The 115,343-nt window shown below is 27.6% G+C and carries 107 protein-coding genes and 2 riboswitches (2 of these 109 only partly in view); of the genes, 14 read left to right on the plus strand and 93 right to left on the minus strand.

What is annotated here, in order from left to right:
* The 5 genes from sufB to ABDZ60_RS14780 form a co-directional block, all read right to left on the minus strand.
* A protein-coding gene (gene sufB / locus ABDZ60_RS14760) for a Fe-S cluster assembly protein SufB (protein ID WP_016206165.1) crosses the window boundary here: on the minus strand, positions 1-855 show its 5' portion. It extends 555 nt beyond the left edge of the window; the window shows 855 of its 1,410 coding nt (coding positions 1-855); its start codon is at positions 853-855; its stop codon lies beyond the left edge, outside the window.
* 16 nt (positions 856-871) lie between these two features.
* Positions 872-1,624 (minus strand): Fe-S cluster assembly ATPase SufC, encoded by a 753-nt coding sequence (gene sufC / locus ABDZ60_RS14765; RefSeq protein ID WP_016206166.1) that lies wholly within the window; start codon positions 1,622-1,624, stop codon positions 872-874.
* 247 nt (positions 1,625-1,871) lie between these two features.
* Positions 1,872-2,423 (minus strand): GNAT family N-acetyltransferase, encoded by a 552-nt coding sequence (locus ABDZ60_RS14770; protein WP_343779085.1) that lies wholly within the window; start codon positions 2,421-2,423, stop codon positions 1,872-1,874.
* A gap of 130 nt (positions 2,424-2,553) precedes the next feature.
* Positions 2,554-3,537, minus strand: coding sequence for an alpha/beta fold hydrolase (locus ABDZ60_RS14775; protein WP_343779087.1), 984 nt, complete (start codon positions 3,535-3,537; stop codon positions 2,554-2,556).
* Between the two features lie 218 nt (positions 3,538-3,755).
* Positions 3,756-4,346 carry an NUDIX hydrolase gene (locus ABDZ60_RS14780; protein ID WP_016206169.1) on the minus strand — a complete coding sequence of 197 codons (591 nt, stop codon included), beginning with the start codon at positions 4,344-4,346 and terminating at the stop codon, positions 3,756-3,758.
* Positions 4,347-4,528: 182 nt separating this feature from the next.
* Between ABDZ60_RS14780 and ABDZ60_RS14785 the strand changes: the two genes are divergently transcribed.
* Positions 4,529-5,665, plus strand: coding sequence for an AI-2E family transporter (locus ABDZ60_RS14785; RefSeq protein WP_343779090.1), 1,137 nt, complete (start codon positions 4,529-4,531; stop codon positions 5,663-5,665).
* A 144-nt stretch (positions 5,666-5,809) separates the two neighbouring features.
* Here the strand turns inward: ABDZ60_RS14785 and ABDZ60_RS14790 are convergent, their stop codons facing one another.
* The 25 genes from ABDZ60_RS14790 to ABDZ60_RS14910 form a co-directional block, all read right to left on the minus strand.
* Positions 5,810-6,715 carry a Gfo/Idh/MocA family protein gene (locus tag ABDZ60_RS14790; RefSeq protein WP_343779092.1) on the minus strand — a complete coding sequence of 302 codons (906 nt, stop codon included), beginning with the start codon at positions 6,713-6,715 and terminating at the stop codon, positions 5,810-5,812.
* Between the two features lie 227 nt (positions 6,716-6,942).
* Positions 6,943-8,640, minus strand: a complete 1,698-nt coding sequence (locus ABDZ60_RS14795; RefSeq protein ID WP_343779094.1) for an HD-GYP domain-containing protein — start codon at positions 8,638-8,640, stop codon at positions 6,943-6,945.
* A 55-nt stretch (positions 8,641-8,695) separates the two neighbouring features.
* Positions 8,696-8,830, minus strand: a complete 135-nt coding sequence (locus ABDZ60_RS14800; protein ID WP_047000973.1) for a cyclic lactone autoinducer peptide — start codon at positions 8,828-8,830, stop codon at positions 8,696-8,698.
* Complete coding sequence (locus tag ABDZ60_RS14805; RefSeq protein WP_343779096.1) at positions 8,814-9,488, minus strand: accessory gene regulator ArgB-like protein; 675 nt, start codon at positions 9,486-9,488, stop codon at positions 8,814-8,816. Before ABDZ60_RS14805 ends, ABDZ60_RS14800 begins: the two co-directional genes overlap by 17 nt.
* The gene (locus tag ABDZ60_RS14810; protein WP_047000971.1) at positions 9,485-9,949 is read right to left on the minus strand and encodes a hypothetical protein; all 465 of its coding nucleotides are present in this window, start codon (positions 9,947-9,949) and stop codon (positions 9,485-9,487) included. Before ABDZ60_RS14810 ends, ABDZ60_RS14805 begins: the two co-directional genes overlap by 4 nt.
* A gap of 27 nt (positions 9,950-9,976) precedes the next feature.
* Complete coding sequence (locus ABDZ60_RS14815) at positions 9,977-10,525, minus strand: DUF5317 family protein (protein WP_343779099.1); 549 nt, start codon at positions 10,523-10,525, stop codon at positions 9,977-9,979.
* Between the two features lie 290 nt (positions 10,526-10,815).
* Positions 10,816-12,540: an NADH-dependent [FeFe] hydrogenase, group A6 gene (locus ABDZ60_RS14820; protein WP_343779101.1), complete on the minus strand. Its 1,725-nt coding sequence runs from the start codon at positions 12,538-12,540 to the stop codon at positions 10,816-10,818.
* Between the two features lies 1 nt (position 12,541).
* The gene (locus ABDZ60_RS14825; protein WP_343779103.1) at positions 12,542-14,446 is read right to left on the minus strand and encodes an NADH-ubiquinone oxidoreductase-F iron-sulfur binding region domain-containing protein; all 1,905 of its coding nucleotides are present in this window, start codon (positions 14,444-14,446) and stop codon (positions 12,542-12,544) included.
* Between the two features lies 1 nt (position 14,447).
* A complete protein-coding gene (locus ABDZ60_RS14830) occupies positions 14,448-14,924 on the minus strand; it encodes an NADH-quinone oxidoreductase subunit NuoE family protein (RefSeq protein WP_016206179.1) in 477 nt (158 codons plus the stop codon).
* Between the two features lie 246 nt (positions 14,925-15,170).
* Complete coding sequence (locus tag ABDZ60_RS14835) at positions 15,171-15,629, minus strand: S-ribosylhomocysteine lyase (RefSeq protein WP_047000967.1); 459 nt, start codon at positions 15,627-15,629, stop codon at positions 15,171-15,173.
* A gap of 56 nt (positions 15,630-15,685) precedes the next feature.
* A complete protein-coding gene (gene metF, locus ABDZ60_RS14840; protein WP_016206181.1) occupies positions 15,686-16,579 on the minus strand; it encodes a methylenetetrahydrofolate reductase [NAD(P)H] in 894 nt (297 codons plus the stop codon).
* A gap of 234 nt (positions 16,580-16,813) precedes the next feature.
* Positions 16,814-16,937, minus strand: a riboswitch (SAM riboswitch).
* 79 nt (positions 16,938-17,016) lie between these two features.
* A complete protein-coding gene (locus ABDZ60_RS14845; RefSeq protein WP_343779107.1) occupies positions 17,017-17,544 on the minus strand; it encodes a GNAT family N-acetyltransferase in 528 nt (175 codons plus the stop codon).
* A 201-nt stretch (positions 17,545-17,745) separates the two neighbouring features.
* Positions 17,746-18,699 carry an MraY family glycosyltransferase gene (locus tag ABDZ60_RS14850; protein WP_016206183.1) on the minus strand — a complete coding sequence of 318 codons (954 nt, stop codon included), beginning with the start codon at positions 18,697-18,699 and terminating at the stop codon, positions 17,746-17,748.
* 179 nt (positions 18,700-18,878) lie between these two features.
* Positions 18,879-19,520, minus strand: a complete 642-nt coding sequence (locus ABDZ60_RS14855) for a V-type ATP synthase subunit D (RefSeq protein WP_016206184.1) — start codon at positions 19,518-19,520, stop codon at positions 18,879-18,881.
* A gap of 2 nt (positions 19,521-19,522) precedes the next feature.
* Complete coding sequence (locus ABDZ60_RS14860; RefSeq protein WP_343779110.1) at positions 19,523-20,905, minus strand: V-type ATP synthase subunit B; 1,383 nt, start codon at positions 20,903-20,905, stop codon at positions 19,523-19,525.
* Positions 20,898-22,679 carry a V-type ATP synthase subunit A gene (locus tag ABDZ60_RS14865; RefSeq protein WP_016206186.1) on the minus strand — a complete coding sequence of 594 codons (1,782 nt, stop codon included), beginning with the start codon at positions 22,677-22,679 and terminating at the stop codon, positions 20,898-20,900. The genes ABDZ60_RS14860 and ABDZ60_RS14865 overlap by 8 nt, the downstream gene beginning before the upstream one ends.
* 17 nt (positions 22,680-22,696) lie before the next feature.
* The gene (locus ABDZ60_RS14870) at positions 22,697-23,008 is read right to left on the minus strand and encodes a V-type ATP synthase subunit F (protein WP_172655011.1); all 312 of its coding nucleotides are present in this window, start codon (positions 23,006-23,008) and stop codon (positions 22,697-22,699) included.
* Positions 23,001-24,002 (minus strand): V-type ATP synthase subunit C, encoded by a 1,002-nt coding sequence (locus ABDZ60_RS14875; protein WP_047000965.1) that lies wholly within the window; start codon positions 24,000-24,002, stop codon positions 23,001-23,003. The genes ABDZ60_RS14870 and ABDZ60_RS14875 overlap by 8 nt, the downstream gene beginning before the upstream one ends.
* Before the next feature lie 12 nt (positions 24,003-24,014).
* Positions 24,015-24,605, minus strand: a complete 591-nt coding sequence (locus tag ABDZ60_RS14880; RefSeq protein WP_016206189.1) for a V-type ATP synthase subunit E — start codon at positions 24,603-24,605, stop codon at positions 24,015-24,017.
* An 18-nt stretch (positions 24,606-24,623) separates the two neighbouring features.
* Positions 24,624-25,109, minus strand: coding sequence for a V-type ATP synthase subunit K (locus tag ABDZ60_RS14885; RefSeq protein WP_016206190.1), 486 nt, complete (start codon positions 25,107-25,109; stop codon positions 24,624-24,626).
* A 13-nt stretch (positions 25,110-25,122) separates the two neighbouring features.
* Positions 25,123-27,078 carry a V-type ATP synthase subunit I gene (locus ABDZ60_RS14890; protein ID WP_016206191.1) on the minus strand — a complete coding sequence of 652 codons (1,956 nt, stop codon included), beginning with the start codon at positions 27,076-27,078 and terminating at the stop codon, positions 25,123-25,125.
* Entirely contained in the window at positions 27,065-27,391 is a 327-nt protein-coding gene (locus ABDZ60_RS14895; RefSeq protein WP_016206192.1) for a V-type sodium ATP synthase subunit G, read from the minus strand. The genes ABDZ60_RS14890 and ABDZ60_RS14895 overlap by 14 nt, the downstream gene beginning before the upstream one ends.
* A gap of 166 nt (positions 27,392-27,557) precedes the next feature.
* Positions 27,558-29,228: a B12-binding domain-containing radical SAM protein gene (locus ABDZ60_RS14900; RefSeq protein ID WP_047000987.1), complete on the minus strand. Its 1,671-nt coding sequence runs from the start codon at positions 29,226-29,228 to the stop codon at positions 27,558-27,560.
* Positions 29,229-29,251: 23 nt separating this feature from the next.
* A complete protein-coding gene (locus ABDZ60_RS14905) occupies positions 29,252-29,746 on the minus strand; it encodes a hypothetical protein (protein ID WP_016206194.1) in 495 nt (164 codons plus the stop codon).
* Between the two features lie 221 nt (positions 29,747-29,967).
* On the minus strand, positions 29,968-31,257 hold the full coding sequence (locus ABDZ60_RS14910; protein WP_343779117.1) for a PQQ-dependent sugar dehydrogenase family protein: 1,290 nt from the start codon (positions 31,255-31,257) through the stop codon (positions 29,968-29,970).
* A 232-nt stretch (positions 31,258-31,489) separates the two neighbouring features.
* On the opposite strand from ABDZ60_RS14910, the gene spoVB reads away from it, so the two are divergent.
* The 3 genes from spoVB to ABDZ60_RS14925 all read left to right on the plus strand — a co-directional run bounded on the left by spoVB (position 31,490) and on the right by ABDZ60_RS14925 (position 34,397).
* On the plus strand, positions 31,490-32,989 hold the full coding sequence (spoVB, locus tag ABDZ60_RS14915) for a stage V sporulation protein B (RefSeq protein ID WP_047000963.1): 1,500 nt from the start codon (positions 31,490-31,492) through the stop codon (positions 32,987-32,989).
* A gap of 294 nt (positions 32,990-33,283) precedes the next feature.
* Complete coding sequence (locus ABDZ60_RS14920; protein WP_047000962.1) at positions 33,284-33,547, plus strand: CD3324 family protein; 264 nt, start codon at positions 33,284-33,286, stop codon at positions 33,545-33,547.
* Between the two features lie 115 nt (positions 33,548-33,662).
* Positions 33,663-34,397, plus strand: coding sequence for a class I SAM-dependent methyltransferase (locus ABDZ60_RS14925; RefSeq protein WP_047000961.1), 735 nt, complete (start codon positions 33,663-33,665; stop codon positions 34,395-34,397).
* Positions 34,398-34,467: 70 nt separating this feature from the next.
* On the opposite strand, the gene ABDZ60_RS14930 is transcribed toward ABDZ60_RS14925, so the two are convergent.
* The 7 genes from ABDZ60_RS14930 to ABDZ60_RS14960 form a co-directional block, all read right to left on the minus strand.
* Positions 34,468-35,268, minus strand: coding sequence for a hypothetical protein (locus ABDZ60_RS14930; RefSeq protein ID WP_047000960.1), 801 nt, complete (start codon positions 35,266-35,268; stop codon positions 34,468-34,470).
* Between the two features lie 200 nt (positions 35,269-35,468).
* The gene (locus ABDZ60_RS14935) at positions 35,469-37,088 is read right to left on the minus strand and encodes a putative polysaccharide biosynthesis protein (protein ID WP_047000959.1); all 1,620 of its coding nucleotides are present in this window, start codon (positions 37,086-37,088) and stop codon (positions 35,469-35,471) included.
* A gap of 16 nt (positions 37,089-37,104) precedes the next feature.
* Entirely contained in the window at positions 37,105-38,073 is a 969-nt protein-coding gene (locus ABDZ60_RS14940; protein ID WP_343779121.1) for an RluA family pseudouridine synthase, read from the minus strand.
* 66 nt (positions 38,074-38,139) lie between these two features.
* Complete coding sequence (locus tag ABDZ60_RS14945) at positions 38,140-39,330, minus strand: M20 metallopeptidase family protein (protein WP_343779123.1); 1,191 nt, start codon at positions 39,328-39,330, stop codon at positions 38,140-38,142.
* A 120-nt stretch (positions 39,331-39,450) separates the two neighbouring features.
* Complete coding sequence (locus ABDZ60_RS14950; RefSeq protein ID WP_343779125.1) at positions 39,451-41,460, minus strand: cell division protein FtsA; 2,010 nt, start codon at positions 41,458-41,460, stop codon at positions 39,451-39,453.
* 39 nt (positions 41,461-41,499) lie between these two features.
* Positions 41,500-41,661, minus strand: a complete 162-nt coding sequence (locus ABDZ60_RS14955; protein ID WP_156174305.1) for a DUF6019 family protein — start codon at positions 41,659-41,661, stop codon at positions 41,500-41,502.
* A gap of 63 nt (positions 41,662-41,724) precedes the next feature.
* The gene (locus ABDZ60_RS14960; protein WP_343779129.1) at positions 41,725-43,716 is read right to left on the minus strand and encodes an ATP-dependent helicase; all 1,992 of its coding nucleotides are present in this window, start codon (positions 43,714-43,716) and stop codon (positions 41,725-41,727) included.
* Positions 43,717-43,905: 189 nt separating this feature from the next.
* Between ABDZ60_RS14960 and ABDZ60_RS14965 the strand changes: the two genes are divergently transcribed.
* A complete protein-coding gene (locus ABDZ60_RS14965; protein WP_047000954.1) occupies positions 43,906-45,372 on the plus strand; it encodes a nicotinate phosphoribosyltransferase in 1,467 nt (488 codons plus the stop codon).
* A gap of 30 nt (positions 45,373-45,402) precedes the next feature.
* Here the strand turns inward: ABDZ60_RS14965 and ABDZ60_RS14970 are convergent, their stop codons facing one another.
* The 3 genes from ABDZ60_RS14970 to ABDZ60_RS14980 all read right to left on the minus strand — a co-directional run bounded on the left by ABDZ60_RS14970 (position 45,403) and on the right by ABDZ60_RS14980 (position 47,427).
* Positions 45,403-45,612 carry a hypothetical protein gene (locus ABDZ60_RS14970; protein ID WP_016206207.1) on the minus strand — a complete coding sequence of 70 codons (210 nt, stop codon included), beginning with the start codon at positions 45,610-45,612 and terminating at the stop codon, positions 45,403-45,405.
* Between the two features lie 115 nt (positions 45,613-45,727).
* Positions 45,728-46,930 carry an EAL and HDOD domain-containing protein gene (locus ABDZ60_RS14975; RefSeq protein ID WP_343779132.1) on the minus strand — a complete coding sequence of 401 codons (1,203 nt, stop codon included), beginning with the start codon at positions 46,928-46,930 and terminating at the stop codon, positions 45,728-45,730.
* Positions 46,931-47,094: 164 nt separating this feature from the next.
* Positions 47,095-47,427 carry a hypothetical protein gene (locus ABDZ60_RS14980; RefSeq protein WP_016206209.1) on the minus strand — a complete coding sequence of 111 codons (333 nt, stop codon included), beginning with the start codon at positions 47,425-47,427 and terminating at the stop codon, positions 47,095-47,097.
* A 360-nt stretch (positions 47,428-47,787) separates the two neighbouring features.
* On the opposite strand from ABDZ60_RS14980, the gene perR reads away from it, so the two are divergent.
* Positions 47,788-48,195: a transcriptional regulator PerR gene (gene perR / locus ABDZ60_RS14985; protein ID WP_016206210.1), complete on the plus strand. Its 408-nt coding sequence runs from the start codon at positions 47,788-47,790 to the stop codon at positions 48,193-48,195.
* A gap of 92 nt (positions 48,196-48,287) precedes the next feature.
* Positions 48,288-49,217, plus strand: a complete 930-nt coding sequence (locus ABDZ60_RS14990; protein ID WP_016206211.1) for a hypothetical protein — start codon at positions 48,288-48,290, stop codon at positions 49,215-49,217.
* A gap of 178 nt (positions 49,218-49,395) precedes the next feature.
* Here ABDZ60_RS14990 and ABDZ60_RS14995 read toward each other — a convergent pair whose 3' ends face one another.
* The 14 genes from ABDZ60_RS14995 to ABDZ60_RS15060 form a co-directional block, all read right to left on the minus strand.
* Entirely contained in the window at positions 49,396-49,917 is a 522-nt protein-coding gene (locus ABDZ60_RS14995) for a hypothetical protein (RefSeq protein WP_047000951.1), read from the minus strand.
* Between the two features lie 107 nt (positions 49,918-50,024).
* Positions 50,025-50,270 (minus strand): hypothetical protein, encoded by a 246-nt coding sequence (locus ABDZ60_RS15000; RefSeq protein WP_016206213.1) that lies wholly within the window; start codon positions 50,268-50,270, stop codon positions 50,025-50,027.
* 25 nt (positions 50,271-50,295) lie between these two features.
* On the minus strand, positions 50,296-50,661 hold the full coding sequence (locus tag ABDZ60_RS15005; protein ID WP_016206214.1) for a hypothetical protein: 366 nt from the start codon (positions 50,659-50,661) through the stop codon (positions 50,296-50,298).
* A 152-nt stretch (positions 50,662-50,813) separates the two neighbouring features.
* A complete protein-coding gene (yihA, locus tag ABDZ60_RS15010; RefSeq protein ID WP_040436484.1) occupies positions 50,814-51,416 on the minus strand; it encodes a ribosome biogenesis GTP-binding protein YihA/YsxC in 603 nt (200 codons plus the stop codon).
* Positions 51,412-53,742, minus strand: a complete 2,331-nt coding sequence (gene lon / locus ABDZ60_RS15015) for an endopeptidase La (protein WP_047000950.1) — start codon at positions 53,740-53,742, stop codon at positions 51,412-51,414. Before lon ends, yihA begins: the two co-directional genes overlap by 5 nt.
* A 317-nt stretch (positions 53,743-54,059) precedes the next feature.
* Complete coding sequence (gene lonB / locus ABDZ60_RS15020) at positions 54,060-55,733, minus strand: ATP-dependent protease LonB (RefSeq protein WP_016206217.1); 1,674 nt, start codon at positions 55,731-55,733, stop codon at positions 54,060-54,062.
* 335 nt (positions 55,734-56,068) lie between these two features.
* A complete protein-coding gene (clpX, locus tag ABDZ60_RS15025; RefSeq protein ID WP_343779137.1) occupies positions 56,069-57,364 on the minus strand; it encodes an ATP-dependent Clp protease ATP-binding subunit ClpX in 1,296 nt (431 codons plus the stop codon).
* 29 nt (positions 57,365-57,393) lie between these two features.
* Positions 57,394-57,996, minus strand: coding sequence for an ATP-dependent Clp endopeptidase proteolytic subunit ClpP (gene clpP, locus ABDZ60_RS15030; protein WP_016206219.1), 603 nt, complete (start codon positions 57,994-57,996; stop codon positions 57,394-57,396).
* Positions 57,997-58,257: 261 nt separating this feature from the next.
* A complete protein-coding gene (tig, locus tag ABDZ60_RS15035; RefSeq protein WP_343779139.1) occupies positions 58,258-59,541 on the minus strand; it encodes a trigger factor in 1,284 nt (427 codons plus the stop codon).
* A 165-nt stretch (positions 59,542-59,706) separates the two neighbouring features.
* Positions 59,707-60,507: a hypothetical protein gene (locus ABDZ60_RS15040; RefSeq protein WP_343779141.1), complete on the minus strand. Its 801-nt coding sequence runs from the start codon at positions 60,505-60,507 to the stop codon at positions 59,707-59,709.
* 75 nt (positions 60,508-60,582) lie between these two features.
* Positions 60,583-60,762 carry a hypothetical protein gene (locus ABDZ60_RS15045; RefSeq protein ID WP_016206222.1) on the minus strand — a complete coding sequence of 60 codons (180 nt, stop codon included), beginning with the start codon at positions 60,760-60,762 and terminating at the stop codon, positions 60,583-60,585.
* 692 nt (positions 60,763-61,454) lie between these two features.
* A complete protein-coding gene (locus ABDZ60_RS15050; protein ID WP_343779143.1) occupies positions 61,455-62,768 on the minus strand; it encodes a murein hydrolase activator EnvC family protein in 1,314 nt (437 codons plus the stop codon).
* 17 nt (positions 62,769-62,785) lie between these two features.
* Positions 62,786-64,033 (minus strand): TcaA 3rd/4th domain-containing protein, encoded by a 1,248-nt coding sequence (locus tag ABDZ60_RS15055; RefSeq protein WP_343779145.1) that lies wholly within the window; start codon positions 64,031-64,033, stop codon positions 62,786-62,788.
* 15 nt (positions 64,034-64,048) lie between these two features.
* Positions 64,049-64,390 (minus strand): hypothetical protein, encoded by a 342-nt coding sequence (locus tag ABDZ60_RS15060; protein ID WP_343779147.1) that lies wholly within the window; start codon positions 64,388-64,390, stop codon positions 64,049-64,051.
* 142 nt (positions 64,391-64,532) lie between these two features.
* On the opposite strand from ABDZ60_RS15060, the gene ABDZ60_RS15065 reads away from it, so the two are divergent.
* Positions 64,533-65,300 (plus strand): histidinol phosphate phosphatase, encoded by a 768-nt coding sequence (locus tag ABDZ60_RS15065; protein WP_343779149.1) that lies wholly within the window; start codon positions 64,533-64,535, stop codon positions 65,298-65,300.
* Between the two features lie 102 nt (positions 65,301-65,402).
* On the opposite strand, the gene hisE is transcribed toward ABDZ60_RS15065, so the two are convergent.
* The 18 genes from hisE to ABDZ60_RS15155 all read right to left on the minus strand — a co-directional run bounded on the left by hisE (position 65,403) and on the right by ABDZ60_RS15155 (position 80,077).
* The gene (gene hisE, locus ABDZ60_RS15070) at positions 65,403-65,729 is read right to left on the minus strand and encodes a phosphoribosyl-ATP diphosphatase (protein WP_343779151.1); all 327 of its coding nucleotides are present in this window, start codon (positions 65,727-65,729) and stop codon (positions 65,403-65,405) included.
* Between the two features lie 14 nt (positions 65,730-65,743).
* A complete protein-coding gene (gene hisI, locus ABDZ60_RS15075) occupies positions 65,744-66,076 on the minus strand; it encodes a phosphoribosyl-AMP cyclohydrolase (RefSeq protein ID WP_343779295.1) in 333 nt (110 codons plus the stop codon).
* Complete coding sequence (hisF, locus tag ABDZ60_RS15080) at positions 66,072-66,830, minus strand: imidazole glycerol phosphate synthase subunit HisF (RefSeq protein ID WP_343779152.1); 759 nt, start codon at positions 66,828-66,830, stop codon at positions 66,072-66,074. Before hisF ends, hisI begins: the two co-directional genes overlap by 5 nt.
* A gap of 8 nt (positions 66,831-66,838) precedes the next feature.
* On the minus strand, positions 66,839-67,552 hold the full coding sequence (gene hisA / locus ABDZ60_RS15085; protein ID WP_016206230.1) for a 1-(5-phosphoribosyl)-5-[(5-phosphoribosylamino)methylideneamino]imidazole-4-carboxamide isomerase: 714 nt from the start codon (positions 67,550-67,552) through the stop codon (positions 66,839-66,841).
* Positions 67,549-68,163, minus strand: coding sequence for an imidazole glycerol phosphate synthase subunit HisH (gene hisH / locus ABDZ60_RS15090; protein WP_016206231.1), 615 nt, complete (start codon positions 68,161-68,163; stop codon positions 67,549-67,551). Before hisH ends, hisA begins: the two co-directional genes overlap by 4 nt.
* Before the next feature lie 26 nt (positions 68,164-68,189).
* Positions 68,190-68,777: an imidazoleglycerol-phosphate dehydratase HisB gene (gene hisB / locus ABDZ60_RS15095; RefSeq protein WP_343779156.1), complete on the minus strand. Its 588-nt coding sequence runs from the start codon at positions 68,775-68,777 to the stop codon at positions 68,190-68,192.
* Positions 68,770-69,831: a histidinol-phosphate transaminase gene (gene hisC / locus ABDZ60_RS15100; protein ID WP_052953931.1), complete on the minus strand. Its 1,062-nt coding sequence runs from the start codon at positions 69,829-69,831 to the stop codon at positions 68,770-68,772. Before hisC ends, hisB begins: the two co-directional genes overlap by 8 nt.
* Entirely contained in the window at positions 69,824-71,110 is a 1,287-nt protein-coding gene (gene hisD, locus ABDZ60_RS15105; RefSeq protein ID WP_343779159.1) for a histidinol dehydrogenase, read from the minus strand. Before hisD ends, hisC begins: the two co-directional genes overlap by 8 nt.
* A 14-nt stretch (positions 71,111-71,124) precedes the next feature.
* A complete protein-coding gene (gene hisG, locus ABDZ60_RS15110) occupies positions 71,125-71,757 on the minus strand; it encodes an ATP phosphoribosyltransferase (RefSeq protein WP_343779161.1) in 633 nt (210 codons plus the stop codon).
* The gene (gene hisZ, locus ABDZ60_RS15115; RefSeq protein ID WP_343779163.1) at positions 71,747-72,889 is read right to left on the minus strand and encodes an ATP phosphoribosyltransferase regulatory subunit; all 1,143 of its coding nucleotides are present in this window, start codon (positions 72,887-72,889) and stop codon (positions 71,747-71,749) included. The genes hisG and hisZ overlap by 11 nt, the downstream gene beginning before the upstream one ends.
* A gap of 128 nt (positions 72,890-73,017) precedes the next feature.
* Positions 73,018-73,518, minus strand: coding sequence for a GNAT family N-acetyltransferase (locus ABDZ60_RS15120; RefSeq protein WP_016206237.1), 501 nt, complete (start codon positions 73,516-73,518; stop codon positions 73,018-73,020).
* Between the two features lie 24 nt (positions 73,519-73,542).
* Entirely contained in the window at positions 73,543-74,013 is a 471-nt protein-coding gene (locus ABDZ60_RS15125; RefSeq protein ID WP_047000939.1) for a GNAT family N-acetyltransferase, read from the minus strand.
* Between the two features lie 194 nt (positions 74,014-74,207).
* Entirely contained in the window at positions 74,208-75,008 is an 801-nt protein-coding gene (locus tag ABDZ60_RS15130; RefSeq protein WP_016206239.1) for a YhfC family intramembrane metalloprotease, read from the minus strand.
* Positions 75,009-75,087: 79 nt separating this feature from the next.
* Positions 75,088-76,170, minus strand: coding sequence for a DUF5808 domain-containing protein (locus ABDZ60_RS15135; protein WP_047000938.1), 1,083 nt, complete (start codon positions 76,168-76,170; stop codon positions 75,088-75,090).
* Positions 76,171-76,197: 27 nt separating this feature from the next.
* Positions 76,198-77,334, minus strand: coding sequence for a DUF5808 domain-containing protein (locus tag ABDZ60_RS15140; RefSeq protein WP_016206241.1), 1,137 nt, complete (start codon positions 77,332-77,334; stop codon positions 76,198-76,200).
* Positions 77,335-77,338: 4 nt separating this feature from the next.
* A complete protein-coding gene (locus tag ABDZ60_RS15145; protein WP_016206242.1) occupies positions 77,339-77,722 on the minus strand; it encodes a GntR family transcriptional regulator in 384 nt (127 codons plus the stop codon).
* A 50-nt stretch (positions 77,723-77,772) separates the two neighbouring features.
* The gene (locus ABDZ60_RS15150; RefSeq protein WP_343779169.1) at positions 77,773-79,371 is read right to left on the minus strand and encodes an ABC transporter permease; all 1,599 of its coding nucleotides are present in this window, start codon (positions 79,369-79,371) and stop codon (positions 77,773-77,775) included.
* Entirely contained in the window at positions 79,364-80,077 is a 714-nt protein-coding gene (locus tag ABDZ60_RS15155) for an ABC transporter ATP-binding protein (protein ID WP_047000936.1), read from the minus strand. The genes ABDZ60_RS15150 and ABDZ60_RS15155 overlap by 8 nt, the downstream gene beginning before the upstream one ends.
* A 219-nt stretch (positions 80,078-80,296) precedes the next feature.
* On the opposite strand from ABDZ60_RS15155, the gene ABDZ60_RS15160 reads away from it, so the two are divergent.
* On the plus strand, positions 80,297-80,923 hold the full coding sequence (locus ABDZ60_RS15160; RefSeq protein ID WP_047000935.1) for an ECF transporter S component: 627 nt from the start codon (positions 80,297-80,299) through the stop codon (positions 80,921-80,923).
* Positions 80,924-81,132: 209 nt separating this feature from the next.
* Positions 81,133-81,315 carry an alpha/beta-type small acid-soluble spore protein gene (locus tag ABDZ60_RS15165; RefSeq protein WP_016206246.1) on the plus strand — a complete coding sequence of 61 codons (183 nt, stop codon included), beginning with the start codon at positions 81,133-81,135 and terminating at the stop codon, positions 81,313-81,315.
* A 115-nt stretch (positions 81,316-81,430) separates the two neighbouring features.
* Here ABDZ60_RS15165 and clpB read toward each other — a convergent pair whose 3' ends face one another.
* The gene (gene clpB, locus ABDZ60_RS15170; RefSeq protein WP_343779173.1) at positions 81,431-84,025 is read right to left on the minus strand and encodes an ATP-dependent chaperone ClpB; all 2,595 of its coding nucleotides are present in this window, start codon (positions 84,023-84,025) and stop codon (positions 81,431-81,433) included.
* 300 nt (positions 84,026-84,325) lie between these two features.
* Between clpB and ABDZ60_RS15175 the strand changes: the two genes are divergently transcribed.
* Positions 84,326-86,392 (plus strand): helix-turn-helix domain-containing protein, encoded by a 2,067-nt coding sequence (locus ABDZ60_RS15175; protein ID WP_343779176.1) that lies wholly within the window; start codon positions 84,326-84,328, stop codon positions 86,390-86,392.
* A 302-nt stretch (positions 86,393-86,694) separates the two neighbouring features.
* Here the strand turns inward: ABDZ60_RS15175 and ABDZ60_RS15180 are convergent, their stop codons facing one another.
* The 3 genes from ABDZ60_RS15180 to ABDZ60_RS15190 form a co-directional block, all read right to left on the minus strand.
* Positions 86,695-87,954: a helix-turn-helix domain-containing protein gene (locus ABDZ60_RS15180; RefSeq protein ID WP_047000932.1), complete on the minus strand. Its 1,260-nt coding sequence runs from the start codon at positions 87,952-87,954 to the stop codon at positions 86,695-86,697.
* An 18-nt stretch (positions 87,955-87,972) separates the two neighbouring features.
* Entirely contained in the window at positions 87,973-89,274 is a 1,302-nt protein-coding gene (locus ABDZ60_RS15185; protein ID WP_047000931.1) for a helix-turn-helix domain-containing protein, read from the minus strand.
* A gap of 479 nt (positions 89,275-89,753) precedes the next feature.
* Positions 89,754-89,927: a hypothetical protein gene (locus tag ABDZ60_RS15190; protein WP_016206251.1), complete on the minus strand. Its 174-nt coding sequence runs from the start codon at positions 89,925-89,927 to the stop codon at positions 89,754-89,756.
* Between the two features lie 184 nt (positions 89,928-90,111).
* On the opposite strand from ABDZ60_RS15190, the gene ABDZ60_RS15195 reads away from it, so the two are divergent.
* Together ABDZ60_RS15195 and clpP (ABDZ60_RS15200) are read left to right on the plus strand one after the other, a co-directional pair.
* The gene (locus ABDZ60_RS15195) at positions 90,112-90,495 is read left to right on the plus strand and encodes a helix-turn-helix transcriptional regulator (protein WP_343779180.1); all 384 of its coding nucleotides are present in this window, start codon (positions 90,112-90,114) and stop codon (positions 90,493-90,495) included.
* A 37-nt stretch (positions 90,496-90,532) separates the two neighbouring features.
* Positions 90,533-91,117, plus strand: coding sequence for an ATP-dependent Clp endopeptidase proteolytic subunit ClpP (gene clpP, locus ABDZ60_RS15200; RefSeq protein WP_016206253.1), 585 nt, complete (start codon positions 90,533-90,535; stop codon positions 91,115-91,117).
* Positions 91,118-91,241: 124 nt separating this feature from the next.
* Here the strand turns inward: clpP (ABDZ60_RS15200) and ABDZ60_RS15205 are convergent, their stop codons facing one another.
* Positions 91,242-92,198, minus strand: a complete 957-nt coding sequence (locus ABDZ60_RS15205; RefSeq protein ID WP_343779183.1) for a YkvA family protein — start codon at positions 92,196-92,198, stop codon at positions 91,242-91,244.
* Positions 92,199-92,223: 25 nt separating this feature from the next.
* Entirely contained in the window at positions 92,224-92,667 is a 444-nt protein-coding gene (locus ABDZ60_RS15210) for a hypothetical protein (RefSeq protein WP_047000929.1), read from the minus strand.
* Between the two features lie 222 nt (positions 92,668-92,889).
* Between ABDZ60_RS15210 and ABDZ60_RS15215 the strand changes: the two genes are divergently transcribed.
* A complete protein-coding gene (locus ABDZ60_RS15215) occupies positions 92,890-94,638 on the plus strand; it encodes an ATP-dependent metallopeptidase FtsH/Yme1/Tma family protein (RefSeq protein ID WP_343779186.1) in 1,749 nt (582 codons plus the stop codon).
* 150 nt (positions 94,639-94,788) lie between these two features.
* Here the strand turns inward: ABDZ60_RS15215 and ABDZ60_RS15220 are convergent, their stop codons facing one another.
* From ABDZ60_RS15220 to ABDZ60_RS15290, 15 genes are all read right to left on the minus strand, one after another.
* Entirely contained in the window at positions 94,789-101,553 is a 6,765-nt protein-coding gene (locus ABDZ60_RS15220) for a hypothetical protein (RefSeq protein ID WP_343779188.1), read from the minus strand.
* Between the two features lie 393 nt (positions 101,554-101,946).
* A complete protein-coding gene (locus ABDZ60_RS15225) occupies positions 101,947-102,477 on the minus strand; it encodes a helix-turn-helix domain-containing protein (protein ID WP_016206259.1) in 531 nt (176 codons plus the stop codon).
* 251 nt (positions 102,478-102,728) lie between these two features.
* On the minus strand, positions 102,729-103,433 hold the full coding sequence (locus ABDZ60_RS15230; protein WP_016206260.1) for an N-acetylmuramoyl-L-alanine amidase family protein: 705 nt from the start codon (positions 103,431-103,433) through the stop codon (positions 102,729-102,731).
* A 464-nt stretch (positions 103,434-103,897) separates the two neighbouring features.
* Positions 103,898-104,053 (minus strand): GIY-YIG nuclease family protein, encoded by a 156-nt coding sequence (locus ABDZ60_RS15235; protein ID WP_343779191.1) that lies wholly within the window; start codon positions 104,051-104,053, stop codon positions 103,898-103,900.
* A gap of 421 nt (positions 104,054-104,474) precedes the next feature.
* Positions 104,475-105,671, minus strand: coding sequence for an alanyl-tRNA editing protein (locus ABDZ60_RS15240; RefSeq protein ID WP_343779194.1), 1,197 nt, complete (start codon positions 105,669-105,671; stop codon positions 104,475-104,477).
* A gap of 11 nt (positions 105,672-105,682) precedes the next feature.
* Entirely contained in the window at positions 105,683-106,594 is a 912-nt protein-coding gene (locus tag ABDZ60_RS15245) for a serine hydrolase (protein ID WP_343779197.1), read from the minus strand.
* Positions 106,595-106,768: 174 nt separating this feature from the next.
* A complete protein-coding gene (locus ABDZ60_RS15250; protein WP_047000925.1) occupies positions 106,769-107,608 on the minus strand; it encodes a MetQ/NlpA family ABC transporter substrate-binding protein in 840 nt (279 codons plus the stop codon).
* 215 nt (positions 107,609-107,823) lie between these two features.
* Positions 107,824-108,459 (minus strand): methionine ABC transporter permease, encoded by a 636-nt coding sequence (locus tag ABDZ60_RS15255; RefSeq protein WP_343779200.1) that lies wholly within the window; start codon positions 108,457-108,459, stop codon positions 107,824-107,826.
* A complete protein-coding gene (locus ABDZ60_RS15260; RefSeq protein WP_016206266.1) occupies positions 108,459-109,424 on the minus strand; it encodes a methionine ABC transporter ATP-binding protein in 966 nt (321 codons plus the stop codon). Before ABDZ60_RS15260 ends, ABDZ60_RS15255 begins: the two co-directional genes overlap by 1 nt.
* 115 nt (positions 109,425-109,539) lie before the next feature.
* Positions 109,540-109,682: riboswitch (SAM riboswitch) on the minus strand.
* Positions 109,683-109,774: 92 nt separating this feature from the next.
* Positions 109,775-110,071: a DUF503 domain-containing protein gene (locus ABDZ60_RS15265; protein ID WP_343779203.1), complete on the minus strand. Its 297-nt coding sequence runs from the start codon at positions 110,069-110,071 to the stop codon at positions 109,775-109,777.
* A gap of 157 nt (positions 110,072-110,228) precedes the next feature.
* Entirely contained in the window at positions 110,229-111,704 is a 1,476-nt protein-coding gene (malQ, locus tag ABDZ60_RS15270; RefSeq protein ID WP_047000924.1) for a 4-alpha-glucanotransferase, read from the minus strand.
* A 185-nt stretch (positions 111,705-111,889) separates the two neighbouring features.
* Complete coding sequence (locus ABDZ60_RS15275; protein ID WP_343779298.1) at positions 111,890-112,909, minus strand: LacI family DNA-binding transcriptional regulator; 1,020 nt, start codon at positions 112,907-112,909, stop codon at positions 111,890-111,892.
* A gap of 89 nt (positions 112,910-112,998) precedes the next feature.
* Complete coding sequence (locus ABDZ60_RS15280) at positions 112,999-113,892, minus strand: sugar ABC transporter permease (RefSeq protein ID WP_016206270.1); 894 nt, start codon at positions 113,890-113,892, stop codon at positions 112,999-113,001.
* Position 113,893: 1 nt separating this feature from the next.
* Positions 113,894-114,811 carry a carbohydrate ABC transporter permease gene (locus ABDZ60_RS15285; RefSeq protein ID WP_016206271.1) on the minus strand — a complete coding sequence of 306 codons (918 nt, stop codon included), beginning with the start codon at positions 114,809-114,811 and terminating at the stop codon, positions 113,894-113,896.
* A gap of 64 nt (positions 114,812-114,875) precedes the next feature.
* Positions 114,876-115,343, minus strand: partial view of a sugar ABC transporter substrate-binding protein gene (locus ABDZ60_RS15290; protein WP_343779206.1) — the end only. 741 nt of this gene lie beyond the right edge of the window; the window shows 468 of its 1,209 coding nt (coding positions 742-1,209); its start codon lies off the right edge, out of view; the stop codon is at positions 114,876-114,878.

Here is a 115,343-nt window from a genome sequence, read left to right on the forward strand (position 1 = left end):
ATTTTTTTCAACTATTGCTCTTTTTGTATTTAAGTTAAGCATATTCTTTGACCAGTTTTCTATTGTACTGTATCTAAGTGTTGCTCCCTCTTTTACAAATAATTCAACACAGCCTGCATGTAAATTTGTCATATTGTGCTTAGGGGCTGAACAGCCTTCTATAAAATGAAGCTTAGCTCCCTCTTCAACAATTATTAATGTATGTTCAAATTGTCCTGCACCTGGTGAGTTTAATCTAAAGTAAGATTGTAGTGGAATATCTACATTTACTCCTTTTGGTACATATACAAATGATCCGCCAGACCAAACAGCTCCATGTAATGCTGCAAATTTGTGGTCACTTGGTGTAACACATTTCATAAAGTATTCTCTAACTATATCTTCATGTTCCTTAATTGCTGTCTCCATATCTGTATAAATTACGCCTTGTTTAACAAGATCTTCTCTTATACTATGATAAACAACCTCTGAATCATATTGTGCTCCAACACCCGCTAATGATTTCTTTTCTGCTTCTGGTATTCCTAATAAATCAAAAGTTTTTTTAATATCTTCAGGAACTTCATCCCAACTTTCATGAAGTTTTGATTTTGGCTTAACATAAGTAACTATATTATCCATATCTAGTTCATCTAATGATGGTCCCCATGTTGGAAGTTTAATTTTATTATATACCTCAAGAGATTTTAATCTAAATTCTTTCATCCATTCTGGTTCATTTTTTTCTTTTGAAATGGTTTCTACGATTTCCTTTGTTAAACCCTTATCTGCTTTAAAATCAAATGTATCTTCATTTTTAACATCGTAGATTCCTCTATCCATATCTTCTACGTAGGTCTTATTCTTTATTTCCAAAGTGCTCACCTCCACACTATACTGATGCTTCTATTTTAAAAGCTTCATATCCATCTTTTTCAATTTCTTTAGCTAAAGATGCATCTCCAGTTTTAACTATTTTCCCATTAACTAAAACATGAACATAATCAGCTTCTAAATTTTCAAGTATCTTAGTATTGTGAGTTATTATTAAAACTCCATTATTTTCATTTGCAAACATCTTTATACCTTGAGAAACTACTCTTATTGCATCTACATCTAGTCCTGAGTCAGTTTCATCTAATATTGCAAGCTTAGGGCTTAACATAAGCATTTGTAATATTTCGTTCTTTTTCTTTTCTCCACCAGAAAAACCCACATTTAAATATCTCTTTGAATATTCATTATCAATTTTTAATTCTTTCATATTATTCTTTAAATCTTTATCAAACTTTAAGAACTTAATTAATTGACCATCCTTAGCTATTTTTGCGCTTCTTATAAAATTTTCTACAGTTATACCTGGTACTTCTTCTGGATGTTGGAAGGATAAGAATAAGCCTTTTTTTGCTCTTTCATCAGTTTTTAATTCTGTTATATCTTCACCTTCAAATGTAATCTCACCTTCAACTTGTTTATATTTTGGATGAGCCATTAATGTATTAGCTAATGTTGACTTTCCTGCACCATTTGGTCCCATTATTACGTGAATTTCACCTTTATTTATTTTTAAGTTCAATCCCTTTAAAATTTCTTTGCCTTCTACTGCTGTTTTTAACCCATCTATATTTAATAAAACATCACTCATATTTACATCTCCTTAACGTGTTTTATGTGAATTTAAATCAATTCCTATTATTTCAGTCTGAATTAATTATATCATACTAAATAGCTCTGATTTAATCAAATTATATTTTTTTTAATTTTACCTATATGACATGATTATTTGCCAATAACTTTTATTAGCTTTACATTTCTACTTTTATTTTATTTTTATGCAAAAAAATAAGGCTATTCAAAGGAATAAGCCTTTTTTACATAATTTAACATATATTTTATAATTCTTTTGCTAATACATATCTTCTTAAGCCACCATATTTGATTTTTTCTTTTTCGATTTTATAGCCTAATTTTTCAAAAGTATTAACACTATATTTATTATATGGGGAAGCTGTTGAAGTTAATAGTTTAACTTTTTCATTTTTAGCTATATCCTCTATTTTTTCGCAAAGTAGTCGTTGAAGTCCATTTCCTCTATAATCACTTCTAACTACTGTTGACTCAACTTGACCAACTTTAAGTAAGTTCTCACCTTCTAAATCTAAATCATACCCATAATTACCTTTATCATATCCCTTTTTTATATAAACGGCCATAGCAATTAATTCTTCTTCTTCATTTAAATAACCAATTATTTTTGCACCTTTTTGAAAATATTCTATAAATTCCTCTCTCTCTGTAGGGGCATATAATTGTTTGTCATCTAAATCTTGCATTATAATTTCTTGTAACTCTATTATTTGATCTATATAGCTTAAATCAAGCTCTTTGTATTTAGCATTAACTATATTTCCATTTTTATTTTTTAACCTTAGTATATCTATCATTTTACATCCCTCCTTATGTTTTATATAATATCATATTTCATTTACAATATTATTGTTAATAATAAAAGGATATTAGTTTTATTTTTAACCTATTAATAAATCTATTTTTAATTTTTTAATATTTTTTTAATTAATCACTTAAAAAATTAAATATTTTTTCTAAGTAAGGTATTAATATATCATCATTTTCTAAATAGAGTTCGTGCTTTCCATTTTCAAATCTAACAAGCTCACAACTTTTGCACTTTCTTGAGAATTTATTTTCTCCTCTTGCACCTACTAAAGAATCTTTTCCTGCTTGAAAAATCAAAACTGGTATATCAATTTTTTCTAAATTTTCTCTTTTAAATATATATTTAAAAGATTTTAATGATTCATAAAGCCACCTAAATGAACCTCCACCTCTTTGTATCTTCTCATTGCTTATTATTTCTCTATAATATACGTTATATCTAAATTCATTTGATGTTGAAGCTAAAATAAAATCGTAAGTACTTTCAAATGGCATATTTCCAAATATAAATTCATCACCTTTACCTAATAATATGCTTACTTTAGCTATAATTCTCGCTATAAAATTAGGGATGTTTCCTATTGCTATTTCTAACATCGGACAAGATAAAATAGCTTTTTTGAAGCTTCCTGGATATTTTTCTAAAAACATCACCCCTATTGTACCTCCCATAGAGTGAGAATATAAATATATCTTATCAGTATTTTTAATTACTATCTTATCTATAAATACTTTAAAATCATTTACATAATAATTGAAATCTTCTATGTTTATTTGGCTTTCATGTTTTTTGCCTAATCTACCTGAACGTCCATGACCTCTATGTTCCATTATAAATACTGAATAACCTTCTTTTATAAAATAATATATTATCTCTCTATACTTTTCTATACACTCTGTAAAGCCGTGGGATATAACTATTTTTCCTATTTGATTTTTAGCTTTATACTTTTCATAATATATTTTTATATCATTTTCTCCCATAAAATATCCTGACTCTTTTATATAAGAAAGTCTTTTTTTTACTTCATCTACTATATCTTCATCCATTCCAAAATTATAGAAATATTCTCTATTACTCTTTATACTTTTGTATTTCATATTAAGCACTCCTATACACAGTTAGTCCTTAATATTTTGTCTCTTTTATGAAATTTTATTTAAAAAGTAGAGATATGTATGTTTCCTTATTGAATAAATTCAATTCAGATCAACGTAACTTTACGCATATCAACTATAAATCTTAATAAAGTAATTAGGGAATGCCACAGACATCCCCTTAATTTAGATTATAAAAATTGTACGTCATCATCTATTAGTTAGCTTAATATAAAGCTTTGTATTGCCAGAAGTGCTTTAACATCTATATTTTCATTTGACTTTAAAAGTTCTTTTGCCTCTTCTTTAGAAATCAGTATAGCTTCTATATCCTCATCTGCTTCTAGATTTTCCTTGGAAATAATACCATCGCAAGTACATGAAACAAGTGCTACAGATTCATCCGTCATCCCTACTGAAACATATACTTTTTCTTTTGTTCTATTATAATCTATATTTACTAAATCTAGTCCTGTTTCTTCTTTTAATTCTCTTTTAGTTGCTTCTTCAAATCCCTCATTATTATCAACAAGTCCAGCTGGTAATTCTATTACATAATCATTTATAGGAACTCTAAATTGCCTTATTATTACTAATTTATCTTCTTTAATATGCTTAGCTATTATTACTACTGCATCAATTTTATCTTCTGTACCATGAAAAAACTTATTATTTATAGTATCTAAATCTTTTCTAGATGCTATAGTCCAATTTCTTAAAACTCCGTATTTGTTTGTATACTCTGCATTGTATAATTTTAAATATTTAGTATCTGCTAATAATTTTATATTCTCTAACTTTACTTTGCTCATTTTCTCAACTTCCTTACCTTTATATATATGTTTCAATTAATAATCTGAATTATTACAGTGTTATAATTCATTATATATATTTTTCTTTTATTTTACAAATAATTTAACCTTTATCACTAGTATTCTTATTCTTATTCATTTAAAATTATAATATAACTTTAAACAATGGAGGATTTTAAAATTTGAAAAATATAAGTAACAAGCTTAAACAGAATATTCTACTTGGAACATATTTAATAGCTCTTTATTTCATTCTTTTAAATATTAAATCTGTACTTAGTACTTTTGGGAGCATTATAGGTATACTTAAGCCATTTATTCTTGCCTTTTGTATGGCTTTTATTTTAAACTTACCTATGACTTTCTTTGAAAATAAAGTGTTCAACTTATTAGATAATCAAAAATCAGGTTACGCAAGAAAATTAAAGAGACCATTATCTATTCTAGCAACCTTTATTACTGTTATAGGCCTTGTAATAGCACTAGCTTTATTTGTTATTCCTGAGCTTATATCAAGCATTTCTACACTTTTAAATGCTGTACCTGATTATGTAAGATCTTTTGAGAAACTAATAAATCAATATATATCATCAACAGAAATATTACAAAATGCATACGATACTTTAATGACAACTTGGAAGGAATTATTAACAATAGTTGGTGGTTTATTAACAACTTCTCTAACAAGTATCTTAACTACAACTATCTCTATTACCAGTGGTGTTGTAAATTTTGTTCTTTCAATAGTTTTAACTATTTATATGCTTGCTAGTAAAGAAACCTTATTATATCACTCAAAAAAGATATTATATGCATTTGTATTTAAGCCATTAGCTGATAAGATAATTAGAGTTATTAGACTTTCTAATACTACTTTTTCTAAATTTATAACAGGCCAATGCATTGAAGCTGTTATACTTGGAATTCTATGCTTTATAGGTATGAATATTTTTTCTATGCCTTACTCCTTATTAGTTAGTGTTCTTATTGGAGTTACAGCATTAATTCCTGTTTTTGGTGCATTTATTGGCACAATTCCTTCTGTATTTCTAATTCTTCTAATAAATCCAATGCAAGCATTATGGTTTATCGTGTTCATATTATGTTTGCAACAATTTGAGGGAAATGTTATATATCCTAAAGTTGTGGGAAATTCTGTTGGACTTCCAGCAATTTGGGTTATGTTAGCCATGTTAGTTGGTGGTAGTACCCTTGGCTTAATTGGTATGCTAATTGGAATACCAGTATTTAGTGTGGCTTACCAACTTATAAGAGAGTACACAAATAAACGATTAGATTCAAAACAAATCAATTTATAATAAAAAAAAATTAGACATATATAATGTTTCTTATAACTTACTTTCGATACAAGTAACTTAAACTTATATATGTCCAATTTAAAACTTAAGGAACAATAATAATAACTTATTTTACAAAATATTATATATTGTTCCTTGCCTTTTTTATATATTATCTATTTCATTTAATATTTCATCACATATTTTATGAGTCTTTATAGCATCTTCTATTGTTGGCTTAGGTTGAACTCCTAGTCTTACCCCATTAATAAATTCGTTTATTATACTTTCAAATCCTCTTCTGTATAATATGCTATCCCAATCTTTAAATGTTTTATTTTCTTCTATATTATTTATAAGTATCTTTGAATTCATTAAATTTTTAACTATTATCTTTTTTCCACATGAAGTGTACTCTAATTCTTCTTCATTTGCTCCACCATCTCTATTCATCATTGCTATACATGTAGTGTTTTTATTCGTCATTGTAACAACAAGATTGTAAATTAATTCATTTTTCTTTAATCCATTTACATTTATATTTTCTATATCGTCATCCATTAAAAATCTTAAAGTATCTATAACATGGATAAAATCATCTAAAACAAATACTTCTGAGGATTTTGGACTATTTACTCTATTTTTTTCTAATTTAATAACTGAAGGAGTTCCATAATTTTTAAGATCAGAATACATTGGTGCAAATCTTCTATTAAAACCTACCATTAATATCTTATTAACATCTTTAGCTAATTTACATATCCTTAAACTCTCTTCATAATTATAGCTTATCGGCTTATCAACATAAACATGAATATTATTATTTAATAACTTTTCTATTATCTCTACATGGCTTTCTGTAGCTGTATGAACGAAAGCTGCATCAATGTTCATATTAATTAAATCATCAACTGAAGATACAGATTCATTAATTCTATATTTTTTTGATAAACTATCTAACTTTTCTTTATTACGAGTACAAAATACTAGTTCTACTTCTTCTTTAGCTGTAATGACAGGTAAATATGCTTTTTCGCATATATTGCCTAAACCAATTATTCCTATTTTCATTGCTTTCACCCCTCTATAAAATGCTTTTATTATATATTATGAATTATGAAGCAATTTTTTAGTGAAAAGTTAATAATGAAAGAGTGAAAAGTTAAGAGTGTTTTTCTCCATAAAACTTAAATTCAGCTTGTGCAAAGCACTCTTTATTCGAAAATCCCTTAAGTATTTTTTCCTTAACTTTTTTCACTCTTTCACTCTTTCCTTCTTCACTATTTTGCTTCGCAAAATTAAACAAGGCTATCTAATCTATCTTTATTTTCTTCTATTACTTCTATAAATTTTTCTGCAATAATAGGATCAAATTGAATTCCACTAAAATTTCTTAACTCTATAATAGCTTCTTCATAAGTTTTTCTTTTATTATAGGGTCTATTTGAAGTCATAGCATCAAAACTATCCACTACAGTTAAAACTCTTGCTAAATAAGGTATTTCTTCTCCTTTTAGATTTCCAGGATAACCTGTTCCATTATATTTTTCATGATGATGTAATATTATTGGAATCATATTTTGCAATGATTTTACAGGCTTTATTATTTCTACACCATTTTCCGGATGTTGTTTTAGCATATTCCATTCCTCAGGCAATAGTGGCATTTTTTTCATTAATACATCTTGAGCTATATTAATTTTACCAATATCATGCATATAAGCTCCATATATTAATGTATCTTCTTCTTCTTTGCTTAAATTTAACTTTTGAGCTAATAATCTACTATACAATACTACTCTTTCTGAATGTCCATATGTATATCTATCTTTAGCATTAATTACACTTATAAGTGTTTTGATTGATGTAACTAATTCCACATCTCTTTCATCAATATCATTTTTTAAATCATCTAATATAGATGTATATGTTTCAACTCGATTTTTATTAAAGAATTTTGCTCTATATAATGCATCATCTGCACTTTTTATAAGTTCTATATCACTTTTAGCTTTAACTGGAAAAACTGAAACCCCCATAGATGCTGTCAAAACTCCACTTGGCTGATTTTCCTCACCATAAAACTTAGTTTTCTCTATTACAGATCTTATTCTATCAGCTATTAATAATGCTTGCTCTTCTGTAGTATTTGGTAATATTAAAGCAAATTCCTCCCCACCATATCTGGCTGCGATATCTGTACTTCTTATATTTTTCTTTAATATATTTCCTATAGTTCTTAATACTTCATCTCCTCTTTGGTGTCCATATAGGTCATTGTAGTGCTTGAAATAATCTATATCAACAAATATCATAGAAATTGGCTCACCATTTTTCTCTGATAATATTATTTTCTCTTTTAATGAATCATGAAAATATCTATGATTAAATACACCTGTTAATCCATCCTTATTAACTAAATCTTCTAATCTACTTATATGCTCTCCCTCAATTTTTACATAAAACCCTAAAGGCCAAGCTGTAAGTAAAAAGATTCCTGATAATATCAAATCATTTTGAAAGTTTTTGTTAACCGCAACATTAGGCATACATAATATATCCATTATTAATATTGCTAATGATGATATTCCTGCAATAGTTATTCCACTTTTTAAGCCTAACTGTATAGTTGAACTGGTTATTATAAATAAAAATATATATTTATATTCACTTTGATAAGCTCCCGAAAATATAACTGTTCCCAAAAACATTGCTATAAAAGCTAAATTTTCTATAAAAATAATTTTCCTATATTTACTCTTATTAAGTTTACCATTTAATGAAAATGACCATAACATATATATTGCTAATAATAATAGCATTACACCTCCTAAGGCCATGAACATAATTTGTTGATACACCAAATTGTCTAAAAATTCATTATTATTAAAAAAATACTGGAAAAATATAATAGCTGTGAACATTAATGATGCTAATTTTACTATTGAAACCATATCATTTATTTGTTTTCTCTTATCTTTATTTATTTTATTCAAATTGTTCACCTCATAATTATTTAAATAAAGATCGGAAAATCCGATCTTTATTTAATTACTCATCTCTTAAAGCCTTTGGCTCCTCTGGTTGATACATAGCCCAGAAACATGCTGATGTAGATACTACAGATGCAATTACTGTAGCAAAAGCGGCAACTGCCATTAATACTTTGTTATTTAATCTTTTCATTTTTTTCCCCCCTTAATATCTTAAAAATTTTTATAAATAAAGAATCTACTATATTAACTAAAATATGACCATATTTAGTTAAAGTAAATACTTGCCATAACATTCCTATATATATACAAGCTGAATATACTAAAAATATATGATTCTTGCTTATATAATATATAATCACATTAAAAGCTACAATAATCATATAAATAGATAATAATATAATAGAGCCTTTTTTTAACTTTTTTATTTTTTCTTGCTTTTTTATCGGTTTATTAGGACTATCTACTGGTGCTAATTTATAAACAATGATAAGTGAAATTATATACAAAGGAATTCCTATAAAAATTATATAATTAATATTAAAATTTAGATTTTTAGTTATATAAGCTGGTATTACAGATATTAATACTCCAACTATTGCACAGTTAAGTGCTGTACTTGCATGTGCCCCACCTGAAAATTTTCTTAAAATAGCTACAACAAAAGAAATTATTAAAGCTTCAATCATTACATTAAATATTAATCCTATTACTGCTACTAATAATATTGATATACTCATATGAAAAAATGCAAATAGCCCATATTCAATAATACTAGCTTTATCCTCATTTAAATTTAATTGATTTTTTAAATTAATTGATATATTTTTACATATTAATTCTAAATTCATATTTTTTTAAGCTTCCTTCTTTTTTTATTTATAATATAAAAAATTGATATCATAATTGCTGTAATTGCTAATGACGGTATTCCTAATATAGTTTTACTAATCGGATCTTTAAGTAAAGTTTCCAAATCAAACTTCATAAAATTAAGCATTAAGACATTTATTGCTTCAGATATTAGCTGAATTAAATATACAAGTATAATACTTTTTATTGCATTGATAACATCTAATTTATTGTAATAAGCCATTATAAATAATAAAAATAAAACAGATAAAATCATATGTACTCCATAGCTTATTGGTAACATTCTAACAATATAAATAATTAAAGAAAATGTTATACTCGTTATTAAATATCTTTTTTTATTTATTTCTGTTTTTGAGAAGATATAGATTGCAAATATAACTATAAAACTTTCTGGTATTGCCCTTAAAAAGAATTCTATTGGATACAGTCTTAACATATTTTTTCTCCCTCTTAATTGTTTATTTTAATTTTTCTCTTTTGTTGTATTTAGTAGCTTTACTACATTATAAATTATTATGAATACATACACTCTTATAAATACATCTCCTATACTAAGAACACTATATCCAACATCAATTATATCTGTTAGTATCTTTAACTTAGTTGTTGAATCTCCTAATATATGTATATCATTTACTTTACTAAATGAATCTGCTTTTGCATATCCTGTTAGATATGACACCGTAGGGAATACTGGCATATATCCATTATTTACTGATATTGCTATATCATTCAATATACCTCCAATTATAACAAATCCAGCTCCAATTATAGCTGATATATATTGGTTATACTTAAATATCAATGGTAAATATGAACATAAATACATGGTTTTTAGTACACCTACATAATTTATTACTGAATAATTTTCGAGATAAATATTCACCTGCATTATTATGTAAATCAGCTCCATAAACATAACCGGGTATATTGTCCAATTTTTAAATAAAGGCTTTATTTTTAAACCTTTTATCTTACAAAATATAAGTGAAATCATTATAGTTTCTAGCATATATTATCTCTCCTACTATAAAATGACTTATATATAATTAAATTTTAATCCTATATATAAGTCATACTAATTATACTATTTATTGTTATTCTTTTCCATAGTTTTTTTGATTAAAAGAGGGCTTTTTGATATTTTTGCCAATATTTTGTCTATTCTAATTAATTATATTAGAATAGGGGATAAATTTCTTCTTTATCCCCTATCTTAAGCTATATTATTTTATAAAACTTTAATTATATGGATTTGAGCTAGCTATAGATTTAAATCTATATAGTTAAGCCTATTATTTACTATTTTTTGTGGCTGATGTGTAATATTTGATGCGCTATATAACTATTGGGCTTTTGTAAAAAGTCTTCATATAACTTTTGTATCATGGGATTCTCATGAGCTTTTCTAATATTTTTATTTTTATCTTCATTGTATATTGCTTCCATTCTCCTTTTTAGAATTTCTCTATTAGATTTTATAAACGGTTGTCCTCCTCCGTCAATACATCCCCCAGGACATGCCATAACCTCTATAAAATGATACTTAGATTTTCCTGACTTTATATCATCCATAACCTTTTTAGCATTTCCTAATGAACTAACAACTGCTATATTAACTTCTCTTCCATTTATATCTATTTTAGCCTCCTTAATTCCTTCTAAACCTCTTACATTTTCAAAATCTATTTTTTCTAGTGTCATTCCAGTCATCCATTCATAGGAAGTTCTAAGAGCAGCCTCCATGACCCCTCCACTAGTTCCAAATATAGTACCTGCTCCACTTGATACCCCTAACGGATTATCAAATTCTGAGTCCTTTAAATTAATTATATCTATCCCTGCCTCTTTTATAATTTTAGCTAGTTCTCTAGTAGTTATAACTAGATCTACATCCTTTATTCCATCATTACTTATCATTTCTTTTCTATTTGCTTCAAACTTCTTAGCTATGCATGGCATAATTGATACAACTTTCAAATTTTCCCTTTTTACAGATAATTTTTTGGGAAGATAATTTTTAGCTATAGCTCCAAACATTTGTTGAGGGGATTTACAACTTGATACAAGATTGATATTTTCTAGATAATTATTTTCTGCATAATTTATCCAAGCTGGACAACAACTAGTAATAAGAGGTAAATTTTCTCCTACAGTAAATCTTTCTATAAATTCATTAGCCTCTTCCATTATGGTTAAGTCTGCTGCAAAATTTGTATCAAATACAGAATTAAATGATAGCAATTTTAATGCAGTTATGATTTTCCCTGTAGATAATCCTCCTGATTCTAACCCAAATTCTTCAGCAAGAGCAGATCTCACAGCAGGTGCTATTTGCGCTACAACATATTTATTATCGTCATCTAATAATTCCCATGCCTTTTTGTAATCACTTTTTTCTCTTAAAGCTCCTGTTGGACAGACTGCTACGCATTGACCGCAATATGTGCAGTTTGTATCTTTTATTGAATCATTAGAAAAAGTTGATACATTAGTTCCAAATCCTCTGTTAGCTGCAGTTATAGCATGTACCTTTTGAACATCATTGCAAGCTGTAATACATCTTCTACATAAAATGCATTTTTCTCTATCTCTAATAAATCCGTCAGAAAAATCTAAATCAAAGTTTACCATTTCTCCTTCATATTTTTTTTCATCTACACCTAAATCTGAAGCTAACTTTTGTAGCTCACAATTTGTATTCTTATCACAATTTAAGCAATCCTTAGGGTGATTTGATAATAACAACTCTGTTATAATCCTTCTTGCTTTAATTGCTTTTATAGAATTAGTCTTTATTGACATTCCTTCTTTCACTTCTGTTGCACATGATGGTGCTAATCCACTCCACCCCTCTACTTCTACAACACAAACTCTACAAGTTCCCTTACAATTTCGAGTTTCCCCATCTGCCATATACATATGACACAGTGTTGGTAAATTTATATTTATCTTTTTTGCAGCTTCTAAAATACTACTGCCTTTTTCAACTTCTAAATTTATTCCATTAATTTTTATATTAACCATTTTAAGCTTCACCTCCTAAGCTAGTTTTTATTATGGCCTTAGTTGGACATGCCTCGTAGCATAAACCACATCTAATACATTTATCTATATCAATTTTATGCTTTTCTCTAATTTTTCCTTTAATAGCCAGTACAGGACAGGCTCTTAGACACTTGGTACATCCTATACATTCATCAGTAATCTCATATTTAACAAGTCCTTTACAAACTCCTGCAACACATTTTTTATCTACTACATGTTGCTTATATTCCTCCTTAAAAAACTTTAATGTACTCAAAACTGGATTTGGTGCAGATTCCCCTAATCCACAAAGAGACGCATCTTTAACTACCTCACAAAGCTCTTCCATTTTTTCCAGATCTTCTTCTGCTGCTGTTCCATTTGTTATCTTCTTCAAAAATTCTAATATTCTTTTATTACCTATTCTACATGGAGTACATTTACCACATGACTCGTCTACACTAAATTCTAAATAAAACTTAGCAATATCAACCATACAATTATCTTCATCCATTACTATCATTCCACCTGATCCCATCATAGAACCTATCTCTGTTAAGGTATCATATTCTATAGGGAGGTCTAAATATTCAATTGGAATACACCCACCTGAAGGTCCTCCTGTTTGTATTGCTTTTAATTCTTTATCATCTATAATTCCTCCACCTATTTCATATACAATATCTCTTAATGGAATTCCCATAGGAACCTCCACAAGCCCAACATTATTAATATTTCCTGCTAAAGCAAAAACTTTAGTTCCTGTAGATTTCTCCGCTCCTATTGAGCTATACCATTCAGAACCTTTGTTAATTATTTGACTAACATTTGCGAAAGTTTCCACGTTATTAACACATGTAGGCCTTTGCCATAATCCCTTTTCAGAAGTTCTCGGTGGCTTCATAGTAGGCTCTCCTCTTAATCCTTCTATTGAGTGAATTAATGCTGTTGCTTCTCCACACACAAATGCTCCTGCTCCATATTTTATTTCTATATCAAATTTAAATCCTGTATTTAATATATTGTCTCCTAGCACACCTATTTCTCTTGCTTGCTTTAAAGCTATTTTCAGCCTTTGAACAGCTAGAGGATATTCCGCTCTTATATATATATAACCCTTACTTGATCCAATAGCATATCCACAAATAGCCATTGCTTCTAAAACTGAATTAGGGTCACCCTCTAATATTGCTCTATCCATAAATGCTCCTGGATCGCCTTCATCAGCATTACAGATTACATATTTTACATCACCTTTTGCTCTTCTTGCAGCTTCCCACTTTCTACCTGTTGGAAATCCTCCGCCTCCTCGGCCTCTAAGTCCTGATTCACTAATTTCCTTTATAACATCTTCTTGTGTCATAGTTGTTAATACTTTTCCTAACGCTGTATAAGCTCCTATCCCTAAAGCTTCTTCCATATTTTCTGGATCTATAACTCCACAGTTTTTTAGTGCTATTTTTACTTGCTTTTTATAAAAAGGAATATCTTCTTTTACTTTTATTCTTTCTTTTGTTTCTTTATCTTCATAAAGTAATCTCTCAACTACTCTTCCCTCTAAAATATGACTTTCTATTATTTCTTTAACGTCCTCTTCTGTTACCTTTATATAAAATACCTTATCTGGCATAATTTCTATTACTGGGCCTTTTGCACAAAATCCAAAGCATCCAGTCATTATTACTTTAATTTCATCTTTTAAATTTAGCCTATCTATTTCTTCATTGAAAGCTCTGCTAATATTATCAGCATTTGAAGCTTTACATCCTGGTCCTCCACAAATTAATATATGTCTTTCTTTTATTTCACCATTATTATATTTTTCAGGATTCTCTCTAACCTCTATATTCTTTTTAAATTCTTGAACTCTTTCTAATAAATCATTGTAATTATTTATTCTCTCCATATTAACCTTGCTCCCTTAGATTATTTATTAATTCATTTACTTGAGGTTTAGTAAAATATCCATAAACTTTATCATTTACAAGCACTACTGGTGCAATAGCACATGATCCGACACATCTTAAAGTATCTAAAGTAAATAATCCATCTTTGGTAGTTTCGCCTTCTTTTATGCCTAATATTTTTTTAAAATCCTCTAATATATCACAAGCTCCTCTTACAAAACAAGCAGTTCCTGTACATATACTTATTACATATTTGCCTTTTGGTTCGGTTGAAAAATAGGAATAAAATGTTACTACACCATATACTTTAGATGCTGGTATATTTAGCATAGAAGCAATATACTCCTGAACCTCTCTTCCTAAATATCCATATAAGCCTTGTGCATGATGAAGTACCGCAATCAAAGAACTTTCATCATCATTCCCATTCTGGATAAATAATTCTAACTCCTTAAATTTACCACATGTATTTCTCAAACTATCTCCCCCGTATCTTTTTCTTAATATTATAAATTTTCAAAATATTTTAATAATTAAATGGTATCATATTTCTATTTATTTTGAAATATGTAAAAATTTATATATTCACTTTATTTATTTAATATTATGTTCTATTATAATTTATACATAAAAATAAAAGAGTTATATTCTATATAATATTTATTAGAATATGACTCTTTTATGTATAATTTTTATTTTTGTTATTAAAATTTAATTATTAATTTATTCTTCTCCATAGATATTTAGTGAAAAACCAGATTTCAATGCTTCTTTAGCATATTCCTTTGCTCCAAATAATGATAAATCCTTATAGTTTCCACATTGAATTTCATTAGCTGCAGGTATTTCTGTTGCATTCAAAATTTCTTTTAATGAAAATTCCAATTCACTCTTTATTTCATAAGGTTCTATATCTCCCCAAATAGTCAAATAAAATCCTGTTCTACATCCCATTGGTGATAAATCTATTATTCCTTCTAATCTTCCTCTTAATTCATGAGCTAGAAGATGTTCTAATCCATGCATTGCTGCTGTACCAAAAGCTTCTTTGTTAGGTTGTAAAAATCTAATATCAAATTTAGTTACCTTATCTCCTTTTTCCCCTGTTAATAAACAACACTTTCTAATATAAGGAGCTTTAACTATTCTATGATCTAATTCAAAACTTTCTACCTTTTCCATATTTCATCCTCCATATAGATATTTAACTTTTTTATTTAGTATCATATATATATTAACTAATTTATTACTTTTTCACAATTATTAATAGTATCCAATATAGAAAATATATTTGTACTTATTCTCTTAGCAACATATGCATTATTCATTGTATATAAATGGACTCCATCAACACCACTTGATATTAAATCTATTATTTGCTCAATAGCATATGCGATTCCTGCATCTCTTAAGGCTTCTGGATTATATTCGTATTTATTCATTATTTTAATGAACTTTTTAGGTAGTTTAGCTCCACATAACGATACAATCCTTTTTATTTGTTTAGTATTAATAACAGGCATTATTCCTGCTTGTATTGGAATATCTATATTGTACTCATTAGTTTTATCTAAGAAATTATAAAAATACTCGTTATCAAAAAACAGTTGAGATATTAAATGCGTTGCTCCTGAATCTTGCTTTTTCTTCAAAATTTTAAATTCTGTATCTAAATCTACAGTATTTAAATGCCCTTCTGGATAACAAGCTCCCACTATATTAAAATCATTTCTTTTCTTAATGTGACTTATAAGATCACTTGCATAATTAAATTCACTAATTCCATCATAATTACTTGGAATATCTCCCCTTAATGCCAATATATTTTCTATTCCTGATTCCTTTAAATTATTTAGTATATAATCAACTTGAGTTTTAGTTGAATTTATACAAGTTAAATGCGCTAAAGCCTCTATACCATATTTCTTTTTTACTACTGAAGAAATTTCACATGTCATATTCTTTGATAAACTCCCACCTGCCCCATAAGTTACACTAATAAAATCTGGCTTTAAATCTTTTAATTCCTCTAAGGTATTGTAAATTATATCGATTTTTGATTCTTGCTTTGGTGGAAATATCTCAAAAGAAAAAACCACCTCTTTTTCATTAAATAAATTCTTAATATTCATATTTTCCCCCCATTTTATTGCTTAAATATTTTAACAAAAGCGCAAAACACTTTTTAAGTTCACAGTTTACAAGGCATAATTCACAGTTGTTTATTTAGTGAATACTTGATAAGAAGTAGTGAAAATTATAGGAATAATTCACCAAAATTAAGTTTTAAAAACTATTATAATTTTTTAGGCAATAAAAAATACCCAAAGATAACACTTGGGTATTAATATATTGCCTATAAATTACCCTTATCTAACAGGAATTAGCACCACACAATAGAAATATATAAATTAAAATCACTTATTACATTTCACCTTTGTAGGTTGCCGGGTTTCTCAGGGCCAGTCCCTCCACCACTCTTGATAAAGTCTTAGTATATTCTTTTTTATAATTATAAAGTATTTTATATCTTGTGTAAATAATACTATTAATTAAATATGGCTAATCTTTAGTTATCATCTTTAAACATAGCCATAATTATTTCATCATAATATCTTCCATTTCTATATATCTCTTTTTTTAATATTCCTTCTTCTTTAAATCCAACCTTCTTATAACATGCTATTGCTCTATTATTAAATGAAAATACATTAAGTTTTATTTTATTCATGTTAACTTCTTCAAAAATAAACTTGATTAGTACTTTTAGTGCATCACTTCCATATCCCTTGCCCCAATATTCTTTATCTCCAATCATTATTCCCACTACACAAGTTCTATTTTTTACATCACATTCATTAATACTGCATCCGCCTATATATTTTCCAGTTTTTAAATCCTCAATTGCAAAATCATAAGTAAAATCCGTATTTGCTTTTCTACTTCTTACCCACTCTTCTTCTTGCCATTTAGTCATAGGAAATGGGATTGCAGAGTCCATAAGTTTTTTTACTTCTTCATTATTTATATATACTGTTGCCTTTTCTATATCTTCTTCCTTATATGCTCTTAGTTTTACTAACTGACCACTATACATAATAAGCCCCCCCTTTTATATTAATTAGTTCAGAATGCACAATTCGCGGTTCACAGTTTTTTGGTAAAGTACACAGGTATCAAGAAACAAGTTGTGATGTAAATTGAGAACCAATCTATATAACAACTTGTATCCGTTAACTGTTACCTGTCCTATTACTGTTCCCTATAACATAGAAACACCCGTGCACTGAAATAAATATTAATTCTTAATTAAAAGTAATACTATCGAAATTATACTAAAAGCTAAGCTAACCATATTTATATATGTTACAACTTGCTTTGGAGTAAATCCCTTTGCTTCTAATCTATAATGTATTTGACTTCTATCTGCTTGATACACAGGTTTTCCATCTAAAAACCTTTTTATTATAACAAATATATTATCAAAAATAGGTATTGCAAGAGCTAAAATAGGTATAAATAAACTCATTAGAGTAGCTTGTTTAAAAGCTCCATCTAAAGCTATTATACTTAAGATAAACCCTAAAAAATTAGCTCCTGAATCTCCCATAAAAACCTTTGCTGGATATTTATTGTACATTAAAAAGCCCAGTGTTACTCCTGATACTATTAATGACATACTAATTGATTCACTTTGCTTTAATATTATGGCTGCTCCTGCAAAAGTTATAGATGATATCAAAGACAATCCCCCTGCTAAGCCATCCATACCATCAGACCAATTTATAACCGTTGTTACGCCAAAGATCCATGTCATAGTTAGTATAAATTGTAGTACTCCTGATAATTGTATGTAAATTCCTGTAAATGGATTTGTAAATCCTCTAAACACTATTCCAGATTTAAAAACTATAAATGCCGCTAATAATTGAATTATTAACCTTGGGTATATAGGGAACTCTTTTCCTCTAGTCTTAAAAGTATCATCTATTAAACCTATTGCTAATATTAATAAAGCACCTGCAAATATCCATAACTTTTCATCTATTGCTGTATATCTATTAATAAAAAAATATACTATAAAGAAGCTTATAAACATAGATAAGCCACCACAAAGTGGAATTTCTCTTCCATGCTTTTTTCTTTTAGTTGGTTTATCTGTAAAACTATATTTAAAAGATACTTTAATTAAAATTGGTGTTATTAAATATACTATCAAAAAAGATAATATAAAGGATATTGCATATATCATAATTTTCTCCTTGATTTCTCACGTCTATCATTCATTAAGTTACTAAAATTCATTACTTTATTATACTATTAATAGGCATATTTATCAATTACAAAACTGTTACGTTTATTATGTAATTAAACAACATATAATGTAGCTTATATATGTAAACAAAATTAAGGAGATGTTTTCACATCTCCTTAATTTCTTGCTTCTATCATATCTTTAACTTTCATAAGTCTAGTTAAAGCTCCTCTTTCATTTTCATCCAGCTTCATTCTTATATATTTTATAGTTTCTTGTAATGAAGGAATGGTCATATATTCAAGAGCATTAACCCTTCTTCTTGTCTTTTCTATTTCATCTGCCATAAGCTGAGTTGATTTTTCTACTTCTGCAAGTTCTAATAACTTTGGTAATATTTTATATAGCTTAGCTATTGAATCATCTAATTCAGATGATGTACTTGCAAAACCGTATGGAAATATACTTCCTTCATCTCCCTCAAGCTGTCTATGGAATTTCATCTCTGGAACATTAACACTCATTATATTTTTAGTTCCTACTTCAACAGATATACTCTCTTTTGGATAAGCTACTGCTTCTTCTAAAAATTCTGAGCTCATAACAGCTCTAGCCATAACAAAATCTTTAAGAGAACCTTGTAATTCTTCTTCTACAGATTTTCTTAATTCATTATTGTATTTGACAAGATTAACGAATTGCCTCATAAGCTCATCTTGTTTATCCTTTAAAAGTTTATGTCCTCTTGTAGCTGTAGCTAATCTTTTTTTCAGCTTAGACATCTCCATTCTAGTAGGATTTACATTTAATCTTGCCATGGCTATTCTTCATCTCCCTTTGGCATATACTTTTCTAAGTATTCATCTCTTATTCTCTTAAGTTCTGTTCTTGGAAGTATTTTTAGAAGCTTCCATCCTAATTGTAAAGTTTCTTCTATACTTCTATTCGTTGTAAAGCCTTGAGATACATATTGCTCCTCAAATGCTTCTGCAAACTTAGCATATTGCTTATCTACATCTGATAAAGCTGATTCACCTAAAATTACTGATAACTCTTTTGCCTGCTTACCTTGTGCATAAGCTGAGAATAATTGGTTCATTGTATCAGCATGATCTTCTCTAGTTTTGTTCTTACCAATACCTTTATCTTTAAGTCTTGAAAGTGATGGTAATACATCTATAGGAGGCATAATTCCTTTCTTGTATAACTCTCTTGAAAGAATTATTTGTCCTTCTGTAATATATCCAGTTAAGTCTGGAATTGGATGAGTTTTATCTTCTTCCGGCATTGTTAAAATAGGAATTTGAGTTATGGAACCCTCTTTTCCTCTAAGTCTACCTGCTCTTTCATATAAAGTTGAAAGGTCAGTATATAAATATCCTGGATATCCTCTTCTACCTGGAACTTCTTTTCTAGCAGCTGAAACTTCTCTTAATGCTTCTGCGTAATTTGTTATATCAGTCATAATAACTAATACGTGCATTCCTTTTTCATAAGCTAAGAATTCAGCTGTAGTAAGTGCCATTCTTGGAGTTGCTATTCTTTCTATAGCTGGATCTGATGCAAGATTCATAAATAATACAGAATTATCTATAGCGCCTGTTTTATTAAATTCATCTACGAAGAACTGAGATTCTTCAAAAGTAATACCAATAGCAGCAAATACAACTGCAAAGTTAGAATCTGAATTTAAAACTTTCGCTTGTCTTGCTATTTGTGCAGCCAATTGTGCATGAGGAAGTCCTGAAGCTGAGAACACAGGTAACTTTTGTCCTCTAACTAAAGTATTAAGTCCATCAATAGCTGAAATCCCAGTTTGAATAAATTCTGATGGATAATCTCTTGATACTGGATTTATAGCTTCACCATTAATATCAACTCTTTTTTCAGCTATTATTCTTGGCCCATTGTCAATTGGATTTCCCATTCCATCAAATATTCTTCCAAGCATATCTTTAGAAACTCCTAATTCTAGAGGTTTACCTAAAAATCGTGCCTTTGTTTCCTTTAAATTAATCCCTGTAGATCCTTCAAATAATTGAACCATAGCCTTGGTTCCATTTATTTCAAGAACTTTTCCTCTTCTCTTTTCTCCTGTTTGAAGTTCTACTTCAACTAATTCATCATATTTAACACCTTCAACACCTTCAACAACCATTAAAGGTCCCACAACTTCTGTAACTGTTTTATATTCCTTAAGCATTTAGAACCCCTCCTTCTTCGTTGATTAAAGTATCTATTGTAGTTTTTAAATCTTCTTCTATTTTATCTATCTTATTTATTTCATTCTCAGATATATACTTACTTCTTGCTATTCTATCTCTAATTTCATCAAGATTTAATATCTTATTTAAATATACTCCAGCTTTTAAAGCTCTTTCAGCTTCTTTTCTAAATAATAAGATTAATTTAAGCATTTTATATTGCTTATCTAATGAAGTATATGTATCTGTCTCATGAAATGCATTTTGTTGTAAATAGTCTTCTCTTATTGATTTTGAAATTTCCAATTTCAATCTATCATTTTCTGACAAGGCATCTATACCAACTAAACTAACTATTTCTTGAAGAGCTGATTCTTCTTGAAGTAAAGTCATAGCTTCTATTCTTAAAGATGACCAATCTTGTGATACTTCATTGTTCATCCATTTATCAACTGAATCTTCATATAATGAATAAGAGTTTAACCAATTTATTGATGGGAAATGTCTCTTATATGCAAGGTTTGCATCTAATCCCCAGAAAACTTTAACTATTCTTAATGTAGCTTGAGAAACCGGTTCTGAAATATCTCCCCCAGGAGGTGATACTGCACCAATTGCTGTAACTGCACCTTCTCTTCCATCACTACCTAAACATACAACTTTACCTGCTCTTTCATAGTAATCAGCAAGTCTTGATCCAAGGTATGCCGGATATCCTTCATCTCCTGGCATTTCTTCTAGTCTTCCAGACATTTCTCTTAAGGCTTCTGCCCATCTTGAGGTTGAATCTGCCATTATTGATACTGAATATCCCATATCTCTAAAGTATTCAGCTATAGTTATTCCTGTATAAATGGAGGCCTCTCTAGCTGCAACTGGCATATTTGAAGTATTCGCTATAAGAACTGTTCTCTTCATTAAGCTTTCACCAGTCTTTGGATCTTTAAGTTCTGGGAATTCATTAAGAACGTCTGTCATTTCATTCCCACGTTCTCCACAACCAACATAAACAACTATTTCAGTATCTCCCCATTTTGCTATTTGGTGTTGTACAACTGTTTTACCTGCTCCAAATGGTCCTGGTACTGAAGCAGCCCCACCTTTTGCTACTGGGAAAAATGTATCTATAACTCTTTGGCCTGTAATCATTGGTGATTCTGGTTTTAACTTTTTGCTATATGGTCTTCCTTTTCTTGAAGGCCATTTTTGCATTAAAGTTAATTCTTTATCTCCATTTTCAGTTTCTACTATAGCTACTGTATCAACTATAGTAAAATCTCCAGCTTTAATTTCTTTAATAGTTCCCTTAATGCCATAAGGTACCATTATCTTATGAAGTATAACTGACGTTTCTTGTACAGTACCTATTATATCTCCAGCTTCTACATGTTCACCATTTTTAATTGTAGGATTAAATGTCCAAACTTTTTCTCTATCTAATGATTTAACTGATACTCCTCTTTTTAAAAATGGTGAGTTTGATGCGCTTTCTAAAGCATTTAAAGGTCTTTGTATTCCATCAAACATAGCTTCTATAAGACCTGGTCCTAATTCTATGCTAAGAGGCTCTCCTGTTGTAATAACTGGGTCGCCAGGGCCTATTCCTGTAGTTTCTTCATAAACTTGGATTGATGCCTTATCATTTCTCATTTCAATGATTTCTCCAATAAGACCCTTTTCTCCAACTTTAACCATATCATAAATGTTTGCTTCTTCCATTCCTTCAGCAACAACCAAAGGACCAGCAACCTTAATAATTCTTCCGGTCTTCAACTTACTAACCTACCTTCCTATAAAATATTAACGCCAACAGCTTTTTCCACACTATTACTAATTCTCTTTAGTCCAATATTTAATGAACCTTGATTACTTGGAATTAATATTACAGCTGGAAGTATTTCTTCATTGTAACGTGCTATAGTTTCTTCAATATGTTGTGCTATCTGCTCAGTTACAAAAATTACTGCATAGTTACTTCTTGCACAGTTATCAACTGCTCTTCTTGCTTCATCAGCTTCAACTACTGGAAATACATCTATTCCTAAAGCTTTGAAAGCTAAAACTGAATCCTTATCGCCAACAACACCTATTTTCTTATTCATATATATCACGCAACCTTTCTCTTATTACTTCCTCAGCAATATTATTAAGCTTGCCAACCATTATAATTCTTATTACTTTTATTTCTGTTTCTTTTGCATAAATATAAGATAATATCTTTTCTGGTCCAAAAGTAACTAACTTAGAATCTTTCATTAATCTCATAATATAATTATCACTCAATTTTTCTAAAAGACTTGCAGATTCTGTAGATATATAGCCCTCAAAACCTTGCTTTATTAAATCTGAATATATAGTGCTTTGTAATTTAGTCATTATATTTTCTGGTGATTCATTTAATAAAGATATAAGTTTGCTACTATCTATTGCTCCACCATTAACTATAACTTCTCCAGCAAAGTCTCTTCCTTTATTTTGCTTCTTTATTCTAAGTAATGTTCTTATATTAGTAGAATCTATCATAGCTTTAACTAAATTATCTATGAACTTATAATTTAATGAATTTTTTATATCTACTAATTCTTTATACATATATTTATCTATTATTATATCTATCTTTTGAGGATCCTTAGTTTCTTCAAAAGATTTCATTGCTTCTTGAACTCCTTTTCCAAGGTTTCCATTTAAACTCTTGAAATTTTCTCCATCTATTTTACGTTTAACTTCTTGTAAATCTAGATTTCCTAATTGTATAAGCATTGAAGATAAATCTTTACTTAATACTTTTCCTTTTAGAAGCACCTTTATATTATGATAGTCATATTTTAAACTCATTAACTTTACAACATCTTTTATAGGGCTTATTTCATAAACTAAATTATATATTCTTTTAAGTTCTGCACTTAATATTTCTTCATAATCTTCTGCTCTTTTTATATTAGTTGAAACATTTGAATACTCTGTTTCATTTAATATTCTTAGTACTTCATTTGCTGATGGAGCTTCTATCATTCTTTCAATTTTAGGCTTATCAAGAAGTTTAGTTTCTAAAACCCATATTCTTGATACAGCTTGGGTAAATTTCATTACATCCATATCTTACCCTCCTTAATTAAACAACACTCTTGCTACTTCAAACTCCAATTCATCTTTTAATGAACTTACTAAAGCTTCATATGTGTTATTGATTTCTATACCATTACTTTCAAGAATAAATCCACCCTTAAAGTTCCCAGTATTAGGACTTAGTTTAATATTTCCTTTATCTCCTAATGATTGATTTAAATCATAGATAAAAGTAAGATCTACTAATTCCATTCCTTCTTTATTTAAAATTAATGTCTGTTCTCCTATTTCACCTAGAGAAAGTATTGAGTTTTTTATAAATCTTAAAAAATCATCTCCAGATATAGTTGCTAACATATCTATACTATTTTCAAATACTTCTTTTATAACTTCCTGCTTTGCAGATAATTTATTATTTCTAACCTTAAGAGAAGCAGAAGATAAAATTCTTTCTTTTTTAGTTTTAGCTTCAAGCTCAGCCTTTTGTATAATCTCTTTTTCAAGTTCTTTGGCTTTAGCTATTTTCTTAGAAAGAATCTTATTTTTATCTTCTTCTGCAGAAGCTAAAATACTTTCCTTTCTCTCTTCAGCATCCCTAAGGATTTTAGAAGTTAGATTATTTACGTTTGCCATAGCCTATTCTCTCCAATCTTAGAATCCCTTATTTACTAGCATGAATGAAATAACGAATCCTAATAATGCGTATGTTTCAACCATTGCTGCTAATATTATACCTTTTGTATTATGTTCTGGGTTTTTAGCTAATATTTGAATACCAGATGCTGCAACTTTACCTTGAGCTATTCCTGACCAAAGACCTGCAAATGCTATTGGTAAACAAGCTCCTAATAAATATAAACCTTGATCTAATGGCATTCCTGAAGCCATTTTTGTAAATACTAAGAATCCTATAACAAATCCATATAATCCTTGTGTACCTGGTAATAATTGAAGAACTAACGCCTTACCAAATTTTTCTGGTTCTTCTGTAACTAATCCACTTGCTGCTTCACCAACTATACCAACTCCTTTAGCTGAACCTATACCTGATAAACCAACTGCTAAGGCTACTCCCATAGCTGCAAATATTAATCCACCGTTATTTTCCATAAAAAATTGAATCCATGACATTTCCATTTTATAATTCCTCCTAATTTCTTTTGATCTTTATATACTTTTCTGAAACTTTAAATGCTCTAAAAGGTCTTCCTCCACCTTCGTAGAATTTACCAAAATACTCAACGTATTGAAGTCTTGCTGTATGAACATAAGCTCCAAGTAATGATAAACCTAAATTAAATATATGAAATAAAACAAATAAAATAGGACCTACTACTATTGCTGCTACACCTGGTAAAGTGTTAATTAATAGATTTAAAGCTCCTGCGATTGAACCGCCAGCTAATCCTAAAGCCATAAGCCTTGTGTAAGAAACTAAGTCTCCTACATAACCAGTAATACCATATAATGAATATAACCCTTGACCTGCTTTAGCTCCAAAGGATTTTTCTTCTCTTCCTCCACCAATAACTACTAGTATCATACCAATAACCATTGTAATTATAAAAATATTTCCAACTATACTTGGGAATTTTAATGCCTTAGCAGCTACTAATCCACCTATAGATAATAATGTTATTATCCATGAGCCAGCATCTAATAATGCATCTTTTGCTTTACCAATCCTAACCAGACTATAAACCTTTATGAATAATCCAAAGAATATTTGAATAACTCCTAATCCCAAAGATAGAACCACTATAGTCATAACATCTTTATTTGTATCAATTATTTGGGTTGGTAATTTTATAGCATCTCCAAAGAAAGATCCATAAATTGCTCCAAAGAATATTGTTGGTATACTTAAATATAAAAAGAATTTTGCAAAATCCTTTTTACCTTCATCTAGCTTTAAAAGCTTAAGTGCTAATGCTGCTCCTATTAAAACTAACAATCCATATCCTACGTCTGCTACCATCATTCCAAAAAATATTAAATAAAATGGTGCAAGTAGGGGTGTTGGATCTATTTGATTATATTTAGGATAACTATACATTCCAGTTACACTTTCAAATGCTGAAACAAGTTCACCATTTTTAAGCTTAATTGGAACTTCATCTATTTCATCTTCTTTAACATCTTCAAATTCTATATAATAGTCATCTTTAAGAATATTATTGCATATAGACTTTAATGTCTCACTATCTTCTTGTGCTACCCATCCCTGAATTGCACATATATTTTTTGTCTTTAAAAAATTGGTTGAAACTTTAACACGTTCAACTTTACTTACAAAATAATCATAAGCTAATTCTAAGTTTTTTAGATCTTCTTCAAAGTTTGCAATTTCCTCTTGAATGAAAAATTTCTTTGATTGAAGTTCTTCTATTTGATGCTTAAATTCTAAAATAAGCTTCATTGGGACATCTTTGTGCTCAGTTTTAAATGCACTAAATCCAACACCCCTTAAAACCTCTGATACATTTTCGCTTTCCTCTTTATTAGATAAAATTAGAAGGTTTATATCATTATTACTTCTTGATATTATTTCAACATATGTATTTGATAATTCTCCTAATAAATCATCTTCATAAGATTTTGCTATAGTTCCTAAGAAATATGATGTCTTTTTCAAATTTTTTATTTTATCAAAAGCTACATCCAAATCCTGCCAAGGAATTAAAGTATCTATCTCAGCTTGTAACTTTGTTATCTTTGAATCTAAATTAGACAGTTCAGCCTCTTTTTCTTTTGCTTTATTATAGCTTGCTTCCCAATTATAGGCTTTAACTTTCTCTTCTAATTCATCTAAAGTTAATATTAGCTTTTCTTCTTTTAATGCCTTTAATGCTGACTTTTTAGGAACATATTTTTTTAGAAATTCTAAAGCAAATTTAGCTTTTGATAAATTTTCTTCATACTTTGAATACTCTAAATCTATATCATCTTTAGCTAAGCTTTTTAATTCTTCATATTTTTCAAGGAAATCATCATCTTGTAAATTAATAAACTCTACATTAGATAATCCTTGTATTTCCCTTAAAAGCTTTTGCTTTTTAGATTCAAAGGTAAGCAAAGTGAACTTGTTCATCTTAACTATTGCCATGAATCTTCACTATCCTCTCAACGATTAAATTAATAGCATTATTCTTTTTTTCGTCAGAAATATTTTTTATATTTTCTATTTCTTTTGCGCCTTTTTCTAATATAGGCGTTGCTTCTGAATTTCCTTCTTCTTCTGCCTTGGTAATAATCTGTGCTTTCTTAAAATTTGCTTCATTTAGAATTTTATTGTACTCTTCTTCAGCTTGAATGCTAGCATTCTTTACTATTTCCTTAGAAGTTATCGTAGCTTCTTGAATTAGCTCTTCAGCTTTTTCTTCAGCTTTCTTAATTTCATTTATTGCTTCTAATGCCAAAATCTCACCACCTTATCATTCTGATAATATAGTAATTAATACTTAATATAGTATTAATTACTCTTTTTACTTTCTATTATACATGTTTTTAGGTTTTTTTCAACACTTTATTTTTATTTAACTAACCATTAATATTTTGTTAATAATTTAACCGTTAATTTTAACTTTATATAATATGTTGAGTTATACGTATTATATCACCTTCATGCCCAAATAAATAATAATCTTTTTCTTTAACTATAATTGAATTTTCTATAAACTTATAAATATTTATATTAAATACTTCTATATAGTAATTTTTAAAAGAATATACTCCTTTGAATGTTTCCTTAATTTTTGTCTCTTCTTCTTTATCTAAATTAGATTTTATAAATTCTGGCATTCCTCTTCTTTTATTGAAAGTTAAATAATCAAATTTCAAAAGATTTTTTAATATAAAATCTTCTTCTTTTAATATATCTTTATTGAAATCTAAAAACAATTTATAGTATTCACTATTGCCTATATTCTTATTAAAATAGCCCCTAGAATCAAAATAATTTCCCAAGGTATAATAAAAATCAAAAGGAGTATCAAACTTGTTTACTAAATATTTTATTATGTTATTAAATTTTTGTGAGTTATAATATTTATCGACCATTTCCTCTATTTTCTTAAGCTTTATTATTTCATTATAATTAATATCCTTTGTTTTTAGTATTTCATATGGTGGATATGGTGAATATTTCATTCCATATTCTTCTGCTTCTTCTCTCATAGATGATCCTCTTAAGAGTTTTAAAAACCCTAATTGTATTTCCTCTGGTCTTATGCTATAAACATCATTAAAGGATTTTTTGAAAGAATTATAATCTTCGCCTGGTAATCCTGCTATTAAATCTAGATGTTGTTTTATATTTCTGATTTCAAGAAGTTCCTCAACTTTTTCTTTTATATCGCTAAAATTTACAAACCTATTTATTCTACTTAAAACATCATCATTTGTTGTTTGAACTCCAACTTCAAATTGAAATCTGTTCTTTGGAGCATTTTTTAGAAGTTCAAGCTCTGATTTTTTTAAAATATCTGCTGATATTTCAAAGTGGAATTGAGTTTTTGTATTTTGATTAATTAAGAATTCCCAAATTTCCATAGTAAATTTATGATTACAATTGAAGGTTCTATCTACGAATTTTACTAATCTTACTTCTTTATCTATAAAGTATTTTAATTCTTTTTTCACTCTATCTATATCTATAAATCTTACTCCATGAGTTGTTGATGATAAACAATATTTACAATTAAAAGGACATCCTCTTGAAGCTTCATAATATACAATCTTATTATCTAAATTTTCATTTTCTTCATAAGGAAATATTAATTCATTCATATTCATTAATGGTCTCTTTCCATTAAGAACTACTTCATCATTAACTTTGTAATAAAGACCTCTTATTGAGTTTATATCTCTTTCTCCTATTTTATACTCTACAAACTCTCTATATGTTTTTTCTCCTTCTCCTTCAATTATATATTCTCCATTTAATTCTTTTAATATGTTTTGGCTATCATAAGATACTTCTGGTCCACCATATAATATCTCTATATTTTCATCTACAAGTTTTATAAGATTAGAAATTCTCTTTATCATTTCTATATTCCAAATATAAGTTGAGAAGGCAACTACATTAGGTTTTTCTTTTATAATCTCTTCAAGCACCTTCTCATCTCTATCATTAATTGAAAATTCTCTAATCTTACATTCATAGTCCATGTCTTTAGTAAATGCTTTTAAATATCTAACAGCCAAATTACTGTGAACAAATTTAGAGTTTACAGCTGTAAGTAAAATCTTCATAAGTATTTTCTTCCTTTCAATATTTAAAGTTTTATACCTTTTATAAAGTGTATATCTTCCCATAACTTAGTTTCTTCTATTTTATAATATTTTTCAAGTAATTTCTCATTTTCTTCTATATTAGATTTTATTATAGGATTTAAATTTCTGAACTCAAATTCTTTTATTTTCCCTGAAGGTAGTACTGCCATTATTTTATTATTTATAATATCCTTAACTTCTTTATTTATGTCCCATATATATATTTTCCCGCCTACTTTAACATATTTACTTACTTCTTCTATTAACTTTAGTCTTCCATAATTGTTCCATAATTTACTTAGATGAAAAAACATTGTGCATGTATCATATTCTTCTTCCTTAATCTCATTTGAATTTTCTCCTCCTACATAGTCTACTGATATTTCATCCTCAATACCTTTAGATATGTTATATATTACCCCAAAACTTTCTCCAACATCTAATATGTCTCCTTCTAACTTTACGTCTGATAAATTAAGTACTATTGTTTTTCCCATACCACTTTACCTCCTAATTATATAAGTTATATATTCCAATTAACAATTTACAATTAACAATTTAAAATAATATATATAAATTGTTTTAGTAAGTGTAATAATTTAATTAGACCTTCTATGTTATATTTATATTTTCTATTTACATATTTTATTAATAATTTTTCTAAAAAGTTAAAAAGACTATTACACAATTTTTTTCATTGCGTAATAACCTTTTTAGTCTACATTTTTTTATTAAGTTTTGTATCTCTATTTTTTATTAGTATAGATACAATTATTACTAATATGAATACTATTGAAAAAACCCAAAATATTTTTGGCAATTTAAATATTGTATTTGTATCATTCAATTTAAGGTTATATAAGCACCCAGCTTTGCTATCTAAAATAAAAAATCCATCTTTATAAAATATTATTTTTTCCACTTTGCTTCTTTCATCTAAGGATATTAATTCTCTTGCAACTCCTTCTTTACTTAGTGCATATATAAATCCTTTTTTATTATTCCCAAATATAACCGTGTTTTTATCAAAACACTTTCCAACTTTATCTATAGCTAAACCTTGTAACGATGATACATCGCTATCTTGATATATAGGTGCTGCCGGATTTTTATCAACATGATTTTTTATCAAAAATTCTTGTTTTATAGAATCTGTGAATCTTGGGGATGTTATTGGATCTCCTCCACTATAATCAGGCCAACCATACCAATTGTCTTTTTGTAAATTATATATATAATCTTTATCATCTTTTATATTTCTAGGAGGTATGTCTTCCATGCCTCCAATTATAGCTTTAATCTCACCTTCACTATCAATATCCCATCCATTTATATTTCTGATTCCATGTGCAAATAAGTTTATTTCTTGATTTTTTATATTGTATGAGAGTACAGCTGCATTACCTATTTTCTGTGATTCTACACCTTCCCCAACTTCAGTGCTTACAGAATATTGGGAAAAGGCTCCTGTCTTTCCTTCTCCATAATTGTTTCCAGTTAATATCCATGGACTTGTAGCTATGTCAAAAGCCTCACTTTTGGAGTTTACTACTCCAGCGTTTGTATTGCTTCCTATTGAAAAATAAAGTTTATCTTCATTTAGTAATAAATTTATTTTTTTATTAATTCCATTATTAGGTATGCTTGTTACAATTTCTTTATAAGTTTTTGTATCAATGCTATATTCTAATATTCTGTTATCTGTAGCTATGTATAATAAATTGTTATGATATAGTATATCTAGTATATTAAATTTGCTCTCCTTTATAATTAATTCATCATTTCCTTCTTTATTTACTACCCTAATTGTATCTTCAAAAGCTAAATATAAATTTCCTTCTTCATCAAAGTCAAAACTTCTAGCTCCTTCGCATCCCTTAAGGCTTATTAACCAATCTACATTATTATTTAAAATATCTAAATTATATTTATTTTTAACCTTAAAAATTCCAAAAGCTAAAGTTACTACTATAATAGAAACAAATAAAAATTTAATAAACCTCTTCATGTGCTCCCCCTAATTTTCTATTTATGTTTAATTTATATTTCTAAATAGATAAATTATTACTTATATAATCATTTATTTTCTTTTACTTATTTATTTTCTTCGTATTTAGTTATGGTATATTTTAATTTCTTTAAGAATAGATATAAGTGTATTGAGGCACAATCCAATAAATAATAGATCAGTATGCTAACATATTATTTATTTTCATGTGCTTAATTGGGGGTGATAGAATTTGGAAAAAGATAGCTTTGTAAGAAATTCATTTCTTCTTACAATATCTAATATAACAACTGGAGTTTTAGGTTTTATATTTTCAATTTACTTATCAAAACTTATAGGACCTGTAGGTATAGGATTGTATGGTTTAGTAATGCCTATATATAACCTTTTTATTTGCCTTATGACCGCTGGAATAATAGCTGCTATATCTCAAGTATCCGCTATCTATAAAGCTAAAAATCAATATAACAATATAAATAAAACTATAAAAACGGTTGCAAGTTTTAATGTAATATGGGCAGCTGCCATAGGAGTAATGGTATTTTTCTTAGCTCCTTACATAAGTAAATATGGTATACATGATATGAGAACTGTTAATGCTATTAGAGTAACTTGTCCTGCAATGGTTTTTATAGCTATATCTAATATATTAAAAGGTTATTTTTATGGAGTTTCAAAAATAGTAGTTCCTTCATTCATAGATATTTTAGAGAAAGCAATGCGTATAGTTACTATTGCCTTACTAATTTATATGTTTAAAGCTACTTCTATTACTTCTTTAGTTACATTAGCATATGTATCTTTAGCTATAGGAGAGCTACAAAGTTTGATTCTTTTATTTTGTTATTATAAAAATATATCAAGAAAAGCTCCTTTATCAACTGCAAAGCCAGAAAGAGCATCACAATTATTATTTAATGTATTTATAATTGCTTTTCCTTTATGTATAAATGGCTTTCTTGGAAATTTATTTGGAACAGCATCAACTTTACTAGTTCCTAGACGACTAGTTGCAGCTGGATTTGATTCTATAGCAGCTTTAGGAATGATAGGAAAGTTCACTGGTATGGCTTTAACAATAGTAACTTTTCCTATGATAGTTATTATGTCCATAAATTCTCTTATTGTTCCCGATCTATCAGAAACTTTAAGTAGAGGTGATTATTATAATGCCACTGTTAGAATAAAAAAAATAATAAAAATTGCATTTTTGCTTGGACTTGCTACAACAGTAATTTGTAATATAATTCCAGATTCCCTGGGCCAAATGTTTTATAGTAGAGGTGACTTAGGGGAATATATCAGAATTGCTTCATTAAGTGCTCCTATTTTCTTTACTTCTAGCACCATGTTTGGAATCCTAAATGGACTAAACAAACAAGGAGTAATCCTTAGAAATTCATTAATAGTATCAATTCTAGAGCTTATATGTTTATTTATATTCATTGGTATTCCAGGTGTTAATATAATGGGTTATGGTATAACTTTATTCTTAACATCCAGTGTAAGTTTATTTATAAATCTTAGAGAAGTTCAAAAACATATATACTTAGATTTATCTAAAAGTAATATAAGTATATTTTTACTATTATCAGTATTAATATTTATGATACTTAGATTATTTACAAATAACTTTTTAAGTGATTTATTTATTATTAAAAACTTAGTTATAATTTCATTAACATTCCTTATATTCACCGGACTTAGTTTCTTTGGAATTGATGAAGAGTAGTTTCAAATTGCAAAGCAATTTATATAGGATGGTAATTAATGTTTAACACTTACCATTATTTATGTATAATTAAATAAGAAAATACTTTATAATATTATAGCTATGAACCTAACGTTATTTTCTTATCTATGTAGGAGGTTAAAACATGATTATAGTTCAAAGAATAGGCTTACTCCATACAAAGTCAGTATGTAATTATAGTGGAATTTTGTATGGAGTATTAAACCACTAACAAAAGTTCTATACATACGACTTTGTACCCTATATATTTTAATATTTAGGAGTGAAGTTTGTATGAAATATAAGAATGCTAATAATATATTACCAGAACATTTGATTCTTGAAATACAACAATATATTCAAGGAGAATATCTATATATACCTGCACAACCACTGTATTGTAAGAGGTGGGGGGAGAAATCAGGAATTCGTAAAATTTTAGCTCATAGGAATAAGGAAATTATAGATAAATATAAACAAGGTTATACGATGATAGATTTGGCAGATGAATACTTCCTTTCTATCCATTCAATAAAACAAATAATTTATAAAAAATGATTAAATAGGGTTGCCAATTGGTAACCCTATTTCTATAAAACTATATAGAATTATTTTTTATCTTGAATGAGCTTTATCGCGACAATACAATATAGTAAGAATGGAGGTAATAAAAATGAAACAAAATAAATATGAAGATAAAACCTTTTTTGATAAATACAGTAGTATGAATCGCTCAAAACAAGGGCTTAAAGGTGCTGGAGAATGGCACGAACTAAGAAAAATATTACCAACCTTTGAAGATAAAAGAGTTTTAGATTTAGGCTGTGGTTTTGGATGGCATTGTCAATTTGCTATAGAAAATGGTGCAAGGTCAGTAATTGGAGTTGATATTTCACAAAAGATGTTAAATGAAGCAAGAAACAAAACTGAATCAGCAAATATCCAGTATTTATGTATGCCAATAGAGGAGATTGATTTCCCTGAAAACTCCTTTGATATTATTATCAGTTCATTAGCACTTCATTATATTCAATCATTTGAAGAAGTTTTGAATAGAATAAGTAAGTGTATTTCAAAAGGTGGAAAACTTGTTTTCTCTGTGGAGCATCCAATCTTCACTGCACAAGGGCCACAGGATTGGTATTATGATGCTGAGGGTAAAATATTACATTGGCCAGTTGATCATTATTTTATAGAAGGTGTTCGTAATACAATTTTTTTAGGTGAGGAAGTTATAAAGTATCATAGAACATTAACAACATACTTAAATACTATTTTAAAAGGTGGATTTGAAATAACAGATATTGTTGAACCAAAACCACAAGAAAATTTACTTTCTACTATTCCTGAAATGTTAGATGAATTACGCAGACCAATGATGTTACTTGTAGCAGCAACAAAAAAATAATAATATAATTATAAATAATAAGCGTAATTAAAAAAGCACTTCAATCTAATTGAGTGCTTTTTTAATAAAACTAATTTTTAAGTATAATTTGAAAAATTAATTTTACTAATAAACTAATAACATATGTTATTAGCGAAAATATTATGGCTATGAAAAGAATATTTATTATAAATATGTTATAGCTTATTATGCTACTTAGTGATATATATTTTGTTACTCCTAATAAATTTAATAGCATAAGTACAAAAAACATACTAAAGATTCCCCTGCTAGCTCCTTTTATATCGGCCTTACTTAATGATATATGTGAAGATATACATATTGCTAAGAATAAAAAAACTATGAATCTTATATTTATGAAATTGTCTACTGTAAATATTAACTTTATTAGTGATTTAAACGTTAAAACTAAGTTAATTAAATTCATCTCATTTATACTACTAAATATAGTTATCCTAAATTCCTTGTATATATTAGGTATAAGAAAATACATTAAAATATCGATAGAAAATATTCCGCCTAAAATTGGTGCTATTCCAATAAAGAAATTTCCAATTTGCTGATATATGCTACGAGGATTATACGCATGTTTTACATATCCCAATGTTCCATCTTCATTATTAGGTTGAAAAAGCTTTATTTTGTTTACTTTATGTTTAAAAATAATCGCTACTAATGCATGACTTAGTTCATGAATAGGAACCCCTATAAATCCGGTTATATAAATACTCTTTCTTCCAATGGCTCCATAAAAGTTTTTTATAGACTTAGTCCTTAAAACCCCTAATATAAATCCTACTACAAAAATAGATCCTATAAAATACACAATTTCAATTATTGTTGTAATTATTAATCCTTTTAATAACTCCATAAACTATTTCCCTTCCAAACTTTTTGGTGAAAAATTAATAGTAAAAGAGTGAAAAAGTTAAGGATGTTTTGCTATGCAAAACTTAAACTGCAACTGGTGCAAAGCACCTTTATACAAAAATCCCTTAAGGATTTTTCACCTTCATTTTTTCACTCTTTCACTTTTTCACTAGTAATATTTTGCTTCGCAAAATTTTATTATTAAATTAGTTCTTTTCTCAATCTTCTAGGTAAGAATCTAAATATTCTTGGTGAAATTAAATCTAGATCCTTCTTTCTTATTCCACCAAAGTAAACCATTGTATATAGATATACTACTCCTCCTATACCGATTAAAACTAATGTTGCTATTGCAATAATTACTCTTCCCCCGCCAAGCATATCTGCCAATTTAATGACTGGAAATTTTACTAGAAATATTACAATTGCCATTAATACAGAGCATATTGTTGGTACTATCGCTTGTCTTACTATAGGTATTTTGACTTTAAAAAATCTTTCTATCTTTCTATGATTTATTACCGCTGGAATAATAAATGATACAAAAGTTGCTACTACCGCGCCCATTATATTTATTCTTGGAATTGGAATTAAAATAAGGTTTATAACTATTTTGACTATTAATCCTGCACTTGCAGATACTATTATTAAATATAATTTATTTATTCCTTGAAGAATAACATTTTGTATTGTTGTTATTGACATAAATATAAGCAAAGATGATCCATACATAAGTAATGTATATCCTGTAGATGTGTTATTAAATAGGAATTTATATATCTCTTTACTTAATATAGCTAATCCCAATGTAGCTGGCATTATTATTATGTATGTTATTCTAAATGCATAGCTTGTTTGTTGCTTTAATTCCCTTTTATTCTTATGCACAAAAGCCTGTATTACTTTTGGAAATATAGATGTACCCAATGCTGTTACTATAGCTAATGGTACATAAACTAGAGTTTTATAATATGATAAAACTGCTCTTAAATCATTAACCTCTACTTTATTAAAGCCTGCTGAACTTAATCCTCTTCCTAGAGTCATAGTATCTATTACTCCAGCAAAGTTTTGTACACCTGCAACTAACGTTATAGGAAGTGCATACATAAATAATTTTTTAACTATCCTTTTATCTGACACCCTTCTTCTAGTTGGATCATGATTTTTTTCTGCTTCTTCTTTATAATTCCTCTTTTCATATATGTATATTATATATATTATTGCAACTACTGCTCCTAAAGATGTACCTACTGTTCCCCCTGCGCTCCCCCACTCATCATTACTTGTTATAGCAATTAATATACCTGCAAATACTAAACTAAGTATAACATTTATTAATTGTTCTATAATTTGAGATATAGCTAGTGCTTCCATTTCTTCAACTGCTTGCATATATCCTCTATAAGCTGCTAAAATAGCAGCAAAAATTATTGCAGGAGCTAAAAATACAAAAGTTAAAGCTGATTGTTCAGCGCTAATTAGCTTTGAAAGAGGAAAGGCTAATATCATAAATACTCCAGCAATTACTATACTTATAATAGCTAAATACTTTATAGATAGTTTCATAGCTCTTAAGGCATCCTTATGATTTCCCATTGCTCTAAGTTCTGTAACAACCTTTGTAACTGCAGGTTGTGCTCCTAAACTAGTTACCGCAATTAAAAATACAAATATATCATATCCAGCAGTATATATTCCATATCCTGTTTCGCCTAGAACAGCTGTTAATAAAGGAACATATATTGCTGATAATAACTTACCAGCAATACCTGCTATTGATAATATTAAAAAACCACGTCCTACTGACTTTTGTTCCATACCCAATCACCTTTTACTATATTGTGAATTTAAACACATCATTTTTAATTTTCTTAAATACTGGTGGTAAGCTTTCTGTTATAGTTTTATTATTTAAATATTCTAGTTTATCTGGTGTGTTTCTAAAAATCAATTTATATGCATATAAGAATTGGCAATCAAGTCCGAATTTATTTGCAAAAAATGAATTTAATTTTCTATCTCCATATTTATTATCACCAATTATAGGAGCCCCTAAATGTGATAAATGCGCTCTTATTTGATGACTTCTTCCTGTTATTAAATCTATTTCTAAAAGTGAATATGCACCGTTAGTTCTTATTGTCTTCACTTCCATGGCTATTTCTTTTGAATCATTTACTTTTTCGTCATATATCTTTGATATATTAGCCTCTTCATTTTTATGTATATATCCTTTATATAGTCCGTCTTTTATTTTACCTTTAACTAAAGTATTATAATATTTTTCTACATTTCCTTCTCTTATCATTTCATTCATTGTTCTTAATGCTTCAAAGTTTTTTCCAAATATAACAATACCTGAAGTATTTCTATCTAATCTATTACATGGTGCAGGAGTAAATGTTATTTCATTTTCTGGTAAGTAATCACCTTTCTCATTTAAGTATGATAATACATAATCAGTTAAACTTGCCTCTTTTCCTTTTTCATCAGGATGAACTAAAATATTAGGCCATTTTTCTACTATTAATATATTAGAATCTTCATAAGTAATTTTCATTCCACTAGCATTAACTTTAATAAATTTCTCTTTTGGATCTTCTTTTGTACTTTGTATATATTTTATTTCTATTACATCATTTATTTGCAGCGAATAATTTTCTTTTTGCTTACTTCCATTAACCCTTACATCACCTTTTCTTAGTGCTTTAAAGATTTTACTTAGTGGAACATCCTTTAACAATTTTCTTAAAAATTTGTCTAATCTCTGACCTGCTTCATTTGTTCCTATTTCTATTCTCAAACTAATCACTCCTAGTTTTTTAGTATTCTAACTATATTTTCCCCATTGTTATAGATTAATATTAAATTAGCTTCTTGTCAAATATTCAAATACCATTTGACACTGCATTGCTACACCCAAAGGCAAACAGTCTTCATCTATGTCAAATAAACTACTATGAGCTGGATAAATTATATTCTTACTTTTATTTCCTGAACCTAAGAAATAGAATACTGAAGGTCTTTCATTTGCAAAATAAGCAAAGCTTTCTACTCCCATTTTAGGATTCTTTTGTAGTAAAACATTTTCTTTTCCTATAATTTTTTCAGCTCCAATTTTAAATAAGTCCACCATATAATCGTCATTATATAAATTTGGATAGGATTCTTCTATCTCTATTTCAGCAGTCGCTCTAGATGACTCACATATTCCTTTAACAATTTGATTTAATCTTTCCTTTGCAAAAGCTCTATCCTCTTTACTCATAGTTCTTATTATTCCACTTATTTGAACTTCCTCAGGTATTATATTTTGAGCTGTTCCCCCATGTATGCTTCCTACTGTTATAACTGCTGGATTTGCTGTATTAATTTCTCTACTTACTATAGTTTGCAAGGCTAATACAACATGACTTGCTATAACTACTGGATCTACTGTTGTATGTGGATAGGCTCCATGTCCTCCTGCTCCTTTAATTGTTATTGTAAATGGATTAGATGCTGCATTAACTACTCCATGTTTTAACATTATAGTTCCGCACTCCAATGTTTCTTCTACATGAAGCCCACATACACAATCTACTCTTGGATTTTCAAGAACACCTTCACTTATCATGAACCTTGCTCCACCTATAGTTTCTTCTGCTGGTTCAAATAATAATTTTATATTTCCAGAAAATAAATGCTTGTTTCTATTTAAAATCTTAGCAGCTCCAAGTAATATAGTTGTATGTGCATCATGCCCACATGCATGCATTTTTCCTTTAACTTTCGATGAATAATCACATACCTTTTTATCTAATATTGGTAATCCATCTATGTCCCCTCTTAAGGCTATTGTTTTTTCAATACCTTCATCATTTTGTTTAGTTCCTCTTATTATTCCACATATTCCTGTTTTAGAAACTTCTTTAAATTCTATTCTTTCATTCTTTAAAAATCTCTTAATAAATTTAGATGTTTCATACTCTTCCATTCCTAGTTCAGGATGTTCATGTAATACTCTTCTTATTTTTACTAATTCATTTTTTATGCTTATTGCTTCATTTTTAAAATTCATATTAACAGCCCCCTTTATACAATTAACAATTAACAATTAACAATAATATTTAATTAATATTTATCATCATTAATTCTTATCCCCTAGTATCCCTTGCAAATTCATTTATTTAAATATAATTTAACTCCAAAAAACTTCGATATTATCCCCATCTTTTAACTTTTCTGTATATCCAGTTTTATTTCCGTTAAGTAATAAATTTATTATTCCTTTTGCTTCTTTTAAATCAAAATTAGCATAATTAAAGATATCCACAAATATATAGTCTTTTTGTCCACTAAGTGTTATTAATTTATTATTAAATGTTACTTTAATTTCATTATTTGGCTTATTTTCCTTTAAAGTACTTTCCTTAAATACTTCTTTAATTTCTAATGATTCTAAAATTTCAGTTTCTTTAATATTACTATATGTGATTAACTTATCCCCTTCGCTAACTGTATAATCATCTGATAGTTTTATTCTATTGCTTTCAATAATAACGTCTTCTTTTATTATATATTCTTTTATATCCTTAATTGATTTTGGGAATACTATATTTATGTCATCGTCCTCATTTATATAATATTCAAAATCTACAACAGTATTATTGGCAAATATAATTGGCTCTAAATTAATTAATTTATTATTTATATATATACCTATACTATTGAATTCTTTTATTTGTTCTGATATCTTTGCCTTGGCATCTTTACCTGAAATTGCATATTCTATTTCTATAGTATCTCCCGCCTTAACTTTTTTATCTATACTTTCTAATTTGCCATTAAGCTTTATTATTGGATTTCTTCCTTTTTCCCCAAATGCTATTCTTTTTATACCATTTAACTTATATTTTAAATTCTTACCATTTTTTCCTATTAGCATACTTGGATTTATTCCTGCTTGAATTATAACATCCATAATTGTATGCTCATGTGAATTGAACATGCTTATCGGAACTCCATTTAAAACTACATCAATGAAATCATTTCCTCCATTTTTTAATGCAGTTAATGCTATTCCAAGAACTGTTACCCCTTCTGATCCTAGGTTATTATTACTGATACATTCAACAACAGCACTTCTATCTTTTATAGCAATTCTTTGAATCGGCATATTTAAGTTTTCACTAAGCTCTTCTATTATCCAAGGAGTATGTGCCCCTCCACCTACTAGAAATAATGCACTTGGAGATTTATTTGCATTAAGTTCAATTATTTTTGCTGATATTCCTTCAGCAATTTTTTTAACTACAGGTCTTATACTTTTCATTATATTCTCTGATTTAATTGTGTTCTCTAACCCAAGTATATCTGTATATGTTATTTCATCTTTCAACTCAATATTTCTTTTTATGTATTCAGCAGTATTAAAATCGACTAAACATTCTTGCACTATTGCCTCAGTAACTTCATCACCAGCTTGTGGAACCATGCCATATGAAGATATGCTCTCTTTAGAACTTATTGCTATATCTGATGTCCCTGCTCCAATATCTACTAAGGCTATATTTAAAAGTCTTAATTTCTTAGGAACTACAGCCTCAATAGCAGCAATTGGTTCTAATGTTAAATTGCTTACTCTTAGCCCTACCTTTTTCATAACTGTATATAAAGAATCTACAACTGACCTTGGTAAAAATGTTGCTATTACTTCAACCGCTGCTTTCTCTCCTTTATGTCCTATTAAATTAGATATAATAAATCCATTTAAATAATAATTTTTAACTGAATATCCAACACAATATAGCTTTCCATCAGTAGTCTTATTTATTTCATTCTCAGCTTCTTTTAAAGCTAACATTTCTAGTTTTCTTACATCTTCTTTAGATATTTCTTCCTCAGAATCTAATTCCATTGTACCTTGTGAATTTATAGTTTTCAAAAACCTTCCCGCTGCTGCTATAGATACATTTTCTAATTTAATATCTATTTCATCTTCTATATCATCTACTATTTTTTTTACGCCCTTGGCCACTAAATTTATATCATGAATCTGTCCATCTACCATTGCTCTTTCTTCATGTTCTAAATACTTCTCACATATAACTTTAAACTTGTCATTTTCTATCAAACCTACACTACCGATAATAGATCTTGTTCCTACATCAAGTGCAAATTTAATATTCTTTAAATTTATATTATTCATTTGCTAACACCTCATAATTTAATATAATAATCATTATATTTAAAAATCATCATCCTTTTTATTATCAATTACTATGCTATCCTCTTTTTTTCTAGTTCTCTCAAATTTAATTAATGCATAATAAACTCCACTTTCTACAGCAAATGTTATAACAAAATATAGTACAACAACTACTACTATTCCTATTAAGATATAAACCAATTACAAATCCCCCTTTAATTACCATAATAAAATTATACAACTTCCCTGCATAATAGTGAACACTTAGTTCTTCATTATAATAATATTATTCTCTATTAAAACCCTTAGAGAAAAACTTTTACTCACACAATCCCCGAAATCTATTTTAATTACATCGTCATCTATTGACAATACTTTTCCATTACCATAACTTTTATGATGAATAATATCATTCATCTTTATTCCATAATCATTATTTGAATTTATACTTTTTAATCCACCTTCTAAAACGAACCTAGAAATATCCTTAAATTTCCCCTTTTGTGTTTTGGGAGAAAATATATATAAGTTATCTATGGCCCTAGTTACTGCAACGTAAAATAATCTTCTTTCTTCCTCTATATTTTCTTCCATTGATGATTTATGTGGAATTATTTCTTCTGTTGAATTAATTATAAAAACATTTTTAAATTCCATTCCCTTAACCCCATGTATTGTGCTCAAAATTACTCCATCTTGCACCTCTTTACTTTCCTCTATCTTTTCTTTTACTCTTTCTACATGAGATAATAATTCTACTATTGTTTTTAACCCATCTGCTGCCACTTTGAATTCTTCTACTATGTCTTCTAATTCTTCTATACTTTGATTATATCGTTCACCATAATCTTTTAGATAATCTATATAATTTAATTCTGAAATTATATACTGTATTGCACCAGAAAGTGAAATTTTATTAAGATAAAGTATGTCTCTTTTTAATTCATCTAATTTTTTTGCTTGATATGGTGGTGTATCCCTTTTTTCTATTAAAATATCAAAAGGTGATTTGTATTCAATAGAACTTTTTATATATTCTAAATTGGCTTTGCTTACATATCTGAAAGGCTTATTTATTATTGATAAAAAATTTTCTTTACTGTTTATATCTATTGAAAGTCTTAGGTAAGACAAAATATCCTTACATATAAAATGCTCAAAGAAGTTATATCCCTTATCTAAAAGGATAAATGGAATTCTTCTTCTGGTGAAAGTATCAATTATACTTCTAGCTTCCATATTAGTTCTATATAATATAGCATTATCACTTAGATTTTCTATTGATTTTTCTATTATATTTGCTATGTCTTCACCTTGATTTCTTTCATCATAAGGTGTTCTAAAATTTATTACCCCCACTGAATCCTTATTTGCTTTTATTAATTTATTGTTTCTACTTTTATTATTCTTGATTATTTCCTTTGATACTTCTACTATATTATTATTGCTTCTATAATTAGTAGATAAATATATTTTTTTAGCATGTTCAAAAATTTCACTAAAGCTAACCATATATTCTGGTCTTGACCCTCTAAAACTATATATACATTGATCCTCATCTCCAACTGCAAACAAAGAGTTATTTTTATTTAACATTTTTAAAAACTTAATTTGTAATTCATCACAATCTTGAAATTCATCTACTAATATATATTTAAACATTGTTTGATACTTACTTAAAATTTCTGTATTATCATTTAATAAATTTACAACTTTGATTGATAAATCATCAAAATCCCAAAGCCCATTTTTTGATTTATAATCTTCATATTTTTCTAAACACTCAATAAAAATATCTTTTGCCATTGTTGCTTTAAATTCTTCTATATTCTTAAGAGAAGTTTTGAAGAAAGATATATTATTCAAAGCTTCCTTTATTTTATCTTCACTTACTTCATCAGAATATTTATTTAAAGTAGATTTAATTATTCTATGAGCTATACCACCTTCAATTATAGAAATATTAAATCCTTCCCTTAAAAGAATCTTATAAAACAAACCATGGAATGTTCCAAAAAAAGGTGCAATTTCTCTATTAAAAATATTTTTATATCTATTTCTCATATTGTCCGCAGCAGCTCTTGTAAATGTTATTACCACTATGTTGCCTAATTTTACTTTTAAATTGGTTACCAAATGATTTACTCTATTAATTATAACTGTTGTTTTTCCTGAACCTGGTGCTGCAACCACTAACACATTATTTTCTTTTATATATACAGCTTCCTTTTGATAGTTATCTAAATAAATTTTCATAATTGCTCCTTTTTTATGTATTATTGTCTTTTTTATGCTATAAATATCTATATTGTAATAATTTATCTCTAGATGTACAATATATTTAATATATTTAATTTTGTGAAACAAAATAATTCATAATTAATTATTAATAATTAAAGGAGAAAAATCTCAAGATTTTTAATTGAACAAATAAGGGAGAAAAACATGGAAAACTTAATTAGATTTGATGTTACTAATGAACGTAATCTTACTATGTTAGTTGATTTTTATGAACTAACAATGGCAAATGGATACTTTAATAAAGAAATTCAAAATAAAATAGCATATTTTGATATGTATTTTAGAAGAGTTCCAGATGGCGGAGGCTATTGTATAATGGCTGGAGTTGATCAACTAATTCAATATTTAAACAATTTGAAATTCACAGAATCTGATATAGATTACTTAAGAAACAAAAATTTATTTTCAGAAGAATTTCTAAATTACTTAGAAAACTTCGAATTTAAATGTGACGTATGGGCTATTCCAGAGGGAAATTTTGTTTTTCCAAATCAACCATTAGTTATGGTTAGAGGGCCAGTTGTTCAAGCTCAATTTATAGAGACAATGATTTTACTTACAATAAATCATCAAACTCTTATTGCAACTAAAGCTAATAGAATTTGTAGAGCCGCAGCTGGTAGAACAGTCATGGAATTTGGCTCTCGTAGAGCTCAAGGGTACGATGGGGCTATTTATGGAGCTAGAGCTTCAATAATCGGTGGATGTGATTCAACAGCTTGTACTATTGCGGACAAATACTTTGATGTTCCAGCTGTTGGTACAATGGCTCATAGTTGGGTTCAATTATTTGATACAGAATATGAAGCCTTTAAAGCTTGGGCAGAGGTTTATCCTGATAATTGTTCACTTCTTGTTGATACATATAATGTTTTAAAATCAGGAATTCCTAATGCTATCAAAGTATTTAATGATGTATTAAAGCCTATGGGTAAGAGACCTAAAGGAATTAGAATTGATTCAGGTGATATAGCATATTTAACTAAAAAATGCAGAAAGCTTTTAGATGCTGCTGGTTATTCTGATTGTAAAATAATTGTGTCTAACTCATTAGATGAGCATATTATTAGAGATGTCTTAAATCAAGGTGCTTGTATAGATTCCTTTGGTGTTGGTGAAAGATTAATAACTGCAAAATCTGAACCAGTTTTTGGAGGAGTTTATAAATTAGTAGCTGTTGAAAATAATGATAAAATAGTTCCTAAGATAAAAATAAGTGAAAATACAGAAAAAATTACTAATCCAGGCTTTAAAAAGATATATAGAATTTATGATAAGGAAACTCACAATGCAATAGCCGATATTATCGCTTTAAATCATGAAATAATTGATGAATCAATGCCTCTTGAGATTTTCCATCCTATAGAAACTTGGAAAAGAAAATTAGTAACTAATTTTTATGTTAAAGATCTGATGGTTAAAATTTTTGATAAAGGTCAGCAAGTTTATGACAGTCCTTCTGTTTTAGAAATAAAAGAATTTTCTAAAAATCAAAGTACTAAAATGTGGCCTGAAATATTGAGATTTGAAAATCCACATACTTATTATGTTGATTTATCTCAAGAATTATGGACATTAAAGCAAGACTTACTGCATAAATGCATAAAATAGGAGTTGTCATAAGACAACTCCTATTAAAATTTAATAATTAATAACTTTTTCATCTGAATAATTTATATACCTATCTTGTGAATAAAATAAGTCTTCATCCACATTATCAACAAATGCTACTTTATTACTTGAAGATAAAAATTCCTTAAACGGACATGTACTATCTTCTGAATGCATAGGACATGCATTATAACAACTTATCTTTTCATTATTAGTTGACCAAAATGGACATTTGCTCATGATTCTCCCCCCAATACCCATATGTGAAAACGAAATCACAATTTTCTTATATTATATTATATATTTTTGTTAAAATAAAGCATTTCATGCCTATTTCTGTAAAATAAATATCGACTTAATTCCCTATATTTTTACTCCATTCAATAGCTTTACAATATGAATTCCATAATGACCCTTTATCAACTTTTAATTTATTACATTTTCTTGTTATATTTTCATTATCAACCATTTCATAAGCTAAAGATAATTCTAATATATTTCTAAAAATATTATCTTCTCCAAGTAGTGCTTTTTTTATTTTCATATTAACAGGTAAATTTTCTACTAAATATTCTACATCTTTTTCTATCATAAGGTGTAAATTAGAAAATAAACCTACCATAAAAGCTGATGATGCATCTTCATTACATATGGATGCTATTTCTTCACAAAATTTAGCTCTTATAATTATGTTTTTAGCATACTCTTCACTTTTACCTGATGATATTTCAACAACAGATAATATTGATAGCCATTTTCTAAGTTCTTCTCGACCTATCAATATAATAGCTTGCTTTATAGATTTTATCTCATATAAAAAATTAAAGTATGCTGAATTTATGAATCTTAAAAATTTATATGTTAATGCAATATCTGTTTTTATTATATATTCTACTTTATCTAAATCATAATCTTCTCTTATAAGCTCAACTAAAAGTGAAAAAATACTACTATTTTTAATAGAGATATCTTTCCCTAAAAATATAGATGGTTTACTATAATAGTAGCCTTGATAATAATCATAACCTAAATCCTGTGCTTCTTTTAAATCTTCTAATGTCTCTATTTTCTCTGCTAACATTTCAATATTAAAGTTTTTGCAAATATTAGCTATTTGTTTCCTTGATTCTTTAGATGAAAGTAAAAAATCAACCTTTACTATATCTATAACATCTTTAAAATTTATAATATGTTCTTCTTCCACTACATCATCTAAAGCTATATTATATCCAACTTCCTTTAGAAACTTTAATCTATCTATTATTTCTTTAGATGGATTTACAGTTTCTAATACCTCAATTACTACCTTATCTTTTGGTAATAATGTTGCAATATTCTTCTTTATTAATTTTTCTGAAAAATTTACAAAAGCTTTTCTATTATCAGTTAAAATATCTAATCCAAAAGATGATATGTTTTCTATAACTTTATATGTGGCTATTTCTTCTTCTATAGAGTCATCAAAAATATTATTTAATGAGTTTCTATATAATAATTCATAAGCTACTACTTTTTCCTCTTTATTATATATTCCTTGTCTAGCTATAAAAATATCCATTTTCTCATCCTCAATACATAATTTATAATCATTATATAATAGTTATATATAATTTAAAAGGAAATCATAAAATTTTAATTTTTATACGTCTTTATACAATAAAAAAAGAAGGAATTACTTTTTAATGCTATAATTAATGAACATTAGAAAGTAATTACCCCTCTTTATAATTTACAATGAGTGTTATTTTTAACTACTGAAATATTTATTATTTCATTTGTGAATGCTTTTAAAAGAGCTTTTTCTAGTACCTTTTCCTGATCAAAGTTTTCTATATCTCTACATTCAGCAAATACCTTATTTATTTCACCATCAACATTTCTATATGTTAAAGTTACATATGGTTTATCATATTCAACTTTAATAATTTTTAAACCCCATGATATTTGTGCGTAATCTCCATCTGTTGTAAGGTATGTTAGTTCTCTTAACTTTTCTTTTTCCTCTGAAGGATCGCTTATTACAATTAATTCATCTCCAACTTTATATTTTGCCATTTTATTTCCTCCTTATAAATATATAATTACATTATTGTAATTATATAGATTATTATTTTTAACTATATATATATTATTACTAATTTTTGTGATATTATTATGCTATGTGTATTAATTTAAATCTTAGAGTTTGTTAATTAATTAACAACCACATTATTATATTAACATATTAAATTTATAATTACAATACTTAAAAGAAAATTTTACTACTAAATGTAAATACTATAAAATAATTAAACAACTAAATACCTTAATAATTAATATTGATTATTCAATAGAATTAATTACTAAAAAACATACATTGACATATAATATAGAGTATTATATAATTATATAAACAATATAAAAGGATGGTGTATTATGGAGAATATAACTTCTATCTTCAGAGAAAAGAAATTAAAACTTACTCCTCAAAGATTAGCAGTTTACAAATATTTAATGAGTACAAATGAACATCCTTCTGCAGAAATTATATATAAAGCACTTCAACCTGAATACCCTACTATGAGTTTAGCTACAGTTTATAAAGCATTAAAGACTTTAGTAGAAGTTGGCTTAGTTCAAGAAATTAATGTTGGAGAAGGTAATTTTAGATATGATGCTAATTCACATGAACATGCTCATATCCAATGTATAAACTGTAGTAAGGTATCTGATTTACAAAATATATCATTTACAACTCTTAATCGTACTGCTGAGGAGTGCTCAGAATATAAGGTTCTATCAAATAGAATATTTTTTTATGGACTATGTAAAGATTGTCAATAAACAAAAAGCTAGGAATTTCATTTAATTTCTAGCTTTTTATTTATGTTGAATTAATCACTAATGAATTTCATATAATAAATTGAGGTGATTATATGTCAAAATTCATTATTATAAAGAAAAACTCTATATTATCTTATATAGTATCATTACTTATACTTTTTGTATTTATTTCATCAATTTACTTTTTCTTTACAAAAGATCAATATATTGAGGCTTTTACTCCTGTAAATTCTAAAAATAATATATCTTTTGATTTTGATGGTGATGGTGAAAAAGACGAGATAGAAGTATCTAAGGAAAATAATAGCTACATAATAAATATAAAAAGTAAGGATGAAACTTATTCATTAACTAGTAAAGATAACTTAGCATTGCTTGGAGATTCAGTTACTAAATGGCCAATAAAAATAGATGTTTTGGATATATCAAGAAATAATATTCCTGAAATTATTGTTAGATTATCTAAAGATAAAACTCCTATAAATTATATATTCTCATGGAATGGTGATAAGTTTATAAATACCTTCACATCTAATGATAATATAGTTGGAATATTAGACTCTAATAATAACAAGACTCCTAAATTATTATCTTTATCTTCTAGTAAAGGTGATGGTTCTACTAAAGGATATATTTTTTTTGAAGATAAGATAAAAGATATAACATTTTCAAAACCAAAAGTTCAAGGTCTTTCTGTTATTCAAAGCTTTATAGATATTATTGAGGCTCCATATGAATTATCAGAAGCTCCAAATATTTTCACTTCAGACATTGATAGTAATGAACTAGCAATTTTATGGGGCCTAGATAAAGATAATACTAGATATTCATTTCAAAATGGATATTTTACAGATTTTGAATGGGATAAAGATGGAAATATTTTAGGAATGAATTGGACTTTATCTTTTGAGAATACCAAAAGTGTACATGATTCTACTCCATCAAAGGAATTATTACTTTATTTAACTGTTAAATATGATGGGTATACTTCTCTCAAAATATCTTCGATAAAGAAAATATAAGTTTAAAATCAAAAGGCCGCTAATAGCGGCCTAAAAGGGGGATGGGGGGGTTTAGCTTAAACGAAGATTTCTCTACGTTTGCTATAGGAGAATACTTCTCCGGTACATTATTATTCTTTGCTTATGGTTCTTCTTTTATACATTAAAAAATATATTTATTAAACTTTACATAAGAGTATTATTTGAAATCACCCTTATTATATGCTTCTATAATTCTTTCTATAAACGCAGCCTTCTTCGGGTCAACTATACTTTTAATAGCGATTAGCATTTGTATGTTTTCGTCATCATATAGTACTTCATTATCTATGCTATCTATATCATCATCAGATATGTTTAAATTATTTTCATTAGTTAAATTTGAATACTGAGGAGAGTTATTGTTAAAGTTAAAGTTCCCTAAACCTAAATTATTCATCATTCCCTGCAAAGCTCCTAAATCAAATATATTTCTATTACCGGGATTTACATTATTTTCTTGATGATTATTATTAAAATTCCCCAAATTAAAATTATTCAAATCTAAACCATCCATCTTCATAGATGAAAGCATACTTCCAATTTGACTCATATCCATATTACCACCTAACATACTCATAAGTTGAGCTGGATTTATACCAAAAGGAGCATTATTTGTTCTATTGTTAGAGTTTTCATTGACTACTCTCTCTCCTTTATGCCTACGCTTTTTCCTTGACATTTAGGTTCCTCCTATTATATTTCCTTTGATTTATTATATGTAAAAAGAGCTAATGTGTTTATAATTTAAGACATTTTTTTGGAGGGCATAGCCCTCCATCCTCTATACTAACAACAGCCTTCTCCACCAAATAGGTTTCCGAAAGAGCCTCCACATAGTAAGAATAATAAAATTATTAGATATGAGCAATTGTTATTTAAAACACCTGAACCACATGCTATTAATAAGAATATTATTGGTGTAATACAACTATTTATTCCATTAAATGCATTTCCAGCTCCACAGCATGGTACTGGTTCACAGCAACAGCAATCATCATAGTAGTCTTTTTTGTGAGAATGTTTCTTTGACATGATTATCTCTCCTTTCTAATTTAAACTAGCAGCATCCGCCAAATAGATTTCCGTTTCCGATATTACCGGAACCAGAGCAGCCATTGCATAGGAATAGAATTACTAATAGGAATAGATAAGATGAACAGTTTCCAGTTCCATATCCGCCATATCCGTAATCGTCGCAGCAGCAATCATGTTTTCTTTCTTTTCTACAGCAACATCTATTATTTCTAGCGCCAAATCCTCCACTATAAAATAGTATTAAAAGAATCCAGATCCAGCTTCCAAATCCACAATTGTTTCCACAGTTATTGTTGAAACCTTGTATGCCTTGTGGTGGACATTGAGGTGCAATTCCATCGTTAGCACCGTATGAATTTAGACCATTTAGAATTTCATTCATTTCCATAACTTACTCCTCCTTGGGATTTTTAGTTTTTTGTTTTTATAGTATATACTATTCTCTCGAATAATAATTGCCACTGTTTTTTATTGTAATATTTTAAATTTTTAACAAATAAAAAAGAACTTAAAGCTTTAATACTTTAAGTTCTTCCTTAATTATTCTTCTTTTTCTTCAATTATAGAGCCAAAAAGATTATCTATTAACTCATCTTTCCCTTTTTTATTCACTGATGAGAAGAAATATAATTTATCTTCATTTGATAAATTCAATGTTTCTCTTATTACTTTTTCACTTTTTCTTAATTCATTATTAGACAGTTTATCACTTTTAGTTGCTATAACTACTTCATCATACCCATAAAATTTAATCCATTCATGCATTTGTATATCATCTGCTGTTGGTTTATGTCTAGAGTCAACTAAAAGTACTACTCTCTTTAACTGTTCTCTATTATTTAAGTAAGTTTCTATAGTATTACCCCAACTTGCTTTTTCAGTCTTTGAGACTTTGGCATATCCATATCCAGGCAAATCAACTAAATAAAATTTATCTCCATTTATGATAAAAAAATTAATTAACCTTGTTTTTCCAGGTGTCTGACTAACTTTAGCAAGTTTTTTTCTATTAGTTATAGCATTAATTATAGAGCTTTTACCAACATTAGAGCGTCCTACAAACGCAACCTCTGGCAATCCAGTTATCGGATATTGTTCTCTTTTAACTGCAGATATAACAAAATCTGAATTTATAATTTTAATCAATATTTTCAACTCCAATTATAGCTTTATTTAATACTTCATTGACATGATTAACTGCAATGATATTAAGCTTACTCTTCACTGTAGATGGAATCTTAATAATATCCTTCTCATTTTCCTTTGGAATTATTATAGTATCAATACCAGCTCTAAATGCTGCTATTGACTTTTCCTTTAATCCACCTATTGCAAGAACTGTACCTGTTAATGTTACCTCTCCAGTCATAGCAACATTACTTCTTACTTTTTTCTTTGTTAATGCTGATATAATAGATGTAATTATAGTTACACCAGCTGAAGGTCCATCTTTCTTTATAGCTCCTTCTGGAAAATGTATATGAATATCTGTATTTTTATAGAATTCTTCTTCAATTCCATATTTACTTGCATTAGCTCTTACAAATCCAAAGGCAATCTTAGCTGATTCTTGCATAACATCTCCTAATTGACCTGTAAGAATTAGCTTTCCAGTTCCCTTCATAATTACGGATTCAACCGGCAGTGTATCTCCGCCAGCAGCTGTCCATGCCATTCCTTTTACTACACCTATTCTATCTTCTTTTTCTTTTACATCAAAAGTATAAATTTTATTTCCTAAATACTTTTCTATTCTATTAGCAGATATTGATATAGATTTTTTATTATCTCTCATCATTTCTGTAAGTACTTTTCTTATTAACTTTCCTAAGACTCTCTCTAAGCTTCTTACTCCAGCTTCTCTAGTATAAGAGTTAATAATTTCTTTTATAGCACTTTCTGATATTTTGAATTGTTCATTGGTTAACTTATGTTCCTTTAATAATTTAGGTATAAGATGATCTTTTGCTATATTATATTTTTCTTCATAAGTATATCCAGATACTTCTATGATTTCCATCCTATCTAAAAGTGGTGTTGGTATTGTATCTAGTGAATTAGCAGTTGTTATAAATAATATTTTAGATAAATCCATATCTAATTCTAAATAATGATCTCTAAATGTATTGTTTTGTTCACTATCTAAAACTTCTAGAAGTGCATCAGAAACATTACCTCTATGATCTGATCCTAATTTATCTATTTCATCTAATAAAACAAGAGGATTGTTTACTTTAGCTTCCTTTAAAACATATGCTAATCTTCCAGGTATAGCTCCAACATAGGTTTTCCTATGACCTCTTATTTCTGCCTCATCTCTTACTCCACCTAAGGACATTCTTGCATATTTTCTATTTGTTGCATTAGCTATTGATTTAGCTATTGAAGTTTTACCAACCCCTGGTGGACCAACTAAACATAATATAGGTCCCTTTAAAGTATTAGTATATTGTTTAACAGCTAAATATTCTATTATTCTTTCCTTTACTTCTTCTAAGCCATAATGCTCATCATTAAGTATTTTCTCTGCATTTTTGATATCAAAATTATCCTTTGTTGATTTACTCCAAGGTATATCAAGTATCCAGTCTAAATAATTTCTTATCACATTACTTTCAGAACCTTGCCCTGATACAGATTTTAATCTAGATAATTCACTTTCTGCTTTTTCCTTAACATGCTTTGGTAATTTAGATTTTTTTATTCTTTCTTCATACTTAGAAATTTCTTTTTTATCTTCATCATATTCTCCAATTTCCTCTTGAAGAACCTTTATTTGTTCTCTTATATAGTATTCTCTTTGAGATTTATCAACACTTTCTCTAAGCTTTTTGCCTATTTTCTTTTCTACATTTATTATATCTATTTCATTTTCTATTATAATAAGTAGTTTTTCTATTCTTTTTATACAGTCTACTTCTTGTAATATTTCTTGTTTCTTATCCTCATCTACAATTACATAAGATGCAACTACATCTATTAATTCACTGTAGTTTACTATAGTATCGAATATAGACATGATGTTGCTTTTCATATTTCCTGAAGCCTTAATATATCTACTAAAACTTTTTCTTAATGAATTAATATAAGCTTCAATATCTTCATATTCTTCATTTGAAGGTTCTTCTATTTTTTCTACAGAAACTTTGAAATAATCTTCACTATTATCTAAGCTAGTTATTCTTCCTCTGTCTAATCCTTCGACTAATACTCTAATTATATTATTTGGTAATTTTATTATTTGTTTAACTTTACATATAGTTCCTATATCGTAAATATCATTAATTTCTGGTTCCTCTATTTCATAATCCTTTTGAGTTGCTAGGAATATATTTGTTTGATTTTCCATTGCCGCTTCAATAGCTGCTTTAGACTTTTCTCTTCCTACATCAAAATGTATTATCATATTAGGGAAAATGCTAATTCCCCTTAGAGGAATCAAAGGTAGAGTCATTAATATATCACTCATTATTCCCATCCTCCTTATATCATTATGTAACTTTTATAGTATACACATAAAATTATAATTTTTCAATCTATTTTAATTTATCAATCATTATATCATAACTTTATAACAAATAGCTAATATTTATTATCATATGCTCATTATTATCATGTATATATTATTATAATACATAATTTAAATTTATCAATGGACAATACTGTTAATAGATTTTTAACAATAAGCTTACCTAAAAAACATAATAAGTTATATAAAAAATTACATTTTATTGCTACTTCAAATAGTAAGTGAAAAAGAATCTGCCTTTTATAGCAGATTCCTTTTTATTCTTCTCCTTTTGCTGATAATACATCCATATTATTACTAACTACTATATCATCTACAACTACATCTTCTAATATAGCATTTTCTATTACTTCATTTAAAGTTTTAACAGGAATAACTTTTATTCCTTCTATATTTTTAAAGCTCTCTTTCCAGTTATCTGTAGGTATAATAACCTTTGTCGCTCCTGCTTTTTGAGCTGCATTTATTTTGGCACTAACTCCTCCAATCGGATTTACTTCCCCTAACAGACTTATTTCTCCTGTCATCGCAACTTTACTATTTACCTTAACTTTATTTATAGCGCTATATATAGCTGTCGCTATTGTTACTCCTGCTGATGGGCCATCAACCGGCATTCCTCCTGGAATATTTATATGTATATCATAATTTTCACATTCTAAGTTAAAAATATTATTTAACACTGTAAATACATTTTGTATTGATGAGTATGCAGTACTTTTCCTTTTTACTTTCCTATTATTACTACTTATTTCTTCTTCCTCAACTATCCCTGTAACTTTTAAATTGCCTATTCTATGGGTTACTTTTTTTGCAGTTACCTCTATTTCCATTAATATACCTATATTGGCTCCATGTACTGCCAATCCATTAACTACTCCAACTTGAGATTTATTTCTAATTTTTTTATCTGGAATTTGTGTATAGTTACCATTTTCTATAACCCATTGTATATCGTCTATATTTATATCATTTCTATCTTCATTTATTGCTACTCCTGATGAAAGTTGTATTAAATTTACAACATCTCTACCATTTGTACAATATTTAGAAATCAAATTTAAGCATTCTTCATCAATTTCCAATCCTATTTTATTTGCTGCATTTTTTGCTATAACTCTTATTTCTTCCTGTTCAAGAGATCTAAAGAAAATTTCTACACATCTTGATCGTATAGCTGGAACTATCTCTTCTGGACTTCTTGTTGTTGCTCCTATTAGTCTAAAATCTGCTGGAAGGCCATTATCAAATATTTCTTTAATATAATCTGGCATATTTGGATTCTCACTGCTGTAATAAGAACTGTCTAAAAATACTTTTCTATCTTCTAATACCTTAAGAAGTTTATTTAATTCTATTGGATGAAGTTCTCCTATTTCATCCATAAATAAAATTCCTCCATGGGCTTTTGTTACAGCTCCTGGTTTCGGTTGTGGTATTCCTGCTACTCCTAGAGATCCTGCTCCTTGATAAATAGGGTCATGTACTGATCCTATTAATGGATCAGCTATACCTCTTTCATCAAATCTTATTGTTGTTGCATCTATTTCTATAAACTTTGCATCCTTTTTAAATGGAGACTTTTCCATTTTTTTAGCTTCTTCCAAAACTAATCTAGCCGCTGCTGTTTTTCCAATACCTGGTGGACCATATATTATAACATGTTGAGGATTTGGGCCGCACAGTGCTGCTTTTAATGCCTTTATCCCATCTTCTTGACCAATTATTTCTTGAAATTTAGTAGGTCTACTCTTTTCTGTTAATGGTTGTGTTAATTGAATGCTTCGCATCCTATTTAATTTATCCATTTCTTTTATATTTTCTTTTTCTATAACAACCTTATTGCTACTATGACCTTTATTATTATTGACCATATAATATATAAACAGTAACATAGTTGTTATTTGCAATATTACTAAGATTTCAGTCATAAAATTTGCATTAACTTTTTAAAAGTAATGCACCCTCCCTTCTTTTAGTTATATACATATTATTAACTTAATCATAAGTTAATATTCTATAAAAAAAGGGATAATTACCATGATTTTTCTTATACATATTGTTTTTCCAATTTAATATAAAAAAGGTCATATGTAAATTTTCTTATTCCGTCGGTTCACTCCAAGTCAACGTAAACTTATATATGACCTTTTGCCAGCTGAAGGAAGAAATCATAAATAGTTATACACATCATAAACTTTTTATAATTTCCTAAAGAATAAAAAGAACATCTCACTGTTAAATATAACAATAAGATGTTCTTATATTAAGCTGTTTCTATACCTTTTCTTTTTTTGGTTTTCTTAGCCTTTAATTGAGGTCTTACCTCACCTTCAGATAACCTTATAATTTCTGGGCTTTTTTTAGATTTTATGCAGTCTTCATTTATAACAATTTTTGAAATTGTTTCATCAGAAGGAATTTCAAACATAACATCAGTCATCATTTCTTCTACTATAGACCTTAATCCTCTAGCTCCAGTTTTTCTTTCTATAGCTTCATCAGCAATTGCTTTTAATGCTTCACCAGTAAATTCTAGCTCTACATTATCTATTTCAAAAAGCTTTCTATATTGTTTAACTAAAGCATTCTTTGGCTCAGTTAATATATTAACTAAAGCATCATTATCTAATGATTCTAAAGTTACTACAACTGGCAATCTACCAACAAACTCTGGTATAAGTCCAAATTTTAATAAATCCCCTGGCATTATATCCTTAAGTAATTTACCAATATCTTTAGTATGCTTAGATGTTATATTTGCTCCAAATCCTATAGAACTTTTTTCTGTTCTCTTTTCTATTATTTTATCTACTCCATCAAATGCTCCACCACAAATAAATAAGATATTAGATGTATCTATTTGTAAGAATTCTTGATGAGGATGTTTTCTACCTCCTTGTGGCGGTACTGAGGCAGTAGTTCCTTCAAGTATCTTTAATAATGCTTGTTGAACTCCTTCTCCAGAAACATCCCTAGTAATAGATGGATTTTCAGATTTTCTAGCAATTTTATCTATTTCATCTATATATATTATTCCTTTTTCTGCTCTTTCTATGTCATAGTCAGCGTTTTGGATTAATTTTAATAGGATATTTTCTACGTCTTCCCCTACATATCCAGCTTCCGTTAGTGTAGTTGCATCTGCAATAGCAAATGGAACATTTAAAAACTTAGCTAATGTTTGTGCTAAAAGTGTTTTACCAGAACCTGTAGGACCTAATAAAAGAATATTACTCTTTTGTAGTTCTATATCATCATCCATTAAATTAGAGTTTATTCTCTTATAATGATTATAAACCGCAACAGATAATGATTTTTTAGCTTTCTCCTGACCAATTACGTATTGATCTAAATAATTTTTAATTTCATTTGGTTTAGGTACACTTGTTGTATCTAATTCTATGCCTTCTTCAAACTCATCTGCTATTATTTCAGAACATAAGTCTATACACTCATCACATATATATACGCCTGGTCCAGCTATTAATCTTTTTACTTGTTCTTGATTCTTTCCACAGAAAGAACATTTCAATTGTTTCTTATCATCGTATTTAGCCATAAATTCACCTCGCTTAGGTTAAGATAGAACTATATTTCGTTGCTACCTTTATCATTTTTAGTAATCACCTTATCCACTAACCCATAATTCATAGCTTCTTCTGCTGACATAAAATAATCTCTTTCAACATCTGCTTTGATTTTATCAAGAGGCTGATTAGTATTTTCACTTAATATTTTATTTAAAGATTCTTTTATTTTTAATATTCTCTTTGCGTGTATATCAAAGTCTGTTGCTTGACCTTTGAAACCACCTAGAGGTTGATGAATCATAATTTCACTATTTGGTAACGCAAATCTTTTTCCTTTTGCTCCAGATGAAAGTAAAAATGATCCCATTGATGCTGCCATGCCTATGCATATAGTAGATACATCTGGTTTAATATATTGCATTGTATCATAAATAGCCATTCCTGCTGTTATTGACCCTCCTGGACTATTTATGTAAATATAAATATCCTTATCAGGATCTTCACTTTCTAAAAATAGTAGTTGAGATACTACTAAATTTGAAGTATTATCATCAATTTCTCCACTTAACATAATTATTCTATCTTTTAATAATCTTGAAAAAATATCGTAAGATCTTTCTCCTCTGCTAGTTTGCTCTACAACCATAGGAACTAAACTCATTTCTTATTCCCTCCTTCTCTATTTTCTACCTTCTTTTATAATATATCCATATTAGTAAAAACTAATTATATAAAAAATTAAAAATATATGCTTTCAATTTTACTATTTCATTCAATAGGTTTATTAATTTTATAAAACTGTAATGATTTATATTATTAATTGAAATATATATATATTAAATTATATAAGATTTTATTTATTTTGTTAATGAATATTTGAAATAATTGCCAGAATTTTATTCTGGCAATTATTTTTTATATATTATTTATTATTTTCAACTAAGAATGTTATAGTTTTTGCTACTTTAACATCAGATACAAGCGCTGCTCTTTGACCATTTAATAATAAATCAACTAGCTTTTCATCTTCTTCTGCTGAATACATTTTTGCAACTTCTTTAGCTTTTTCCTTTAATTCTTCTTCTGTTACATCTATATTTTCAGCTTTTTCTATAGCTTCTAAAACTAAATCTGTCTTTACCTTAACTTCAGCATTCTCTTTCATATATTCTCTCATTTTCGCTTCATCAGTTCCAGTAAATTGGAAATATTGTTCTAGGTTTAATCCTTGATATTGAAGTCTTTGTTCTAAATTCTTTACCATTGTATCTATTTCTTTTTCTACCATAACAGCAGGAATTTCAACTTTTGCATTTTCAACAACAGCTTTTATTATTGCATCTTCATGTTCTCTTTCTTCTCTGTTCTTGTTAGTTTCTTCTAATTTCTTTGTTATGTCTTCTTTTAATTCTGCTAATGTATCAAATTCTGATACTTCATTTGCAAATTCATCATCTATTTCTGGTAATTCTTTTATTTTTATTTCTTTTACTAAAACTTCAAATCTTGCTTTTTTATTATTTAATTCTTCTCTACCATAGTTTTCAGGGAAAGTAACATTAACTTCTACTTCGTCTCCAACCTTAGATCCAACTAATTGGTCTTCAAAAGTATCTATAAATGAACCTGATCCTATTTCAAGTGAATAATCTTTTCCTTCTCCACCTTCAAATGCTACATCGTCAATAAATCCTTTAAAATCTATAACTACTGTATCTCCTGTAGCTACTTCTCCAGCTTCTTTAGTTTCAATTCTAGCATTTTTTTGTTGCATTTCTTTTAATTTTTCATTTATTGCATCTTCTGTAACTTCATAAGATGGCTTCTCTACTTTTAAACCTTTATATTCTCCTAATTCTACCTCTGGATAAACTGTAACTTCTGCAGTATATATAAAATCTTTTCCTTCTTCTGCTGTTATTACATCTACCTTTGGATAATCAACAGGAACTATATTATTTTCTTCTAATGCCTTTGAATATGATGAGTCTATTGCAAAATTAACTGCATCCTCAATTAGAACTCCTATTCCATAATATTTTTTTACTATAGCCATAGGAACTTTTCCTTTTCTGAATCCTGGCACATTGAAATTCTTAACATTTTTATTGTAAGCTCTCTTTATAGCCTCTTGAAATTCTCCAGCTTCAACCTTTACTTCAAACTTAATAACGTTTTTCTCTATTTTTTCCATTTTAGCTTCCATTGTATACTCTTCCTCCTAAAATAGTACGATTCTATCATAATTGATATAACTAGGTTATTATACCATATAATATCAAATACTTTCAAACATTTGTTTATATAAGTTGTAATAAATATTCAACTCTTAACTGAATTATTCTTGTATTGATAACATTTAAACTTTTAGCTAATTTGTTAATTCGCCATTAACATTTACATATTTAACATTGCCATCAATTACAACTTCTAATCCTTTTTCTTTTAATTCTCCAAATTTTATTTCTTTTCCTTTGGAGTTCCATAATGTCTTATGATTATTATTACTTAAATCTACAACCCATACATATTTATTTAAATCATATCCAAAGTAAGGCACATTGCTTATATATGCAACACTTGTATCACTTATAAACTTTGCCTCTACATTCCATAAGTATCCATTATATGTTTGTATAACTGAATCTTTATTAAATACTTCACCATTTGGTGCTGTATATTTATCCTTTGTTATATTAACTTCTTTTTTATCCATATTAAAAAATTTCATATTTTGCTTTTCATCTATGGTCAAAATTAAATTTTTCCCTGCATTTATAGAATAATAAATATTACTTGGTGCTTCCTTTACTCCTTTAAGCTTAATTGCTCCATTTATATCTTCATATTCTGCTTTTACTATAATATTATCATTAACTTTAAATTCTATAAGCTTTATCTCAGGTTCTTTAGGTGCTTCTTCAACCACTTGATTATCTTCATTATGTTCTAAATCGCTAATATTTTTATCTTCTTCTTTAGTAGCATCATCTTCATCAATCCACATCTGAACTTTATTTCTTAAGGTATCCATATTTATGCTACTCATAGCAATTTTCATAAATACAATTCCAATAATAATAAGTCCTAATATTGAGATAAGAGCTATTCTTCTTCTTCGTTTTCTCATTCTTCTCTCATAATCTCTGCTGAATATGCTAGGTTTTCTCACACCTAATACCTCCCCTTAATTTATAATTTATATTAAAAGCATTTACATTTATTTATAATAAAATACATTTATATGTTATTTTCTTTTACTTTTACAACCACAGGATGATTTACCATTCTTACTACTACAACAGCCACCACATTTTAAAAGTCCAAGTTCTCGCATTTCTTCTACTGATAATTTTGCTTCATTTTCAGTATAGTCTTCATAATCTGGCGTAGATTTTAGTATTTCTTCCTTTTTTAAATCTATCAATATATATCACCTCAACTTCTATTATATATATGTTTTTATTAATTATCTACCCAATTAAAATAATACAATGTTAAATAACTATAAATTTCTGAACAATTTATTAGTTCACAGTTCACAAGGCACAGTTCACAGTTGTTTTTATATTTGATGTAACATTGAACAGGTATACGATTAGGTACCAAGTATAAAATATATGATTATATCTACTTCAGATGAGCTTCCATAGATAGGATTTCATACTAGTTGAATTGTAAATGTGTTTAATCCCCAAAGTATTCAGTACTTACTATTTGAAACTTAGACTTTAATTGATATAAGGTAGATTTTATTTATTTTTCTATGTTTTTATTTTATAAAATTCTAATATATTCCGAAAATATCTTATTTTCGATATTTTTTTTTAAAACTATTGGATTTTTTGACAAAATATAATATAATAAATATATAAATTTTACAATTATTTTATTTATTACATATATTTTCATTATAAAAATGCCCATACTACTGTTAATAATTTATTATTAACAGTTTTAATAAAACCCCACATATGTTCATTTATTCCCTTTCTTAAATGAACATAAAACCCTTTAACCTGTGCAATTTTCTTGTACAGGTTTTTTTATAATTGATAATGGAGAATTTTATCACTAACTATCAATTATTCACTATAAAAAAAGGCCTTTCGGCCTTTTTTAAACATATTGCATAGGGTTTGTATGTTGTCCATTAATTCTTATTTCCCAATGAATATGGGGACCTGTACTCATACCTGTTGTTCCAACATATGCAATTGTTTCACCTCTTGCTACAGTTTGTCCAACGCTTACTAACCTTTGACTATTATGTCCATATAAAGTTTGAACTCCATTTCCATGGTCAATTATTACAGTTTCCCCATATCCAGATATCCATCCTGAATAAGCAACTACACCACTTTTAGATGCAGCAACAGGCGCACCAGAATGATCACCTAAATCTACACCAGTATGAAATCCTGATTCTCCTGTTACTGGATTTATTCTTGGTCCATAAGGATCTGTTACAACTCCATATCCTGGTCTTAAAAATGTTTCACTGCTTGGATCCCCAGGTATTTCATTACCACCTGAGTTTTCTCCACCAGAATTATTTCCCCCACCATTATTCCCATTATTTATTTCATCAAATATACTATCTAATTCTTGTTGTAATTGTTTATTATATGAAACTAAATCTCCAATTTTATCTTCTAGTTCTTCTTGTTTATCTGTAAGAGAAGATATTAAATTAGATTTCTGCGATTCTAATCCATAAAGTTCATTCATCTTACTTTGGTGAAACTCTTGCTTTACTAAAAACTCTTTTTGTGCTTCCTTTAGTTCATCTTGCTTTGCAACTATTTCTTCTTTACTTAATTCTATTTTTTCTAAATTTTTTGAAATCTCAAATTTTTCTTCTTCCAATTGCTTTTGAAGAATTTTAGCAGCTTCCATTAAGCTTTTATCTAAACTTATTATTTTATATACATTCTCTATATTATTAAGTAAAGAAATTATATTTTCACTTTTTAATACCATATATATGTAATTTGAAGTTATATCAATTTTATAATAACTTCTAACTCTTTGATCTAAAGCTTCTTTTATTTTTTTGCCTTCTTCTTCTTTTTGTATTATAAGATTTTCTCTAGTTTTTATTTCCTCTTCTGCAGTAGAAATTTCATTATTTATCTTATCTATTTCAGCTTGCACTTCATTTATTTTAATTTGATAAGAATTTACTTCTGCCTTTGCACTATCTAAATCTTTACTTTTTGCATCTATTTGATTTAGTATTCCTTGTAAATCATTAGCTTGATTTTCTAGTTCACCATTTATCTGATTTTTTTCATTCTCTAGATTATTTATATCATTTTGATTTTGATTTATTTTATCTTGTAAAGAGCTTGTACTATCAGCTAATGCTAAGGTATTACTTGAAAAAATTACTGCAATAGCTAAAGTTAGTATTTTTATTTTTTTATTCACCTATAATACACCTACCTTTATTCTAAGTTAAACTTTTGCACATCAATTACTTGCCATTTTTCATCAACATACTGAACTTGAGTTAAAAACATTTCATCAACATTACTTTTTATAAATGGCATAAGCTTTTTGCTTATACTATAATTTAAATTAATAACTATATTAGCTTTATAAGTATTATTTTCATAATAATACTCACTGCTTTTTACTTCTGTATTTAATTCAGTAATATCATAATTATTTTTTAAAAATAAACTTTCTTTTCTTATGCTATCATAAATCTTGTTTTTAGTCTCCTCACTTGAATTCTCTATTAAAGAGTAATTATTAGAATTTAAAGCATTAAAAACACTATCATAAAAACTTTTAATAAATTTAGCTATATCAGTTGTAAGTGTATCATTGACCATATTAATATCTATATTGATATTTGGCAATTCATCTACCTTAACTTTATCGCTTCTTATTATTCCCCATGGAAATTTTCTTTCTAAGTATATTTCAATATTTTTCCCTATTGGTATTGGGCCATAATTTTTTATTTCTTTTACAGTTTTATTTGTATTAATATCATTTATATATACATCTGCATCACTAAAATTCGATGTTAAATTTATATTTATAGCATTTAAATTTAACTTATACTCCTCATTTTGCATTGCAAATACTGTTTGTTCTTCAACTACTTGTCCATAAGATGTATTTAACTCAGCTTTTATTATGTATTTCCCGGGAATTAGACTTCTTTTTATTTTTGTTGATTCTATTTTTGAATTATTTACATAAATCTCAGCCTCATTAAAATTTGTGTTTATTTTTATATCAATTGGATTTATTTCTACTTTGTAATTATCAAAGAATAATCTTTTTTCATTTTTTAAAGAAAAAAAACTACTTTCTCCATAAATATCTAGCTTATTTATTAAGTCGTCAATTTTAGCTGGATAATCTAAATAATAATCAGATAATGGTTGAAAATCACTTTTACTTATTTTTTTATTATTAACTTTTACTTTTTTATATATCTTTTCAGGTTTATTTTCCTTTAAAGCTATTTCTAAATTTTTCAACACAATATCTTTTGATGATTCATAACTATATATCTTAAAAGTAATAATAAAAATAGAACTTAAAAGAATTACAAATATTATTTTTCTTTTTACTAGAAATTCTTTTATATTATTAAATCTTAATTCTTTTATATCTTCTCTCAAATAATATAAATATTCTCTTAAATAATTTAATAGATTGTTAAATTTATTCAAATTTATCAACTCTCTTTACTCTAAAATATCTATTATCCACTTTTTACATTCTAAGCACTTATATATTCTTATAACGAATAAATCTAGTACTCTTCCTACTCCTGATGCTGATTGTAATTCTATTTCTTCCTTAGTTAGAAACTCATCATTTTCATCTAAAAAGCCTGGTATCTCGATTATGTAGTTTTTATTTGTTTTTTCACAACACTCATTTGGGCCAACAACTTCTATTTCTTCATATATAAGATTAGCACTAAGCTCTTGTATAATATCTATTATATCCTCAAATTCATCTAAATTATCTAAAAAATCTTCCTTATAAAATATTAAATCCTTTATTTCGAATAATTTTTCCATAAAAACACACCTTTATTTATATTTTTAATTTAATTTTATATTTATTAATAATATTAATCAAGATATTTTATATAATAGTAAACTAACAATAAATGTATGTTATAATTTAAAAGTAATATTTTATATTTAAGGAGAGATTTTTATGATCTTTGATAGCCATATGCATTCTAACTTTTCTACTGATAGTACTATGAAAATAACAGATGCAATTAATATAGCAAAAGAAAAAAATATAGGAATTATAATAACAGATCATATGGATTTAGACTATCCTGTAAAAGATGAGTTTAGATTTGATATCAATGAATATTTTAACGAATATGAAATCTATAGATCACATAAAGTAAAATTAGGAATAGAGATCGGATTAACTGAAAATACCCTTATAGAAAACGAAAAAATAGGTGCTAACCCTAATTTTGATTTTGTTTTAGGCTCTATCCATGCAGTCAAAGGTCTAGATATTTATTGTGATTATATTAACCAAGTATATAATAAGCAAGATTTTTTCTCTTTTTATTTTAAGGACATGCTTAAATGTGTTCAATTATATAACAACTTCGATTCATTATCTCATATAGATTATCCTTGCAGATACTGTAAATTTGATAATAAGGAAATTTTAATAGCTGATTTTAAAGATATTTTAGCTGTGATTTTCAAAACTCTTATTAATAAGGGGAAGGTCTTGGAACTTAATACTTCAAGACTTCATATTAAAGAATCTCATGATGCCTTACTAGACATTTATAACCTTTATAGCGATTTAGGAGGAAAATATGTTACTTTAGGATCTGATTCACATATACAAAATAATATTTCTAGAAATTTTGATATTGCCTTAAGCTTTCTGGACACATTAAATTTACAAGGTGTTTATTTTAATAAAAGAAAACTTGAGCTTTTTTAAAATATTGTTGCAAATTAAAAACTACTAATCTTTAGGGTTATTGGTTTGTTTGAAATTAGTAAAACTTAACCAAAAACTCTTATCATAGTAGTTTTTACAAAATTATATTTCTTCTATTTCTCTTCTTTCACCTTTTAAATTGTTTATCTTCTTTCTTCTCTTTTTTAACTCTTCCTCAACTTCTTCAACTGAAATATTAAGCTCTGCCATAGTCACAAGTAAATGATAAATTAAATCTCCTATTTCTAGTATTTGTTCTTCTTTATTATCATTTTTTGCGCTTATTATAGTTTCTGTACATTCTTCTCCAAGTTTTTTTAGTATTTTATCTATTCCTTTATTAAATAAATAGCTTGTATAAGAACTTTCGTCTCTATTTTCTTTTCTATCTTTTATTACTTCATATAATTCAAGTATAATGTTGTCCATGAATAATCCCCCTTTTATAGAACCTTATTATAAAAACAGCTTCTTTCTCCAGTGTGGCAAGCTACTCCCTTTTGTTCTACTAAAACTAGTACTGTATCTAAATCACAATCTACTTTTAACTCTTTAACTGTTTGAATATGTCCTGAAGTAGCTCCTTTATTCCAAAGCTCATTTCTGCTTCTGCTGTAAAACCAAGTCATTTTTGTTTCTAAGGTTTTTAATAAGCTTTCTTTTGACATATAGGCAAGCATTAATACTTCTTTAGTATTAAAATCTTGAATAATTGCTGGAACTAAACCATTTCCTTTATTAAAATCTATTAAATTTATATCAAACTCCATATTAATACCTAACCCCAATATCATTTTTTATTAAATATTCTTTAACATCTTTAACTTTTAAATTTCCATAGTGAAATAAGGAAGCTGCTAAAGCTGCATCTGCTTTTCCTTCTATAAATACATCTTTAAAATCTTCTATTTTTCCACACCCACCTGATGCTATAACTGGAATGTCCACAAGTTCACTAACTTTTCTTGTTAGTTCTAAGTCAAACCCATTTTTAGTTCCATCTGCATCCATTGAAGTCAATAGTATTTCTCCAGCTCCTAGTTTGTACCCTTCTTCTATCCAGCTAAATAACTCTATTCCTGTATCAATTCTTCCACCATTTATAAATACATTCCATTTATTTTTTTCTACTCTTTTTGCATCAACAGCTAGTACTATACATTGATTTCCAAAGTAATAAGCTCCTTCTTTAATTAAGTTTTTATTTCTTATAGCAGCCGAATTTAAGCTTATTTTATCTGCACCAGCTCTTAAAATATTTCTTATTTCATCTATATTGCCTATTCCTCCACCTACAGTAAAGGGAATAAAAACTTTTTCAGATACCTTTTCTACTAATTCAACAATTGTTTTTCTTTTTTCATGTGTAGCAGTAATATCTAAAAATACTATCTCATCAGCACCTTGAATATAATATTCTTCTGCCAGTGTTACTGGATCTCCAACTTCTTTAAGTCCTTCAAAGTTAATTCCTTTAACTACTTTTCCGTCTTTAACATCTAAACATGGTATTATTCTCTTAGTATGCATAACTTCACCTACTTTACAGAATCTATAGCTTCTTTTAGATTTACATCTTTTGAATATATAGCTTTTCCTACTATACATCCATAAATATTTAGCTTATTTAAAGTAATTATATTATCTATATTTTTTATTCCTCCAGATGAAGTTATATCTATATTAGTAATTTCACTTATTTCCTTTATTATATCTACATTTGGTCCCTCTAGTGTTCCATCTTTACTTATATCAGTTACAATTATATTTGTAACTTCTAACTCTTTAATTTCCTTTATTAAATCTATATAGTGAGTTTTACTTTTATTTATCCAGCCCTTTGTGCATATAAATCCATCTTTAAAGTCTATAGCTATCGCAATTTTTTCTTTAAATTCTTCTACAGCTTTTTTTAATAATTCCTTATCTTCAATGGCTACTGTTCCTAAGATAACTCTTCTTACTCCACCATCTATTAAAGCTTTAATGTCTTCAAAGGTTCTAATTCCGCCTCCAACTTCTACATCTATATTTAAGGTTTTAACAACATTTAAAATTAAATCTTCATTTACAAGCTTTCCTTCCTTTGCTCCATCTAAATCTACTAAATGAATAAGCTCAGCCCCTGCATCTTTAAAGGATTTAGCTATTTCTAAAACTTCTCCTTTTATGCTGTCTTTTTTATCATAATTTCCTTGATATAGCCTAACTGCCTTACCATCTATAATATCAATTGCTGGAATTATTATCATAATATCATCTCCCCAAACTTTTCTAATAAACTTAGCCCAACTTCTCCACTCTTTTCTGGATGAAATTGCATACCTATTATATTCTTTGATCTAAATATTCCTGGTATTTTTACACCACCGTAATTAGAATAAGCAACTAAATCCTCATCTTTATATTCTGTTGCCATAAAACTATGAACATAATAGATAAATTTATCCCCACCTAAGTTGTCAATAACTTCATCTTCTTTATTTATAATTAATTTATTCCATCCCATATGAGGAATTTTAACCTTTTCCTTTGGCTCTATCTTTTTAATTTCACCTTTTAATAGTCCAAGTCCCTCACATTCCATTCCTTCAAAACCCTTTTCAAATAAAATTTGCATTCCAAGACAAACTCCAAGAAGGTATTTACCATCTTTAGCTTCTTGTAGCAATATTTTATCTAAATCATTGATTTTCAAATTATCCATAGCTTGCTTAAAGGCACCAACTCCTGGTAATATTATAGCCTTGGCTTTTTTTATTATTTCTCTATCCTTTGTTATAACAGCTTCTATTTTTAATAATTTCAAAGCATTTTCTATACTTTTTAAATTTCCCATTCCATAATCAATAACAGCAATCATAAATTTACCCTTTTCCTTACTATAAACTATAAATTTCCCTTGCTAGATAAAATCTTATTCTTATCCTCACCATAACTTACTGCTTCTTTAAGGCTTCTTCCAAAAGCCTTAAATATACCTTCTATTTTATGATGATCATTTTCACCATATAAGTTTCTAACATGAATAGTAGAATTAGAATTGCTTGCTACAGATCTAAAAAATTCCTTTGCCATTTCTGTTGAAAAACTCCCTATTTGTTCTCTTTTAAATTCACAATCAAAGTGTAAAAAGCTTCTTCCACTTAAATCCAAAATCACTTGACTTAAAGCTTCATCCATAGGTACATAGCTCATTCCATATCTCTTTATCCCAACTCTCTTATCTAATGCCTTATCTAAAGCTTGTCCTATACATATACCTATATCTTCTACTAGATGATGATCACATACATCTATATCACCTGTAGCTTCTAGATTTATATCTATTCCACTATGAAATGAAAATAAAGTTAGCATATGATTAAAAAAGCCTACTGGAGTATTTATTTCACTTTTTCCCTGGCCATCTATATTTATTGCTAATAATATCTTTGTTTCTTTTGTTTCTCTCTTTATAGAAGAAATTCTACTCACAAATTTCACCTCCAAATAAAGCTTTATCAATTAAGTCTAAAACTTTTTTATTTTCACTTGATAATCCAACTGTTATTCTAAAGCCATCATCATTAAAATTTCTAATTATTATATCATTATTATTTAAAGCATTAATAATCTTTTCCTTTTCTTTAGATCTTCCATATATAAAATTTGCTTTAGATTTATAAAATTTTATATCTATATCTTTTTCATTTGCTTTTTCTTGTATATCTAATAAAGAGTTATATAGGTTTTCTCTTTCTTCAATTATCATATCTAAATTTTCTTTAAATCTTTTTTCATTCTTTAGAACTTCTATCGCAATTTCTTGAGATATGGAATTTACATTATAAGGTGTTTTGTATTTTTCTAATTTCTTTATATTTCCAACCTTTGATATTAAAAATCCAACTCTTATAGCTGCTAGTCCCCAAGCCTTTGATAGTGTTCTTGTTACTATTAAATTGTCATATTCATTAATGAAAGGAACCATAGTTTCACCATAAAATTCAAAGTAAGCTTCATCCACTAAAACAACTTTATCTCTAAATGCATTTAATACCTTTTTTATTTCATCTATTTTAAATCCATATCCTGTTGGGTTGTTTGGGTTAGAAAATATAACTAACTTAGCATTCTCTTCCAACCCTTTATTTATAAACTTATTTATATCAACACCATTTTCTAAATCAATATCATACTTAATTAGTTTCCCATCATTTAAATCAGTATAAAAATCATACATTGTGAAATCTGGAGTTAATGTAAGCACTTTATCTCCCTTTGATATATTTTTACTTATTACTAAGTTAATCATTTCATCTGATCCATTTCCAATTATTAAGTTTTCTTTAGTTAAACCTAAAATGTCAGCATAAGCTTCTCTTACTTTATCTCCATCAGTATTTGGATATCTATTTAACTCTACTTTTAATAACTTACTAATTATATTTCTAATTTCCTCTTCACTACAATCAACTGGATTTTCATTTCCATTTAATCTTATCTTTTCATCATTATTTACTGAATATACCCCAATATCTTTAATCATTGTTAACCCTCACTTTCACTGAATTTCTATGGGCTGTTAAGCCTTCTTTTTCTGCTAAAATCATTATATTTTTTGATACCTTTTGTAATTCTTCTTTTGAATAATAAAGATATGAACTTTTCTTTATAAAGCTATCAACTGAAAGAGGTGACGAAAATCTTGCTGTTCCATTAGTAGGTAATACATGGTTTGGCCCTGCATAATAATCTCCAAGTGGCTCTGGAGAATAATAACCTAAAAATATAGAGCCTGCATTTTTTACACTACCAAGATACTCTAATGGATTTTCTATCATTAATTCTAAATGCTCTGGTGCTATTTTATTTGAAAGTTCTATGCATTTATTTATATCTTCACAAATTACTGCCATTCCATAATTTTTTAATGATTCTTCTATAATATCTTTTCTTTCTAAATCCTTTATTTGAATATTTATTTCTTCTAAAACTTCATTATAAAGTTTTTCTGAAGTAGTTAATAATATAGATGCTGCTCTTTTATCGTGTTCCGCTTGAGACATTAAATCTGCAGCAATATATTTACTATTTGAGTTTTCATCTGCAATAACTAATATTTCACTTGGTCCTGCAACCATATCTATATCAACAGTTCCAAACACTAATTTTTTTGCCATAGCAACATATATATTTCCTGGTCCAACTATTTTATCAACATTTTTTATAGTTTCAGTTCCATAAGCTAAAGCTCCTATTGACTGAGCTCCACCTACCTTGTATATCTCGCTTACCCCTGCTAAAGATGCTGCTACTAATATATATGAATTTATACTTCCATCATTTTTAGGTGGTGTAACCATAACTATTTCAGATACTCCTGCTATTTTAGCTGGTATAACATTCATAACTACAGATGAAGGATAAGAGGCTGTTCCCCCTGGCACATAAACTCCAACTCTTTGTAGTGGAGTTACTAATTGGCCCATAAACACTCCATTTTTTTCAAATATAGAGTATCCATTTTTAACTTGCTTTTCATGATATTTTTTAACATTTTCTATTGAGCCTTTAATAGCTTCAATAAAATCTTCTTCTACTAATTTAAAAGCTTCATTTATTTCTTCTTTAGATACTTTTAAATTAGTAATATCCACTTTATCAAAAAGCTTATTAAATTTTATTAATGCTTTATCCTTATCTTTTTTAACTTCTTCTAATATAAGTTTTACGTCATTTATAACATCTAAATCTTCTTCTCTATTTTTTATTATCTCTAGTATTTCTTTTTCATTATTTACTGCTAAATTAAATAATTTCACCATAGCCCTTGTCCCCTTTATTTATTGCTTATAACATCTCTTATTTTTTCTAATACAAAGCTAATTTCTTCTTGCTTAAGCTTAAAGCTTGCCTTATTAACAATTAACCTTGCACTTATATCTTTTATTTCTCTTAAAACTACAAGTCCATTTTCCTTTAAGGTTGTACCAGTTTCCATTATATCTACAATTCCATCACACAAACCTAGTATTGGTGCAAGTTCTACTGAACCTTCTATTTTTATTACTTCTATATCAATGTTATTTGCTTTAAAATAATCCTTTGCTACTTTTGGATATTTTGTCCCTATTTTTATATGGCCTTTCATAGAAAATAAATCTTTATCTGGCATTGCTGCTACTATAAACTTACACTTTCCTATTCCTAAATTCATTAATTCATATGAGCTATGCTCTTTTTCATTTAATGTATCTAATCCTACTACCCCAATATCTGCAACTCCATGATCTACATAAGTTATACTGTCACTTGCCTTTACTAAAAAATAACTTACGTCATATTTAGTATCCTTAAAAATAAGCTTTCTTCCCTTATCTTTTAATTCATCTATTCCAAAACCAGCCTTTTCTAATATTTTAGTTGCATCTTTTTCTAGTCTTCCCTTAGTTAAAGCTATACTAATACCCATAATATTCCTCCTCAATTATATTTATATTTTCTTCATCTTTTGAAGGAATAAGTTCAACTACAAAGCCTTTTTCTCTTAGTTCAAAACTCTTTTTTATAGCTTCTATTTTACTATTTTCATTAAAAGTTATATTGTATTTAAGCTTCTTTTCTAAATTACCATCTAAAATACTTGCTAACTCATCTACATTAATCGAAAATCCTATTGCTCCAAAATTCTTTTTTACACTTCCAATTAAATTATCATATCTCCCTCCACTTAAAACTATATTACCAGAACCTTCTATAAAGCCTCTAAATATTATTCCTGTATAAAAGCTAAGCCTTGGAGTTAAACCTAAATCAAAACTCAAGTACTTATCATAACCTATTACTCTTAAATCTTCTGCTAACTTTTGTAAATACCTTACACTATTTAACATCTTGCAATTAAAAGACATTTCCTTATACTTGCTTAAAACCCCTAAACCACTACCAAAGGTTAATGGAAGATTTAAAAAGAATTTTTTTATGCTTTCATCTATATTTATTGTATTTAAAAATTTATTTAAGCTTTCAATTTCTTTCTTTTCTATTAACCTTGCTAAAGTTGTCTTTTCTTCTTCTGAAATACACAAATCTTCTATTGCTGATTTTAAAAAGTTAATTTCTCCAATTTCTATTTTAAAATTGCTAATACCTATGGATTTTAAAGAATCTATTGCAATTATCAATGCTTCTAAATCTGAAAATTCCTTTTCCTTGCTTATAAATTCAATTCCACAATCTGTGTATTCATTTCTTTTACCGCTAAATTCTTCAAAAACCTTATATATATTAGCACAATATCTAAGTTTTATTGCTGAACTCATATTTTTAAATCTAGTAGAAACTAACCTTACTATTGGTATAGTCATATCTGGTCTTAATGACAGAATTCTTCCCTTAGAATCAAAAAACTTATAAACATTTTCTTCTTTAATACCTGAATGCTCATATCTAAAACTTTCATAAAATTCTATACTTGGCGTCATAACTTCTTTATAGCCCCATAAGTCAAAAACCTTGTTTATAGAATTTATCACCTTTGACTTTCTCATACATTCTTCATTAGTTAAATCCCTTGTCCCATCTGGAATTATATTCTTATACATAACTAGCCCCCTTCACTTTATCACTTTAAAGTGTTATCATGATAGTATAGCAAATTTTCCCATATGTCAATAAAAAATTGAAATAATTAAGGGAAACCAAAAATTATTGGTTTCCCTTAAAGCAAAGTTTAATTTTTTTGAACTAAACTAATTATATCATTTTCTGTAAGCCTGTGAACTGTCCACTCATCCATAGGTGATGCCCCTAAAGATTTGTAAAATTGTTTTGCAGGTTCATTCCAATTAAGACAAGTCCATTCTATTCTTTTACAATCTTCTTCTAAAGCTATTTTAAATAAAAGATTAAATACTTCCTTCCCTATTCCATTTCCTCTGTACTCCTTTTTTATGTATATATCTTCAAGATATAATCCAGATGCACCATTGAATGTGGAGTAATTAAAGAAGTATATTACATATCCAATTGGTTTTTCATCTAATTCCAATATTAATGCATTTGCTCTTTTTTTAATAAATATTGATTTACCAAGACTTTCTTCAGTTGCTACAACTTCATGTGCTAATTTTTCATACTCCGCCATTTCAATTATTAAATTTAGTATTAATTTAGTATCTTCTATTATTGCTTCTCTTATTTTTAAATCTTCAATTTTAGTATTATAATACATTATTGTTACCCTTCCTTCTTATGCTTAACATTGAGCAATTTCTTTTACCATGGCTATATCACATCTAGCACATACTTCTTCATTAAAGTCTTCAAATCCATATTTTTTATATAGCTTTATAGCCTTATATAAAACTGAATTCGTCTGTAGTGTAATTCTTCTATAATTAAGAGCTTTAGCAATTTTAAAAGAGTTCTCTATCATAATATTTCCAAGACCCATTCCTTGGAATTCCTGCTTTAGATACATTTTTCTTAATTCACAAGTCTCATCATCAATCTTATAAATTCCATACGTTCCTATTATTTGTCCATTTATTTCTATAACTTCAAAATCCCCATTATTTTGAATATAGTATTTAGATATATCTGTTATATCTAGATCTTCACCTTCTGGATTTAAATCTAATCCATAAAGATTTAGCACTTCCTTAACTAAATTTAATATTTTAACTTCTTCTCCAACTCTAGCTCTTCTTATCAAAATATTCTTCATAAACTTGCCCCCTTTGTATGCTATCAACAATTAAAAATTATTGAAAAAACTCCCATGGGAGTTTTCAAAATTAAGTTTTTAGTAATTTAAAACAAATTACATAAATAACTATTCATTTTTAATTTTATCTTGTTTATGATAGTCTCATTGAAATCTTATAAATTTAATATTTTTATAATATTATACTATTATTTTTACAATATTTCATTATTAATCTTGAACTTTCTTACGAAATTTTTAAATACATATATATTTAATAAAACCACTAAAACAACTAATATTCCTTCTACTATAAATACATTTTTTATTACTCCCACTTGATATAGCGCAGCTGGAAAATCTATTATTGCATGTAATAAAATTGCTATAATATAATAAATATATTTTCTCTCTTTAACTGCGTATAATACTATAATTGATAAAGCTATATGAATCATTACTGCAATAATTCTTTCTATTCCTGGCATTAGCCATATAATAGAACTACTATTTACAAATTGACTATAAGTGCTATTAATAACATCTTTAGGCACTAATGCAGCCTCCATCATTGACTGAAAGGCATTTTTATTAATCAATGTGGCATAAACTATTGAATTTATACTACTTATTGCACCGATTAATATTGCCTCTATTCCACCATGACCGACTCCATATGTTATTCCACTTACTACATCTCTTTCTTTTACTATAAACTTAAAACAAATAAATCTTGCAGTTTCTTCAAATATTCCAGCCATAAGTCCACCATATAGCATATACGCAGCTGGTGTACTTAATAAAAATTCTGCCGTTGAACTATTCATCTTTAAGAAATATGAATGTATTGGAGCTTCTAGAATTTGTACTGAAATAAAAAATGCTACTGCACCTATGAAAAATACTTTCAAGCTAACATTATACTTCTTTTTTAAAAATATAATTCCTCCTATTGGTAATGCTATACTCACTAATAAGCTAAAGATCATAAACATAATTGATAATTTGCTAACCATAATTCTTCCCCCTAAAATATATAGTAATAGAAAAGGTAATAGAAATTACCTCCTATTATTATATTTACTTAATAAATTCCTAAGAACTAAACTTTAGGTCATGTATAGAAAAAATAATTATCAATGCTATAAGTAATATAAAAATAATTACAGCTTTTTTATTTGCAAAATTAATTGTAGAGCCTATACCAACTCTTTTTTCAACCATGAATGCTGGGTCATTTTTATTATAATAAAACATTCCTAAAATCCATTTATCATCATCATTTTTGTATAAGTCATCATTTTCAGTGTCTTCTTTTATATTCCTTCCACCCTGTCCTATTATTATAAATATTAATATAAATATAAGCATACTAACTAAAATAACAATATTAATTAAGTTTTCTATTGGCATACTGTTAAAGTTATAAACTACTCCAATTTGAATTACGGAATATAACAATATAGTTTCTATTTCAGCTATAAATAAAAATATAGAAATTACTCTTTTGAATTTCTTTTTTCTCTTTACTGCAGTTTGAATACTTCCACTATTTAAATCTACCTTTGAACTTAATGTGATTTTAGTTAGTATAAACATAATTATACATAATATAATTCCATAAATAGGTGTTTTATAAATTTTATATAAATCTTCACTTACAAAATATTCTTTTCTTGATACAGTTAAAATTAATGTACTAATAGGAATTATAATTGGTATTAAAAATATTTTTTCATTTAAAGCTTTATACTTTTCATTTTTCTTTGGCTTTCTTAAAGTAGTATCTATCACTACAACATTATTTGTTTTATAATTCCAATTATTTATTTCTTTTAATAACTTAACTTTTTTATAATAAATTACAAATAATATACTATGAGCTAGAAGCATAGATACTACTGATATAATCATTATCATTGATATTACAAACTCACTAGATTTTAAGTTAAAAATTATAATGAGATTAATTATTACTGTTAAAATAGAAAATAAATAAATTACGTTTTTCTTATAATTTTTTTCTAACCTTTTGATTTCATTTTCTCCTTGGTATTTTTGTGGAATTCTAACACCAAAGTATATCCCTTTATTAGAAGAATTATTTAGATAGTATGATAAAATAATCATAGTTATTATAAAGCTATTTACTGATAAAATAATTGATAAACCTTCCAAAACAAATACACCTCCTATGTTATTCGTTTATATTCCTTTTACAAAGAAGTATATTATTGTTGCTATTATTAGTATAATAGGTAAAATCATTATAAACATTCCTATTGGATTTCCTAAGTTAACATCCCAACCAATACCTATTCTCTTTTCTACAAATATACTTGGATCATTCCTATTGTAATAAAAGTTTCCTAAAATCCAATTTTTATCGTCATCTCTATATATTTCTTCATCCAGCTTATTTATTTTTATATTTTTACCACCCTGACCTATTTTATAACCTAATATAGTAATCACTATTACTGTAAATAATATAATTATTAAAGATATTATACTTATTAACTTTATTGTGTTCGAACTCCAGCTATATATTATTGAAAATTGAATTAATGAAAATAAAATTACAATTTCAATCAATATGCTATATAAAAAAAATGAATTATATACTTTAAATATTTTTCTTTGTTCTTTTATTTCACTTAAAGTTCCACTATTTATATCAACTTTACCATTGATAGCAAATTTATTTATAGTCATAAAAAATAAAATCATTATTATCTCCATTAAAGGCAACATCATTAAATTTATTAATCCTAATAAACCTGACTTTGAAGCAAATCCATCTGCCACACCTGAAGAATTGAAATGTATAGGAAATTTTTCGGGAATATTTTTATAATATATAGACGTTAATATTATATTTATTATTGGCACAATAATTATCAATAAAAAATGCTTGTTTTTTATTCCAACTATATCTTCATTATTTTTAGGTTTTCTTATAGATGTGTCTACTACTACTACATTTTTTCCTAGTTTTCCCCACTTCTTTTCCTTTTTTAATTCACTTAACTTTTTCCAATATATGATTACTGGTATATTGACAAGAACTAGTAAAAGAAATGTTGCTATAAGAAAAATATATAGCTTAGGAATTATAAAAACTATAAAATTTAGAAGTATTGTGCATGGAAGTATTGACATAATATAAGCTTTCTTATATTTTTTTTCTAAAATCTTTATCTCTTCACATCTTTCATATTCCTTAGGAACTCTTACTCCAAAAACAATTCCATTATTAGAAAATTTGTTAACATATAACCCACTAAAATATAATATTAGACTTAAGAATAACATTAATACACAACTGATTATTGTATCCATATAATTACTCCTCTTTTTTAAAATCTATAAATATTTTATCAATAAAATCCTTAACATCTTCTTTATTTATATTTCTATTAAAGCACTGAGCCATATAAAAATATAAATTTTCATTTAAATCTTCTCTAAATTTCTCCATTGATTGATTTAAATTCAATGAAACAACCGCACCTTTCCTTCGATCAATTTTAATATACCCTTCATCCTTAAGCATATTGTATGCTTTATTAACAGTATGCATATTTACCCCTATATCTTCTGCTAATGCTCTCACTGAAGGTAGCTCCTCCCCTATCTCAATCTCACATTTAGCAATACACTCAATAACCTGATTCTTTATTTGAACATATATTGGAGTTTCCGAATCAAAATCTATTCTTAAAATCAATTTAACACATCCTTTGCTTCAGTTCACACTAGAAAAGTTCTTCGCACTTTTTACAATTTATTAAACAACTTAACTCCTACTATATTTAAACTCTTCCATAAAACTATCAAAATAACTGATAAGTATATGATTATTGTTATTATAAATAAATTATAATTTTTTATATCAGTTAAAATAAATATTATCGTTGGAATTGCTACAATTGCTGCTGATAATAACATTTGTATCATAACACTTGCTCCTTGTTTTACAACTGATGTTTCTGTTGTCCAATTCAACTTAGGAAAGTATAAGTTTATTATTAATCCTAATATAGATACAATAAAAGAGTATATACTAGTTATCAATAATAGCGCCAAAACATTTATAAGTGATAATTTCAACGCTGTAAAGAATATAATATCACTTACTATAGTAGCTGGTAAAATTAATATTAAATTTAATGCTATTTTACTTTTAAATATATCAATAGCCTTAATTGGAGAAGACTTTAATATCCATAAATTTTTACCTTCCAATGATATAGATGAATTAGTAGTACAAGATATTGATAAAATTCCGCATACAAGTGAAATGGTAAATAACGGTATTAATTCTTCTGAAAAATTAATTTCTGAGATTTTAAAAAGCATATCTTTTCCAAAAAGTAATGTTGCTACAGCTGCCGCTATAATCATTATTGGTCCTATTATAGTATTTAAGACATAAATAGGTGTAGAAAAATATCTTTTTATTTCTTTTTTAATTAAAGAAACTATTTGTGAAGATGTATTTATATCTCCTAATTTATAATTAGATTTACTAAAGGATTCTTGTAGCTTTGAATTTATTATTTTAAAACTCTTGCTAAATATAAATATAAATATGGCAAATACTAAAAGTGATATACTAATAAACACTAATAAATCTTTTAAACTTAAACTAACCAAAGCCCTGGTTGCATAAATTGAAGGTGGATATATATTAGAAATACCTTCCGCTAGTGATTTACTATTAATTATAATATCTTGTATTAAGTTTCCACTGTTATACAAAGCTACTACTACTATTAAAGATATAAGTATAGTACCTATATTTATTATCAAGTTTTTATATCTCATCTTTGAAGAAATATAACTAATAATAAAAGCAAAAAATGATGAAAGCACTATTGGTATTAATGGTAAAAATATAAATACAAAAAATAGATAAACAAAATATAAATACTGAATATCTGCTTTTAAGAAATAAACAATAGCTTGTGGTAAAAAAGCAAATAATAGTATAAAATAATTCAATCCTAATAAGTTAAGCATTTTATTTATCAATATGGCACTTCTCTTAATTGGTAAGCTCATAAGTAAATCATAATCCTTAGATGAAAATAAAAGTCCTTGAGCCTTATATATTGAAGTAAAAAAAATAATTAAAGAACTTAAAATAAATCCCATTATAATCTGCAAATTTAAAAGTCCCATTTTGTCTAATTCATTTGCAGCATGATAAGTAGATATTGTTGTAGAAAAAACTAATGATGAAATTGCTATTGCTATTGAAAGAAATATGGATATATTCTTTATTTTTTCCTTTTTTGATTTTTCTTTTATAATTTTATTTATACCTAAAGAATTTATTAAAGTGGTCTTAAATAGAATATATATTTTATTCATTATCAATCAACTCCATAAAGATATCTTCTAAAGAACTATTTCCCTTAACATCATTCATTTTTCCTTGAGTTACTATATTTCCTTCTTTTATTATAGCAACCTTATCACATAATTTTTCTGCTACTTCAAGAACATGAGTTGAGAAAAATATTGCAGCACCTTCCTTGCATATCTTTTTCATTTCCTCTTTTAAAATATGAGCAGCCTTTGGATCTAAACCGACAAAAGGTTCATCTAAAACTAAAAGTTTAGGCTTGTGAATTAATGCTGAAATTAAAACTAGCTTTTGTTTCATACCATGTGAATAAGAAGAAATTAAATCTCCAAGTGCATTTATTATTTCAAATTTTTCTGAATATAACTTTATTAATTCTTCTCTTTCACCTTTTGAAACCTCATAGATATCTGCTATAAAATTAAGATATTGAATTCCAGTAAGGGCTTCATAAATATCTGGATTATCAGGTATATATGCTATTTTACTTTTACATTTTAAAGGTTCCTTTTTAATTGAAGTTCCATCAATTAATATATCTCCTTCTTCGAATTCTAAAATTCCTACAACTGACTTAATTGTTGTTGTTTTTCCTGCACCATTATGACCTATAAATGCAAATATCTCACCTTTATTTACTGTTATAGAAATATTATTTGCTGCTTTTTTCCCATTTTTATATGATTTTGAAAAATTTATTATTTGAAGCATTTAATCACCTCTTAATTTATTATACTTGTTATATATATACTATAACAAGCATAATAAATTTGCAACTATTAAGTTATCGACATTGTGAAAATTTTACTTTACAGTTTATTGATATATGATAAAATATAGGAGTCGGTATTCTTTGTAAACCGAACAAAATGCAAAAATTTATTTTTTGCCGAATTATATCCTAAAAGGAATAAGAACGGAGGAGTTAAAATGTTAAATACTAGAGGGATGGGAAATTCTCGTGAAAACGTCAGGAAAATGGTAGTAGTTGCTATGCTTTCCGGTATTTGTTTATTCTTAGGACTAACAGGTCTTGGGTTTATACCATTACCACTTTTCAAATTAACTATTTTACATTTACCTGTAATAATTGGTGCTATAATAGAAGGCCCTATAGCTGGAGCTTCTATTGGTTTTATATTTGGATTATTTTCTATATATCAAAATATAACAACTCCAACACCAATGTCACCATTTTTTTATAACCCATTAGTTTCAATACTTCCTAGAGTATTGATAGGGGTTGTATCATATTATGTTTATATCTTTTTAAGATCAAAATTGAAAAATAAAAGACTATCTATTGGAATAGCTGCTATTTGTGGTTCATTAACTAATACAATAGGTGTACTTGGATCAATTTACTTGATTTATTTTAAGGATTATGCATCAATACTTATGCAAAGAGGAACCATTTCATCGGGTTCTTTAGGTAAAGTTACTATTGCTTTACTTTCGGTAATAGGTACCAATGGTATAGCTGAAGCTGTTTTATCAGCACTAGTCTCAATTCCTGTAGTAATCGCAATTTTAAAAATGCAAAAAAGAAGTAATTAGAAATTACAATGGTTATTTGAAAATTATTTTCAAATAACCTTTTTTTATAGTTTGTACCATTATATTCTTTTTAATGTCCAAATTTCCTCTAATGTATTAAATTTTATAGTTTATAAAGATTTTATTTGCACAATATAATAGTACAAAGTCAAACAAACTTTGTAAAATACTCAATAAAAAACTTTTAAAGTTATAAGGAGGAATTTATTATGGCAACAAAATTAGTTCCAGAAGCTAAACAAGGATTAGCTAAATTCAAAAATGAAGTAGCTAATGAAATGGGAGTTCCTTTCTCTGACTATAATGGAAATCTTTCTTCTAAACAATGCGGTAGCGTTGGTGGAGAAATGGTTAAGAGAATGGTTCAACAATACGAATCTACAATTAAATAATATAAAAATGGAAAGAGAAGTAGTTACTACTTCTCTTTCTGTTTTCATTAAAATTTAATTTTTTAACTCATGCTCTTAACTTAACTATAAGATTTAAGCTTTATACAAGAGTTAATTATTCTATTATTATTTTGTCATCTAGTATATCTACAATAACATTTGAGCCATAGCCAATTTCACCTTTTATAATCTTTCTTGCTAGATTATTTTCAAGTGTATTTTGAATATATCTTTTTAATGGTCTTGCCCCATAAACTGGATCGTATCCTTCCTTTGCCATCATTGTTTTGGCAGAATCAGTAACTTTTAAAGTAATATTCTTATCCTTTAGTCTATTTACAACATCCCTTAGGAATATATCTATTATTTTCTTAATACCATTTTCTGATAATGGTTTAAACATAATTATATCATCTACTCTATTTAAAAATTCAGGCTTAAATCTTAACTTCATTTCATTCTCAACTTGAGTTCTTATACTATCATCTACTATTTCTTCACTTTTATTTTCTAAAAGATAGCTACTTCCTATATTAGATGTCATAATTATTATTGTATTTTTAAAATCCACTGTCTTTCCCTTATTATCTGTCAATCTACCATCATCTAATATTTGTAAAAATATATTAAATACATCTTCATGAGCCTTTTCTATTTCATCAAATAAGATTACACTATATGGATTTCTTCTTACAGCTTCAGTAAGTTGACCACCTTCATCATATCCTACATATCCTGGAGGAGCTCCAACTAATCTAGATACAGAATGCTTTTCCATATATTCTGACATATCAATTCTTATTATACTTTCTTCAGAATCAAATAAGTTTCTAGCTAAAGTTTTTGCAAGTTCTGTCTTACCTACTCCTGTAGGCCCTAAAAATATAAATGATCCTATTGGCTTATTTACATCTTTTAATCCAGCTCTCGCTCTTAATATTGCATTTGAAACAGCTGTTATTGCTTCTTCTTGCCCTATTACTCTGTTTTTCATCTCATCTTCTAGTCTTAAAAGTTTTTCTCTTTCTCCTTCTAATAAATTCGTAACTGGTATTCCAGTCCACTTAGAAAGTATTTTTGAAACTTCTTCTTCAGTTACTTCTTCTTTTAAAAGAGCACCTTCATAATTTTCCTTTACTTCTACTTCTTTTTGCTTTATTTCTTCTTCTAATAATGGAATTATACTATATTGTATCTCTGCCGCTTTATTATAATCATAATTTCTTTGAGCTGCTTCTAAATTTCCTCTTGCATCATCTAATTTAGATTTTAAATCTCTAAGATTTACTATAGCTCCTCTTTCTTTCTCAAACTTTGCTGTCATTTCATCATTATTAGCTTTCAGTTCTGCTATATCTTTCTCTAAAGCTTGTAACTTCTTTTTAGATCCCTCATCACTTTCTTTAGTTAATGCTTCTTTTTCTATTTCTAATTGAAATAATTTTCTTCTTATATTGTCTATTTCTGTTGGAATTGAATCTATTTCTGTTCTTATCATAGCCCCGGCTTCATCTATTAAATCTATGGCTTTATCTGGAAGATATCTATCTTGAATATATCTATGAGATAGTTTGGCTGCAGCTATTAATGAAGAGTCATGTATTCTTACACCATGATGAATTTCAAATCTTTCTTTTAATCCCCTTAAAATAGAAATAGTATCTTCTACTGTAGGTTCTTCTACAATTACTGGTTGAAATCTTCTTTCTAGTGCTTTATCTTTTTCTATATATTGCCTATACTCATCAAAAGTTGTAGCTCCTATACAATGAAGTTCTCCCCTTGCCAACAATGGTTTTATTAAATTTCCAGCATCCATTGCTCCATCTGTCTTACCAGCTCCCACTATAGTATGAATTTCATCAATAAATAATATTATTCTTCCTTCACTACCTTGGACTTCTTTTAAAACAGCTTTTAATCTTTCTTCAAATTCCCCTCTATATTTAGCTCCAGCTATAAGTGATCCCATATCTAGAGAAAAAATTACCTTATTCTTTAATCCTTCAGGAACATCTCCTTTAATTATTCTTTCTGCTAATCCTTCTATTATAGCTGTTTTTCCAACTCCCGGCTCACCAATTAATACAGGATTATTTTTTGTTCTTCTTGAAAGTATTCTTATAACCCTTCTAATTTCTTCATCTCTGCCTATAACTGGATCAAGTTTATGTTTCTTTGCAAGGTTTGTAAGATTTGTTCCATATTTACTTAATGCATCATAAGTTCCTTCTGGATCTTGAGTTTCTACCCTTTGATTTCCTCTGACTTCCTTTAAAATATCCATAAAAGTCTTTTTATTTATATTATATTTATTTAGTAAATTTTTTACCTCACCATTCTTATCTATTTCAATTATTGCAAGCATTATATGCTCAACGCTAATATAAGAATCTTCAAACTTTTTAGATATATCTTCAGCTTTTACCAAAACTTCTTCAATTTGCCTAGTTGCATAAACACCAGAAGAATTAGCCCCTTCACCCAAAACCTTTGGCATCTTTTCTAATATCTTATTTAAATCTTCATCTAAGGATTTAGTTTTTATTCCCATCTTAGTTAATATATTTGGAATCAATCCATCTTCTTGCTCTAATAAAGCTCCAAATAAATGTACTAGTTCAACTTGTTGATGATTATATTTAACTGCTAATAAACTTGCATTATTCAATGCTTCCTGTACTCTTAATGTCATTTTATCAATATTCATGTTTCACGCCTCCCTACAATCAATACTTTAATATATTTATTGTATTCTTTATTTTTATAATAATACAAAAGTCAAAGAAAGTCAAAGTTTGTTTTGTATTTTTTTATTATAGTATATAATATAATAAAATTGACAATTAAAAATTAACAATTCACAATTAATGATGAAACTGTTACGCAGTTTCTAAAATTCAAATTTTATAATTTAGCTTTGCTGAATTATTATCTGTAAAAATTGTGAACTAACAAAAATTATTAATCGTTAACTGTGAATTGTGAATTGATAAAAGGTGGTGATTTTATGAGAAGAGAGTATGTAACCTATCCAGAGGATTCTCCTATTAAAATATCATATGCAAATATAAAAGAATATCCTATACATTGGCATAATTCAATAGAAATATTATATGTCTTAAGGGGAAGCATAAATATTAATATAGATACAGACTCTTTTGAATTACTAGAAAAAGAATTAGAAATTATAAATGTTGATGAAGCTCATAGGATATATAGCGAAAAAGATAATAAAGTTTTAATATTCCATATAGATCCCTATTTCTTCGAAAAATATTATAAGGATATAAATAATATCTTCTTTTACACAAATTCAACTGATGATGGTGCTCAAGAAGGTGAAGAATATGACTTGCTTAGAACCTTTTTAGCTAAACTATTGTGTGAGTGTGTTCAAAAAATTGATGATTTTGATAAAGAAATTGAATCAATTTTAGTAGATTTACTTTATCATCTTATAAATAACTTTCATTATTTAACTTATGAAAAAGAAGAATTAAAAGAAAAAACTGAACAACTTGCTAGATATCATAGAATTTCTAAATATATATTTAATAATTACGATAGCAATATAACATTACAAGAAATTGCGAAAAAAGAGTTTTTAAGTCCTCACTATTTATCTCATGAAATTAAATATGCAACTGGATATAGTTTCACTGATTTAGTTAATTTAACTAGAGTTGAAGAATCTGTTAAGCTTCTATTAGATAGTGATTTAAGTATTTCAGATATATCTGATGAAGTTGGTTTTTCTCATGTTAGATATTTAAATAAAAACTTTAAGAATTACTATGGATGTACTCCTCTGCAATTTAGAAAGAAAAATAAACTAACAGATAAAGAACTTGAAAACATTAAATCTATTGAAATTTTGAAATTAGAAGATGCACTTGAATATCTTTCTTATGAACTTGAGGATTATGAAAGATTCAACTACGAAAATAAATTATGGAAAATTCATATAGATATGGATTCAACATTAAGTGTTTTTGAAAAAGATTATAGTAACATAATTAACCTTGATGATGCCTTTGATTTACTTTTGGAAGATAATAAGGATATTTTAGAAGAAATTCAAGATGAGCTTCACTTTAAATATGCAAGGCTTGAAAATATGTTTAATAGCGATATGGGGGTATTCCCCAAAGCTGATTTTTATAATTGGAATAAGGCGAAAAGCGTCATAGAATTTTTAGATTATATAGATTTAAAACCTATTATATTAATAGATAATCCTAATTTCACATTTGAAAAATATACGCAAGTTTTAAATAGTTTCTTTGAATACTTCTCAGAAATAGATTATATAGATATTTCAAGATTTAAATTTCAATTTACACCTGCTATATTAACAGATGTAAAAGATTCATTACATCAATTTCTTATTGAAGATTATAATTTAGATGTAATTGAAGATATATTTACTTGTGATAAAAGCTTAAATAAAATTTATGATACTGCTTATATGCTTCCATATATAATCCATAATACTATATTTAATAATAATTCTTTAAACTTTTTAAAAGCCTTTGATGTTCTTGAAAAAGAAATAAGTTTAACAAATGAGGTATTTATAGGTGCTCCTGGTATTGTCAATGATATGGGAATAAGAAAACCATCATATTATGCATATTATCTTCTTAGCAAACTTGGAAATGAAATAGTTGCAATGGAAAATGGATATATAGTAACAAAAAAAGATGATGAATATTGCATACTACTTTACTCTTATACAGATGAACTTAACGAAATGCAAAGTTATGAAGATATATTCAATAAAAGAGGTAAAAGAAAAATTTATAAGCGAAAAATTTCATTAAATATTGAAAATATAAAAAAATCTTCAAGAATAATAACTTATGAAATAAGTGAGAGAGTAGGTTCATCTTATAATTATTGGCTATCTATGGGTTCTCCTGATAGACTTAATAAAGAAGAAAAAGAAATACTTCATAAAGCTTCATTTCCTAAAATAGATTTTAAGTATTCCAAAAAAAATACAATATTAAACATAATTACTGAGCTTAGAGGTTATGAGGCTAAACTAATTTTAATAAAAAGTACTAAATAAAGTACAAAGAAACCCAAATTATGGTTTCTTTGTACTTTTTTTATTTATATATATTTGCTTTTAATAACTTAAATGTACTTAAATATCATTACTTAAGTCAATGCTTTTATTGCTTATATTATCTATAATTTAAATATGAATATAAACTTTAAAAGTTTAGAAAGGGTTGATTTTTCAATGAGAGGCTTGTTCTTTATGCCTGGTATAACATCTAAATATTCATTAATTAGTATATTAAAAGCAATTTTACATCCATATAAAAGATATATTTAGAAAAAAGGTAGTTTTAAAACTACCTTTTATTAATTCTTATTTAATTTCATTGCTAAAGTAAAATATTTTAATGAATCTTTTACTTCCCCTAGTTTATAATACATTTCAGCCATATCTAAATATCTTTCATATCTTTTTTCTTTGTTAGCAAATTTAAAAAGAGAATCCAGAGATAAATTCATATACATTTCTGCTTGAAGATATGACCCCTTCTTTTGCAAAATCATTCCTTTTAAGTAATATGCTTCTTCTATTAGAACTATATCATCAGTATCAATTGCAAGATTTAAAGCCTCGTCAGTAATTTCATAAGCATCATCATATTGCTCATTACTGTAAAGAGTTCTTATACATTTATTTAAAAATTTCACATAATTTTTCTTATTTTCTACTGGGAATAACTTTATTCCCTCTTTTATTTCCTTAATGGCTTTATCCTTATCCCCTACATAAAAATAACTTTCACCATTTTTACCTTTTGCTAATGCTAAAACCATAGGATCTTCTTTTTGATATTCATAGGCTAATTTTATATACTTGTCTGCCTCTTTTTTCCTTAATTTTATACAAGCAGTTGCAAAGCAATGATATATATATCCTTTGTCTTTATTATCATTAATATAATCTATATATTTTATTGATTCTCCTAATGAGTAATATGTATTCTCTATTAATCCTAATTTTTCATAGGTTTTTCCTTCTTTATAACAAATATATGAATATCTTACTTCATTAAATTTTGTATCTTCTTTTATCAATTCTCGTGTTCTACTATAATAATTTATTGCCTCATTATACTCTTCAATACTATAAAAAAATGTAGCCATATCTATATAGTAAATTATTGTATTCTCGCGAGTATTATTTTTTTGGTATAAATCATAATATTGAGATATTATTAATTGTATATTTTCAACCTTACTTTTTTGTACATAAAATTTAAATAATATATGTATAAGTTGAAAAGCTAAATCATTATAGGAATATTGTATTGCATAGTTTAGATTATGATTTATAACATTATCTATTTCATCTTCTGGTATCGAGTTTTCTCTTATTAATTCAAGATTACTAACTATTTGTTCTTTTACATCTCTTACTAAATAGCTATAATCAATCCCTAATTTTTCGGATATATATTCTAGGATTTCTTTATCAGCTTTTATTTTACCATTTTCAATGCAGCTCATTTTTGATATAGATACTTTATCCCCACATAATTCTTTTAAAGTTATCCCTTTATATACTCTAGCTCTTTTTATCTTTTCTCCAGTTGATAATATTTCCATTTCAAACCCCCGCTTGAATTAATTTTTAAGTATTCCTATTTCCTTAAAAATATTAACTCCTTCATCTAAATATTTAGCTGCTTCAAAATCCTTTTTATTATCTATATAGAATTTGCCTATCATAATTGCTAGCTGGGCTGCTTGCTTTTGTAATCTATTTGTCTTCGCTAAATTATAACTATCAAGTAGAGTATACTCTGCTTCTCTTTGCATCTCCTTTATAGTATAAATTCTAAACCATAAGATTTTTAATTCTATTAGTTTTTCTATATCATTTTCTTCTATATATAGATTTATTTCCTCTAATATTTCTTCACACTTTGGAATATTCTTTAATTTTATATAATTTTCACATATATTTATTAAGGTCTCAATTATTTTATTATCCTTCCTTCTTATCCTTATTTCCTTAGAAATTTCATAATGTTTAAAGGACTCTTCTATATTTTCAAACTCATAAAATAATTTACCTAAATTATTCTCAATTTCTGATACATTATTTAATTCCTCTAATTCTTTATATACTTCCAATGTTTTTTGAGAATATTTAATGGCATTAGTTAAATCGCCTTTTTTATTATATTCTTCAGAAATTAATAATAAAGTCTTAGCATATTCTTCTCTATTATGAACTTGTTCAAATTTGCTTTTAGCTAAAAATGAATAATCTATAGCTTTACTTATATTTTCTATTTTAAAATAAGATTGAGCCATATAATAATATATTTCCCCAAGTAATGCATCCTCACCAATATTATTATCTAAGTATACCTTTTCTGCTTGTCTCAAATAACTACTTGCTGAATGATAAGCTTTCAACTTTAAAGTTATTTTCCCTAGATTAAGAAAAGTATTTATAATTTCTTCATAATTATTATTCTTTATGAATATTACATTTGATGATAAGAAAAATTGTTGTGCTAAAGTTAATTCATCTTTTGCCATATATATTTGGGCTCTTAGATATAGTATCTTTGCTTTTCTATATTCTAAATTATACTTTTCAACATAATATAAGGCATTCTCTATATATTTCTCTCCAGTCATATAATCACCTGATAAAATATATGACTCGGCAATTTGTTCATAGTAAATACTAATCTTTTCAGCTTGTGTTTCTTCAGATTCCATTAAATATTCAACTGAAGTTTGTAAAGCACCTGCTAAGTATTCTAATAGATCCATAGAAGGATTTGACCTACCTGATTCTACCAAACTAATTTGGCCAGGAGTAATCCTGTCTCCAGCTAAATCTTTAAGAGTCATATCTAATTCTTTTCTTCTTCTCTTTATCTTTTCCCCTAATGCAAGAATTTCCATCAATACTCTTCCTTTTCATTACTATAAATTAATAATTTTTCATTTTTATTCAATTATATCATAATTTAACAAATTTAAATAGTAATTATTATAAACCTCGTCTATAAATTAGATTTTTTTCGTCAAATTATAAATTTTATAATCAAAATTAGTATATTTTTTCATTTTTATTTATTATATCATTAATTATATCGAAAACACTACAAAAAACTGAAAATATTACCATTATATATACTAAATTTATAGTTTTATTTTAGAAATTAAAATAAAAAAATTGCCAAGGCGAGCTTATCGAGTCATAGTTTTTTTTCGCGCATATGCATTTTTGAAGCTTGTCTGAGAAAAATATTGCACGAACACTTTATTCTATTTTTTACTCATAGAAATAACTTTAGTACTTATATTTTATAAGCAATTTATCCATTGATTTTTAGAATATAATTTCCTATAGGGTAAAAAAGAGTAGATAATCTACTCTTCTACTTCATATGACCCATTATTGAATCATATGCGTCTCCTGCCATATTCATAGCTCTTTTGCTAGCTCTTCTCAAGCCTCTTTGTGCCTTTCTATCTAGCTGTGGTAAAACCATTGCACTTACTGCCATTCCTATCATAGCACCAGCTGCCATATTCCTCATCATTTTTGACATAAATATCACCTCTATAAATATTATTTGACTTTATATATTTATTATTAGTAATATTGTAATCTTTAGTCTATGAAATTTATGGAAATAAACCTCAATTATTAATTAGCAAGAAAAGACAGGATTTATATACGAAGTTAGAATATAATTAATATACAAGAAACATTAATTGAGGTAGGTATAAGAAATGAATTATGATGCTTGTATTAAGAAATCTATTGAATATATAGAACTTAATCTAATGCAAAAAATAGAGCTTAAAGACATTGCAGATAATGTCTTTTTATCAAAGTATCATTTCCATAGAGTTTTTCATTCTGTGGTTGGAGAGCCTGTAGCTGAATATATAAGAAGGAGAAGACTTATGGAATCAGCCAATGAACTTTTAAATACAGATGATAAAATTATAGATATAGCATTTAAATATCAGTTTAGCTCTCAGGAAGTATTTTCAAAGGCCTTTAAAAGACTATATGGAATATCTCCAAGAGAATTTAGACGAAATGGAAACAACATAAGTATAATGACTTCAAAGAATAAAATTACAAGTCAGCTTTCTATGGCAGCTTAATATTTTTATAAAATAATATTTTAAAGAGGTGATTTAAATGAGTTATGTACCAGTAGTTATCGAACACACAAATTTAGGAGAACGCTCCTATGACATCTACTCAAGATTACTTAAGGATAGAATAATCATGCTAAATGAACAAGTAACAGATGCAACTGCAAGTATAATTGTTTCACAACTCCTTTTTCTTGAATCAGATAACCCTGATGCTGATATTTATTTTTACATTAATAGTCCAGGAGGATCTGTTACTGCTGGAATGGCAATATATGATACAATGCAGTATATAAAACCAAATATATCTACAATATGCATAGGATTTGCAGCTAGCATGGGTTCACTTTTACTTACAGCAGGTACTAAAGGAAAAAGATACTCTCTTCCTAATAGTGAAATTCTTATACATCAGCCATCTGTTCATGGAGGTTTTCAAGGTCAAGCTACAGATATAAAAATTCATACAGATTGGCTGCTAAGAACTAAGAGGAAATTAAATAAAATATATAGTGAAAAAACTGGTCAATCAATTGAAACTATAGAAAGAGATATGGAAAGAGATTATTTCATGTCTGCTGAAGAAGCACTGTCATACGGAATAATAGATAAAATTTTGTTAAAATAAAGTATTTCAGTTCACAGTGAACTGTACCTTGTGAGCTGTGAACTGATAAAAATTGCACCAATTATATTTAAGTTTTACAAAGCAAAATATCCTAAATTACCCATTCTTCATTACTAATTATCAATTATAAGGATATTATTTCATCTAAAAAATTATATATTTTTTCAACATTTCTTGCTCCTGTAAAGTTAACAACATACTCTATTAAATTTCTTATAATTAAAACTATATTATTCTTTCCTTCCCAATTTTCTAAAACTACTTTTATCGGAACATCTGATATAATTCTCTCTAAAGCAAAAAATGCTACTGCAATTTCATCAATTCTTCCTATAAAAGGTATATTATCTGGGATTATATCTGTTGGAAAAGCTATATATGCAATTGCTCCAGAAATTACTAACTTTGTTCTTACTGGAACCCTTTTATCTTTTAAAAGTCTATATAGTAAAGCAGTCATATCTGGTATTATAAATAGATAGTCACTATATGTTTTTATCTTTTGAGGCAATTTGTTTTCTAAATAACTTCTTCCATCACTATAATAATCTTTTACTTTCACTATGTCCTGATCTATATCTTCAATTATTTCTTCTATTTCCTCAACTTCTTCTTTTTCCTTTTTTAGTGCTCCATCTAAAGATATATTTATCCTAGATAAATCTACATTTAATATATTTTGTGTAATATGTATATCGGAAACATCTAAATCAACATAAGGAACATCCAATAATATGCTTTTTAGGTTTATAACGACTTTACCATCTTGATATTTTATACCCTTTTCCTCTATTGCTTTTAAGGAGTATTTCAAGGCCATTTTTCTTAGCAATGAAAATACCTTTATTTTTGCTATTTTAAATGATGTAACTTCTCCATGTATGATACCGTTCTCTACTCTCTTAAGTTTCACACCTGCAATAAAATCTATTTTAAATCCCTTTACATAGCTTCCTTGCAATTTTATTTCTTCACCAATATCAATTTTAGATAATTTTAATCCATCTACCTTTACAAAATCATTTATTATACTTAATAAGTCTTCTCCAGTTAATGAAACCTTAACCCCTGATATATTCATAATTACCTCCTATTATCCAAGTTATTTATGCATGCAAATACATACTCAAGTTTGTCCCTATTATATATAAAGATTTATCTTTAATAAATACATCATTTATTGGTATATTATAAAAAATACTATCATCATTTATTTTTTCTAAATCTATAGTTATATAATTTCCTCTTATAGTTATATAATCTTCTCCTATCATTTTCACTATAGCTTTTAAAACAATATTACTAGACCCTTTAAGTATACCAAAACTAGTTATATTAAAATCTTCTATTTCTAAAACTATTTTATTATTAAAAAACTTTTTTATATACAATATCCCTTTAAAATTACTATTTAGCTTTGATTTTACTTTGCCTAAAAATCTTATTCCATTAGTTATTTCTATATGGGTTACCTCTATCCCCTTTTCCCTTCCTTTTAGATTTACTACTTCAATAATATCTTCTTCTGTTAATACAGTTGAGTTAAGCATTATTAAAATCTCTCCTTGCTATATTACTTAATAAAGATATTAGTCTAATTAGTCAGTTATTTTACTTAAAGTATAATGCATTTATATAAAATTTAAAAGATATCTTTTAAATTTTACAAAGGTACCAATACTTACATTGGAAAAATATATGATTTTAAGTAGACTAAATATTTAAAAATGTTACAATGTTCTTAATATTCATCCTATACTTAGGAGGTAATGATGAACAAATTAAAGAAAAATATTATTTGGATACCAATAGCAACTGCTATATTCTCCGTAATTGCTTTAGCCTATATAAGTTTTGGGTCTAAAGCCAATTATAATAAACAATATTCAAATTTTTTAGAAGATATAACTAATAATAATATTTCTAAAGTTATTGTAAACAATAGCTCTGATTTGACTATTCTCTTAAAAGATGGAACTAAATATTCAACAACCAATCCTAATAGTCCTAACTTAAAAGAGGATTTATTGAAAAACGATATTGAGGTATTAGATACAAATACTTTTAATCCTCCTAAAACAATAGCTTCTAGTATTCTTTTAGTATCAATTATTTCAGCAGTTTTTATATTTATTAACAAAAGAAAGCTTGGTACTTCTAGTATTACTAATTTAGATGTTAAAGATTTTTCAGAAGATAATGATGCATTAAATTTTAATTCTGTAGCTGGAAACGAAGAAGCGAAAGAGAGTTTAATGGATATAGTTGATTTTCTTAAAAATCCTCAAAAATATAAAGACTATGGTGCTAGAATGCCTAAAGGGGTTATTCTTTATGGTTCTCCAGGTACTGGAAAAACACTCCTTGCTAAAGCTGTTGCTGGAGAAGCAAAAGTTCCATTCTATGCATTAAGTGGATCAGACTTTGTACAAGTTTATGTAGGGGTTGGGGCTGCTAGGATAAGAAACTTATTTAAAAAGGCGAAATCTCAAGGTAAAGCAGTTATCTTTATAGATGAAATAGATGCTATAGGTAAAAAAAGAGGTGGATCAAGTGCCTCTAGTGGAAATGATGAAAGAGATCAAACCTTAAACGCACTATTAACTGAAATGTCTGGTTTTGGTGAGAAAGAAGGTATAGTTGTAATTGCCGCAACTAACAGGTTAGATACTCTTGATTCAGCATTGCTTAGGCCTGGTAGATTTGATAGACATATAGAAGTTTCATTACCTGATATAAGCGCAAGAGAAAAAATAATATCATTGCATTTAGAAAATAAACCTCACTATAATCTAGATTTAAAGGATATAGCTAAAAAAACAGCTTATTTCTCTGGTGCTAAATTAGAGAATTTAATTAATGAAGCTGCAATAATAGCTGCTAAGGAAAATTCTAGTTTATTAACTCAAGAGCATATAAATAAAGCATATTCTATTGTTCTTGCTGGCTATGAGAAAAAAGAAAGAGGTCACTATCTTGAAGAAGATAAATTATTAACTTCATATCATGAAGCTGGACATGCTCTTATTTCATTATTAAAAACACCACAGGATAAAGTGTCTAAAATAACTATTATTCCAACCACTAAAGGTGCTGGAGGTTATACATTAACTATACCAAAAGATAGCTCTTACCAAAGATTAGATTATTTAAAAAATAGAATTATGGTTCTTTTTGGTGGGCGAGCTGCAGAAGAAATTATATTTGGCCAAGATAAAATTTCTACAGGAGCTCAAGGTGACTTAAGTCAAGCAACTGAAATTTCGATGTCTATGATTGCAGAATACGGTATGGGAAAAACTTTAGGATTACTAAAACTATCAAGCTTAGGTTCTCTTTCAAACAGTTATGGAAATCCAGTAGTTGAAGAATGTAGGGAACTTGTAAATTCTTTGTATAAAGAAACAGTTAATCTACTTACTGAAAATAAAGGCAAACTAACACAAATAGCTGAAAAACTTATAGAAGAAGAAACTCTAGATGAAAAAGAGATATATGATATATTTAATGAAAAAATTTAAATAATAAAATAAAAGGCAGTAGATAGTTAATTTTATATGATCTATCTATTGCCTTCTTTTGCTCTAAAATTTTAGCAATACTTAGTAAATAAAAATCTTAATTACATAAAATACTTAGAGTCCTTCTAATTATAAAATCTCCGTAAGGCCTTATTTACCATTTTCATGTTTTGTTTGTAATTTATTTTTTCTTGTGAAAATTGAGCCTATAATTACTAACATAGATGATACCAATAGCCATACTGTAGGGTTAGTTCCTCCTGTTTCTGGTAAGTCAACTTCAACTGAGCCCTCATTATTTGTTCCGTTATCTCCATTATTATTTCCAGAATTATTACTACTTTTATCTTTTTCTTTTAAAGCTTTAAGGGCTTCTTCTAACTCTGCTTTTGCTGCATCTACTTCTTCTTGAGTTGCTTCTTCATTTTCTAATACTGCCTTTACATTATCTCTTACTGCTATAAATGCATTCCAACTTTCTTCTGTATAATTTCCTTGTGCTTTATCTTTATTATCATTATAAAGTTTTTGAAGTTCATCTTTATTAATAATAACTACTTTTTCTTCTAATGCTTTAACTGCTTCTTCTAGCTCTGCTTTTGCTGCATTTACTTCTTCTTGAGTTGCTTCTTCATTTTCTAATACTGCCTTTACATTATCTCTTGCTGCTATAAATTCATTCCAACTTTCTTCTGTATAATTTCCTTGTGCTTTATCCTTATTATCATTATAAAGCTTTAGAAGTTCATCCTTATTTACTTCTACCCCATCATCCTTATTAATTGCTATCCAACTAATTATAGGGGCTGGACTTCCAGATGATGCCTTTAATGTGTACGTAACAACTGTATTTTCATCAATTGTAAAGGATGTTGAACTAACTGCCTGATTCTTAGATTTTGATACATCTACTCTTTCACCATTAACAGTTTTTTCAGTTTCATTTTTCTTGTAAGTTATAACTTGATCCATAGATCTAGTTACACTCCACCATTCATTGAAGCCTGCTGTTATTGTATAAGTTCCTGGTGAAAGTGTGAATTTGTAGCTAATATCTGTCTTAGCATATAATCCTGTTGAATATTTTTCATTAATATCTGTACTAGCTTTTACTGAAACTTCATTATTAACATATCCCCAAGCATTTTCATTATTGAAAATTTGATCATTTGTCTTATTAATTAAATTAGTAGTATTTTTAGATATAACATCATATATTGGAGATGTTCCAGTTCCTGAATCTATAAAGTACACTAAGTAATTAGGTATTACTTCAAACTTAGCCTTAATATCCCTTTCCTGTGATTCTTCTCCGTTATTTTTTGCTATTCCATTTACGCTTACTGTTTCATATGCACTGTTAAATGTGGTATTATCCCACTCTACTGTATATTGACTTCCATCAATAGTTATTGCCTTAGGAAGGTTTGTGGAATTTCCCCCTTGAATTACAACGCCTTGATATCCTAAATCAACTATTTGACCTTCTCTTACAATAAGGTTAACAGTAATTACCCTGCCATTTACATACCCATTATCTTCGGCTGCTTCTAATGATCCTGTGATTTTATATTCTCCTTGTTTCAATAGTGCAGAGGTTATTTGAGATTCCTGCCATTTTATATTTATATTTGTAAATTCTTTATCTCCAGCTTTTATATTTGTAGTTTTAGGGAATCTTTCTAAAACTTTTTCAATACTTTCACCAGCTTTTGCATCTACCTCAATTTTATCTGAAGTAGTTAATGGAGTATAAAGAATTTCATTATTAGGATTCCAATTATCATAATATTCTATAGCTATTGTGTTATCATTCTTAACTTGAATAGGTAACCATACATATCTTGAATTTGGTCCTGCTGATCCATTACTACTAGTTTTCCAGCGGTCTCCCATATAAATATATTGTCCTTTTTCTGAATCTACAGTTATGATACTAGTTGGTTGAGAATCAAACCCCTTTTCAGTAAAGCTTACTCCAATACATGGATTTCCAACTTTCTCCCAAGTTTCTCCTTCTGCTGTAATCATACTCTTTGAGCGATAATATACTATTTCTGTAGAATTCCACCCATCGGTTCCTGATGTCAGCATATAGTAGTATCCATTATTATAGAATACTGATGAAGCTTCTCTACTTTTATCCGGTAACATTCTATAGCTAAAATCTTCACCAACCTTAGCTTCTCCACCTTCAATAGATGGACCAGTATACTCTGAATTTAAAAGTGACACATACATGTAAGAATTCATTTCACTTGAATATATTGCATAAGCATCATCTACGCCGTCATTATTAACATCATGCCCATAATCTACAAACATTGTCATGTCACGAGATTCACCCTTACGATTATCATTTAATCCTGGTTTCCAATTCATACGAGTTGAATTTACAAGTTTAAATGGTCCAAATGGTGTATCTGAAACAGCAAATCCTATTTCAGCACGTCCATATCTTGATCCAGTATTTGTATCTTCTGCTCTTGCACCATTCTTTACCCAATTTACTAATGTTTCATTATCATATGTTGGAGAGTCTGAATGAAATGCTATAACAAATTTTTTAGTTTGCTTATTATATAGCATCTTAGGGCGTTCACTAATGTTATATCTTCCATAAAGACGTTCAAAGGCTAAACGAAGAGAATCTTCATCATAAGATTTTGCTATACCCTTTTCTTCATCTTCCCACTCTGTAACATAAGCTTTAACAAAATATTTTGCATCATCAATTTGCTTTTGAGTGTACTCTTCATTTGCTTCAGTTAAATTTGCTAATTCTTTAAACTTATTAAGTTGGCTTACATCAAATTCTAATTTATTCTCTACAGCTTTAACTGGTAAAATATTATTATGCATAGGAAGCACTGTGCCCATATCTTTCCAGTTCAATAAATCTTCTGATATATAACACTTTACACCATCAACTGGTCTTGTAGAATTAGTTTTATCCTCACCATACCAGAACCAATAATCTTTATCTAATTTCCCATCTCCATCAATATCATAGTTAATTTCTTTTTCATTTAATTTTTGTACTGATCCTCCATGAGCTTCTATAAGGTTTCCCTCTGCGTCTTTCCACTCAGCCCCTGGTGTAATAGATGTATAAAGTTCTACTAATCCTTTAATTGCATTTTCTAAGTTTGTTTTTGCAGCATCTACTTCTTCTTGTACTGGTTTTACATTTTCTAATACATCCTTAGCATTTGTTAATGCTTCTTCAAATACGCTCCAGCTTTCATTTGTGTACTTTTCTTTTTCCTTAGACTTATTATCATCATATAATTTTTGTAAATCTGATGTATTTACATAATTAACTGAATCAACTCCTGTTATTACATCTATTCCATCTAATACAAAGCTTCCACCTTTTACTACTACTTTTGCAGTATGAGCTTTATCACTTAATCCATGGATATAGTAGGAAGTTTGTCTATCTCCTTTACTGTACACTCTTGTATTTTCATTTACTAATTGGTTATCTACATAAACATCTAATAATGCATCAGGTGTATTTCCAAATAAGTTAAAGCCTGTACCATTAAAGTTAAATATAAATGAACTAGTTTTTACAGTATCAGGATCAACTGTATAATAAACATTTGCACCCTTATAATCCATAAAAGTATCTATACGTTGATTATCTTTTAGTGATACTTTTAAGGTATGTGCTTTTTGCTCTAAATTTCTTACAGAGTACATTACACCAGTACTTGTATTTACTCCAAAGTTACCTACATCTTGTCCATCAAGTTCAAAATTATATTTTTGTTGTGCACCAGCACCTGCAAGATAATCAATTCCAGAACCTGTAAAATTAATAACAAGAGCAGGACTATCATTGAAATTAGCCCAAGCATTGGAAGTTTGGCTACCCCATACTTGTCCATTCTTTCTTATTGCATATACAGTATTTTCTGCATTTCCAACTTGAGCTTCATCAGCTATTTTAACAATACTTGTAGGAGCTAACTTAATTGTAGATAAAGCCTTATCAGTTGTTGTAATTTCTGCCTTTGAAAAACTAATATAACCTTGTTTTGATACTACTTTTAGTACATGATTTCCATCTGTCAATTCTTCAGAACTCCAAAGCAACTCATTAATTTCATAATTATTTATATAATCAATATCAGCTACTTTATTGCCATCTAAATAAACTTCACCTTTTCCATTACTCGGATTCCTTATTCCATAAAGGTTAACAGCTGTTCCCTTAAATTGAATTTCCATGGATGTTCCAGTATTTCCCCAAGCATTTGCATCATTTGAACCCCAGCTGCCTTGATAATATACCTTATTTATTACTCCACTTTGAGTCGTAGAATCTTTATGGGTAACTGTAACTCCATTCCAAACTGGGAAGTTAGTATCAGTTCTCATTAATGTACGATTATAATGCGCATATCCTGATTGTTGGAATGTCCAATTTCCAACATATCCTATAGGATTTATTGAATCATTATTTGCTAATGCTGCTTCTTCAGACTCATAAACCTTACCTTGCGCGCTATCATACTTATCAGATTCATAGGAATAACCTTCAATTGGATCAACACGAAGGTTGTCTATTAATGTTTCATAAAAACCTGTTCCTATAGTAATTCTTCCTGCCATTACTGTTGAATCATTATCTGTGTATGAATCTATTATTTTGTTGTCTAAATATAAAGTAAATATATTTTTTCTCGCCTCAAAACCTAAATTATGCCAATCACTCTTATCAAAATTTTCAATAGTTCCTAATTTTACTACCTTACCTAATTTAAGAATTTCATATTTACCATCGGAGTACACACGTGCATTATATGTTGCATGTGAGTCAGTTCCTCCTGCTTTTACTTGCCTAACTCCAATTAGTGCATAATTACTTCTGCCAGATATCTCTGTTGTATGTGTATCTAATAAGAAATCATAAGAAGCTTTATAATTTGTCCATCTAAAATCTCCTAAAGTTGTGTTAGGATTACTTGAAGATGCATATCCATCTGTTCCACCCCATACTGCCCAATCAGCTCCTATATTATCATGAGTAATCATTTGTTGAAGCATATTTCCATGCTCTTCAGCATCTGGAATTTCTATATCTTCACGTTCAGCACTACCTGCCTTAGCCTGCTTAGTAGCTTCCTTTACAACTTCAAATGCAGCATTTTGATCTGTAGTATAACGTGGAGTTCCGCCTCTTCTATCTACATAATCTCTTCCTTTTTCATCTAAGGCATATTCATCATACTCAAAATCATCAGTATATGGCAGAGGTAATATAGTATCCTCTTTTAACTTTTCTTCAGTCATTGAATTTGATTGATATTCAAAATCTTTAATTCCACTTTTATCTAATGTGGTTATAGTAAGTATTGAATATGGCTTTACTTCTACAGTATAAATTCCATCTTCTGGTGTAATTTCCCCCATATTTTTCATCCAATTTTCATCGTATGATTGTCCACTTTCTGGACCTCTAGTTTCCCATAAATAAACCTTTTCATTTTCTTTTCCACTTAAATTGGATGCATTTATCTTATATTTACGAGTTTGTGATGTATTATTTGCAAAAACAGTTGTATAATCATCTGTTTCAGGATCTTTCATAGTCATATAATTATGAGTTGATGAATCTACTCCGACTCCACCATCAGAGAAAGAGCCATCATTATATGTTGCTTCATTAAGAATCATCCATCTTTCATTCTCTTCAGTATCATGATCATCTTGTCCAACAAAGTTCATTACTTGTCGAACTCCTTGTATTCCACCATCTATTTCATAGAATCCTGACCAAGGATCAAATGCTGATATTAAATGTTTAGGATTATATGATGCACCTTCATAAAAAGCTGCAACTGAAGGTTGAAAATCAAAAGATACTGCATTTAAAGGATTTGATCCAGCTCCAGTCCATGAATATCCAAGCATAACACGAGAAACTACATCTACTATCCCTGCAGTTCCACCTAATCCATTACGATTTGGCTCCATGTTTTCACGATATCTAGCATTAATCATTGGAGCAATTCCTTCTGATATCCATACTTCTTTTGGCTGTTTACCTTCAGATACCAATCTATTTTGTAATTGTGTAAGTTCATTTGACCCTGTTAAGCCATAATGGCAACTAATAACATCTATTTCATCAATTAAATCTGGATTATTTAGTAGAACAGAGCTTATTGTTTTAGTATCTCTGTAACCATCTGCAGCAACAATTTTTATTGATTCATAATCCTCAGTATAATTAGGTTCTTTTTTAATTTCAGCTGTAAAATATTTCAGCCATTCTATTTCATTTTTGCCATTATTTTGAGCTCTTTCATTTTGAGAAATTCCAACATAATCTATTCTATATCCAAATTCTTCATAAAAGGCATCAATTGTTTGCTTATACCATTGATAGCGTGCCTCATAATCTTTATTTGCTGCTAAATTCCATGTCCATCGTGGCTCTCCCCAACGAAGTATTTCTACACTTATGTTAGGATTAATTTTCTTCGCATCTGCTGCAAAATGAAATCCAGCACCTCTTACAACATTCGCAGGCTCATCTGAATATCTCATAGTAGCAGGTTCAGTTCCTGATGATGAATTTACATCAGCACCTAACTCTACCTTTATATGAGTTAATCCCGCACCTGTTTCTGAATTGAATAATTCATTCATTATTTCCCAATATTTTTCTGGATTTTCTTCTTTATAGTCTAACAATAAGCGTGATGTGTTGTTACATGTGACAGTTCCAAAACCTTTGAACCTATTATATTCATCTACCTTAGTCCCATCAATATTTATTTCTTTAACAATTTCTTCTGCCTTAGCTTCTATTGTATTTACAGTTGGAAGTAATCCACAAAATAATGCAACTGATAATACTTTTGCTATTAGCACTTTTAAATTTTTGTTGAATCTCATTTTTCTCCTCCCTTATTGATTTTAACTATAACTACCAAATAAAATTATTATAAAATCCCTCCTAACTTTGTGGCATATAGTTAAAGCACCTAATTTGATTGGATAAAATCCATACAACCATAATTTTACAGAACTTTAAATATCATAAAAATGTTCTATTTTTTTATTTCATTAACTTTTGTTAAACCTTTTCATAAAAATTTAGAATTTTTTTTCTTTTTATAAATCGCATGTATTTTTTTATTATTACATACATTTTTTTCACACAAAAATATCCAAGAAATTATTGTTACATAAAGCATTAAATAGTATTAGATCACCAATTCAGATAACCTAATACTATTTAATAAAAATTCTATCACATACATTTTCAATTTTTCATCATTAACTATTCTAGTAGTCTAATTGTTTTAATCTTAAAATTAGCTGTTCATGACTTGCTTCTACTAATTTATATGATATTATTTTTCTTTCTATTTCCCTTTGAACTTTATCAGAATTGCTAAACAAATCCCTAACCATATTAATTGCATAAGCCAGAACGGTTGCAACTCCAGCACTTCCTAGTTCAATTCCTAAAGTTTCAGTATCTGAAAGCTGTCCCTTCATCAGCTTATATATTTCATTACAATAAGCCCCTTTTATGATTATGACATCATATTTATATTCTAATCCTGTTAATAATTCTAATGGATTAAATGCTTCAAATGCTGGATTTTCCTTTTCTAAAGCTATAAGTTCATCAAGCACAGTACCTGGCGTCTTATTTAAGAATTCAGCTAATGCCATTATTACCTTATTAGAATACTTTTCAATTTTTTTGCTAGTATGAGTCGCAAGTAATTGTTGACTAACTCCAGTTTTTTTATATACATCATATCTTTTGCAATTATTCTTTTGTAAATATAGATCTAAATAATTCATTCTTATACCCTCCTTGTTTTAGTAATTAAATTTATTTTATTACTAAAATATTTTTTATTACTTAATTATATTATATCACTAAATTCATAAAATGTTTCTTTTTATTTAAAATTTTCCGAACAATTTTTTCAGGATTTGGATGTATGACTAACCTTTATCTTAATTCTTATCTCAAATTTCATTAAATACTTTCATTCTACTAGTAAAAAAAATAGAAGAGATATTCTTCCCTTCTATTTTTTGATTTTATATTAATTTTTAAATCTTTCATTTTCCTCAGGATAAGGAACTACATAAGCTCCCTTAAGTCCGTTTTTATTTAACTTTATTAACTCTTCTTCTGCTTCTTCATAATCTCTATAATATCCTAAGCAAATTCTCCATCCCTCTCTTGTTGGAGTTTTAGGTTTCTTTACAGGAATATCAATTAAAACCTTATCAACCATAGCTAAACAAGCCTTAGCTACCATGTATCCATACTTAATACTACTAAAGTTTTTTTCTATGTCTTCGTTAGATATAAATTCTGCCTCAACAATAACTGCTGGCATTTGGGTTTCTCTTAAAACAGTATAACTTGCTTCTTTTATTCCTCTGTCATTAGATTTTAGATTTGCAAGCAACTCGTCTCTTATAAATTTTGATAATTCCTCTGCTCTAGTACCTTTTTCAAAAATTACTATTTCGCTTCCCTTTATTGAATCATCCACAAAGGAATTCATATGGAAACTAACAAAGTAATCTGCATTCCAATTGTTTGCTATATTTATTCTGTCTTTTACATCTAAACTTGTATCTGATGCTCTAGTCAGTAATACTATTTCTCCATTTCTTTCTAATAACCTTTTTGCTTCATATACTGCTTCTAAGACGATATCTGCTTCTCTTCTGCCATGCTTTCCTATTGCTCCAGGATCATTGCCACCATGTGCTGCATCTAATACCCACTTTGCCACTTCCGTCCCTCCTATTATTTATATAATACCTAATTATATAAATATTGTATTAATTCATAATTTAGTATACTTAAGAGGCTTAGACTTGGTTACAAATTGCGAAGCAATTTTATTCAGTTTACAATGCACAATTCACAGTTCACATCTTTTGGAATAAATTTACGGGTATCAGTAAAAGGGTAACAGTTTTATCTAGTTGATAATTGACGATTAAGGAACATCTACTTCAGAGGTACAAAATCTAAAATTACAGGGATTTTCACAATAATTTTTTATATCTCATTATATGATTGTTAATGAAGAATAAAAGAAATTTGCGACTTACTCATACATCTTTAAGTATGTTTGAATTTAGGCCATTGATTATAGCCTATACTCGGATTATTTGAATTATAATAATTTATGTATTCTACTTCTTTACGATTAACTTCTTTGTCTGTAGCAGTTTCTGATTCCCATAAAATTTATTTTCTGATTGTAAAATCTCTTCTTTCTTCTCCTATAAAGTCTTTCTCAATTAATTTACTGTTTGCACTACCAAAGTAATTAATACTGTCAGTTAAATCTTTACCAATATAAATTTTCCCGTTTGGATAAGTAATTTTGTAAATAATCTTCATAACTACTTTAAGTCCCCCTATCTCAATACCAGTAATACTACGCTTTAAATTACAAATTGTTCACTATCATTGGTAACAAAACTATTACAAGTGTTTTTTATCATGCAAAAACCTATGTAAAAGTTAATGTACTTTTAGGTAAAAATACCATAAGAGCCTTATTTGAAGCCAAATAAACAGAGTACAAAACTAATGTAATTTTATACTCAAAAGTCGTTATTTTTTTACCTTTGCACCTTAAAGTAAACCTTTAAGGATTTTTCTCCATAATTTTTCATTCTTTCATTACTAATTTTGCTCTGTACAATTAAATTACTTGCTACCTGTTCCCTGACACCTGACACCTGTTCCCTGTTACCTACAACCTGAAATCAACTGTGAATTGTGCACTGTGCACTGTGAACTAAAAACCAACTGTGAACTAAAAAAGTGCACTGCACTTTTCATAAACATCATTCAAGAAGTTTTCTAAATTCTCACTTTCCCCAGCTCCTTGAGCTAATATTTTATTTCCTCCTCCTTTTCCATTTATGTATTTTATATTTTCTTTTAAAAGTTCTCCCATATTAAATAAGGCAATATTATTAGAGCATGTAAAAATTATATTGGATTTTTCTTTATTCTTTATTGCAAACAAGCATATAATATTATTTTTATCAGCTAATTTACTTGACAATTTTCTAATATAATTTATACTTTTTTCTTGAAATATCTTTTTTATAATTAAAAGTTCTTTTTCTTTATGGCAAGTAGAAAGTAAATATTCACTTTCATATTTCATAAGTTCTTCTTCATTTTTCTTTTTCTCATCTAATAAAATTTCTAAATTTTCTTTTAAGTTTTTTATACTATTTAATGATTCTTCTTCATTACTGCTTAGATAATTACAAATGTCTTTTATTATCTTATCATTCTTTAAAGAATCTTCTATCGCTCGTTTACCTGCTAAAAATTCTATTCTTGTATTATTTTTATTTTTTTCATATTTTTTAATCTTAATTAGCCTTAAATCCAATGTGCTTTTTGGATGAACTCCACAGCATGCATTAATATCTAAATCTCCTATCTTAACTACTCTTATTTCCTTATCTGTATTTGGTAAATCTCTTCTTAAATTTAAATTTTTTAACTCATCGTAACTTGGAATAATAAATTCTACCATAATATTTTGTCTTACTATATCATTAGCCATTTTTTCTGCTTTTTTTATTTTATCTTCATCTAAATGTCCAATAATATCAACTGTGCTTATCTCTTTTCCTAAATGTATACTTACTGTATTTGCACTAAATAGCTTAAAAAAGCACCCTGAAAGTACATGCTGAGCTAAATGTTGATGCATACCATCTTCTCTTCTATTCCAGTTTATTTCTCCTTTAATTAAACTACCTTTATCTATATTTTCTGAAATGACATGATATACAATTTCATTTTCTTCATATACTTCTAATACATCTTTCTCGTTTATTTTCCCTAAATCACAGCATTGTCCTCCACCACCTGGAAAAAAAGCTGTTTTATCTAATGCTATATGATATTTATTATTTAATTCCTTTACTTCTATAACCTTTGCCTCAAATTTAGTTTGATACTGATTGGTATAATATAATTTTTCCATATTTCTCACCTTTAATAATTTCCTTCAACATTTAAATATATTTCCTTAGAAATATTACCTATAATTTCATACGCTTGACTACCCCAGTCTAATAAATATCTTTCATCTTCTGTACCGTCATTATATGCTTCATCACTTAAATTCCCTATATCTCTAGTTAATATAACTATTATGTAATCATCTTTTCCATATATTATTCCACAATCATGGTAATATCTATAGTAATCTCCTATTTTATGCGCCACTATATCATGAGGGATATATTTATCTAATCTATCATGAAAAACTGTTTTTGTCATATAATCTATAAGCAATTCATAATATGGATTGTTATTAGGATTTTCATATAATCTATCTAGCACCATATATAATTGTCTTGCAGTAATATAATTCTCATAAGGTATAGATTCATCTCCTGTAATATCTATTAAATAATCTGTTATTGATATTTCACTAATTCTACGAAGCATATTTTTAGCAACATTATCAGATTCAATTATTGATAATCTTACAGCTTCCCCTATTGTAACATTTGTAACATCCTCTAAATAATATAGTACCCCACTTCCATCTTCATCATCTTCTTCCTCATAATAAATTTCATCTTCCAAATTTAATGCCTCTTCAAATACTTGGTCTAAAATCATCATGCATAATGGAACTTTTGTTGTACTTGCTGCTATATAATACCTATCTGGATTTAATAAATATTCTTCTTCAGTATCTAAGTTTTTATAGTATATAGATATATTATCTTTATAAATCCCTGCTATTTCACTAATTTTTTTATCTATCCTATATGATGTTTCTTCATTTTCTATTTTTATAGTGGTCTCTTCTGTATTTTTATTAATATCCTCATAGCTACAACTCTTACTAAATAATATAAATACTATGATTATTAGGATACTTATTTTTTTCATTTAGTTCTCCTTTTTCTCTTTGCTTTAGTAATATATTTTAATATTTATTATATCATAAATATCAAAATGTAATTCACCTCAAAAAATTAAAGAGTAGACAATTAATCGCTAAAATAAATATAATTCAGCCGATTTATTATCTACTCTTTATTGAAGTTAATATATCAAAAGCTCTTAGAAAACTGGAAGCACTGATCCATCTGAATATTTTTCTTCAATATACTTTTTAACTGTATCTGATGTTAATGCTTCAGTCAAATCCTTAATCTTTTGGATATTTTCATTTCCTTCTTTTATTGCTATTACATTGTGATATTTCTTTGATGCCTCTGAATTAGCATCTTCTACGAATACTGCATCTTTTGCTGGACTTAGACCAGCTTCTAATGCATAGTTACCATTTATAACCGCTAGCCCTACTTCATCTAAAACTCTTGGAAGTTGTGCTGCTTCTAATTCTTCGAATTTTAAGTTCTTTGGATTTTCTGTTATATCCTTTGGAGTAACTAGTTCACCATCTTTTAACTTTATTAATCCTGAGTTTTCTAAAACTCTTAAAGCTCTTGCTTCGTTAGATGGGTCATTTGGCACAGCAACTGTCGCTCCATCCTCTAACTCTTTTAGGTCCTTAATTTTTCTTGAATAAACTGCTAAAGGCTCTAAGTGCACTCCCTTTGTATAAGTTAAATGCAATCCCTTTCCTTCATTAGTTTCATCTAAATAAGCTATAGTTTGAAAGTAGTTTGCATCTAACTCTCCTTCTTCTAAAGATGTATTCGGTGTTACATAGTCAGTGAACTCAACTATATTAACTGTATATCCTTTTCCTTCAAGTTCTGGCTTTATAGCCTCTACTATATCCTTATGTGGAACTGGTGTAACCCCTATTGTTATTGTTTTGTCTTCTGATGATGCTGAGCCTGTACTATTATCTGGCTTTGCTCCTCCACATCCTACTAAACTTATTGCTAAAGCCCCTGTTAATAAAATTGATAAAATTGATTTTCTTTTCATATAAAAACCCCCTTGTTATAATTAAGAATTAATAGTGAATAATTGTGGATGAAACTCTTGCAGAGTTCCTTTAGTTATGGTCTTTTTTCTTTTATTAGTTTCATCTCATTCTTTTTTAGTTAGTTTTTTTATTTTATATTTAAATTTAATAAATAACATTTTAAATTATAATAGCTATTAATAATTGTTAATCGTTAATCGTTAACCGTTAATTGTTACGATAGTTTCTTATACAAGTAATTTCCTAGAGTTTGTAATGCTTGTACTATTATTACTAAGATTATTACTGTCACAATCATTACATCTGTCTGGTATCTTTGGTATCCGTACCTTATTGCTACGTCTCCAAGACCTCCTCCACCTACTGTTCCAGCCATTGCTGAATACCCTATTATGCTTATTATTGTTAATGTTAATCCAGATATTATAGAAGGGTTTGCTTCTTTTAACATTACCTTAAAAATTATTTGTGTATTAGAAGCTCCGAAGGATTTTGCTGCTTCTACTACTCCTGGATCTACTTCTTTTAAAGCTGATTCTATAATTCTTGCTACAAAAGGTGCTGCTGCTACTGTTAATGGCACTATTGCTGCTTCAGTTCCAATTGATTTTCCAACTATTAATTTTGTAAATGGTACTATTGCTACCATTAGTATTAAAAAAGGAAAACTTCTTAAAATATTTATTATACTGTCCAATGTATTATATATTATCTTATTTGGTTTTAATCCTTTAGGAGCTGTAACTATTAATGCTATAGCGGGAATAAAGCCTAAAATTACTGAAAATAGTGTTGAAAAAAATACCATTATAATTGTTTTATTAAATGCCGGTAATAATATTTCTAACATTAATTAATCACCTCCAATATTACATTCTTATCTTGTAGATATTTAATTACCTTTTCTTTATCTTCTTGCGCTATATTTATTACTAAACTTCCAAGAACATCTTCTCTAAATTTTTCTAGTTTTCCCCAAACTATTGAAAAGTCTACATTAATTTCTCTGGCCATCTTTGTTATAAGTGCATTTTCTGATGATGTACTTGGAAAAAATAACTTTATATTTACTCCTGTTGTAGGTAGTAATTCGTCATCTTGTTCACCTAAAAATTTTTTAAGTGAAACTCCTGGGTTTAAAAATAAGTCTTCCGATTTGCCTTGAGCTTTTAAAATTCCGTCTTCTATTAGTGCAACCTTTTCGCATACCTCTTTGACAACTTCCATCTGGTGAGTAACAATAACTATTGTAATTCCTAGTTCTTTATTTATTTTTGATAAAAGTGCTAATATATCTTTTGTTATTTTAGGATCTAATGCTGAAGTAGCTTCATCACAAAGTAGAATTTTAGGTTCTAATGCTAAAGCCCTTGCTATTGCTACTCTTTGTTTTTGTCCACCACTTAAACTTGATGGTTTTACATTAGCCTTTTCAGAAAGTCCTACTAAATTTAAAAGCTCATTTACTCTACTTTTAATTCTTACTTTTTCATATCCCCAAACTTCTAAAGGTAAGGCTATATTTTCAAAGACTGTTTTTCTATTTAATAAATTAAAGCTTTGAAATATCATACCCAAATCTTTTCTAAATTCTCTTAGTTCCAGCCCCTTTAAAGATTTAACTTCACGTCCCATAACTGTAAGTGAACCATCTTCGTAGGCTTCTAATCCATTTATACATCTTAACAAAGTGGATTTACCAGCACCACTATGTCCTATAATTCCATATATTTCTCCCTTTTGTATTTTAATAGACACATTTTTTATAACCTGTATCTCACCAAAGCTTTTGGTTAAATTATTTATTTCAATCATGATTATATTCCCCCCTAAGAAAATTAAAGAAATAAAAAAGTAATATTTTCAAAAGAATAAAAAACGCACTAGAGAATAAATCTCTAGTGCGTATAATGTCACATATTAATTTATTCTCTCATCTATCAGCTAAAAGCTGCAGGATTTAGCACCAAACATAATAAAATATAATTATCTAACATAAATTAGACTTATCATAATCCTATTATAGGTTGCTGGGTTTCACAGGGCCAGTCCCTCCACCACTCTTGATAAGAAACGTATTAAAATATTAAATTTTTCTATTGATATTAATATACATATATAATTTGAATTTGTCAATATATATCTTAAAACTTATTTATCTATACCTATAAAAATTTAAATACTATAATATCTTTTTCTACATTAACAAGCTCTGCATCTGTATTTAATTCTATAAAATTAATTATGTTTTCTACAGTAGAATCTGCTTGCGAGCTACTAGCACATATTCCTGATATACCAATAACTATGCTTTGATGTAGATCTTGGTTTTCTATTTCATTTACTGATATATTAAATTTATTTTTCAATTTTTGAGTTACACTTCTAACTATCATTCTTTTTTCTTTTAAAGAATGTACCCAACTTGCTCTTAAATTTACACTCATTATTAATACTTTCATCTTAAACCACCCTTAATAAAACTTATTCAGTTCACTATGAACTATGAATTGTAAAGACCGCATGTTATTATTATGAATAAAGCTCATGGATAATATTCTCTCCATGAGCTTTATTTGTGATTTATAAGAAATTTATTAATGATTAGTATAGCTTAAATCATCTACCATATAATTTAGTTAAAGAATAAATTTCTTTTGCTAATTTTTCACTAAAATCTTTTTTAGATGCTCTCCACATCCAATTTCCTCCTAATGTTGAAGGCATATTCATTCTAGCGCTATTACCTAGCCCTAAGAAATCTTGCATTGTAGTTACTGCTAAGTAAGCTGGACTTCCCCAGACCCCTCTTATTAAGCCTTTTGCTATCCCTTCTTCATAAGTTAAGTTCAAGTAGTTTTTAGCTTTTTCAATTTCATTTTTGCTTCCAGTAACATTATACCATCCACAAATAGTATCATTATCATGGGTGCCAGTATACGCTACACAATTAATTGGATAATTATGTGGTAAATCTCTACTATCCCCATCACCAAATCCAAACTGTAATATTTTCATTCCTGGGAATCCTGTAGTATCTCTAAGATCTATTACCCCTTGTGTCATCATTCCTAAATCTTCTGCTATTATATCTACTTCGCCAAGACTATTTTTTATAGCATCAAATAATTTTATTCCAGGTCCCTTAGTCCATTGACCAAACTCAGCTGTCTTATTTCCATATGGTATTTCCCAATATGCCTCAAAGCCTCTAAAATGATCTATTCTTACTACATCATATAATTTAAAACTCTCTCTAACTCTATCAATCCACCAGCTATAACCATCTCTATCTAAGTTATCCCAGTTATATATAGGATTTCCCCAAAGCTGTCCAGTAGCTGAAAAGGTATCTGGAGGGCATCCAGCCACTGTTATTGGTAACATATTTTCATCAACATTAAAGTATTGTGGATTACTCCAAATATCTGCACTATCTTCTGCTACATAAATGGGAATATCACCTATTATTTTAATTCCGTTATCATTAGTATATTTCTTTAAACTATACCATTGTTTAAAGAATATATATTGAATAAATATCCAATAATTAATTTCATCTTTCAATAATACTTTATAAGAATCTATGGCTTCCTTTTTTCTAAGTCTTATATTATCATCCCAATTTTGCCAACTAACTAAGTTAAAGTGATTCTTAACTGCCATATATAAAGCATAATCCTCTAACCAGAACTTATTTTCTTCTACAAATTCATTTATTTCTTCATTATATTTATTTTTTGAATTTTCATATGCAATTCTTAACACTTTATTTTTATTTATAAATAACTTTGCATAATCAATACAATTTTCATTTATTCCATAATCTAAAGTTGAATAATCCTCTTTTTTTAATAAATTATCTTTTTCTAATAATTCAAAATCTATAAAATAAGGATTACCAGCAAATGCTGAAAAACATTGATATGGAGAATCTCCATAACTAGTTTGCCCTAGAGGGAGTATTTGCCAATACTTTTGTCCACTCTTTTTTAAAAAATCTACAAAGGCAAACGCTTCCATTCCAAATGTACCTATTCCATACTTTCCAGGTAGTGATGAAATATGCATTAATATCCCGCTACTTCTTTCCATAAATTTTACCTCATTTCTAATAAAACCTATTCTATTTTGTATTTGTGAAGGCATTTAATAAAACTAATCATAAAAGTTTTTGCTTTAAATATTGAGGGTATAAAATAATTAATTTTAATCTATATAATTTATCTTAATCTACTTATAATAACAATAGATTATGTTATTATAAGTAGATTAATTTTTTAATTTTCTATCTTAAAATTAGTTGATTCTCTATGAATAAGCTCTGTATTTAGTATTACATGCTTATTATCAGTTTTATCCGCTATTAAATCTAATAATAAATCAACGCTTATCTTAGCCATTTCTAACTTAGGTTGTATTACTGTTGTTATGGTAGGATTATAAAACTCACTAATATCCATACCATCAAATCCTATTACAGCAACATCTTTACCTACTTCTCGACCATTATCTTTTATTGCTTTGGCACATCCGACAGCCATTATATCTGATATAGCAAATATAGCTGTAATATCTTTATTATTTCTTAAAAGATTATTAGTTTCTTCATATGCACCTCTATAATCATAATTACCTAGAATTTTATAATTACTATTAAATTCTATATTATTTTCTCTTAGTGCTTTTAAATATCCAGCTTCTCTTAGATATCCAATTCCAAAGTCATTTTCATCTCCTAATAATATAGCTATATTTTTATGTCCACATTCAATTAGATATTTTGTTGCAAGATAAGCTGATTTTTCATTATCTATAGATACTGAGGAAAAATTTGAAAACTCTTTTCCATATTTATGATTTATAGAAGTTAATACAACTGGTACTTGTATATCATTAAAATCATCATTTCTTGCTTCTGTAAAGTTTCCTCCTAAGCAAATTACACCTTGTAATCTTTTTTCTTTTATCATTGAAATCAGATTATTCATCTCATCATCACTTAAATAATCGTGATGCTCTAGTATCATAGAATATCCAGCCTTAGAAATTCTTTTACTTATAGAATCTAACATTTCTGAGAAAAAAGGATTAAATACCCCTTTTATAAGAACCCCAATATTATTTGTATTATTTTTTTTAAGATTTCTAGCACTGTTATTAGGTATATAGTTGTTTTCCCTTATTATTTCTAATACCCGTTCTCTTGTTTGCTCTTTAACATCCGGATGATTATTAATTACCCTTGAAACAGTGCTTACTCCTACCCCCGCAATTCTTGCAATATCTCTTATGTTTATCATAACTCCCTCCAAATTTCGACAATTTATTCGGTATCGTTTCCATTAATTGCCATTTATTTACAGTACAAGATTAAGATAATGATGAATTACTCTTTTACTGATCCTGAAACTAAACCTGATGCTATATACTTTTGTAAAAGCATAAATATTATTACTATTGGTGAAGCTGCCATTACTGCTGCTGATGAATACATAGTCCAGTTTGCAGAGAATTGGTCTTTAATAAACTTTTGTAATCCAGTTACTATAGTTTGAACCTCTGCATTTTTTAATATTGCTGAAGTAAACATAAATTCACTATAAGCTCCTATAAATGCAAATAGGAATATAACTATTAACATATTTCTTAGTAAAGGTAATATTATTACCGAAAATACCTTCCAAGTTGATGCTCCGTCTATATAAGCTGCTTCAACTAATTCATCTGGTATTCCATCTACTGCTCCCTTTAAAAGCCATATATTGTATGCACTACCACCAGCTAGTATTAATATTAATACTAATGGCTTATTAGTTAAATTATATGTGAAAACTATTCCCATTATTGCTGGTAACGCCATAGCTGCTGGGAACATTTGAAGAATTAATAAGCTCATAAGCCCATTTTTTCTTCCCCAAAATCTTAATTTTGAAAAAGCAAATGCCGCTGGAACTGATAAAACTAATTGTACTAATGCTACTGCTGTACATAAAATTAGTGAATTTTTTAACCATAATAAGAAATTTGTTTTTTCAAATACTCTTCTGTAATTTTCTAAAGTCCATTCTGATGGAAAGAAGGTTGTTTGTGTAAATGCACTTCCTTTTGCCATTGATGCAGAAATTACAGCCACTATAGGAAATAATGTTATTGCTATCATTATCCAAATAAAAATTCTACCAAACCAAGCCGCTCTAATTTCATCAGATCTTAATTTCTTTTTATATACTACTTTATCTTTTTTTCTTACTAAACTCTTTAAATTTACCTCTGTTTGCATATTAATCAACCTCCTCAAACTGACCTGATGCTCTCATTTGAACAAATGAAATTGATGCAATTATTATGAATATTATTATACTAAGTGCTGATGCAATCTCAAATCTTCCAAATTGCATTGAAAGTTTATAGTTTACTGATGCTAATATATCTGTGTATCCAGCAAATTGAGTATTTAATCTTGGAGGATTACCGCCTGTTATTAAGAAGGCTGATCCAAAGTTATTAAAATTAAATGCAAAGGATGATATTACTAGTGGATAAGCAGTTTTAGTTATTGCTGGTAATGTAATATGTGTGAATTGTTTCCACTTTGTTGCACCATCTACTTCTGCTGCTTCATAATAAACTTCTGGTATTGCTGACAATGAACCTAAACAAACATTCATCATATATGGAAATCCAAGCCATATATTAACCATTATTATACTTACTCTTGCTAAGTTAGGATCTGTTAACCATTTTATTGGCTCTTGTATTATATGCAATTGCATTAGTAAATTGTTTATTTGACCATAACTACCATTAAATAACCCCTGGAATGATAAAATTGCAACTGATGCTGGTAGTGCCCAAGGTAATATTAATACACCTTTATAAAATCCTCTTTCTCTTATATTAGGATTATTTAATACTAATGCTATAATTAATCCTAAAAAGAAACATCCAAGTGTTGATATTATTGCAAAAATTAATGTCCATGCAAATACAGGTAAAAATGTTTCCTTAAAAGGTCCTGTTAAAACCTCTATAAAATTTGAAAAACCTACGAAATTAATTTCACCTTTTGAATACTGAGTATAATCAGTAAAAGCATAGTATACTGTTGAAAGTACTGGAAGCAATGTGAATATAAATATTGAAATAAGTGCTGGTGCTAAGAAATAGTAAGCTTTACGACTTTTACTCTTCATTCCCATTTACAATCCTCCTTTATTTTATATAGAGATAGGCATTACACCTATCTCTATTTAGCTACATATATTATTTTATTTGTTTAATACCTTCTTTTACTTGATTAACTATATTTTCTCCAGCTGTTTTAGCATCTATTTGACCTGAAGTTAATAACTTTAAGTTATTAGCTGCTGGTTCCCACATAGCTTGAACTTCTACTATATTAGGCATTGGCATAGCAACTTTTGCTTGTTCCATAAATGCTTTAGTATATTCATCATCTACTACATAATCTTTAGATACTGGAATTCTGCTACCAGTTTTATAAACTACATCTTGTCCTTTATTAACAAACTCCTCCATAAGTTTCCATGCAAGATCTTTGTTCTTTGAATTTTCATTAACAAAAGAAGTTTGAACTCCTAAGAATGTTTGTGGAGCTTTTCCATTTAAAGTTGGCATTGGAACTACTCCAAAGTTTAATCCAGCTTCTTTAGCACCTGAAACATCCCATGGACCTGAGAAATAGAATGCAGATTTACCTGATGTAAAATC

This window comes from Clostridium sartagoforme (genome assembly GCF_039521405.1).
GTDB lineage: Bacteria > Bacillota > Clostridia > Clostridiales > Clostridiaceae > Clostridium > Clostridium sartagoforme.

Excerpts from the sequence above, each read along its gene's own strand:
- sufC (WP_016206166.1), bottom strand. The coding sequence starts at position 1,624 with ATGAGTGATGTTTTATTAAATATAGATGGGTTAAAAACAGCAGTAGAA.
- ABDZ60_RS14770 (WP_343779085.1), bottom strand. The coding sequence starts at position 2,423 with ATGATAGATATACTAAGGTTAAAAAATAAAAATGGAAATATAGTTAAT.
- ABDZ60_RS14775 (WP_343779087.1), bottom strand. The coding sequence starts at position 3,537 with ATGAAATACAAAAGTATAAAGAGTAATAGAGAATATTTCTATAATTTT.
- ABDZ60_RS14780 (WP_016206169.1), bottom strand. The coding sequence starts at position 4,346 with ATGAGCAAAGTAAAGTTAGAGAATATAAAATTATTAGCAGATACTAAA.
- ABDZ60_RS14790 (WP_343779092.1), bottom strand. The coding sequence starts at position 6,715 with ATGAAAATAGGAATAATTGGTTTAGGCAATATATGCGAAAAAGCATAT.
- ABDZ60_RS14800 (WP_047000973.1), bottom strand. The coding sequence starts at position 8,830 with ATGAAAAGATTAAATAACAAAGTATTAATGGCAGTTGCCGCTTTTGCT.
- ABDZ60_RS14805 (WP_343779096.1), bottom strand. The coding sequence starts at position 9,488 with ATGAATTTAGAATTAATATGTAAAAATATATCAATTAATTTAAAAAAT.
- ABDZ60_RS14810 (WP_047000971.1), bottom strand. The coding sequence starts at position 9,949 with ATGTTAAGACTGTATCCAATAGAATTCTTTTTAAGGGCAATACCAGAA.
- ABDZ60_RS14815 (WP_343779099.1), bottom strand. The coding sequence starts at position 10,525 with ATGCTAGAAACTATAATGATTTCACTTATATTTTGTAAGATAAAAGGT.
- ABDZ60_RS14820 (WP_343779101.1), bottom strand. The coding sequence starts at position 12,540 with ATGGTTAATATAAAAATTAATGGAATAAATTTAGAAGTTGAAAAAGGC.
- ABDZ60_RS14825 (WP_343779103.1), bottom strand. The coding sequence starts at position 14,446 with ATGGAGAGAATAAATAATTACAATGATTTATTAGAAAGAGTTCAAGAA.
- ABDZ60_RS14835 (WP_047000967.1), bottom strand. The coding sequence starts at position 15,629 with ATGGAAAAGGTAGAAAGTTTTGAATTAGATCATAGAATAGTTAAAGCT.
- metF (WP_016206181.1), bottom strand. The coding sequence starts at position 16,579 with ATGAATATTAAGAATTTATTTAATGAAAAAGAGGTGGTTTTTTCTTTT.
- ABDZ60_RS14845 (WP_343779107.1), bottom strand. The coding sequence starts at position 17,544 with ATGTATAGTGGTCAGTTAGTAAAACTAAGAGCATATAAGGAAGAAGAT.
- ABDZ60_RS14850 (WP_016206183.1), bottom strand. The coding sequence starts at position 18,699 with ATGATATATGCAATATCCTTTATATTATCTTTTTTGATAGTATATTTA.
- ABDZ60_RS14855 (WP_016206184.1), bottom strand. The coding sequence starts at position 19,520 with ATGGCAAGATTAAATGTAAATCCTACTAGAATGGAGATGTCTAAGCTG.
- ABDZ60_RS14860 (WP_343779110.1), bottom strand. The coding sequence starts at position 20,905 with ATGCTTAAGGAATATAAAACAGTTACAGAAGTTGTGGGACCTTTAATG.
- ABDZ60_RS14870 (WP_172655011.1), bottom strand. The coding sequence starts at position 23,008 with ATGAATAAGAAAATAGGTGTTGTTGGCGATAAGGATTCAGTTTTAGCT.
- ABDZ60_RS14875 (WP_047000965.1), bottom strand. The coding sequence starts at position 24,002 with ATGGATGTAATGAAATTTACCCAAGCTGTATCAAGAATATGGGTTTTA.
- ABDZ60_RS14880 (WP_016206189.1), bottom strand. The coding sequence starts at position 24,605 with ATGGCAAACGTAAATAATCTAACTTCTAAAATCCTTAGGGATGCTGAA.
- ABDZ60_RS14885 (WP_016206190.1), bottom strand. The coding sequence starts at position 25,109 with ATGGAAATGTCATGGATTCAATTTTTTATGGAAAATAACGGTGGATTA.
- ABDZ60_RS14890 (WP_016206191.1), bottom strand. The coding sequence starts at position 27,078 with ATGGCAATAGTTAAGATGAACAAGTTCACTTTGCTTACCTTTGAATCT.
- ABDZ60_RS14900 (WP_047000987.1), bottom strand. The coding sequence starts at position 29,228 with ATGAAGATTTTACTTACAGCTGTAAACTCTAAATTTGTTCACAGTAAT.
- ABDZ60_RS14905 (WP_016206194.1), bottom strand. The coding sequence starts at position 29,746 with ATGGGAAAAACAATAGTACTTAATTTATCAGACGTAAAGTTAGAAGGA.
- ABDZ60_RS14910 (WP_343779117.1), bottom strand. The coding sequence starts at position 31,257 with ATGAAGAGGTTTATTAAATTTTTATTTGTTTCTATTATAGTAGTAACT.
- ABDZ60_RS14920 (WP_047000962.1), top strand. The coding sequence starts at position 33,284 with ATGAAATATAAGAATGCTAATAATATATTACCAGAACATTTGATTCTT.
- ABDZ60_RS14925 (WP_047000961.1), top strand. The coding sequence starts at position 33,663 with ATGAAACAAAATAAATATGAAGATAAAACCTTTTTTGATAAATACAGT.
- ABDZ60_RS14930 (WP_047000960.1), bottom strand. The coding sequence starts at position 35,268 with ATGGAGTTATTAAAAGGATTAATAATTACAACAATAATTGAAATTGTG.
- ABDZ60_RS14935 (WP_047000959.1), bottom strand. The coding sequence starts at position 37,088 with ATGGAACAAAAGTCAGTAGGACGTGGTTTTTTAATATTATCAATAGCA.
- ABDZ60_RS14945 (WP_343779123.1), bottom strand. The coding sequence starts at position 39,330 with ATGAATTTTAAAAATGAAGCAATAAGCATAAAAAATGAATTAGTAAAA.
- ABDZ60_RS14950 (WP_343779125.1), bottom strand. The coding sequence starts at position 41,460 with ATGAATAATATAAATTTAAAGAATATTAAATTTGCACTTGATGTAGGA.
- ABDZ60_RS14960 (WP_343779129.1), bottom strand. The coding sequence starts at position 43,716 with ATGAAAATTTATTTAGATAACTATCAAAAGGAAGCTGTATATATAAAA.
- ABDZ60_RS14965 (WP_047000954.1), top strand. The coding sequence starts at position 43,906 with ATGGAAAACTTAATTAGATTTGATGTTACTAATGAACGTAATCTTACT.
- ABDZ60_RS14970 (WP_016206207.1), bottom strand. The coding sequence starts at position 45,612 with ATGAGCAAATGTCCATTTTGGTCAACTAATAATGAAAAGATAAGTTGT.
- ABDZ60_RS14975 (WP_343779132.1), bottom strand. The coding sequence starts at position 46,930 with ATGGATATTTTTATAGCTAGACAAGGAATATATAATAAAGAGGAAAAA.
- ABDZ60_RS14980 (WP_016206209.1), bottom strand. The coding sequence starts at position 47,427 with ATGGCAAAATATAAAGTTGGAGATGAATTAATTGTAATAAGCGATCCT.
- perR (WP_016206210.1), top strand. The coding sequence starts at position 47,788 with ATGGAGAATATAACTTCTATCTTCAGAGAAAAGAAATTAAAACTTACT.
- ABDZ60_RS14990 (WP_016206211.1), top strand. The coding sequence starts at position 48,288 with ATGTCAAAATTCATTATTATAAAGAAAAACTCTATATTATCTTATATA.
- ABDZ60_RS14995 (WP_047000951.1), bottom strand. The coding sequence starts at position 49,917 with ATGTCAAGGAAAAAGCGTAGGCATAAAGGAGAGAGAGTAGTCAATGAA.
- ABDZ60_RS15000 (WP_016206213.1), bottom strand. The coding sequence starts at position 50,270 with ATGTCAAAGAAACATTCTCACAAAAAAGACTACTATGATGATTGCTGT.
- ABDZ60_RS15005 (WP_016206214.1), bottom strand. The coding sequence starts at position 50,661 with ATGGAAATGAATGAAATTCTAAATGGTCTAAATTCATACGGTGCTAAC.
- lon (WP_047000950.1), bottom strand. The coding sequence starts at position 53,742 with ATGAGTGATATATTAATGACTCTACCTTTGATTCCTCTAAGGGGAATT.
- lonB (WP_016206217.1), bottom strand. The coding sequence starts at position 55,733 with ATGACTGAAATCTTAGTAATATTGCAAATAACAACTATGTTACTGTTT.
- clpX (WP_343779137.1), bottom strand. The coding sequence starts at position 57,364 with ATGGCTAAATACGATGATAAGAAACAATTGAAATGTTCTTTCTGTGGA.
- clpP (WP_016206219.1), bottom strand. The coding sequence starts at position 57,996 with ATGAGTTTAGTTCCTATGGTTGTAGAGCAAACTAGCAGAGGAGAAAGA.
- tig (WP_343779139.1), bottom strand. The coding sequence starts at position 59,541 with ATGGAAGCTAAAATGGAAAAAATAGAGAAAAACGTTATTAAGTTTGAA.
- ABDZ60_RS15060 (WP_343779147.1), bottom strand. The coding sequence starts at position 64,390 with ATGGAAAAATTATTCGAAATAAAGGATTTAATATTTTATAAGGAAGAT.
- ABDZ60_RS15065 (WP_343779149.1), top strand. The coding sequence starts at position 64,533 with ATGATCTTTGATAGCCATATGCATTCTAACTTTTCTACTGATAGTACT.
- hisE (WP_343779151.1), bottom strand. The coding sequence starts at position 65,729 with ATGGACAACATTATACTTGAATTATATGAAGTAATAAAAGATAGAAAA.
- hisF (WP_343779152.1), bottom strand. The coding sequence starts at position 66,830 with ATGCATACTAAGAGAATAATACCATGTTTAGATGTTAAAGACGGAAAA.
- hisA (WP_016206230.1), bottom strand. The coding sequence starts at position 67,552 with ATGATAATAATTCCAGCAATTGATATTATAGATGGTAAGGCAGTTAGG.
- hisH (WP_016206231.1), bottom strand. The coding sequence starts at position 68,163 with ATGATTGCTGTTATTGATTATGGAATGGGAAATTTAAAAAGTATAGAA.
- hisC (WP_052953931.1), bottom strand. The coding sequence starts at position 69,831 with ATGATTAAAGATATTGGGGTATATTCAGTAAATAATGATGAAAAGATA.
- hisD (WP_343779159.1), bottom strand. The coding sequence starts at position 71,110 with ATGGTGAAATTATTTAATTTAGCAGTAAATAATGAAAAAGAAATACTA.
- hisG (WP_343779161.1), bottom strand. The coding sequence starts at position 71,757 with ATGGGTATTAGTATAGCTTTAACTAAGGGAAGACTAGAAAAAGATGCA.
- hisZ (WP_343779163.1), bottom strand. The coding sequence starts at position 72,889 with ATGTATAAGAATATAATTCCAGATGGGACAAGGGATTTAACTAATGAA.
- ABDZ60_RS15120 (WP_016206237.1), bottom strand. The coding sequence starts at position 73,518 with ATGTATTATAATACTAAAATTGAAGATTTAAAAATAAGAGAAGCAATA.
- ABDZ60_RS15125 (WP_047000939.1), bottom strand. The coding sequence starts at position 74,013 with ATGAAGAATATTTTGATAAGAAGAGCTAGAGTTGGAGAAGAAGTTAAA.
- ABDZ60_RS15130 (WP_016206239.1), bottom strand. The coding sequence starts at position 75,008 with ATGGTTAGCAAATTATCAATTATGTTTATGATCTTTAGCTTATTAGTG.
- ABDZ60_RS15140 (WP_016206241.1), bottom strand. The coding sequence starts at position 77,334 with ATGGATACAATAATCAGTTGTGTATTAATGTTATTCTTAAGTCTAATA.
- ABDZ60_RS15150 (WP_343779169.1), bottom strand. The coding sequence starts at position 79,371 with ATGAATAAAATATATATTCTATTTAAGACCACTTTAATAAATTCTTTA.
- ABDZ60_RS15155 (WP_047000936.1), bottom strand. The coding sequence starts at position 80,077 with ATGCTTCAAATAATAAATTTTTCAAAATCATATAAAAATGGGAAAAAA.
- ABDZ60_RS15160 (WP_047000935.1), top strand. The coding sequence starts at position 80,297 with ATGTTAAATACTAGAGGGATGGGAAATTCTCGTGAAAACGTCAGGAAA.
- ABDZ60_RS15165 (WP_016206246.1), top strand. The coding sequence starts at position 81,133 with ATGGCAACAAAATTAGTTCCAGAAGCTAAACAAGGATTAGCTAAATTC.
- clpB (WP_343779173.1), bottom strand. The coding sequence starts at position 84,025 with ATGAATATTGATAAAATGACATTAAGAGTACAGGAAGCATTGAATAAT.
- ABDZ60_RS15175 (WP_343779176.1), top strand. The coding sequence starts at position 84,326 with ATGAGAAGAGAGTATGTAACCTATCCAGAGGATTCTCCTATTAAAATA.
- ABDZ60_RS15180 (WP_047000932.1), bottom strand. The coding sequence starts at position 87,954 with ATGGAAATATTATCAACTGGAGAAAAGATAAAAAGAGCTAGAGTATAT.
- ABDZ60_RS15185 (WP_047000931.1), bottom strand. The coding sequence starts at position 89,274 with ATGGAAATTCTTGCATTAGGGGAAAAGATAAAGAGAAGAAGAAAAGAA.
- ABDZ60_RS15190 (WP_016206251.1), bottom strand. The coding sequence starts at position 89,927 with ATGTCAAAAATGATGAGGAATATGGCAGCTGGTGCTATGATAGGAATG.
- ABDZ60_RS15195 (WP_343779180.1), top strand. The coding sequence starts at position 90,112 with ATGAATTATGATGCTTGTATTAAGAAATCTATTGAATATATAGAACTT.
- clpP (WP_016206253.1), top strand. The coding sequence starts at position 90,533 with ATGAGTTATGTACCAGTAGTTATCGAACACACAAATTTAGGAGAACGC.
- ABDZ60_RS15205 (WP_343779183.1), bottom strand. The coding sequence starts at position 92,198 with ATGAATATATCAGGGGTTAAGGTTTCATTAACTGGAGAAGACTTATTA.
- ABDZ60_RS15210 (WP_047000929.1), bottom strand. The coding sequence starts at position 92,667 with ATGCTTAACTCAACTGTATTAACAGAAGAAGATATTATTGAAGTAGTA.
- ABDZ60_RS15215 (WP_343779186.1), top strand. The coding sequence starts at position 92,890 with ATGAACAAATTAAAGAAAAATATTATTTGGATACCAATAGCAACTGCT.
- ABDZ60_RS15220 (WP_343779188.1), bottom strand. The coding sequence starts at position 101,553 with ATGAGATTCAACAAAAATTTAAAAGTGCTAATAGCAAAAGTATTATCA.
- ABDZ60_RS15225 (WP_016206259.1), bottom strand. The coding sequence starts at position 102,477 with ATGAATTATTTAGATCTATATTTACAAAAGAATAATTGCAAAAGATAT.
- ABDZ60_RS15235 (WP_343779191.1), bottom strand. The coding sequence starts at position 104,053 with ATGAAGATTATTTACAAAATTACTTATCCAAACGGGAAAATTTATATT.
- ABDZ60_RS15240 (WP_343779194.1), bottom strand. The coding sequence starts at position 105,671 with ATGGAAAAATTATATTATACCAATCAGTATCAAACTAAATTTGAGGCA.
- ABDZ60_RS15245 (WP_343779197.1), bottom strand. The coding sequence starts at position 106,594 with ATGAAAAAAATAAGTATCCTAATAATCATAGTATTTATATTATTTAGT.
- ABDZ60_RS15250 (WP_047000925.1), bottom strand. The coding sequence starts at position 107,608 with ATGAAAAGAAAATCAATTTTATCAATTTTATTAACAGGGGCTTTAGCA.
- ABDZ60_RS15255 (WP_343779200.1), bottom strand. The coding sequence starts at position 108,459 with ATGTTAGAAATATTATTACCGGCATTTAATAAAACAATTATAATGGTA.
- ABDZ60_RS15260 (WP_016206266.1), bottom strand. The coding sequence starts at position 109,424 with ATGATTGAAATAAATAATTTAACCAAAAGCTTTGGTGAGATACAGGTT.
- ABDZ60_RS15265 (WP_343779203.1), bottom strand. The coding sequence starts at position 110,071 with ATGAAAGTATTAATAATGAGTGTAAATTTAAGAGCAAGTTGGGTACAT.
- malQ (WP_047000924.1), bottom strand. The coding sequence starts at position 111,704 with ATGGAAAGAAGTAGCGGGATATTAATGCATATTTCATCACTACCTGGA.
- ABDZ60_RS15280 (WP_016206270.1), bottom strand. The coding sequence starts at position 113,892 with ATGCAAACAGAGGTAAATTTAAAGAGTTTAGTAAGAAAAAAAGATAAA.
- ABDZ60_RS15285 (WP_016206271.1), bottom strand. The coding sequence starts at position 114,811 with ATGGGAATGAAGAGTAAAAGTCGTAAAGCTTACTATTTCTTAGCACCA.